Genomic DNA, 115,343 nt, shown 5'->3' on the forward strand with positions numbered 1-115,343 from the left:
CATGCCTTTCGAGATGGTAATCCGCTAGACAGCCGGATAGCATTACAAATAGTCGGGGTCCGCATTGAATGCGAGCCCTTTTTTAGTCTGTAATCTTGACACCCGTTTTCCGGTCGAGCTCCTGCCGGACGATCAGCACGGCGTGCTTACTGGGCGCGATAGCAACGCCGTCGAGGCGTGCATAAACCTTGGTAAACTCTGCTCCGAAATATAGGATGATAGATGAATAGTAAATCCAGGTCAGCAGGATCACGATGGAAGCCGAAGTGCCATATGCCGCGCCCAAATCCGATTTCCCGAGATAGAAACTGATGATAAATTTCCCAACCAGGAATAAAACGCCCGTGAATGCGGCCCCTACAAGGCACTCCTTCCAGCGCAGGTCGCCGTCGGGCAATACTTTAAATATCACGGTAAACAGCGCGGTGATGATTGATAGCACCAATGCAAGGTTGACAACGTAAAACACGACTACCGATGCCTCCGAAAATAACGCTTCCAGCCGGGAACTCAGCAGATCAACCAATGCACTCGCGCCCAGCGACACGACGAGCAGAAAACCCAATGTTAGGATCAGGGAAAACGAAATCAGCCTGTTTTTGAGGTATTGAAGCCAGCCCTTCTTAGGTTTCGCTTTGATAGCCCAGATAAAGTTGATGGAATCCTGCATTTCAGCAAATACACCGGTGGCACCAATGAGTAGGGTACCAATACCTATTGCTGCCGCCACGCCGGATTTATTGGACATCTCGGCATTTTTTAGGATCTCCTGCAATTGCGAGGCCGCGGAAGCACCGACCAGTCCGCTAATTTGCCCAAACAGTTCGCCCTGTATCGCGTCCCGCCCAAAAAATATGCTGAAAACCGAGATAATGACCAGCAGCATCGGCGCGAGCGAAAATATCGTGTAGTACGACAGTGCAGCCGCCAGTTTCATTCCATTATCATTGAGAAACTCGTTGAAGCTATCTTTGAGGAGCGACCAGAAGAGTTTAATATGTTGCATAGTATAATGTGTTGAATCGGTTTTCAGGATGTTGATATTGAGTTCATAAAAACTTTTGTGCCAATTGCCTGGTCACGTTTTCGGAATACAACTCACAAAAACACAAAAAGAGCAGCTAATGTGCTCTTTTTGTGTTCATCAATTCTGCATGATAGTTGTGTTTTACAAGAGCAACCCGGCAAGTGTGGCCGACATATAGGAAGCCAGCGTACCGGAAATCAATGCCTTGAACCCTAGCCGGGCCAGATCCGCCCGCCGCGAGGGTGCCAGCTCACCAATCCCTCCCACCTGAATGGCGATGGAACTGAAATTAGCGAAACCACATAATGCGAAGCTGGTAATGACGATTGTTTTGTGGTCGAGCGTGTCTTTCAGCTTCACCATGTCGAGGTAGGCCACAAATTCGTTGATCACCATTTTGGTGCCCATCAATGAACCCGCCGCCTCGATGTCCTTTGCAGGAACGCCCATTGCCCATGCGAAAACAGCGAATATCTTACCTAGCACGAAGTTGAAACTCAATTGCGGAAACGCGAAAAGGCCCCCAATATAGCCCAGCAAGTAATCCAGTAATGCAACCAGCGCAATAAATCCGATCAACATCGCAATCACGTTGAAACCTACTTTCAATCCCTCCCCTGCTCCCGCTGCGATGGCGTCGAGCAGGTTGGCGTGGGTTTTCTGGGTTTCGAGTTTCACCATTCCTTTCGTATTCGATTTCTCGGTTTCAGGAAAAACGATTTTGGAGATAACCAAAGCTCCCGGAGCGGCCATCAAACTTGCCGCGATAAGGTAAGGCGCCGGTACGCCTAACGAGATGTATACAGCCATTACCCCGCCGGCAATGCAGGCGAAACTGCCTGTCATAGATGCCATCAGTTCGGAGTTGGTCATGTTTTTCAGATAAGGTTTGATCATGATCTGCGCCTCTACCTGCCCAACAAACGTACTCGCGACATTCGAAAGCGCTTCGGCCCCGCTCACGCCCATCAGCCAATACACGCCGCGCGCGATCACCGACACAACCCGCTGCATAATGCCCAAATGGTAAAGCATATTCACCAGCACGGCCACGAAAATGATGGTTGGAATTACTTTAAAAAAGAAAACGAAGTCGTTACCCGGCCCGAATGCCCGTTGCATCAGTTCGGGCCTTACCAATGTACCGAAAACGAAATCGGCACCTTTATCCGAAAAAGAAAGTAGTTTTTGGACCTTGCCACCAAGCCATTGGAAGATTGACTGGCCCATGTCGGTTCGGAGGATGAAGACTGCGAGCCCGAATTGAAGGCCCAGGCCGACGGCAACTGTACGATAGTTAATGGCCTTTCTATTGTTTGACATCGCAAATGCAATGCCCAGGATCAATACGATACCCAACAATCCTGTAAATCTCTCCATGCGTAGTTTGTCGTCACTTTTTAACCAAAGGTGCAAAATAACAACAATTTAGTCGCATGAAGGCAACTAACTCAAAATATCAGGAAGAGAGGCAATTATTTAGAAGTTTTGTCTGATTTCGCATTGCTGGCGATGGGATCAGCCTGACGATGTGCGATTTTCCAGACGTTATTTTCTTTCCGGAAAAGCACGGTAACATGCAGATCGACTTTGCGCCCATCGGCGAAGCGGTAATGCTCTTTTTGAATAAGGTAGCCTTGTGTAGCACTTTCCTGGCTTGCAACTTTTTCAAAAGCATAGGTCACGTCTTTCGCAGGAATGCTTCCGGCATTATTCAGGCATGCTTCGACGGCATTCCACCCCTTGGAATCGGCATTTTCAACTCCTCCGAAAATAGTAACGTCATCCTGATGCGACCATAAAGTTTTAAAAAATGCCGGATTGCCCTTCGCCATTTCAAGATTGGCTTTGTGCAGGTCGGCGACGGCTGCATCCAAAGAAAATGTCGCTACGGCCTTCGGGGAATGTTTGCTTCCGTACCCAGCCGTAATGACCGGCTGGGTATTTTCTCTTGTCATGGTCCTGTATTTAAAGGACGATGCCAGCAGGATTAAGAGGATAAAAACTGAGATATTTCTTTTCATGGCTAATAAACTATTAAGTTCTCACTTAAGTGATGCAAATATCAGGCGTTCAAACATCAGAAACTAGCGTATAAATACCTGATTAAGACGCGTCATACCACCTAATTACGCCTTTTTGCAAAAAATAGTACATTTCGGGCACAAAAAAAAGGAGAATAGCACCGAACTATTCTCCTTTTGTACTTTTTAGATAAACCAGTTTAGTATCCGAGCACCGGCGAAAGCCACTTTTCGATTTCTTCTACCGGCATATTTTTTCGGCGGGCATAATCCTCGACCTGGTCTTTGTAAATCTTTCCAACCGGGAAATAACGGCTGTCGGGATGCGAGAAATACCATCCGCTGACGCTGCTTGCAGGGTACATGGCAAAGCTCTCCGTGAGGGTAATGCCGAGTTGTTCCGCCCCAAGCAAGTCGAACAGATGACGTTTTTCGGTGTGGTCCGGGCAAGCAGGGTAACCCGGTGCAGGGCGAATACCGCTATAATCCTCCTTAATCAGCTCCTCATTGGTTAAGCTTTCTGCTTTCGCATATCCCCACAGCTCTTTGCGCACTTTCTCGTGCATCAATTCCGCCAGGGCTTCTACCAAACGATCGGCCAGGGCCTTCACCATGATGCTGTTGTAGTCGTCGTGATCTCTTTCATACTTGTCCAGCAATGCTTCGATACCTACGCCAGCCGTTACCGCAAAACCGCCAATGTAATCGGCATGGCCCGATTCGAGAGGAGCCACGAAGTCGGACAGGCAGTAGTTCGGCAGGTTTGCCGCTTTCTGGCTTTGCTGACGCAAATGGTGCAATACAGCTGCCGTATCCGCCACCAATTCCCCTGCATTCAGGTTTTCGACGCCCTGTCTGCTGATCTTATATTCGATATGCTGATGCGATCCGTGACGTTCGCAAGGCACTTCGCGGGTTTCTTCTTCGAAATGGTGCAGTACAAGGTCATCCTGGATCGAGTTCGCTGGCCAGAAACCGACCACAGCGCGTGCTTTTAAGGTTTTATCACGAATGATTTCTCCTAACAGAACCGCCGCGTCTTCATATAGCTTCATAGCTTCCTTACCTACGACAGCATCATCGAATATTTTGGGATATTTTCCGTGCAGCTGCCAGGTTTGGAAGAATGGCGTCCAGTCGATGTATTTCGCAATGTCGGCCAGATCGTAATCATCGTACACGCGTGTCCCCAGGAACTGCGGTTTTACGGCCTGGAAGTTTGCCCAATCGATTTTGGCTTTATTATCCCTTGCTTTACCGATAGCCACATGCGCTTTTTCTCCACCGCGTTTTGCATGGTCATCACGCAGCTTGGCATATTCTGCCTTAATATCCTTCAACACGTCGGCCTGACTTTGGGCGCTTTGAATCAGTTTCCCTGCCACTGGTACCGAACGCGACGCATCGAGCACGTGGATCACCGCCCCCGAATAGTTCGGATCGATTTTCACGGCCGTGTGAATGCGGGAAGTGGTTGCTCCACCAATGAGCAAAGGAATCTTGAAATTCCGACGCTCCATTTCTTTTGCAACACCTACCATCTCATCCAACGACGGCGTGATCAGTCCCGATAAGCCGATGATATCCACCTGATGCTCCAATGCCGCCGCCAGGATCTTGTCCGTCGGCACCATTACACCCAGGTCTATGATCTCATAGTTGTTACAACCCAGCACCACACCAACAATATTCTTTCCAATATCGTGTACATCGCCTTTTACGGTCGCCATCAATATCTTACCAGCCGATGAATTGCCTTCCTGTTTCTCCGCTTCGATAAACGGTTGCAGGTACGCCACAGCCTTCTTCATCACCCTGGCCGATTTCACCACCTGCGGAAGGAACATTTTACCTTCCCCAAACAAGTCGCCGACGATACTCATTCCATCCATCAATGGCCCTTCGATCACCTCCAGAGGGCGGGTGAACAAATGGCGGCATTCTTCGATATCTTCGTCTACATAATCCGAAATACCTTTCACCAATGCATGCGAAATACGCTCCTTAATCGGAAGCTCTCTCCATGAAAGGTCGGGGCCACTCTGCGTTTTGCCTTTGTCTTTGACAGTTTCTGCATAGGTCACCAGACGTTCGGTGGAATCCGGACGGCGGTTAAGCAATACATCTTCAACCAGTTCCAGTACATCCTTCGGAATTTCATCATAAATACCGATCTGGCCGGCATTCACAATGCCCATATCCATTCCCGCCTTAATCGCGTGGTAAAGGAATGCGGTATGGATCGCCTCGCGCACCGGCTCATTACCCCGGAAACTGAATGATACGTTCGAAACACCACCGGAAACTTTCGCATGCGGAAGGTTTTCTTTGATCCACCGCACGGCGTTGATAAAATCGACCGCGTAATTATTATGCTCCTCCATTCCCGTCGCGACGGTCAGGATGTTGGGGTCAAAAATGATATCCTCGGCCGGGAAGCCTACTTCGTCCACCAGAATTCGGTAAGCCCGTTCACAGATTTCGATCCGGCGTTCGTAGTTATCGGCCTGGCCTTTTTCATCGAATGCCATTACCACCGTAGCCGCACCATAGCGAAGCACGGTCCGGGCCGATTCTTTGAACTTCTCCTCTCCTTCTTTCAACGAAATCGAGTTCACGATGGATTTTCCCTGCACACATTTCAAACCGGACTCGATCACTTCCCATTTCGAGGAGTCGATCATCAAAGGCACTTTGGAAATGTCCGGTTCGGATGCGATCAGGTTCACGAATGTCTTCATCGCCTCTACGCCGTCGATCATACCTTCGTCGAGGTTCACGTCGATCACCTGCGCGCCGCTTTCCACCTGCTCGCGCGCGATGGTCAGCGCTTCGTCATATTTGCTTTCGCGGATCAGGCGGGCGAATTTCTTTGAACCCGTTACGTTACAGCGCTCACCAATGTTCACAAAATTGGTTAATGCATTGATTTTCACAGGCTCCAGACCAGAAAGCTTCATCACCGTCTCAGTATCCGGGAGCAGCCTTGGTGCGTATTTCTGCGCGGTTTCGGCAATGACACGGATGTGGTCCGGTGTCGTTCCGCAGCAGCCTCCGATGATATTGACCAGGTTATCCCTCAAAAACCCGTCAATTACCTCGCCCATTTGCTCCGGTGTCTCGTCATATTCACCCATTTCGTTCGGCAAACCTGCATTGGGGTGCGCTGAGGTGTAGAAAGGTGATTCTTTGGCTAAAATCTGTACATAAGGCCGCATCAAATCTGCTCCTAATGCACAGTTCAAACCCACTGATAATAATGGTAAGTGCGAAACGGACGTCAGGAATGCCTCGGTAGTCTGGCCGGAAAGTGTTCTTCCGGAAGCATCGGTGATGGTTCCCGAGATCATGATCGGTAATGCTTGTCCCGGCGCTATTTTCCATGAAGGCAAATGTTCCACCTTGCCTGCCTTCGCGTCCACAAAGAACTGATCGATCGCAAAAAGCGCCGCTTTCGCATTAAGTGTATCGAAAATCGTTTCCACAAGCAACAAATCGCAGCCACCGTCGGTCAGGCCTTTTACCTGCTCGTAATAGGCTTCTACCAGTTGATCGAAGCTGATCGCGCGGAAACCCGGATTGTTCACATCCGGTGAAAGTGAGGCCGTACGGTTGGTCGGGCCGATCGAACCTGCCACAAAGCGCGGCTTGTTGGGTTCACGCTCCGTGAATTCATCGGCTACCTCACGCGCGAGCCGCGCCGATTCGTAGTTAAGCTCGTACACGATTTCCTCCATGCCGTAGTCGGCCATGGCGATGGTCGTACCCGAAAATGTATTCGTTTCGGCAATATCTGCCCCTGCCGCAAAATAGGCGGCGTGAATTTCTTTGATAATGTCCGGACGCGTCAGTGAAAGCAGGTCGTTATTCCCCTTTACGTCGTGCGGCCAGTCTGCAAACCGTTCTCCCCGGTAGTCGTGATCCTCCAATTTATACCGCTGGATCATCGTACCCATAGCGCCATCCAGTACCAGAATACGGTTTTTAAGAATTTCGCGGATATCTGCTTTTTGAGTTGCTACCATAAGTGTTTTAAATGTCTGATTATCATTTCGCCGGAAAAGCACATGCTTCTTGAATTGACAAATTTAACCCAATAGATGTTTTGTTCAATAAAATCAAAAAATTCAGATTAAAAGTCTGGCAGTTTCACCACATCTAAATTATTTATCTATATTCGAAGCCATCTCAGAGTGAATAAAGATATTCTATCTATGCATAATCTGGACGATATTGACGCCAAAATCCTGCATTTGCTGCAACAGGACGCTACTTTGAAAACACGTGAATTGTCGGAAAAGTTGAACCTCTCCTACACGCCCGTATATGAGCGCGTGCGCAGGCTGGAAAAAGAAGGTATAATAAAAAAATATGTGGCGCTCGTCGACCGCGAGAAGGTCGGCAAAAAGCTGATGGCCTTTTGCAACATTGCATTGAAAGAGCATTCGAAAGTGATGGGCGAAAAATTCGTAAAAGCTGTTTCAGCGATGTCGGAGGTGATGGAATGCTTCAATATCTCCGGAGATTATGATTTTTTGCTCAAAGTAGTGGTGGACGATATGTCGCAGTACCAGCAATTTTTAATGCAAAAGCTGGGCTCACTGGAGAATATCGGCAGCACGCACAGTCTTTTTGTGATGGGTGAGATCAAAAACTCGTCGGTACTGGAAATGCTAACCCCGAAAAAATAAATACGGCACCGGAAAATCCAGCACCGTATTCCAACTCACCCCTAACAAAATATTTTTACGATCGGTATGATCGGCTAATGTCTCTTACGAGGACGCCCGAAAGCAGGCTTTTCCAATTCCTTATTGAACGATCCGTCGGCATTGAAAAGCAGTATTTTTACTTTGCTATCCACCAGAATACCCACATAGTATTCCCCCGCATCATTGGTTGCAGCGAGTTTGATCTCTGCTCCCGTGTAGTTAGAAGTAATATATGATGTAATGTTCGCGGGCAATGCGCTTACCTCTATTTTGGTCAGTTTCGCTTTCTGCACATGCTGTTTCAGCTCCGCCTTAAATGCGCCGTTGGCGTCGAAAAGCAAGCCTTTCACTGATCCGTCGGCAAGGGTAATGGCTACCACTATTTTTCCCGCCTGGTCTTTTGCGGCATATTTGATTTCAGCCCCTGCATAGGCGCTGTCAATGTAAGCGGTCACCGCTGCGGGCAAATCCGTCGTTGCTACTTCCGTAAGTTTACCCTTACACCTGCCCAACGTCACCGAGTCCGTCACCACTGCAAGCCTCGCGGCCGATTCAACCACACTTTCGAAATCACTCGCCTCAGTTTCAGGGCTCAACGACTCGCTATTCTTCTGGCAGGCCGTAAACCAGACGCCTGTCAACAACACCAGTAAAAGTGAAACTTTTTTCATGATATACCCACGGGTTTTTGTGAAAGTATCAAACTGTTTTCTGCCTTTACGCCCCCTCTGACGCCCATGTTGCATGCCGATCCATTTTTTTGAGATTTTTTTCGCGGCATCCTGCATTTCCGAAGCATCAAAACTTTTCGTAATTTTTTGCAACAGATTAGCGGGCAGGGACGTATTCAAAAGTGAGAAATTCTATCCCTGACAACTTGATACCCTGACTTTGCTTTTTAAAAGAAAAATATCTTTTAACGAAAACGACTTTGAGTCGGTGGTAGCGGCATGTATCGCCGGGGATAACCAGGCACAGAGGCATTTATATAAACAGTTCTTCGGCTATTCAAAAAGCATTTGCCTGCGATACACCTCGACGACCGAAGAAGCGGAAGAAGTTTTGAATGAAGGTTTTTTAAAAGTATTTAACAATCTGGGGAAGTACGACGCCAATCACCCTTTCAAGGCATGGCTGCGGACGATCATGGTGAATACGGCGATCAGCTATTACCGGAAGCACAAGAAGCACACGGAGGATGTGATCGCACTGGAAGACGCCCCTTATCCCAAATTTGATGAAGATATAATAGGCCAGATCACTGCTGAGGAAATACTGGGCCTGATCCAACAGATCAAACCGGTTTATAAGAATGTATTTTTGTTATACGTGGTAGATGGCTACAATCATCGTGAGATAGCAGACCTGCTGCAAATTAACGAGGCAACGGTAAGATCGCATTATGTGCGTGCCCGGGCTCGTTTGCAGCATTTGATCAAACAATATTACCCACATCTCTTCCCAAGTGATTGGGCTCTTAAGTCATTCAGAGGAAATGAAAACTAATAGATTTGAAAATACTATACGCCGAAAATTAGAGAGTATTGAACCGGACTTTCAAGAGCAGGATTGGGCTCGTATGCAAAATTACATGCAAGCCCAAACCCCTCCTTCGTTCCTGCAACAATACGGTTCCTGGATCGGGTACGCCGCCGCCGCATCGGTAACATCGGTGATGGCGTATATGTACGTCAACCAGCTCTCACAGAACGACCATCTGGTGCGGGATATGAAGAGTCTGCAAAGCCAGATCGAAGTTATCCGCAACCAACCGGCACCTGTCGCAAAAACCGACACGGTTTATGTATTGCAAACGGCACCGGACGGGCAAGGTCTTCAGGCCACATTGCAACATCAGGATTATGATCGAAGCCGGTCTCAAACAAGCTTACAGCAAGATTTGAGGCAAGACGACCTCGCAAATGCGGAAGTACCCGCTCGTGAGACCACTATTCCTGAACCGGAAGTGACTGGAAGGGAGCGTAATGCAACAACTCAGGGCAATGCAACCGTGAAAGCTGCACATCCGGGTCGCGAAAAGTCGCGGGAGTCGCTGGCAGCGGTTCAGCCTTTCAATGAAGCGGTTTCGACAGCATCCGACGCGGTTAATGACGGAAATGCAGCAAACGCGGACGCTAATCAATCGTCTCAAACGCCTTCAATTTTCGCAGACAGGACGTTCGGCAGCGAATTCCACATTGCCGCTATCGACAGCCCGGTTGAAGTGCAAAACGGCATCTCGCTGAAACGAAAAATGCATTATGACCTTGCGAGCAAACTTTCGGCACGACAAGTACAAAAAGCATTGGTAGCCAACAATATACAGGTTGCCAAGATACCAGTGAGCAGTAAAAAGGCAGAACAGGTTGCTCAGACAGAAAGTGTTATTCCGAAATTACCTTTGAAAACACCTTATCGTTTCGGTGCAGGATATCAGATCGAGGGGAATGGTCAGGGTAAAACGGTGCTGGGAGAAGTGATTATCAAGAAAAAATTCTCCATCTCGGCGGGCATTACCTGGCTGAAAGCAAAACGGGCCGAATTCTTTACCGAGAACACTTTCAGGGTCGAAGCCCGCAAGGATTTCAAAGAAACACATCCGGGCCAGGTACCGCTCATTTTTCAATTGTATAATATCAAAATTGACCAGAGCATAGTTCAGATCCCGCTTACACTGGCGTTCCGTAACACCCTGAAAGACGATTGGGGTTACTACGCAAGCCTTGGCACGAACTTCAAGGTTTCGTCCAAAGAGACCGTTTCATACGACTGTCGCGGGCCTAAAAATGAGTTCTTCAATCAGAGTTTCTCTAAAAAGGGAGACGTCTCTCCGATCACTTCCATGAACTTCGCGGTGGGGATCGAGAAAACCTGGCATCCGATCGTGGTTCAGGCAGAAGGTTACTGGGTCAATTATTTTAAACCGATCTCTCCACTCAGAAATAGCGCCGGTCCGGGCCTGAGAGTAAAGCTATTGTATCAGATTGGCCACCAAATGTAACGTGTACCCGTGAAGTTTCGCGGACAGGGTATTGAAACTTGTCCGCGAAACTCTATTTTTGGCCTTTATTTACTCCCCTATTTGACGAGCTTTTGAAATTCGCAGCCATAGATATCGGTTCCAATGGTGCCCGTATGCAAATCTCTTCCGTTTTGCAGGACGAAGGCATTTCACGCTTCAAGAAGGTAGAATACGTCCGCTTCCCGCTTCGCCTCGGTCACGATGTGTTCACCCAGGGCCTCATTACCCCCCAAAGCGAAGACCGCATGATGAAGCTCATGCTGGCCTACCAGCTGCTAATGGAGCTTCACGAGGTCGACGATTTTATGGCTTGCTCGACATCAGCCATGCGCGAAGCAGCTAATGGGCAGGAAGTCCGCGACCATATCGAACGACGCACAGGTATTCATATCCAGATCATCGACGGTCAAAAGGAAGCAGAGCTTGTCAATAATGTGGTGGTTCAATCGTTGAGCGACGGGCAGTACCTTCACATCGACGTGGGTGGCGGCAGCACTGAGCTGAACCTATACCAGGACAGGCAAAAGATCAATGCCAAATCATTCAAGCTGGGTTCCGTGCGCCTTTTGGAAGGAAAGGAATCAAAAAATGCGTGGATGAAAATCAAGGAGTGGATCAACCAGAACGTCGATTACAGCAAGCCGATTCAAGCGGTAGGTACAGGTGGAAATATTAACAAGCTATTCGATCTTTCCTCCAAACTCACCGAAAGCTCAACAAGTCTAGATGAAATCCAGCGGATGCGCGATTATATTGATCAATTTTCACTCGCCGATCGCATCAATAAGCTACAACTCAATCCCGACCGCGCGGATGTGATCGTACCTGCGGGCGATATTTATACTTCGGCCATGCGCTGGGCAGGCGCAGACGTCATTCACGTGCCCGATGTTGGCTTGAAGGATGGTATGCTCCAATTGCTTTACGAGCGCGCATGCCGCAAAAAAAAGGCCTGAAACCAGGCCTTTTTGCGTTGATATTTCTAGCACCGGCATTACCAAACCTGTTCCAGGTCTTTGGCCGAATACTTGTGATTTCTTTCTGTAAAAACGGTATCAGATGCTTCTTTTTTAAGGTGAAGCGGGTTTTTCTTAGTCAACCGGGCGATGACTGCAACCGGAAACAGAACGATAAAGAATACTGCCGAGAGGAGGATCTTGCCATTTATCGCGCCCAGCACTTCCGCTATTTTATACCAAACTTTCACGATCAGGTCGCCAAAAGCCGGGATTGCAAGGCTGAAAACGCCGATTACCGCCGCGGCGATAAGGAAATAGGGGTATTGGGATTTGAAAATAAAATACATGACAACCAGCCCGGTCACGATCACCAGCTGCGCTTTGACTTTTTCGGATTCACTCATTTTGATAATGTGATATTACTGCCGGCAGCCATGCGTGATGCACTGCTGCCGGCGAAGTTTCAGATAGGAACTGGACTGATCTGCGTTGTACTGAAAATCAGAACAAAGTGTAGATGAAAGGCGCCACAGCCGACCCACCTCCGATTACGATCAGGACACCAATTAGTAGCAGAACGATGATCACAGGAGCAAGCCACCACTTCTTACGCTCCTTCATAAATGCAAACAAATCTGTCAAAAAATCCATCTCGATATAGTGTTTAAAAATCAAATTTAGAACTTAATTATTTTAATGTACACTTCTAACCCGTTAATTCTGAGTTATCGTTTGTTCATTGCCTGGTAGAGCCTGTCGGCGATCAGCTGGTTTAGCGCTGCGCTGCCGTGGCCGTCATTTTTACCTACAACACGCTCTTTCTCAGGAATTTTAACGACACCATCATTGATACCCACTACCTTCACATTATTCGATTTCAGGTAATCTTCTACCGGTTTGGTATACCCGGCACTTTTATCCACCTGGAACAGGAAGGGGATGAACACGGCGTACATCTGAGCTTTCGTGCTGTCGCGATAGGCTAGTATTCCCGAAAGGTCTCTCAAATGCGCATTCAGCACGGTGGTATCGGTGTAGGCTGTTTGTACAAATTTCTCAAAAGTGCTGAAACCGGTGTGCGGCAATTGCCAGTAGATGAAATTAGGCAGGTAAAAGCGTTTCACAATGGTCGCGGTCGGGCCTTTGAGGTCGGCATAGGGCTCTGCCCCCGTGAGCGTCAAGCCTTTCTCGCGACCCACTTTTTCAATGTCGTTTGGAAAGTATTCGAGAATGATGATGTCCGGCTTTACCGGAAATTCTTTCAGGCGTTTTACTTCGTCGCGCGTGTCGGCCCCTGACATGCCGAGATTATAAATCGTGTATTTATCCGTTCCGAGCTTGGCTTCCAGCATATTGGAGAAGCGCTCGTTCACGTCTTTCAAGCCGTGACCGGCTGCAAATGAATCGCCAATTACAAGTACCTTCTTTTTTCCCGGTTCGTTCTGTACTTCTTTGTCGTGGTAACCCAACGCATTAACCGGATGCCAGTATTTCTCCCACCAGATCTGCGACGCTTTCGACAGCACGCCCTCATGGCTTTGCGGCACGTACATGAATACAATTTCAAGGAAAATCAGTACCACGATCAGCGGCGTAATAATCGTTACAATATTGGCAACCAAGCCTTTGGCCTTGCTTTTAACCACACCATAATAGAAGATGCGCAGGATTTCGATAATCAGCAAAAACCAAAATGCGAACTTGGCCAGCCTGACATGCCAGCTATCGCTCTGAGGGTATCCCGGGTAGTCGAATTTGATGTGGAATTTGTCCGGATAAAACAGGAACACAAACAGCAATCCCAGGAAGAGAATGCGGATTATGCTTGTAACAATTTTAGATGCCATTACTTTGGGTGCTCGGTGATTAGAGGATTAGTCAAGAACAAATTCTTCCTTCCAATTATCTTTTTCCAGCCATTCCGACTGCTGTTTTTTGTCAAAAATGTAGTTTCCCACTACCAGGTAATCCATTTCGGTACGCATGAAACAACGGTAGGCGTCGTTCGGCGTGCAAACGATCGGTTCCCCGCGGACGTTGAAACTTGTGTTTACGATCACTGCATAGCCTGTCAATGCCTTGAAAGCGTCGATCAGATCGTAGTAACGAGGATTGGTATCTTTATGTACCGTCTGGATACGTGCCGAATAGTCGATGTGCGTGATCGAAGGCAGGTCGGAACGCTCGAAATAGAGTTTTTCGCGCAAATCCAGCGAGCCGTAATTCGCAGGCACCGGCTTTCGACGGTTTTCCGCAACCGGGTGAACCAGCAGCATATAGGGTGAAATACCATCGTAATCGAAATAATCCTGGCAATCCTCTGCCAGTACCGAAGGCGCAAACGGCCGGAACGATTCACGGTATTTAATCTTCAAATTCAATTTTTTCTGCATTTCGGCATTGCGAGGGTCGCCCAGAATGCTGCGACCACCCAACGCACGCGGGCCGAACTCCATCCGTCCCTGTACCCAGCCTACTACGTTCCCTTCCGACAACAACCTGGCTGCTTCCTGCGTCAAGTCTTTGAAGTTCTCGTAGTAGGTGTAATGCGCCTTGTATTTCTTGGCTGTCAACGCGACGTCGAGATCGGAGAAGGTAGGCCCGAGGTAAGATCCGCGCATGGCATCGGCCTTCCAGGTGATTTTTCTTTCTTGTCCGAAATAAATATGGAAAGCGGCTTGTGCGGCGCCTAGCGCGCCTCCCGCGTCACCGGCTGCCGGCTGGATGAAGATATCTTTAAAAATATTGGCCTTTTGAAGCTTACCATTTGATACGCAGTTCAATGCAACACCTCCCGCCATACAAAGGTAGTCGGCACCGGTAAGACGTTTGGCTTCTTTCGCCATCCTTACCACCGCTTCTTCGGTGATATTCTGGATCGCAAGGCCAAGGTTACAATGTATCGCTTCGAGCGCATCTTCGGGCCTGCGGGTTTTAAAGCCGAACAATGCCTCCCACTTATGCTCATTGACCATTTTCAGGCCAGTTGCATAGTCGAAATACTCCTGATCGAGCCAAACCGAGCCGTCTTCTTTCAGATCGATGAGTTCTTTCAGGATAATGTCTTCGTAACGCTTGATGTCCGGTGAAGTTGGGTCACCATACGGGGCGAGGCCCATCAGCTTATATTCTCCCGAGTTTACACGGAAACCCAGGAAGTAAGTGAATGCGGAATAAAGCAGCCCGAGCGAATGCGGAAAACGCAGCTCTTTGAGAATGCTGATGTCTTTTCCTTCGCCGAGACAGATCGACGCCGTTGCCCATTCGCCGACGCCATCGATCGTCAGGATAGCGGATTTTTCGTATGGAGAAGGGTAATATGCACTGGCAGCATGCGATAGGTGGTGCTCGGGGAAGAGCATCTTCACCTTCTTCTTTTTATCGTAGCCCAGCTTTTCCAGCTCCTCGTTAATGAGCCGTTTCAGGAACATTTTTTCCTTGATCCACACCGGCATTGCGGTCAAAAACGACCGAACGCCTTTAGGTGCAAATGCATAGTAGGTTTCGAGTAGTCTTTCAAATTTCAGAAGAGGCTTATCGTAAAAAACGATGGCATCCAGCTCGTTAATGGATAGCCCGCCGTATTCGAGGCAAAAGGCAACTGCATTGGAGGGGAACCCGGGGTCGTGCTTTTTGCGTGTAAAACGCTCTTCCTGTGCTGCGGCTACAATTTCGCCATTATCTATAAGAGCCGCGGCCGAATCATGATAGAAAGCCGAAATACCTAAAATTTTCATTAATGAGTGATTAGAATAATGTGTACAGTTTCGTCTTACACCGTTCAAAAGGCGTGCAAGATAAGCATTTTGCAAACGACACCCGGCTAGCTATTCCAGTATTTTCTGCCGCACGATAAATTCTACAATTTCATGGGCGAAGCGCTGTGCTCCGGGTTCGCTTACGTGGCACACATCGCAGAACAGGCTGGGGTCCTTCGGCATGGTGTTCTCCATATCCAGAAATAACGTGCCATACTGCTTCGATAGTCGCCGGATTACCTGATTATGGACATCTATTCCCTTCTTGACGTGCTCCGGTTTTCCCCAGATCACGACCGGCGATGCGAAGTAGCACCCCGCAAAATGCTTCATATCCTCCTGCTCGCCCGTAAGCGTCACGTTCGGGGGGAAATAGGTCGCGTAACTCATGAGCAGCAACTTTTCGCCCCGTGTCTGTGCAATTTTTATAAGCTCTTCGATATTCTGCCGGTAGGGCTCCCCGGTTTTAATGTCCCCCCCAAATTTTGCATACTGCGGATCTACCTTTTCTGCGCTGACATAAATTCTGTGCGTCATACGGTCCCGGACTGTTGATATTAGCTTATCAACCAAATAAGGAATGACGGTCACATTGATTTCCCGGTGCCGCCGCAAGAGCTCGATGTCGTGGTACCACTTAATATGCGTGTAATCTTTCCGGAAATATTGTGGAGGGATATTGTTGGCCCGGTTCTCGTTTATCGCTTCATAATAAAGCACCAGGTCAAACTGCTTATCTTCCAGCAGTTTGTATTTCAATACATTATCCAGGGAAGTATGGCCGGCGCCCGCAACATTATAGATAGCAAACCGGCTTTCTTTGCCGTAATGCTTTTGCAGGATCGTATCCAACCGGCTTTCCAGGTGCGACCACGGCGTACTGACGACCGAACCGCCCAAAATCAGTATGTTTTTCACCCCTGCCCCCCGGACAATCGGCTTGTCCCGGACATCGTTCATGTTTTCGTAAAATCCGTTATACAGGTAATCCGAAGGGCGGAGAAATGGATAACCGAAAAATATAAGGCTGATACGAAGCAGTATTTCTGCAATTAAGAATAAAAGCAGGGCAAAAATGAAAGAAAAGAATAGTAGACGTGATTTCATTGAACAGAGCAAGGGTATACAGATACCCAAATATAATGTCCAAAAAAATCTTTATATAATATAAATATTGAATATTAATAAAACTTAGCATTCGGGTTATTCCTGTAAAATCCGGGTGGGCTTATGATTTTCGTCCAGTGCCACAAACGTAAAAATCCCGGTCACTGCCTTTTCCCGGCTCACCTCGTACATTTTCTCTACGAAAATATCCACCCGGACTTTCATACTAGTGTTCCCAACGGTCTCGACGCGGCCCACCAGCTCGATAATGGTCCCCGCAGGGATCGGATGTGTAAAATCGATACGGTCCGACGAAACGGTAACGCATCTCAACCTCGAAAACCGCGTTGCTGCAATGAAAGCGACCTCATCCATCATCGACAGCGCGGTTCCGCCGAAAAGGGTATCGTAATGATTGGTGTTATTAGGGAAAACAGTTTTAAAAACGCGTGTTTCCGAGGCGATGATTTTTTCTTCAAGTGTCAACATAACGGCATTTTAATGATAAAAAAGCTAAGGCCAGGAGAGCCCTGGCCTTAGCTTGAAAGGGGTTGTCGCTACCCCGCGACTTCGACCGATTCGCGCAGCAAGTTAGCCGCAGAAATCATGTTACGCAAAGCCGCTTCGGTTTCCGGCCATTTGCGGGTCTTCAATCCGCAGTCCGGGTTCACCCAGAGGTTCCGCGCCGGAATGACCTTCAATGCCTTTTCGAGCAACAGGATCATCTCGTCGACCGTCGGCACGCGGGGCGAATGGATGTCGTACACGCCCGGGCCGATTTCATTCGGATAATTGAACTGCGCGAATGCGTCGAGCAGCTCCATTTGCGAACGCGAAGTTTCGATCGTGATCACGTCGGCGTCCATCGCCGCGATGGAATCGATAATGTCGTTGAACTCCGAATAGCACATGTGCGTATGGATCTGCGTCTGGTCGGCCACGCCCGCGGCGCTCAACCGGAATGCGTCCACTGCCCATTTCAAGTAGGTTTTCCAGGCATGCTTCCGCAGCGGCAAGCCTTCGCGGATCGCCGGTTCGTCGATCTGGATCACTTTAATGCCCGCCTTTTCCAAATCAATCACCTCGTCGCGAATGGCGAGCGCAATCTGAAACGTGGTATCCTTCCTGGGCTGATCGTCGCGTACGAAAGACCATTGCAGGATCGTAACCGGGCCGGTAAGCATGCCTTTTACCAGTTTTGCGGAGTTGGCCTGCGCAAAAGCCGACCATTTCACCGTCATTGGCTCCGCGCGTTCCACGTCGCCATAAATGATTGGGGGCTTCACGCACCGGCTGCCGTAGCTCTGCACCCAGCCATTTTGGGTAAAAACAAACCCGGAAAGCTGCTCGCCGAAATACTCCACCATATCGTTTCGCTCGAATTCCCCGTGAACAAGTACATCTATTCCGAGCTCCTCCTGCCAGCGCAGCGAGTCGACGATCTCTTCACGAATGCGGGTCTCGTATTCGTTCAACGTCAATGCGCCTTTTTTGAACTGCGCACGAAGCTGCCTTACCTCGTCGGTTTGCGGGAACGAGCCGATGGTAGTCGACGGAAATAATGGCAATTTCAGTTTTTCCAATTGAATGGCTTGCCGGATTGCAAATGCATTCTGCCGATCAAAATCCGATTCCCTCACTTCGCTAACCCTTGCTTTAACGGCCGGCTTGTGGATCAATGCGGAAGTGCGACGGCTTTCAATGGCTTTTTGATTGGCCAGAAATGCACTATCGTTCGAACAGTCAAGCGTTGCGAGCCTTGCCAATGTCGTTACCTCATGCAGTTTCTGCTTGGCAAATGCCAGCCAGTTTTTGATCTCCGGCGTCAGTACCGCTTCATTCTTTTCAAGTTCCAAGTCGTACGGGCTATGCAGCAGCGACGACGACGGAGCCACCAAAACCCGATCTTCTCCCAGCACATTTACCGCCGTCTTAATCCATTCCAGCGACTTGCGGTAGTCGTTTTTCCAGATATTCCGGCCGTCGACAACACCGAGTGAGAGCTTTTTAGTGGATGATACAAATGAATCATCAACCAGAATTTGCGGTAATGTTTCTGCTCCACGCGTCAAATCCAAATGCAATGCATCCACCGGTAATGCGATCGCAATTCCCAGGTTATCTTCGAGGGGCCCGAAATACGTCGTTACCAAAATACGCAGCTTCGGAAGCGCCTCCCTGATCTGGCTATAAGCGCTCAGAAAAGCCAGTTTTTCCTTTTCATTTAAATCAAATACCAATCCGGGCTCGTCGAGCTGCACCCATTCGGCACCCCTTGCCGAGAGTTCTTTTAATATTGATATATAAATCGGTAAAAGACTATCCAGCAGATCGATGCGATCGAACCCGGCTTCTTTTTCTTTACCCAAAAGCAAATAGGTGACCGGCCCAAGTAATACGGGTTTTGTAACAATACCCTTTTGCAACGCATCTTCAAATTCCAGCAGAACCTTGTCGGAGTACCGCTTGAATTTCTGGTCTTTCACAAACTCGGGAACGAGGTAATGGTAGTTGGTATCGAACCATTTGGTCATTTCCATGGCATTGATATCCAGCCCGTTCTTCTGGTAACCGCGCGCCATTGCGAAATAGAGATCGAGCTCCTTGTTGGATTTACCGTCGAGCAACTGGTGGTAACGCCCGGGAATGGCCCCTACCATCAGCGAAGTGTCGAGGACGTGGTCGTAAAGCGAAAAATCATTGGAAGGAATGAGGCTAATGCCTGCATTCTGCTGCGTTTCCCAGTTCTGGTGACGGATTTTGCGGGCAACTTTCTGCAGTGCATCGCGGTCGATTGTACCCGCCCAGAATTGCTCGTTGGCTTTTTTAAGCTCACGGAGGCTCCCCACGCGCGGGTAGCCAAGGTTGTGTGACAACATGTTTTTTTGTGTTTAAAGAGTTAATAAAAACCCTGTGAAAACACCCTCCCATCCCTGCAAACGCCTGTTGCGGACGTTGGCCGGTACTTCATCTATCGCGGCAACGGCGAGGCTACCCTGCGAAACGAACAGATACAGTTCCCCCGAACCAGCCGGGAAGCCTGTGGTACTGCAATAAAATGTGGTAAATCAATACTTGACTACCCCCCACCCGTGAGGGAGAAGCCATTGAGGATAATGGCAAGTCTCCTGGCTTGTATCATTTTTACCGCCCTTCTCGCCGCGCCTGGGCGCTGCAATGGGACGCGAGGGTAAAAACGAGTCCTGAAATCGTCAGGACAGATACTTACAGTAGCACGACTGCCCGTGAATTGCACACGGTTCCTTTTTGTTTTGCTCGATTTTGGCTGAGGGATCCAAAGGCAAAAACCATTACCCCGATTGACGGGCGTTCACAAAGAACTGCTTCAAATTTAGGCGGGAAGGGCATTCGGCTGGAAATGGCGTCGCAATTTCAGTGAAGCGGATAGAAATTAGTCCTTCGGCAGGATAAAATATCTGTTTTGAGGTTGAAATGCTGCTCTGAAAAGTGATTTCACAAACCTGGATTTCATGGAAAGTAGCGGTACACCTCTCGCCGATGTAGCATTCTCGCCAACACTAGCTTGTCATTTTCCCAAAAGACTCCGACGCGATATTCTCCTAACCGAATCCGAAAAGCATTAGAGAAGCCCTTCATTTTCTTGACATTCGGAAGATCACCCAATCTATCAACTGCATTGATCTCTTCAATCAAGTTCTTGATTTGTGATTGAATTTCAGGAGAAGTTTTTTTTACATCTTTAATAAATGCATTGGTATACTCATACTTCATAGGCTACTTACCGGAAAGAAATGATTCGAAATCCTTCTTCTCTTGTTCCGTTGCAATGCCACTTTTCAATCCCTCCTCCATTGCCGCCATTAGCGCTGTATCTTCATCTTCCTCCGAAAGGACACGCTCCGTTACATCAATGTCAAGTGCTTTAATAACACTTAACAATGCATCTTTTTGAACCCTGGTAACCAGAACGTCAAGTAAGAGTCTTTCTTTTCTATTTGGATTGACAGCCGCCATCTTTAAGCTGAGATTATTTAGTTAATAAATTTACAAACTATCTCGGCCATTACGAAATCAACTCCGCAGCGTCCGCATCCAGTATAAACTCTGCATTCATATGGTTTTGCAAAACCGTCGCCGGGAAGTCCTTCGAAACCGGGAACGCGAGTGCGCGCTCGATAACCGGCGCTTTTGATCCGCCCGAAGCAAGCAAAATCGCCGAACGCGCTTCCAGAATGTGCCTGATACCGACGGTAATGCCACGGGTAAGCGTGGTCGGCTGTTTGAAATACTTCTGCCCTACTTCAACCGTAACGGTATCGAGCTCCGAAATGTGGGCGTAGGTGTTCCAGGAAGTGCCGGGCTCGTTGAGGGCAAGGTGACCATTCATTCCAACACCTAATATAATGAGGTCGAGGCCACCGAGGCCTTCTACAATCTTATTGACGCGGTCGCATTCGGCCTGCGGGTCGAATGCTTTGCCGTCGAAAAAGACAATCTGATCTGCACGGAGACCGATAGGTTTCAGAAAATCACGGTCGAGGAGATCGCGGCAGCTGCCGTCGTCGCCGGAGCCGAGGCCTATCCATTCGTCGAGGCCAATGAAAATGCATTTAGAAAAATCAACACGACCGTTCTGGTTGGCGGTTACCAATGCGTCGAACATGCCTTTCGGGCTGCTGCCCGACGGGAAGCAGATGACCGATTCGGGTTTGTGGTTCATCAGATCGATCACCCGCTCAGCCGCAGCGGCACTCATCAGCGCATAGTCGGGATAGATATTGATTTTGGGTGTCATAAAAGCGGTGTTTAGGATACAGGCTGGTCAATCTAAACATTCTTTTTTCAGAGCTGAACATTTATCCATAAAAAACTCCAGAAACTGCAAACCCGATCCTAACTTTACCGCACATTGTTCATTTTACATTATCATTCTACTTCAAAAATGGAATACCGTATAGAAAAAGACACGATGGGCGAAGTGCAGGTGCCTGCGCATGTATACTGGGGCGCCCAGACGCAACGCTCGATCCAGAACTTTCCTATCGCACAGGATATCAATAAAATGCCGAAGGAAATCATCAAAGCCTTCGCGTACCTGAAAAAAGCAGCCGCTATCACCAACTTCGAAGCCGGCATTCTCCCCCAGGAAAAAAGCGACCTCATCGGCAAAGTTTGCGATGAAGTCCTGACCGGCCAGCTCGACGACCAGTTTCCATTGGTAGTGTGGCAAACCGGCTCGGGAACACAGTCGAACATGAACTGCAACGAGGTGATCGCCTACCGCGGGCACGTGCTGCAAGGCGGCGACCTGGCTGATAAAACCAAGTTTTTGCACCCGAACGACGATGTGAACAAGTCACAGTCGTCGAACGACACCTACCCTACTGCGATGCACATTGCGGCCTACAAAATTCTGGTGGACGTGACCATTCCGGGCATTACCAAGCTGCGTGATACGCTGAAAGCGAAATCAGAAGCATTTAAAAATGTAGTCAAAATCGGCCGTACGCACTTCATGGACGCTACGCCACTGACGCTAGGCCAGGAGTTTTCAGGCTATGCTTCGCAACTCGATCACGGTTTGAGAGCTATTCATAATACATTGGCGCACCTTTCGGAACTGGCATTGGGCGGTACCGCGGTAGGAACAGGCATTAACACGCCTCCGGGATATTCCGAAAATGTAGCGCGTCACATCGCCGCATTGACCGGTCTGCCATTTATCACTGCGGAAAACAAATTCGAAGCGCTCGCGGCACATGACGCAATTGTGGAAGCGCACGGGGCATTGAAAACCGTTGCGGTGAGTCTGATGAAGATCGGTAACGATATCCGCATGCTATCGTCGGGCCCGCGTTCGGGTATCGGCGAGATCCATATTCCTGATAATGAACCGGGAAGCTCTATCATGCCGGGTAAAGTGAACCCTACCCAATGCGAAGCCATGACCATGGTAGCTGCTCAGGTGATGGGTAACGATGTGGCGATCGGCATCGGTGGTTCCAACGGCCACTTCGAACTGAACGTTTTCAAACCGCTGATGGCTTACAACTTCCTGCATTCTGCCCGTTTGATAGGCGATGTGTGCGTTTCGTTCAACGATAATTGCGCGGTGGGTATCGAGCCTTTGCATGAGAATATCAAGAAGCACGTGAACAACTCACTGATGCTGGTTACTGCATTGAATACTAAAATCGGTTATTATAAAGCTGCCGAAATCGCGCAGACCGCTCACAAAAATGGCTCTACGCTGAAAGAAACCGCCGTTTCGCTGGGTTACCTGACACCCGAAGAATTCGATGCATGGGTAAAACCGGAAGACATGGTGGGTGAAATCAAATAATTGACCGAACCCGAAGTAATGTCTGCGAATGCCCTGCCGAAACGTGGGGCATTTGCATTTAGACCTTTCAAAATCATGAATATCAAAGAAGAATTGTTGACCGACCCCTACCAGTCGAAGCGGAAAGCAACCGAAGTGGCGATGTACGCCTGCACTTCGGAGGATGCATTCAGGCATCTGATGCATTGCTTCGAATCGGACGAGTACCGCCTCGCGCAACGCGCCGCGTACAGCGTGAGCATTGCAACACGGGAGCGTCCGGAGCTGATCCGCCCGTACATCGGCGTGCTGGTGAGTCAGTTGAAACGATCGGATATTCATGACGCGGTGATCCGGAACAGTGCGCGTATTTTACAAGACATCAGCATCCCCGATGAATTTCATGGCGAGCTGATGGACGCCGCATTCGGGATCATTTCGAACCGCCAGATAGCCATTGCTATACGTACGTTTTGTCTGACCATTCTTTTTAACCTATCCAAAATTTACCCGGAAATCCGAACAGAGTTGCGCGTATTCCTCGAAGAATCGGTAGAATATGAACAGGCCGCGTTCCAGTCGAGAGCCAGGAAAATCCTGAAAAAGATCTGAAAGTGCTTCCATTATGGAGGACAAAGGCCTATTTCACCGTCTGATTAGCAGATATTACAGGTAAATCATTTTACCTTGCTTCTTTAAACAAAAACAATAGATGATCATATACTGCCACGCCATACTCGACGGCTCGCTGAATGCTAAACTAAGCGAAGCACTTACCCCGCAGCATCAGATCCATTTCCGCACCGAAGCGGCCAGCAATGAGGAACTTAAATCCTGGTTTGCCAACGCCGACTACATCCTGGGCAACCCGCCGGTGGCGTGGTTTGAAAGCATTCCCGCCAATCTGAAATTCTGGCAACTCGATTCCGCCGGATTCGATCAATACTCGTCGGTGGCTATTCCCGATCATATCAAAACGGCCAATATGGGCGACTGGTTTGCACGCCCATGCGCTGAATCGATCGTGGGCGGCGTGCTCGCATTGTACCGCGGCATCGACCGGCTGACGCTTTTAAAACAGAAAAACGAGTGGATCGGAACGCCGCTGCGTGCCGAGTTGAAGATTTTGTACAAACAGAATGTGATCATACTCGGTGCCGGAACGATTGGCCAGTCGGTGAATGCGATTTTGAAAGGATTAGGCTGTACCACGCATTTAATGGCGCGCACCTCGCAGGAAGCCGATCTCCGCAGCAAGGAAGATCTTTTCAACGAGCTGCCACATGCCGATCTGGTGGTCAACACGTTACCCGGAACTGCCCAGCATTTCGTGAATGCGGAATTTATTTCTGCCATGAAAGACCAGAGCGTTTATGCTAGCGTGGGTCGCGGCAGTACTACTGACGAAAATGCGCTGATCGACGCATTGAAATCCGGGAAGCTCGACGGCGCCGTGCTCGACGTTACCGAGATGGAGCCACTGCCGGGAGACAGTCCGCTTTGGCAAATGGACCATGTGATTTTAACCCAACATACGGGAGGCGGGCATAAAAATGAGCATATGGGCAAAGTAGATTTATTTCTGAACAACATTTTTGCCATACAAAACGGCGCCGCAATCGCCAATGAAGTGAGCCTTGTAAAAGGATATTAAACCGACCGAAACTGACATGTTACTGACAGAAACCGATATCGCAGAAGGTATCCAGGATAAGTATTTTTTGAAATTTGGAACTGCCACGCGCGAAGTCGTGCGCGTGTTCCGCTCACCGGGCCGCATTAACCTCATCGGCGAGCATACGGACTATAACAATGGCTTCGTACTGCCCGCAAGCGTCGATAAAGCCGTGTATTTCGTCATTGCACCGCGCGAGGACGACCAGGTGATCCTCTATGCAGCCGACCTCGACCAGACCTATTCATTTTCATTGGACGATCTTTCCAAGCCTGAGAAATCGTGGCCGCACTACCAAATAGGCATTGTGGAACAAATACAAAAGAAGGGTTTGAAAATCGGTGGTTTTCAGGCGGCATTCGGCGGCAATGTGCCGGTAGGTGCCGGGCTTTCGTCTTCGGCGGCATTGGAATGCTGCCTGTTGTTTGCATTGAATGAAATTTACGGCCTGAACCTCGACCGTTTCAGCATTGTAAGAATGTCGCAAAAAGCGGAGAATGAATACGTGGGCGTGCAATGCGGCATTATGGACCAGTTTGCTTCGGCATTCGGCAAAGAAGAATCGGTGATCCGCCTCGACTGCCGCTCGCTCGAATACGAGTACTTCCCGTTCCCGATGAACGACTACCTGATGGTGCTTTGCGATACATTAGTTAAACATTCACTGGCCAGCTCGGAATACAACACCCGCCGGCAGGAATGCGAAAAGGCAACCGCCATTTTGCAGCAATATGACGCTAAGGTATTAAGCCTCCGTGATGCCTCCCCGGCATTGGTGGAGCAGCACAAAGACGAAATGGGTGATGTGGTGTACCGTCGCGCCAAGTTCATAACCGAGGAAATCCAGCGCGTGCAGGACGCCTGCGACCTGCTTGTACAAGGTAACCTCCCCGATTTTGGCAAGAAAATGTATGCAACCCATTTCGGGCTGCAAAATGAATATGAAGTAAGCTGTCCGGAACTCGATTTCCTCGTGGCGCAGACATTGGACGACGATTCCGTACTGGGCGCCCGGATGATGGGCGGCGGTTTTGGAGGTTGTACCATTAATCTGGTGAAAAAAGAAGGTGTTGACGCTTTTGAAGCCAAAATGAAGGAAGCCTATCTTGAAAAATACAAAATTGACCTGCCTTGCTACCGCGTGAAAATCACGGACGGCACCGAGGAAGTTGCACTTGCCTAACCTGACCATTTACCAAACTCTTAACCTTTGACCATGAGAAGAATCCCTTTTTTACTCACCGCACTGGTTGGCCTGGCCATTTTCAGTTGCTCAAAAACCAAGAACGAAGAAAAAATGATCAGTACTATTTCCAAAGAGGCTTTCGGCCAGCTCCCCGACGGCCAGCAGGCTGACCTTTACACACTGACCAACGCCAACGGCATGACCGTCAACATTACTAACTATGGCGGGATCGTCACTAAACTCACCGCGCCGGACAAGAACGGCCAATGGGCGGATGTGGTGCTCGGTTTCGATTCACTGGCACCCTATTTGAGCGGTCACCCGTTCTTCGGCGCGTTGGTAGGCCGTTACGGCAACCGTATTGCGAAGGGTAAATTCAAGCTGAATGGCCAGGAATACTCGCTGGCGATCAACAATGGCGTGAACGCACTGCACGGTGGCACGAAAGGTTTCGACAAAGTGATCTGGAAAGCAACCGAAATCAAGCAGGATTCGGTGGTAGGGTTGCAACTGGAATACACCAGCAAGGATATGGAAGAAGGTTACCCGGGAAACCTGACGGTAAAAGTCGTTTACACGCTCGATAACGAGAATGCATTGACGATCGATTACACCGCAACGACCGATAAACCGACCGTGGTGAACCTGACCAACCATTCGTATTTCAACCTCACAGGCCTGAAACGCGACATTCTCGACCACGAAGTGACGCTCGAATCGGATAGCATCGTGCCTGTGGACACGACACTCATCCCTACCGGCAAACTACGCGCCGTAGAAGGAACGCCATTCGATTTCCGCAAGGCTACCAAAATCAGCGCCGGAATCAACAAAACCGAGGACGAGCAGATCAAAGCCGGCGGGGGTTACGACCACTGCTGGGTACTGAAACGCAGCGGCGAAGGTCTGGTACAATTCGCTACCGTACGTGAGCCGGAAAGCGGCCGCGTTATGGAAGTTTTCACCACCGAGCCCGCCGTTCAGTTCTACACCGGCAACTTCCTCGATGGCAAACTGACCGGCAAAGGCGCAACCTATTCGAAGCGTTTCGGCTTCTGCCTCGAAACCGAGCACTACCCCGATTCACCAAACCAGCCTCAATTCCCGACTACGACATTGAATCCGGGCGAGACTTATAAAACTACTACGAAGTATAAGTTTTCGGCGAAGTAATTTTTCGACTTACCGTTTGATTTGACGGGCACTGCCGGCTGCTAATTGCCGGCAGTGCCCGTTCTGTTTTTGCGGGTATTTGGCTTAGTTTTGGTTACACTAATTACACAGACTATGCCAAAAGTTCTCGAATATTTCGGTATGATATTTTACTTTTATTCCGAAGAACACCTCCCCATCCATATTCACGTTTCATACAATGAATACGAAAGTGTTTTTGAAATTTTCTTTGAAGATGGAGCTTTAAAAGAAGTACGGTTGCGAAAATCGAGCGGACAAGAACCGCTTCCGGCGACGAAATTGAGAGAAGCACAAAAAGTTGTCGAGCATTACGCGCAGGACATTGTGAATAAATGGACCGACTTCTTTGTTCTCAAAAAGAAAGTCACAAGTTTGAAAATCACTCGAAGGTTATGACAAAGATTGTTGGCGCGAAATATTTGGCGGAATACAAAATCCTGATCAGCTTTTCTGATCTGACGCAGCAGATTGTCGACTTCGGTCCTTTCCTGACGGCCAATCCCCATCCCCAGTACGACAAGTACAAAATCCCAAGCCACTTCAAAAAATTCAAGATCGAACGGGGCAACATTGTGTGGGGCAAAGACTGGGACCTCATTTTCCCGATCGACCAACTGTATGCCGGAAAGATTGACTGACTTTTACGGGTTTTGCCTAATTTTGCGGTATCACTTTTGATCATCCGGACGAATATCCGCATTTGCACATCCCCAATGCTTACTAAAACCGTAAAAATCAGCAATGTTACCAACCTCTCCGACGCGCGCTATTGTGCGGGAATGGGCGTTGAAATGCTTGGTTTTTCTATTGACGAAGATTCTCCCAATTATATTTCCCCAAAAAAATTCGAGGATATCTGTTCCTGGCTGGCCGGTGTGACGCTCGTCGCGGAGACGGGTAAGACCGATCTGGAGGCCATTATGAGCACCCTGACCCAATATCCGGTACACGCCGTGCAGGTGAACGACCCCGGCTTGCTAAGCTACCTCCGCACCGAATTGGGTTTGCCGCTGCTGCTAAGGGTAAGTGTCGATCTCTACGAGGCCGGAGAAATTGTACCGATCCTGAGCCGGTATGAAGGCGAAGTGACGCATTTCCTCCTTGAAAGTGACGACGAAGCGGAGCTGTCCGAGTCGTGGATGCAGGCACTTGGTGCAATCGAAGCCGATTATCCCGTACTGGTAGGCTTCGGGCTCGACAATGAATTTACCGTCAGTGCGCTCACCGAGCTGCTTCCGAATATCGGTATTGCATTGCGCGGAAGTGAAGAAATCCGTCCCGGTTACAAGGACTTTGGCTCCATGATGGACATTCTGGAAGCGCTCGAAGAACAATAAGGCCGTTTTTCACCCATTTAAATCACATTCTCACTAAAAACATCCGCTTAACACGCCCTTTCGCCGATAATAATTTTCCGGTTTACAGTATCTTGCATTACCTACTACCTTTGATTACAAATAAACACTAAACTAATCATGGAAAAGAAATTGCATCGTATACCTGACCAGGCAGTTTTCGGGGGAGTTTGTGCGGGAATCGCTCAGTATCTGCAAATTGACGTCGTGATCGTCCGCGTGATCTTCGTCGTAATGGCACTGCCGATACTGCCTCCCGGCTTTGGGATGACCGGATTGCTTTACATCATCCTTTGGGCTGTGCTACCGATCGGCCCCGCCGGGGAAGTATACACCACCCACAATGTGTTCGGTTCAGAACCTTCCAAACCAACTGACCCGCTGTCCGACAAAAAGAGGTCCGATCAGACGATGATGATCCTTGGCGGTGTGCTGATCTTTTTCGGTGGATTGATGCTGGTGGACGACCTGCCATTCTGGTGGTCATTTAAAAAATACTTCTGGCCCATCGTGCTCATTGGCGTGGGTGCATTTCTGATACTTCGCCAACGCGATAAGGCACAGGAAAACAATTCGACGGTGTACCCAACTACTCCCCCGCCGGTTGAACCGGTGGATCCGGGACCCGATCCGCAGCCTTACACACCGTTTTCACCAAGTTCTTCGCCGGAATCTCATTTCCCCGAAGACCCTGAACTGAAAAAGCCGGACAATGGTGACGACGACGTCATTAAAGTCAACTAACCTTCCTGAATCGTACCATAAACCATAAAGCCATGAATTTCAAAAACATTTTCTGGGGCGTAATGCTCATTGTCATCGGGTCGCTGTTCCTGGTGGAAGAACTGACGGCCTTTGATTTCGGCCGCTTCTTCTGGCCCATTATCCTGATCGTAACCGGCGGATTGCTGCTGTTGCGCAACTTCCTGAACTCCGACAATACTAACCGATCAAACATATAAGATCATGAAAAACTCAAGAGGCATTGTTTGGGGTGGCTTGCTGGTCATTTTTGGGGTGATCTGGCTGCTCCGGAGTATGAACCTGCTCAATATCGACTGGGACCTCGTCCTTCCTTACTGGCCGGTGTTGCTCATCCTCGCCGGGGCAATCCTGATGGCCGCAGGCCGGGAGCGAGGTTCCGGCGGTATCGTTGCATTGCTGATTACACTGGCTGTTTTTGGCGGAGTTGTGAATAAAACACACCAGGCGTTCGACAACCACGGCAATAATTGGAATTTCGGCTGGGACGATGACGACGATAACGACGACCACGATTACGGCTTCCACCACGACGACGATAGCGATAATGCCGACGACGACGAGGATAAAGACAGCGATTACAGCAAAGACCGCAACAACCCGATTAATGGCTCCTACAATTACGAAATGGAGGATTTTATCCAAAAAGCCAACTTCAATCTGGAAGGCGGTGCAGGGTCATTTTCACTGAATGGCAATACGGCCAAGCTTTTCGAGGCAGCTACCACCAGTACAATGGTCGGTTTCCGGTCGAATACCTCGGTGAACAAGCTGGATAACTCCGCGTCGGTGACCTTGAAAATGGAAGAAGGCAATGTGAAGATCAAAAACGGGGAAATCTCGAACCAGGCCAAAATTCATTTGAATGAAAAACCCGTCTGGAGTATAGACCTGGGCATCGGCGCCGGAAAAGGGGATTTTGATTTTAGTAATTATAAAGTTGAAAAACTAAAAGTAAGTACGGGCGTAGCTGACATGGATATCCGTCTCGGCGACAAAGTGCCTACTGCTAATGTCGATATAGAAGCAGGTGTAGCATCCGTAACGCTCGAAATCCCCGAATCTGTGGGTTGCGAAATGCATATGGATGGCGCGTTGAATGCGAAAAACATGGAAGGTTTAAACAAAGTAGGTAACGGCTATTACCGCACCTCAAACTTCGACACCGCATCGAAAAAAGTCATCGTGCATTACGAAGGCGGGCTGACCAGCATTAATATCAAACGATACTAGCCATTCTTCCCGGTCCGACAAAAAGAATATCTTTGCAGCCTTTGCAAGGATATTTTTTTATGTTTAAAACTGCCTTTTACCTGCTGCTTACTTGTATCGCGGCAATTGAAACGACCGCCCAATCATTCAAGTCACTGCCGTCCATCGAGCAAAAAATGGTGGATCGGGGCCTGGTCGATATTCAAAAAATGGACCCGGATATTTCGGTTGAATTGAAATACTCTACCACCGACAACTTCATCGGGCGTGATGTGTATGGCGAGCTCACGCGCGCGTACCTGCAACCCGAAATGGCCAAACGGCTTGCCAAAGCCAGTGCATTACTGAAAAAAGCAAAACCAGGATACCGGTTGCTCGTTTACGACGCCGCAAGGCCCAACTCCGCGCAGTACGATCTTTGGAATGCTTTGGACCATTTGAAAATCCCTGCCCGCAGTAAAACCCAATATGTGGCAGATCCAAAAATCGGTTCGAACCATAATTTCGGTTGCGCCATCGACCTCACCGTTACCGACGAAAAAGGCATTCCCCTCGATATGGGGACAAAATTCGATTTTTTCGGCCCGCTGGCCTATCCCCGCTCGGAACAGGAAATGCTAAAAAAAGGGAAGCTGACGGCCAAGCAGATTGAAAACCGCCAGCTTTTGCGAAAAGTGATGACACAAGGAGGGTTCAAAGTCAATACGACAGAATGGTGGCATTTCGATGGTATGTCCAAAGCGCAGGCCCGTGCTAAGTATGGAATGATCCCCTGAGGAACCTAGTCCGCGCGGACACTACTGCCACCAGTAACTTCCTTTTCTACTTTCGGGTTGCCACGGTAACGGACATTGCTGGCACCACTCGCTTTCACATCCAACAAACGTGTAACCCAAACCTTGGCATGGCTGGCCCCTGAAACTTCCAGATCGGACTCTTCGGTTTCGAGATCGAATGCATTGAGCTGCGATGCACCGGAAGCTTCACCGTCCAGGAACTTCATTTTTCCGAAGGTGTTGAGTCGAGACGCGCCATTAATGTCGAATTTCAATGTGGTGCCAGTTCCCTCAAAATCACATTGGGAAGCGCCTGAAAGCTCGATCTCTACGCTGGGCAAGTTTACAAAATCCTCGATCTTTGCATTCACGGCACCCGAAAAATCCACGCCTGCCAAATCTGGCATGGTTATGTCAATATCCATTCGCTGGCGCTTTTTCCAGGAGTTATTGTAGCGGGCCGTCAGTTTGCCGTCCTGCACAAAGATGTTCAGATCATCCAGGTCGTTACGCTCGCCGGTGGCTGAAACTTCAAATGCGGTACCCGATACTACATTCACCCGAATCGCATCGCTTACTTCTAATTCATCGAAATTCCGGAAATCATAAGTGCGCGTGGTCTCGCCTCTCGGTGGAATATCTTCATCCTTATTGATATACACGCAGGATTGAAGAACGGAGGCGATACTAAGGGCAATCGAAAGTGTAAGGAATGTTTGTTTCATGGCTAAAAGATTGTTGTTTTTCCTAGGACAAGCGACCCCCTCTTTCCCCCTATTTAAAAAAGTAAAATTTCTCGTAGGGGTATCCAGCGGGTAAGTTGTCTCATTCCAAAGGACATCCAAAATGACCGCTCTTCTATATCAGGAACCGCTAATCGAAAGAGATTATCTATTTTTGACCGAAAATCAAAAACAGATAACGGTGCACTCTTCCGACCCAGAAATAGTCAGCGCGATACGGCGGGGCGATGAACAGGCCTTTGAGCAGACCTTCCGGACCTATTATCCGAGGTTGTGCAATTATGCATGTACGATGCTGAAAGACGAAGAAGAATCGGAAGAAGTCGTGCAAACGGTGTTTCTGACGATCTGGGAGAAGCGCGAGGACCTGGAAATCACACTTTCGCTGAAATCGTATTTGTACCGGGCGGTGCACAATCACTGCCTCAACCGCTTCAAACACGCCACGGTACGCGAGGCACACAAGGATTATACCATGTACTTTTCGAGCGGGTCGTACGACTCGGTAACCGAGGTTATCCACGCCAGCGAGCTGGAAGAACGCATTGAGCGGGCGGTGAGCACTTTGCCGGAGCAATGCCAGAAGGCATTCAGGCTGAGCCGCTTTGAAGAGTTGAAATATCAGGAAATTGCAGATCAGTTGGGAATATCCATTAAAACGGTGGAAAATCAGATAGGGAAAGCTTTGAAAATTCTGCGCACGGAACTGGCGGATTACCTGCCGGTTACACTTTGGTTATTTGGTAGTGTTGTTGAACAGTTAATCGGATCGTAACCATGAACTCATCTCATGCAAACATATCGGAGGAACTGCTGGCACGCTACCTGGCCGACAACGCTTCGGAGTCCGAGAGAAATAATGTGGAAGCGTGGCTGACCGAATCGGAAGCCAATGCGCGGGAGCTGGCGGCCTACCGGTTGATCTGGGACCATACAGCCTCCATGAAAAAGAGCAGTGCTCCGGTGGATACCGATGCGGCCTGGAATAAAATGAAGGGTAAAATGGCTGCGTTTAAATCGCCAATGGCGGCTTCCGAAGTAAAAACCATAGAATTCCGCCCGGAAATGAAGAAACGCCGGTTACCGGTAACCGTCTGGGCAGCCGCAATGATCGCCATTCTGGTAATGGCCTTCGGATGGTTTTTCCTGATTGCCGATAAAACGCCGGAGTTGCTGAATGTTGCTACCACCAACAATACGACCGAACAGCTCCTTCCCGACGGCACCAAAGTTTTCCTTAACTACAATTCTAAATTGACCTATCCTGAAAACTTCAAAGGCGATCTCAGAACGGTTTCGCTGCAAGGAGAGGCATTTTTTGATGTAAAACCAGATGCTGCTCATCCGTTTGTGATTCAGGCAAATGGTACTGAGATACGGGTTTTGGGAACGTCATTTAATGTGAAAGCATACAGCGAAGCTCCTGTACGCGTGGATGTTGCAACAGGAAAGGTACGCGTGAGCAAAGATGCGCACCGTGTCGAACTTGTGAAAGGCCAGAGCGCGGAAGTACTGAAAGACTCGATCCGCAGCCTCCAAGCCAATATGAATCTGATGGGCTACCGGACGCAGGTGTATGATTTCAATGCGGCCGATCTGCAAGATGTCGTCAGCTCGATCCGCGACGGCTACCACGTGGACGTGCGGCTTTCCAACGACAAGATCGCGCAATGCAGGCTCACAATCCGCTTCGAAAAAGAACCGGTAGATGCCACATTGTCCGTCATCGCCGAAACCCTCGACCTTAACCTTCGTAAAGAAGGAAAAGTTTACTGGCTCGAAGGGAACGGTTGCCAATAGAAACTACAAGTTATCCTGCTTTGAAACTACTTTACGGAATTGCTTTCTGGTGTATCTGCGTTTGTCTGCTCCCGGGCCATATTTCGGCGCAGGAATTGCTGGAAAAGCGCATTAACTTGAAAGTAACCAACCAGCCGCTCGACGAGACTTTGCAAAAAATCGGGAATATCGGCGGTTTCAGTTTCTCGTATAGCCCTGATATGATCGATGTCAGAAGCCGCGTGTCGATCCAGGCGGTCAACCTGAGCGTACGCGAAATATTGGTTATCATCTTCAAAGACAAAGTCACGTTCAAGGAACGCCGCCGCTATATTATCCTTCAAAAAAAACCGGAATCCGAAAAGCCGGAGGAGCCTGACAACTTCGACCTGAACGGCTATATTATCGACAACAAAACCGGCAAAAAACTGGCTAATGCGAGTATTTACGAGTCGGTAACACTGGCTTCGGCCGTGAGTAATCAATATGGTTATTACAAAATCCGCCTTCCGGCTACGCGATCATCGCTTCGTCTGGAAGTGAGGAAAGAGGATTACATCGGCAAATCCATCTCTATTCCTACCCGTAAGGATACCTATTTGCAGATTTCACTGAATCCGGACACCTTAAAACCCATTTCCGGGAAGGTCGCGACGCACACGCCCGTACAGGTGGATTCGCTGCGTACGAGAGTGGCAGTTCCGCAGTTTGAACTCGCAAAGGTGGAGTTACCGCGTGATACGATGTTTATCGACAGCTCGGCAAGCGGTAAAGCCATCACCTGGGCCGATTATGAGACGCTCCGGAAGAAATACCGTCGGGTTCAGAACAAGTTTGTAAGCGCATTTGCATCCGCCAAACAAGCCGTGCACACCCGCAATATCGAAGATACGCTGCACGCGCCCTTCCAGGCATCAATTTTACCGTTTTTAGGTACCAATCACGAGCTTAGCGGGAATATTGTGAACGACTATTCCATTAACCTGATCGCCGGGTACTCGTTGGGTGTTTCTAAATTCGAAGTGGGCAGTCTGATCAACGTGGTGCGGGGCAATGTTACCGGTTTTCAGCTTGGCGGTGTTGCCAATGTAGTAGGTAACAACGTGACGGGTTTCCAATACGCCAACTTCCTTAACATGACTCTTGGCAACTTCACGGGTTTTCAGGGCACCAATTTCATCAACTATACCGGAAAGAACTTTTCGGGTTTCCAGGTCGCGGGCGTTGGTAATGTGGTTGTGGGAGTTTTGGAGGGCTACCAGTTTTCAGCCGGTTATAATTATGCGCATACCGTGCGGAAAGGCCATCAGATCGGCTTCGTCAACTATGCGGACTCTACGGGAAGGGTACCTTTCGGACTGTTTAGCTGGGTACATAGCAATGGCTACCGCCGTTACGAGTTCTCGACCGATGAGTTCAATTATTTCAATACTGCATTTAAAACGGGCGTAGAGCGGTTTTACAACATTTTCAACCTCGGGTTCAATGGAGATACGAAAGACAAGCCGCTGTTTACCCTCGGTTATGGATTCGGTACCGCACAACGTCTGGGTAAAGGTTGGAGTGCCAACGCGGATCTTACAGGTAGCATAGTATGGCTAAACACTGACCGAAACGACGAGATCAACCAGGGAATCATAAAATTCGCATTAGGGATCGAAAAGAAAATTGGGTCCCGGTTCGCCTTGTTCGCTGGCCCCTCGCTCAACACTTTTTTTGCCAAAGATTCGGGATTAATCAATGCAGAAGCAAAAAAAGGGCTTTCTCCCGTTTGGATAGGGAAAAAGCCCGATGGTTCCAGTAAAGCATATGGTTGGATTGGCTTCCAGGCCGGGATCCGATTTTTAAATAAAATCTGAGGCTAAAACCCAATCCGTTTCCGCCCATTCTGCACCGCCGCGCCATTCACATAAGCGCGCAGCTCTGCCAGCTCCTTCTCAAACCCGCCCGACAAGATCGGGAAGCGGCACCAGGAACGGGGGTCGAGGTTGCGGTCGTCGAGGTGGAAGGATGGGGCATAACGCTCACGCTTCCACTGGTTTCGGCTCCACAATTTAAAGAAACGCTCTGTCCAGCCGAGCAATTGTTCGGCGCTGTAAATGCCTTTGTAGCGCACATATAGGCTTCTGTACGATTCCAGAGGCGATTTTTTGTCCCTGATCGCCAGCCCTTCCAGGTCATTTAAAAACTCATATGGCATCAAATCTGCCTCGTCGGTCTGCGTTTGCGCCAGCGGCCGGAGCTCGGCAGTCGGTTGCAGGCTATTCACTTTTTTCAAACCTTCGATCCGGATGTGCTTGCCCTTCACTTCGCAACCCACCGTTTCGAGCCAACGGAGCCATTGGCGCAGGTAATGCTTGTCGATACCCGCTAGCGGACTGATGCTGCCGGAAGTATCCCCATCCATGGTAGCATACCCGACAGCCGCTTCCGAGCGGTTCGAAGTAGCGAGCAACAGGTGGTTCGAGAGGTTGGTCAGCAGCCAGACTCCCGGGGCACGCACCCGCGCCTGGATGTTCTGCAATGCGATATCGTCCTGCTCCCAGGTCAGTTTACGCCCAATCTGGTCTTCTATCAGCCCCTTGTAAGTCTCTACCAAGCCGTTGATATTCACATTATAAAATGTAGAACCAATCGATTCAGCCAACGATCGCGCCGATTCCAGCGTATCGGAAGAGCTGTTTTCAGTTCCCTGGTAAATATTATGGATCAAAACTCTGGCAAGATCCTCCTCGGTTTTGGCCGACTGGATATCCTTCATGTAAGACAGTTTCTGCTTGAAGCGGTCCATACCGATACTTTCATCGGCCAGCCGGATCATTAACCCGCATAATGCAGTACAAGCGCAGGAATCGGCCCCGCCCGAAAGCGATATCGTAAAACCGTTTGAACGGCTTTTCCTCAGATAATCAAACAATGCAAGGCATTCCGCCCTTGCGAACTCTTCTTCTTTTAAAGAACCGCCTTTTTCAAACGGCTCAATATCAGGAACCTGAGGCAATACAGGTTCAATATCCGGAAAATCAAAACGGGCAGGTATCCTCCACGTCCGCTCTTTGGACGGAACGGCAATTTTGCTCTGAACCTGACTTAATCGGGCGGATTCCGTGTCGATAACGGCTGTTGTGATCACAAAATCCTCGTAGCTGAACCGCGGACTGGAAGCGAGCAGGTCGCCGTTCGAAGCGATCATCGCATCACCATCATAAATAGCCCTACCAGCCTCATTACCAAGCAAATTCGTATAAATATAACTGCATGAGAACGACCTGGAAGCATCGACGACCAGCTTTTCACGCACCATAAATTTATTGAATGCAAAATGGCTCGCGCTGGGGTTCAGGATAATATCGACCCCTCGCTCGTAGTGCCTGCGCGCGGGACGATTGGCCACCCAGCCATCCTCACATATTTCGAATGCAATCTTCACACCGTGCGAGCCACCCAGGACCGGACCAGAGGCGACGTCAAAAATCACATCGCCGATCGGGTAAAACATCTGGTTCACTTCGATACTTTCCACCGCGCCGGGCTGCCACGGCCTGAACCACCGCGCCTCGTAGTGAATGCCGTTGTTCGCCAGGTTTTGTTTGCAGTAAAAGCCGGCAATCTGTTTGTTGGAAATCAGACAGGCTGCATTATACAAGCTTCCATTATGCCGCAATGGCAAACCCACCGCAACGATCATCCCTGCTGTTTCCTCCACTACTTCGAGCAGGCACCGCTGGGCCTGTTCAACCATGTCGGGCGCGAAAAAATAGTCGTCGCAGCCATAACCCGAAATACACAGTTCGGGCAGGCACAACAGGCTTACATCCTGCTTCCGTGCCTCCTTGATCGCATCGACGATATTTCGGGTATTGGCCTCCCAGGCCATGGGTGTCTGGTTTACAACTCCGGAAGCAACTTTGATCAATGGCATGGATGGTGGTATGTTTTCGACTCTGTAATGTCTTTGTATAAATCAAGGCAGGCAACTTAATAAAAAAATGCCTTTTTCGAACCGCTAAGGTTTTTTCCTATTTTTGTCAACAACTAATTTAAAGAACAGATTCCTCTTGCAGTTCCCCTCATTCATCGCCAAACGGATACGCCATAACGAAGCAGGATCATTTTCTGCCACGGTTTCGCGGATCGGCGTGGCCAGTATCGCCATTGGTGTTTCGGTGGGAATCATCGCTTTTGCAGTTCTGCTGGGTTTCAAGCAAAACATCCAGCAAAAAATATTCCTATTCAGCGCACACATCAATGTAAATGCGTTTTCACAAGGCAATACTTACGAAGAGGCCCCGCTACCGGTCAAAAATGCAGTGTCGGAAATATTGCCGATGATCCCGGAAGTCAGGCGCTGGCAGGCGGTGGCGCATAAATCGGGCATTCTGAAAACGCCTGACGAAATTAAAGGGGTAATCCTGAAAGGCGTAGGCAAGGATTATGATTGGAATACTTTCAAACAACACCTCGTGGAAGGCAAGCTGATCGGGCGCACCGACTCATCTTCCATTAAATACGGCTATTCGTCCCAAATTCTCATCAGTCGGAAAATTGCAACCCAAATGCGCTTGAAAACCGGCGACGATGTGATCATGTATTCACTCCAAAACCCGCCGCGGCCGCGCAAGCTGAACATTGCCGGTATCTACGAAACCGAAATGGAGGAGTTTGACAATAACCTGATCATCGGAGATATTGGCCTCGTACAGCGGCTCAATGGCTGGGGGGCAGATTCCGTCGGCACTTATGAAATCTATCTCAAAGATTTCTACGACCTCGACCTGGTCACCCACAAGCTCCGCCGCGAACTTCCACCGGGGTTGTTCCTTCAAAAAGTCACGAGCCTTTTTCCGCAAATCTTCGACTGGCTCATCCTCCTCGACCGTAATACTGCCGTTTTTCTCGTGCTCATACTTTTCGTAGCCTGCTTCAATATGATCTCGATCCTGCTGGTGATGATCATGGAGCGGACGCCGCTGATCGGCTTGCTCAAAACGCTTGGGAGCCCCAACCGGCAAATCAGGATGATCTTTTTCCAGGTCGGCCTCGATATGGTCCGTAAAGGGATCATCATCGGCAATGTAGCCGGATTGCTGCTATGCTGGTTGCAATATCAGTTCAAACTCATCCCGCTCGATCCCGTCAATTACTACATGGATACCGTCCCCATCGTGTTCGACTGGGGAATTTTTGCGATGATCAACATCGCTACGGTTATAATCACAGCCGCTATCCTGCTCATCCCGACACTCATCATCACGCGTATCCAGCCTATTAAGGCATTGTTGTTTAAGAAGTAGTTTTTGCTTTAAAAATTGGGTAAGCAGGCGCTACCAACGTGCTGTGTTCAACAAGCCTGCGGCTTTCAACAATGTCTCATCATGCTTGGCAAAGCAAAATCTGAGTGTTTTGAAATCAGTTTCTCTTCCGTAGAATGCCGAAACAGGTATTGAAGCAACACCGATTTCCCTGGTCAAACGCTCAGCCAATGCAAGGTCGTTCTCATCGGAAAGATTGGCATAAGAAACATTCTGGAAAAAGCTACCTTCGGATGGTTTCTGTATAAAACCAATGTCCTTAATCGCATCATTGAACAAATCCCTCTTGCGCTCATAGAATGCAGATAGCGATAAATAATGCTCGGGCTCGCTGAGGTATTCCGCTACCGCAAATTGAAATGGCGTTACCACGCTGAATACGAGGAACTGATGGATTTTCCGAAACTCGGCGGTAAAATGCGCAGGCGCCAGGCAATAGCCCAGTTTCCAGCCTGTGGTATGAAATGTCTTCCCGAACGAACCACACACAAAGCTACGCTCAGCCAGCGAGGGAATAGAAGCTACCGAAATATGGGCCCGCCCGTCAAAAACAATGTACTCGTAAACCTCATCGCTGATCACAATCAGATCGTGCGCTTCCGCGAGCGCAGCGAGTGTCTGCAAATCGGAAGCCGTCCAGACTTTACCCGTCGGATTGTGCGGTGTATTGATGATGATCGCACGCGTTTTTTTGGTAATACATGCTTTTACAGCTCCCCAGTCGATGGAATCGTATTGAGGGTCGAGTGTTACAAAAACCGGTATGCCGCCGCTGAGCTCGATAGCCGGCACGTAGCTGTCATAGGCCGGCTCGAAGACGATCACTTCGTCGCCCGGATGCACCGCGGTGCTGATCGCCACGAACAATGCTTCGGTGGCGCCGCTCGTGACGGTAATGTCGGTTACAGGATGGTACTCGCTGCCGGAGGCTTCGAAAGTCTGCTTAGAGATCGCTTCCCGCAATGGTAATGCGCCCGGCATGGGAGCGTACTGGTTTTTACCCGACCGTACATGCTTGTCCACCAGCCGCTGCAATTCAGGCGAACAATCGAATTCGGGAAAGCCCTGCGCCAGGTTCAGCGCCTTGTGTTCTTCGGCCAGGGCCGACATTTTTGTAAAAATGGTGGTCCCCACATTGGGAAGCTTCGATTGCAACCTGTTTTTCAATAACATATCCAGAAATCGTATTAAACAAATACCGTGTCAGCGGCAAAACCAAAGATAATGCATGGTTGCCAGGCTGACACGGTATGAATGCCAAAGTATGTAAATCTCTTACCGGCCGTCGTAAACAGCCTTCAGAATAGCTTTAAAGTCGGGAGCATTGTCAAAATTTTCGTCGACAAAAGTGTACCCCACCCGGCGGTCACGGCCGAGGACAAAGAGCGAAGGCGTGAAAACTTCCTCCGAAATGCCCGCAATGCGGTCCCAGATCGGTGAGGTTTCCGAAAACACGCCATAGGAGCGAGCGACATTGTAATTTTTATCGTGGTAAATCAGCGCCCCGGCATCGAGTTTCCTGCCGATGCGCCCGATTTCCTTTTGAGATTCATTGGTCAATATCAGCAGCTGCCCACCCAAAGCCTCCACCTGCGGTGCAAGCGCCTTCAGGGCTTCGAGGTGCTTTGGCGCATAACTCCCCCAGCAATTGCAATAAAAACTCAGAACAAGCGGCTTAAAACGGACCAGGTCGAGAATCGACCGCGATTCACTATCCGATGAAGCGCTCGTGAGCGACGTCACCGGGAAACCTTCCTCATTCCGGAGGTAAAACAACGGAGCAAGCTCACCTTCCTTCGGCGGCTCGATCTGCTCTTCCGCTATTCTTTGTTTGAGCTGTAAGGTGGACACGTTGCCCAGTTCGTCTTCAATTTCGTAGTACATAATGCCAGGGGTCTTCTGATTTCGAAGCTCAAAATTATCAATAATCTATATATCCTACAAATTTAATAGACTTATTTTACCACCATATTTTTTTAGTATAAAAATTGAATACCCACTTATAATATCGACCCAAGAGCCACTGAACCCCATGCGCCATCTAAAACCAGCCCTTTCGACCCTGTTTTTAATACTCGTTCCTGCCCTGCTTTTCGGGCAAGTTATCACCTGGAAAGAAATCCATCCCGGCGTCTGGAAGGGCATCGCGGGCAAACCCGACAGTTACAACCTGCTCAAAGCCGCGGAATCGACCGCGTCGCCCGCGCTCGCGAAACTATCCAAACAGGACTTTCCACTCGATAAATCGGCTATTTCGTTTCAGCTGAACAATGGAAAATCCTACCTGCGTCTGCCGTTGCAAAGGAATGAGCAGCTCTACGGCTTCGGGCTTAACTTCCAGAGCATCCATCAGCGCGGCCGCATTATGCAGCTCCATACCGACCATTATGGCAAGTCCGATAATGGTCGCACCCACGCGCCGGTGCCGTTTTATGTATCATCGCTGGGTTATGGTGTTTTTGTAAATTCTGCCAAATACATCGATGTATACGCGGGCTCGGGTGTGCGCAAAGACAGTAAAAACCCGCCGAAGGTCATGGACCGCAACACCGACAAAAACTGGGAAGCGCACCCTTATTCCGATGCGGTTGAAATGCTGATACCGGCCGAGGGACTTGAAATTTACGTGTTCGCCGGCCCCAAGCCGGTCAATGCGATCGAGCGTTTCAATCTGTTGAGTGGCGGGGGCTGTCTGCCACCGCGTTGGGGCCTGGGCTTTACGCAGCGTGTCCACCGGCTCTACGACGCCGATCAGGTGAAACAAGAGGCAAAAGCATTTGAAGAAAAAGGCTATCCACTCGATTTCATTGGCCTCGAACCCGGCTGGCAAACCAAATCCTACCCCTGCACATTCGAATGGGACCGCTCCCGCTTCCCCGATCCGGCAGGTTTTGTAAAGGATATGGACAAAATGGGCGTTAAAATTAATCTTTGGACAAATCCCTATGTCTCACCCGACGCCTCCATTTATAAAACGATAGCGCCCTACACAGGCTCTCATACGGTTTGGAATGGCCTTGTTCCAGACCTTTCAATGCCGCAGGCCCGTAAGATCCTGTTCGATCAGTTTGAAAAAGAACATGTAAAGATCGGCGTCAGCGGCTACAAGATCGATGAAGTGGATGGATTCGACTCCTACCTCTGGCCCGACGTGGCGATATTTCCCTCCGGTCGCTCCTCGGAACAAATTCGTCAGACATACGGGCTGCTCGTACAGAAACATAGTTTTGAAATGTTCCGCCGAAACAACACACGTACATACGGGCTCGTACGCGCATCCAACGCAGGCGGTGCGTCGTTTCCCTATGTGATTTATAATGACAATTACAGTCACGAAGACTTCATTACCGCGCTTATCAACAGCGGATATGCAGGCGTGCTCTGGACACCCGAAGTACGGGCTTCCAAAACCGCCGAAGAATGGCTCCGGCGTTTCCAGACGGTCTGCTTCTCGCCGATGGCCATGATCAATGCATGGTCGAGCAGCACGCAGCCATGGACTTTTCCCGAAGTTGCGCCGCAAATCAAGGCATTGGCAGAGCTGAGAATGCGAATGATGCCCTATTGGTATTCAGAATTCGCCAAATATCATTACAACGGCACGCCGCCCTTTCGCGGAATGAATCTGGAAGAAGGTTTTGGCATAAATATGAAAAAGGAAAAAACGGCCACCAACCTCGAAGAAAACCCTTATGAGGAGGCTGTTACCCGTGAAGTGAAAGACCAATATATGGCGGGTGAATACCTGCTGGTAGCGCCGCTTTTCACGGGACAGACTTCACGTAAGGTGATCTTGCCAAAAGGCAAATGGTACGATTTCTATACCGGCAAACTCGCGGGCGACGGAGAAGTGATAACCATTAGCCCCGGAATGGACCAGATACCGGTCTTCGTCAAAGACGGAGGAATTATTCCCATGATGCCAGCCCTGCTCCACGCGCCGCGTTCGGGTGCAAAAACGGATATTGAAATCCGGCATTATGGTGAAAAGAATGCAAGTTACAATCTGTATGACGATGACGGCGAGACATTCGACTACGAAAAAGGGGCATTCTGCTGGCGGACAGTCAAAGTTGAACGACAGGGTGGGCAGCTAAAAGGCAGCATTTCGGGGCCCGAAAATGGCAAGCCGAACACAATAGGCAATGTTACCTGGCAGTTTATGACGAAATAGGATCTGCGGCGTCGAGGTTGCGGAAAGGTGAACTGAAATGTCCTTTTTCGAGCGGGTTTTTAGCCAATGCATCTGCCAGAAATTCGGGATAGATACGGATTGAATGCAAATCGGTCACATCATGCCAGTGAAACAATAGCTCATCCTGTCCCTCCGAACCAAGAAAATCCGCCTGCCCGGGAAGGTCGCTGATTTGCATGTCAAAATAGAAACCGATCTCGTGGTACTTGTCGCCGTTGTACAGGAAGAAATTCTCGGACACCCAAAGCATTTCGCCAGCTTTGGCATCCATACCGGTTTCCTCCTGCATTTCACGCTGCAAAGTGTCCTTTGAGAATTCAAACAGCTCGCAACGCCCGCCGGGGAGCGTCCAGAAATTATCGGAAGGGGTTTTATGCAGAAGCACCTTGCCATTCAGTACCGCCACGCCGGCGACCCTGTAATTGAACAATGCTCCATCGATGCGCAGGCTGATCATCCGTAATGTGGTTTTTCCGCTAAACTACGGTTTTTCCAACAGACGACGCCCGGATCGTCAATGCTGTTTTCAGTGAGCGTGTTTCGAATTTCTCGTCTTTCTGTGGATGTTCGATCAACCGGATCAGCAGTTCGACGGCCTGCTGGCCCATTTCCATTGCCGGCTGCATGACAGTCGTCAGCGGCGGGTTCAGCAAATCGGCTACACTGATGTTGGTAAAGCCCACAATGGCGATTTCGTCCGGCACGCGGATGCCTTTTCGTTGAAATACCGCCATACAGCCCGTGGTAAGCCGATCACTGGCTGTAAATATGGCGTCGGGCGGCTCCGGCAGGTTGAGCATTTCTTCAATAGCTGCTTCGTTTTCAGCCTTAATCTTGCCCCCGTAAAGGCAATACTTCACATACGACTCATCAAAAGGAATCCCGTAATCTTCCAGCGCCTTTTTGTAACCAGCCAGTCGTTCGGTGGTGATCGACAGGTAAATAGGGCTGGTAAGGTGCGCAATCCGCTTTCGGCCCGAAAGAATCAAATGCTCTGTTGCTTCATAGCTTCCTCTAAAATTGTCGGCTACAACCTTGTGCGTTTCAATATCATTGGGCACGCGGTCGAGGAACACAATGGGAAGCCCTTTTTCCATCAGTTCCTGAAAATGGATGAGGTTTGTGGTAAGGCTTGCCAGCGAAACCAGAAGTCCGTCCACTCTCCTGGAAACCAGATAATTCGTATTCGCCACCTCTCTTTCGTAGGAATCGTGGCTTTGAAAAATTACCACATGATAACCCAGGTTGTAAGCAATGGATTCGATGCCGTTGATGAGCTGCGAGAAAAAATGGTTCGCGATTTCGGGAATAATGACGCCAATCGACTTGCTTTTGCTGTCCTTCAAGCTTAATGCAATGGGATTGGGGCGATAGTTCATCCGCTCCGCATATTCCATCACCAGCTTTTTGGTTTCAGGGTTGATTTCGTAGCTATTTCTCAATGCACGTGACACCGTCGAAGTCGACAGATTCAGCGCCTTTGCAATATCCTTTATGGTGATGGTTTCCAATGGAAAAATTGGTTTATTCCAACTTATTATTCGTTTCAAAATATCCTCAACTCCTCTCCCCCGCACTGCTCCGCTGCCAAATTATCTCAAAATTTACATCTATCCCGGCCAACTGACAACGTTCCCGATAACGATTGCACAAAAAAAGACAATTTGTTATTTGATTTTTCTGATTATTCAATCTAACATCGTTCAGCTGGGATCTATTTACAATCGACGCTAAATTTATCGGATACCCCGAAAAAGACAAATCATATACTCATTAATGAACACCGTTAATTTATTTGATCTGACCGGAAAGACGGCACTGGTAACCGGATGCAATCGTGGTATCGGAAAGGCCATGGCCGAGGCGCTGGCCGAAGCCGGTGCCGACATTATCGGTGTGGCATCTTCGGAGTTTAAGGAAGGTAACGAAACCGAGCGGGCTATCCTCCAAACGGGCAGGAAATTTTACGCATACCAGACAGACCTGGGCGACCGGGAAAAACTTTACGAGTTTATAGAAAAGGTCAAAAAAGAGCATCCGGTAATCGATATCCTGATTAACAATGCAGGAATTATCCTCCGGCAACCGGCTGCGGAACACCCCGACGAATACTGGGATAAAGTACTCAATATCAATCTTGACGCACCTTACATACTCGCCCGCGAGCTAGGCAGGGAAATGATAGCACGCGGAGCGGGCAAGATCATTTTCACCGCTTCGCTGCTCACATTCCAGGGAGGTATCAATGTGCCGGGCTATACTGCTTCAAAAAGTGCCATTGGTGGGCTTGTGAAGGCATTGGCCAACGAATGGGCCGGCAAAGGTGTGAATGTGAACGCCATCGCGCCCGGCTACATCAACACCGATAATACCGAAGCGTTACGCAACGACCCGGTACGCAGCAAGTCTATCCTCGACCGCATTCCGGCCGGACGCTGGGGATTGCCCGGGGATTTTAAAGGCCCGACGCTTTTTCTCGCCTCGGAAGCCGCCAGTTACGTGCACGGAACGACATTGACCGTCGATGGCGGCTGGATGGGGCGCTAGTCATATTTATTTAAAAGAAATTCAAAAAGTTGCCGCTTAATATGCAAATTAGATTTGAAAGCAGTCGGAAAGAAGTAGCGCAAATGGACACTGATGCCTTGCGCGACAATTTCCTTGTCAAAGATATTTTCCGGGATGGCGAAATCCATTTCGTGTACAGCCATTACGACCGCGTCATCATCGGCGGCGCCATTCCGCTCGGAACTCCGCTTGCTATCCCGGTATTCGATGCATTGAAGGCCTCCTATTTCCTCGAAAGACGCGAAATCGGAATCATCAATATCGGCGGCGACGGCGAGGTCATCGCCGACGGCGAGCATTTCCCGATCAGTAAGCTGGGTTGCGTGTATGTAGGAAAAGGAACAAAAGAAATACTGCTCACCAGCAATAACCCCGCTGAACCAGCCGCTTACTACCTGCTTTCTTCACCTGCGCACCAAACTTACCCTACCCGGCTATTCACGAAGGAGGACGCGACGCCGGCAACCGTGGGCAGCGTGGAAACGTCGAACCATCGCACCATTTATAAATACATCCACATGGACGGTATTCAGAGCTGTCAGCTCGTAATGGGGCTTACGGTGCTGCAAACGGGCAGCGTTTGGAATACCATGCCCTCACACGTGCACGACCGCCGCATGGAGGCCTATTGCTACTTTGATGTACCTGAAAACCAGAGAGTGCTGCATTTGATGGGCGAACCCTCGGAAACCAGGCATTTGTGGGTAGCCAACCGGCAGGCAGTAATCTCGCCCCCGTGGTCTGTCCATTCCGGTTGCGGCACGTCGAATTACGCCTTCATTTGGGGAATGGCCGGTGAAAACAAGGATTATACAGATATGGACCCCGTACAAATCGGAGATCTCAGATAATGGAAGCATTGAAAGAAAAGGAATTTATCGCCGACAGCAAACTCGCCTGGGAAGACCTCGGAGGCGGCCTGAAACGCAAGATCATGGCCTATGACGACAATCTGATGATGGTCAAAGTTGCCTTTGAAAAAGGCGGCATAGGAACGCTGCACAGCCACTTTCACACGCAGATGAGCTATGTAGAAAGCGGGGAGTTCGAGATCACGATCGGCGAGCGGAAACAGGTGTTGCGGCAGGGGGATGTATATTACATTCCGCCGCATGTGGTTCATGGCGCATTGTGCCTTTCGGCTGGCATGCTGGTCGATATTTTCACTCCCATGCGCGAGGATTTTGTAACTATTTCAAAAGCATAACCTGTTCCGGATGGCCATTTCTCTACTTCGTATCCGCCGATTTACATGCTGGATCGCCTGTTTCATGACTACCTGGTCGTTTGGGCAGGATTTTCCAATATCCCGGCAAATGGCCGACTCTTTTATCGCCAATCATAAAGACTCTATTCTCGTAGGCAAAAACACGGCAACGAAATGGGACTACGAGCAGGGATTGATGCTCAAAGCCATCGAAAAAGTGTGGTGCCGGACGGGAGAAGGCAAATATTTCGAATACATCCGTAAAGATATCGACCAGTACGTGCGCCCCGACGGCACTATCCGCACCTACCATGCCGACGAATTTAATATAGACAATATTCCACCCGGCCGCGCATTGCTGGCATTGTACCAGCAATCCCAGCCCGACAAAGAGAAATATAAAAAAGCTGCCGATCTGCTCTGGAGGCAACTCGAACAACAGCCACGCACCAAAGAAGGCGGCTACTGGCATAAAAAGCGCTATCCCAACCAGATGTGGCTCGACGGTCTCTTCATGGGTGAGCCGTTTGCGGCCGAGTATAGCCTCATTTTCAATCATCCCGAGCATTTCGATGACATCGTCAAGCAATTTGCATTAATCGAAAAATATGCCGTCGATGAAAAGACCGGGCTCGTTTACCACGCCTATGACGAAAGCCGCGAACAGAAATGGGCGGATAAAAAGACTGGCCGTTCCCCAAGTTTCTGGGCGCGGGCTATTGGCTGGTATGCGATCGCGCTCGTAGATGTACTCGATTATCTACCGGCGCAGCATCCGGGAAGAGCGCAACTGATCAGCTATTTGCAAAGATTAGCACCCGTTTTGGCAAAATACCAGGACCCCGAATCCGGTACCTGGTACCAGGTGATCGACCAGGGCAAAAGGGCTGGCAACTATCTGGAAGCATCGGCCTCGTGCATGTTCGTATATGCGCTCGCGAAAGGCGCAAGGATGGGCTACATTCCTGCTAAATTCGCGGTAAATGCAAAGAAAGGCTACCAGGGAATCCTCCAAAATTTTGTAGAAAAAGAAGCGAACGGCACTTTAAGTCTCAACAAAACCGTGAGTGTGGGTGGCCTGGGAGGGACGCCCTACCGCGACGGCACTTATGAATATTACCTCAGTGAGCCCATCCGGAAGAACGATCTGAAAGGCATCGGGCCATTCATTTTTGCGAGTGTTGAAATGGAAATAGCTGCCGAAAATGCCGTAGGGAAAAGTAAAACGGTGGGTCTGGACTACTATTTCAACCACGAGACCCGTAAAGATCTCACCGGAGGCCCGGAGCAATTCCACTACACCTGGGAGGACCGGATGCATTCGGGTTTCTGGCTTTGGGGGAATACTTTCCGTGAACTGGGTGCCAAAACGGTTGCACTCCCGGCGCCGCCCACGGCTGCCAGCTTGAAGGGTATCGACGTTTACATTATCGTAGATCCCGACACCAAAAAGGAAGCGGCCGAGCCGCATTTCATCGATGATAAATCCATTTCCGAGATTGAAAAGTGGGTGAAAGCAGGCGGCGTACTCGTCCTTATGGCCAACGACACCGCTAATTGCGAAATCCCGCATTTCAACAAGCTGGCTGCAAAGTTTGGGATTCGGTTCACGAGCAAAAACCGCAATATGGTGCAGGGAACACAATTCGAGCAGGGTAAACTGATCATACCGGCTGATGCCAAAGCTGTTTTCAAAAACACTGAAAAAATTTACATTAAAGAACTGTCACCGCTTAGCCTCACGTCACCAGCAAAAGCACTGCTGACCGACCAGGGTGATATCATTTTCGGAGTTTCCAAATATGGCAAGGGAACAGTGTTCGCCGTAGGAGATCCGTGGCTCTACAATGAATATGTTGACGGCAGGAGGATCGATACCAGCTTCGAGAATTTTGAAGCAGGCAAGGACCTCGCCGGTTGGTTGTTGAAACAGGTTGTTAAAAAGTAAATCTCGACGCTATGAGCCATCTCTTCCGGGAAAACCTTCGTCAGCTCAGAAGCCAGCCCGCCGTGGTCGTGGCTGATGATTCCGTGTTCCAGCTGCCGGAAAAAGTACTGCAATTCGGTACGGGCGCGTTTCTGCGCGGCCTGGCCGATTATTTTATAGACAAAGCTAACCGGCAGGGTGTATTCAACGGCCGGATCGTGGTCGTAAAATCCACCGACCAGGGCGATACAAAAGCATTTGAGCGACAGGACAACCTTTACACCATATGCTCGCGCGGCATTCAGAATGGCGAGCTCAAAGAAGAAAATATCATTTCTTCGGCTATCAGCCGCGTGCTGTCGGCTAAAACGCAATGGTCGCTCGTGTTGGACCTGGCCAAAAACCCTGCGGTTACCATTGTGATTTCAAATACTACCGAAACCGGGATCCAACTCGTTCAGGACGATATTTACCAGTGGCCGCCGGTCTCGTTTCCCGGCAAGCTGCTGGCATTTCTCTACGCGCGTTACGTGGCTTTCAACGGTAACCCCGATTCTGGCGTAGTCATTATCCCCACTGAACTGATCGCCGATAATGGCAAGAAACTCGAATCCATCACCCTCGAACTCGCACATCGCAATGGCTTGGAAGGTGCTTTCATCGACTGGATCGAGCAATGCAATTTCTTCTGCAACTCGCTCGTCGACCGCATTGTACCCGGCAAGCCCGACGAAATACGTCTGAAAGAGCTGGAAGAAGAACTTGGCTACCGCGACGAGCTCTTGATCGCGACGGAACATTATCACCTCTGGGCGATCGAAGGCGACGAGCGCATCCGCGAGAAAATAGGTTTTTACGGGGTCGATGAAGGTCTGGTCGTCGAGCCGGATATCGAACAATACCGCGAGCTCAAACTGCGGCTCCTGAACGGCGCCCACACCCTGGGAGGCGGGCTTGCGCATTTATGTGGCTTCAAAACGGTTGTAGACGCGATGAACGATCCGTTTTTCTCAGCTTTCATTACGCATTTGATGGAGAACGAGATCGCGACGGCTATTCCCTACGATATTCGCACGGATGCCGCGCTGGCATTCAGCCGCCAGGTAGCCGATCGTTTTCGAAATCCGCACATTCTCCATAAGTGGCTCAATATCAATCAGAATTATTCAGCCAAGGTACTTTCCAGGGTTATCCCTACCTATCTGAATTACGAGACCCGAAACGGCTATCTTCCCGAATATATGACCTTCGGACTCGCAGTTTTCATTTACTACATGAAGGCTGTGAAGAAGGAGGGAGAAAATTACTACGGCAAGGTGGACGGCACTGCGTACCTGATCCAGGATCCGAAAGCATCGTTCTTTTACCAGAAATGGCAAATAGCCTCGCTCCCCGACATGGTACAGGCTATTCTTAAAGACGCGTCGATCTGGGGGCGCGACCTCAATAAAGTCGATACAGTCCACAGTTCCATCGTGAAATATCTCCAATCCATCACGCAAAACGGCGTCGCTGAAACACTTAAAACGCTTCTTGAAAGAACAGAATATGCTTAATCCCGAACCAGAACAACTCCGCATGGAGACCCAAAAGACGAGCTACCGCTGGCGCGTGGTGGCGCTGCTATTCTGCGCAACGACCATCAACTATCTCGATCGCCAGGTGCTCGGCCTTCTCAAACCGACACTGGAAGCCGATTTCGGATGGACGGAGTCCGATTTCAGTCATATTGTAATGGCATTTCAAGCGGCCTATGCATTCTCGCTGATCGGCTTCGGGGCTATTATCGATAAGATAGGCACCAAAATAGGCTATGTCATTTCGGTTGTCGTGTGGAGTATCGCGGCCATGCTGCACGCCGTCGCGACGGGAACATTCAGCTTTGGCTTCATGCGTGCTATACTTGGGCTCGGCGAGGCAGGAAATTTCCCCGTGGCGATCAAGGCTACCGCCGAATGGTTTCCAAAGAAAGAACGGGCATTGGCGACCGGTATTTTCAACTCAGGGGCTAACATCGGCGCGGTGGTAGCGCCTATCATGGTCCCATGGATTTTGGGGGCATACGGGTGGCAGGAAGCGTTTCTCATTACCGGGGCGCTCGGATTTGTGTGGCTGATATTCTGGTGGCGCTATTATGAGCTCCCTGCAAAGCAAAGCCGCATCAACCAGGCCGAATTCGACTACATCCACAGCGACAACGAACCCGACACGAGCAAGGAAGCACCTGTTAAATGGTTGGAATTGTTCAAAATCCGCCAAACCTGGGCATTTGTATTTGGCAAAATGCTTACCGATCCTATCTGGTGGTTTTTCCTTTACTGGCTACCTTCCTATTTCGCGGAAGCATTTAAACTGAATCTTTCAAAACCAAGCCCGGAACTGGTGATCGTGTACACGGCAACCACCATTGGCAGCATTGGCGGCGGGTATTTGTCAGGCTATTTTATCAAAAAAGGATGGCCCATTTTCCGGGCGAGGAAGACGTCCATGCTGATTTTCGCATTCCTTGTCACGCCGATTATGGCCGCTCAATATACGACCAACATCTGGCAGGCCGTTGTGCTGATCAGTCTGGCGGCAGCCGCGCACCAGGCGTGGAGTGCAAATATTTTTACAACGGCCTCCGACATGTTCCCTAAAAAGGCTGTAAGTTCGGTCGTCGGAATCGGCGGAATGGCCGGATCAGTAGGTGGTATCCTGTTTCCTCTTTTGGTAGGGATCATTCTGGACAACTACAAGGCAGCCGGAAACATCGGCGGAGGTTACAACATCATTTTCATCATCTGCGGGTTCGCATACCTGCTCGCATGGGGCGTAATGCACGTATTTTCGCCAAAAATGGAAAGGGTTGATATTTAGTACATCGGCTTTCGGCCGGTGGCTTTCACACCTGATCGATTTTGAAAACCAGACTGCCGAAGTCAGACAACCGAATACCGAAGTCAAATCCTAATTCCTTATTAATCAATGAAAAAAACACTTTTGCTCCTCGCATTCCTTTTGATAGGCAATGCATTTGTTTTCGCTCAAAGCGCCGATGAAAAAGCCGTTGCCGCGACTGTTGAAAAGCTAAAAACTGCGATCATCAGTGCCAATGAGGCCGATTTGAAAAAGTTAACCTCGCCTTCGCTCTCCTATGGCCATTCCAACGGCCTTTTGGAAGATCAGAAGGAGTTCATTCGTGCGCTGGTGAGCGAAGATTCCAAATTCACCAAAATCGATCTTAGCGAGCAAACCATCTCCATCTCAGGCGACGTCGCATTGGTTCGTCACAAGCTTTTTGGTGACACCCACAACAAGGGAAAAGACCCTGCGCAGGTAAAGCTCGGTGTGTTCATGGTATTTCAAAAAGTAAAGGGAAACTGGGTGCTGCTGGGTCGCCAGGCATTCAAGCTGGTTTAATCCATTTCAGAGGACATTCAAAACGGGTCTGCCAGTCACTTGGCAGGCCCGTTTTTTATATCCGCAAAATCGCGTTGCTCCATTTTATGCCGCGCGATCTCTACTGCCTTATGTAGCTTCTCCTGCAAGATCTGCTGTGAAGGCAGGGCCGTCAGGTAATCCGCGACCCGGATATTGCTTTTATCCAGCTGCATCAATTCAATATGTTCGCTGCTTTTTCCCGAGCAGAGAATCAGCCCAACCGGATCGTTCTCTCCTTCGATTTTCTCATACTTTTCCAAAAACCGCAGGTAAAGCTCCATTTGTCCTTTAAAACCCGCTTCAAATTCGCCCATTTTCAGGTCGACCACCACCAGGCATTTCAACCGCCGGTGATAGAACAGCAAATCGATAAAATAATCACGGTGATCGATAGTAATGCGCTTCTGCCGCGCCATGAATGCGAAATCGGTGCCCATTTCAATAATGAAGCGCTGCAATTCGACGATAATCGACGCTTCGAGATCTTTTTCCGAGTAGGCATCTTTCAATCCGAGGAAATCAAGAAAGTAAGGGTCTTTGAAAACCAGGTCGGGGTTTAGTTTTTGCTCGTTTTTCAACAATTGCAGCTCGCTAATAATCAATTCCTCCGGCTTTTTACTGATGGCGGTCCGTTCGTAGAGCATGGATTGGATGCGCTCCTGTAATTGACGTGACGACCATCTTTCAAGTTTACACATTTCGATGTAGAATTCACGTTTCAAAGCACCTTCTATGTATATCAACGTTTTCAAATGTGTCCAGCTTAATTGTCTCCGCAGTGCGGAGACAATTGATTCGTCCGGAAAAACGGAGGCAAACTTCGAACAGTGTAACAAATGTTTCATGCTCCAACCCTGACCATAATCTGCAATTAGCTTTAAACTCAGCTCGCGTAGTACTTTTTTCCCATACTCCGCCCTATTTTCCTTCAAAATTTCCTGATTTACCTGCTTACCAACCCGATAATGCAGCAAGGTTATTTCGGCATTCACCGCCAATGCAGCATTCCTCCTACTTTCTTCAATAAGTTGTTTCACTGCGCCTAGCAATTCCGATGTTTCAATATCTTTCATAATAATGCGTGTGATTTAAGTCCACCCATTTAGACGCTCGATCTCTATTTTGGTAACGCGCGACTACAAAATTTTTTTCACATCAATAATTACGTAACAAAAAAGTTACATATAAATTTGTGTAATAAAAAGGTTACGCTTTATGAAACGTGATATCAAACTCAAGTGGTTTTACCCTTACCCGCCGGAAATGATCTGGGAGTGCCTTACTAATCCTGAGATTCTTACCAAATGGAGCCCGATGAAGGATTTCAAACCGGAGATTGGGTTTGAATGCCAAACGCAGCAAAAGCCGCGGCCTGCGCAGAATTGGGATGGGATTATGTACCACAAAATTCTGGAAATCGACCCTCTGAAAAAGCTATCTTATAGTTTTAAGGGAGGGCCAAAACCCGGTGTTACTACGCTTGACACCGTCGTAACATGGATTTTGGAACCCAAAGACGGAGGTACCGAGCTCCGCCTCGAACATACCGGATTTACAGGCCCGAAAAATGTGCTGACGAGCTTCATTATGGAAATGGGTTGGAAGAAAATCGTTAATAAAGCATTCAAAAAAGCTTTTGAGGAGCGATTCGCATGAGCATAGAAACAGTAGACGCCTTTCAGGCCCTCGCGGATCCGGGGCGGAGGGAAATATTGATGATGGTCGCCAAAGAAAAACGCTCGATTAACGCGATCGCGGAAAATTTCGATATCAGCCGTCCGGCGGTTTCCAAACACATCAAAATCCTGCAAAATGCGGGATTTATAAATATCGAGGAAAAAGGCCGCGAACGATATTGCGTGTTGAACCAGAGCGGTTTCAGCGAAGTTCAGCAATGGATTAGTACATTCGAACAATATTGGACGGCTCAATTCCGAAGCCTGGAAAGCTACCTGGCGGCGAATGTTCCTGTCCCGAAAAAATAGCCGTCAATGCGCCGGTTTCTTCGGCGCGGGTGCGGAAGCATGGTACTTCTTCTGGACTATCGCAGCATATTTATCCATCAGTTCCAGCACCTTGTCGCGGGATTTGGACCTTACGACCAACCCGACATGGTGCGGTTCGTTCATTCGCCACACGATTTCAGGATCGTTGAAAACCGACAGGTCCGGCCATTCCTGGCGCGCAAGCGAGATGATAATACCGGAATACTCTTTCCTTACAGGCGGCAACTTGTAGTTTTCCCCCTTTGCCTCCGCGGTTTCCATCCGCGCCCATTCTTTCCAGAGGTTAATACCCGACGCCGCGTCCACCATTTCGGACAGATGTGCGCCGCCGACGCGGGATGATGTTTCGAGAAAATAGTATTTGCCGTCGTCATGGCAGCGGATCACTTCGGTATGTGATGCACTGTGTTTCAATCCGAAAGCTTTGAGCAAATCCACGGCGAGCGTCTGCAATGCATGTTCTTCGGACGAGTCGAGCGGCACGGTAACGGAGCGAAATATACCGCCGCCATGCGCTACGTCGAATGGCGGTGCGAGGTATTTGCTGTTCCAGGAAAATATAACGATCCCGTTGTAGGAGATCGAATCGACGTGATAGACATCGCCCGGCTTATATTGTTCGACGAGGTAGGCGTGGCGCTTATCTCCCAATTCATGGATCGTGTTCCAGAGTTCCTCGGCTGTGCTCAGCTTTTGAATCCCCAGCGCCGAAGCTTCCGATCGTGGTTTGATCATCCATGGCCCGGGATACTTTTCGATGAACCGGTTGACCTGATCATCATTGAAAAGTGCCGAGAAACCGGGGACGAGAATGCCCGATTCCAGCGCTTTCGTACGCATTGCCAGCTTATCGCGGAAATAGCGGCCGGTCGTTTGCCCCATTCCCGGAATGCGAAAATATTCACGGATATGCGCGGCTTTCTCCACATCGAAATCATCCAGCGCCACCACGCGGTCGATCGGGCGGGTGCGCATGACGTATGCGAGGCCGGTGATGATCTCGTTCATGTTATAAGCCCCGTCTTCCCCCTCTTCCACATAGAAAAACTCATCCACGGCCTCCCTGACCCAGGGTTTATTTTCCAGTTTTTTAGCAGTGATCAGAAAAACCCTGTTGCCGGCGTCTTTCAGAGCCTTCAAAAAGTCGTTGCCTTTGAAATAGGTGGAAATGCAGAGAAAAGTAAGAGTTGGGGTCATAAAACGTAATTTGGTGGACGTTAGCGGGATTCATGGATAAGTATTACCACGAAGCACATGTTCTCAAATTCAGCAAAAAGAACCATTTTGGCAAGAAAAGGCCGGGTTAAATTTCCGCAACAACCCGGGCATCGTTGTTAGCCGCCCAGCTTAGTCAGGTAAGCGATCAGCAGCCTGACACCATAGGCCGTTCCGGCTCGGCCGGGTGCAAACTCGGTATCTCCGAATGCAGTACCCGCGATGTCCAGGTGCGCCCATGCCTGGTGCCCGTCGGTAAATACTTCCAGAAATTTGGCTGCCACAATCGCGCCGGCGAGTGGTTTACCATGGTAGTTCTTTACATCCGCAATATCGGAGCTGACCTCTTCCTTGTATTCATCCCAAACCGGCAGGCGCCACAAACGCTCCCCGGTTTCATCGGCTGCCTCGGTGAGCGCCGCCGCAAGATTGTCATTGGGTGTAAAAAGCCCTGCTGCCTCGTAACCAAGCGTCTGGATGATGCTACCCGTGAGCGTCGCCAGGTCGATGAGTACATCCGGCTGATATTGTTTGACGGCATAATTCAGGCCGTCGGCAAGAATAAGCCTACCCTCCGCGTCGGTATCGATCACCTCGATGGTTTTACCTGCGTAAGAACCGATTACATCACCCGGCTTCATCGCCGAGCCATCGACGGAATTTTCCGTAGATGGTATCACACCGATAATTCGAACCGGCAGTTTCAGCTGCGCAGCCAACTCAACCGTGCCCAAAACCGCCGCTGCACCCCCCATATCGCTTTTCATCAAATGCATATTGGCCGAGGGTTTGATGGAAATACCGCCCGTATCGAATGTGACGCCTTTGCCCACAAGCGCCACTGTTTGAGTATAATGCTGCGGTTTGTATTCCGAAACGATCATTACAGGTGGCTCGTCGCTCCCCTTATTCACAGCCAGCAGTGCGTGCATACCTTGCTCTTCCAGCTGACTTTTCTCCAATATCTCAACCGAATACCCGTTCTCCGCTCCGGACTTCCGGGCCCATTCGGCCAGTGTTGCAGGTTTTTTATAATTGGAAGGTGCATTCATCAGGTCCATCATGCGCATTTGCACTAAAGCCGTTTTCAAAGCATTCTCCGCCGACAGTTTGACCTCCGAACCTTCATCAGCCAAAATCGAGAGTATACCCGATTTGAAAAACTCACTCACTACTTTCGGTTCGGTCTTGTACAGTTGCAGGTCATAACCGCCCAACACAATGCCATTCACCGCATTACCAACCCACGCTGCGTCACGCCCGCGTGCGTCGAGGGTAATGTGCGACGGCCAGCGGTCTTTTCTTTTGAAAAAAACTGACCGGAAAATTTTCGTGATCGCAGGAAGTTTAGGAGTTTTCCCCAATCCTACCCACAGCTCTTTCGAAGAATACCACCACAATTCCCCTTTCTCTCCTTTAAACATCTCTTGATTGGCGGGCCCGGCATCCTGGCCGAATGGGCGGATGATCAGAATGTCTTCGTCTGGCTCGTGTATGATCGCTATTTGCATGGTGTCGGGAATTCGGTTTAATAAAAAAAGCAAAGACAATATATGCCTTTGCTTTCAAAAATAGGTTACGGGGAAATTAATCCAGTCCGCCGCGGCGTGTGGGCTTGCGTGGCTCGGGCCATGTGCCGGGTACACCTTTCGCGTCGACGGGTAAAATGCTTTTTTCGCGAGATGTTTTAGCAGGATCCTCGCTGGCCTGGTAAGCCAGGATCGCTGCCAGGATCGCATTGCCCCGAACGTCGTCGAACACGATCTTATCATAAGTATCCCGGTTGGTATGCCAGGTATAGGTGCCGTACGACCAGTTCAACGAGCTGAGTGAAAACGCCGGAGCGCCAGCCGCTACAAACGACGCGAAATCGGAGCCGCCGGTGCCGGGAGCTCCGGGGAATTTGGTCTCGATAGGCGTGCGGATCGGTTCGGGGACTTTGGAAAGCCAGCGGGAAATGTATTCATAGGCATTTAAAAAGCCTTGCCCGGAGAGGTTAACCACCCTACCCGTGCCATTATCCTGATTAAATACTGCCTGGATATTCTGAACAATTTCGGGGTGGTCTTCCACGAATGCGCGGGAGCCATTCAGCCCCTGCTCCTCGCTTCCCCAGTGTCCTACGAGAATAGTTCTCTTGGGATTGGGATATACTTTTTTCAGAATACGCATGGCTTCCATCATCACCAGCGTGCCGGTACCATTGTCGGTAGCACCCGTTCCGCCATCCCATGAGTCGAAATGCGCGGAGAGAATTACGTATTCGTTTGGCTTTTCGGTGCCTTTGATCTCCCCTACCGTATTGAATGTCTGACTTACTCCCGTTTCTTTCGCATCCGCACGCACGCTGATCTTCGGTGTATGCCCCGATTCGGCCAGGCGGTAAAGCAATCCGTAATCTTCGAGCGAAATATCAACCGTCGGAATGGCTTTGGTATAAGCCCCAAAAATTTTATTAGCCCCAAAACCCTTTGACCAATACGACATTACCACACCTGCCGCACCAGCCTTCTCCAATGCAAGCGGTAATGCCCGGGAAGTGTAGCCAGTTTTTTTCAAACGATTAGCCCAGGCTTCGGTTTGCGCCTCGCGTTCCTTCTTCATTTTCTCGAACGACTCCTTGGTGCCAAATTCTTGCCAGTTATAATCCGGTCGGCCGGTGGGCTGATTCATGCTGATAAGCACAAATTTACCCTTTGCGGACGGCAGCCATTTCTGAAACGCTACCGAATCAGCCACGTCGGGCAGGATCACTACCTCGGCAGTTACCGTTTTGCCGTTCGTTCCCGGGCTCCACGCAAGTTGCATTCCTTCGAGTGATTTCACACGCGGTGCCACCATATCAATATGCGACACACCGCGCTCCCAACCGCGCCATTCACCCCATTTTTCATTTTTTGCCGTGATATTCCAGCCTTTGTATTTGGCCACGGCCCATTCGTGCGCCTGCTGCATTTGGGGCGATCCCACGAGTCTGGGCCCGATGACGTCCATCAGCTCATGGCCTAATTTTTCAAGTTGTGAATTTTCGGTCGCTTCCTTCACGATGTTTTCAACCACCGGGTCTTTCCTGACCGGCTCTTTACTTTGCGCAAAAACAAAATTGGCCTGGCTCGAAAGACAAAGGGTCAGGAGCAAATAGATTTTTTTCATGTAATTGGTGGTTTAAGAAATATCGTTGCCTAATGTAGGAAATCGATATGATGCTTTCCACACGCTCTTAAAAAATTCTAAATTGATATTTTAATTATATTATTCCAATGCCAGGCATTCACCGGACGCTGGTTCACAGGCAGATATGTTAAACAGGATTACTGCATTCGTATTTTTTGCCAATTACTTCGTTGGATTACTGGCGGTGGCATTATCCGTTGAAACTGCCTTTCAGCTTAACATCCCGCTCAACTCCCCTGCCTATTACATTCTACTGTTCTGCACGACGGTTTTTTATTACACCATTGCCTATTCAGGGCCGGTTGTTCCGAAAGTTTCTGCCAACCCGAGAACGGAATGGTACCGGTTGCATTACCGGTTCGTGCGAATCAGCCAGGTGATTCTGTTCAGCATTTGTGCGCTACTGGGAAGTTGGTACCTGGTACAAAATCTCAATGGGCTATTGCATTTCCCCCTCCATTTCTGGCTGGTTTTGTCGGTGGTGCCGCTGGCAGCAGTGCTGTATTATGGCTTACTTCCAAAATCGCTCATTTCCTTTAACCTGAGGCGGACAGGCTGGCTGAAAGCATTTGTGATCGGGTTCGTATGGGCCGGATGCGTGAACCTTTTCCCGGTGGCGGCATTGAAAATCGAGCAGGACATCACGGCCGCGGAGCCTTTGCTCATGCTCTGGCTTTTTACCAAAAACTGGATGTTTTGCACCGTAAACGCCATTATGTTCGATATGAAGGACTATGAGGATGACGCGAATATTCAGTTGAAAACATTTGCGGTAAGGATGGGCCTTCGGAATACGATCTATGTCGTGCTGATACCCCTTCTGCTCATCGGGCTGTTTGCTTTTCTTGCATTTGCGATTTACCAACATTTCGGCATTCCCACGATACTCTTCAATATGGTGCCGTTTGTTTGCCTGCTCGCTGTCGCATTTTCTCTTCAGCGGCGGCAAAGCATTTTGTTCTACCTCATTGTGATCGACGGTTTGTTGCTCGTAAAAGCATTATGCGGGATAGCCGGAAGCTTTTTCGCACACCAACACCTGCACTAAGCCATGGTAAACAACTACGACCGCATTGCCGGAAACTATGACAGGCTAAGCAGGCTGATATTCGGCAAAGCCATCATCCGTGCGCAGCAATCGCTATTGCCGCTCCTGACGCCTCCCGCACGCATGCTCATCGTAGGCGGAGGAACGGGCTGGATACTGGAAGAAATTGCAAGAGTTTGTCCGTCCGGATTGACGATTGATTATGTGGAAATCTCTTCAAATATGCTGGACCTTGCCCAAAAAAAGGATTTGAGAGACAACAAGGTCACATTCATCCACGCAGCCATTGAAGATTACCTCGCTTCCGCGGCCTACGAGGTCGTGATGACGCCCTTTCTTTTCGACAATTTTAGTCCTGAGCGTGCACGGACAGTCTTTCAAAAATTGAATAATATGCTTGAAAACGGTGCATTATGGCTTTTTACCGACTTTCATATAGACAAAGACCTGAACCGCCTGTGGCAGAAAGCCTTGTTGCGGTCTATGTATTTATTCTTCAAAAATATTAGTCATGTGGAAGCCGATCAATTGCCTGATATGCCAACACTTTTTGACCGTAACGACTATCATTTGACACTTGAAACCTTCCATTTCGGCGGTTTTATCCGCTCGGCTGCTTACCGCAAATCAGGCGACGGCGGCACGTCTCCGACCGAAGATAAACCGCTCATTGAAAATGATGATCGATAGCAGGATCAGCGAGTAGGCCGTGATCTGCGTAGTGTTGATGGGTTCGTGGAAGTAGAACAGTGCAATGGCGAAGTTCATCAATGGATTGATATACAACAAAATACCCATTGTCGATGAGGTTACCCCCTGCAATGCGTACAGATTCATAAACAGCGGAATGATCGTAAAAACGACGGCTATCAGTGTGATCAGTATGTAAAATGAAGCCTCTGTCGGCAGCGCGGCGCTATATTTTGGATAAAAAGGCAGCAGTAGCAATGCCGAGAAAATAATCTGGATCGTGAGCACGAGGAACTTGTCGATCCCCGTATTCTTGCGCTGGCTAACGAGGTAGAGTGCATAGGAAGCCGCTACAATCAGGCTATACAAAATATCGGCTATGTTATTAAATGACAACAATATACAACTCAATACGCTTAGCAATACGGCCGTCCATTGCCATTTACTCAGTTTTTCATCCAGCACGAAAAACGCGATCACGGTCGTCATGATCGGGCAGACGAGATATGCGAACGAGGCGGCTTTCACGCTGATGTGGTTCATCACATAAATGAAGAAAAACCAGTTGGCGGTCAGCAGCACGCCGCCGATCAACGTGAGGAATGCCACCTGCCGTTTCCGCGCCACAGGCATTGCTTTAAATGCCGCAATGCTGTCTCTCAGCACTTTCACCCGTACAAACAAGCTGATCACCGCCATCACAGCAGCACACATGAACACGCGGTAAAAAAGGATATCGAGCGACGGATAACCCTTCAATGGTTTGAGGGCCAGACTAAAAAAGCCCCAGATCAGAAACGAAATAAATGCGGTGAGGTAGTACTTTGAAAATTTCATCAGGCTGTCGATGTGGTGTGGACCGTGATTTTGAAACAGCAAAAAATGCAGTCGGGTTCGTGCCATTTTCCCTGAAAGTAATATTGATCTTCGAAAATTAACTTTTTCAGAATGCAACCGTTGGTTAACCTATCGTGTCAATCAGACAGTTTCCATTCCAAAAACCCAGGTCCATGAAAATTCTTTACGTCCTTCCATTCCTATTGTTTTGCAAGATCAGTCTTGCGCAGCGCACCACCTTTTCTGTCGGACTTAACAGCGGAATTTCGCGCTTTGCCGGTCCGAGCGCGGAAAAGACGACTTCGTCCAGTACTGGTGGTCCTTTCTGTAATTGCGCTATGCGCGAAGCCAGCTATCTGGGCAGCGTGCCCGCTGCTACTTACGGTGCAAGCCTGGCTGTGCAGCACGAGTACAAAAATCACTTCCTGTTGGGACTGGAAGCCGGCTACGAGAACCTCCGTACACGGATCAATATCGAACAATACCAGATCGACGATATGATCTTCAATACCGAAAACGCGTATAGCATTACCAGGAATCATTTCATCAACATTTTCCCAAGTGCAGGGTATAATTTTCCATTGGCCGAGGATCTGAACCTTTCGCTCCGCGGCGGTGCAGATTTAGGTATAGGTCTGAGCAGTTCCAGCCGTCTCGTTATACGCGACATATTCGAAGATGACCAACACGCCGACCGCGATGGCCTCGCACCTGGGCTTGACTTCCGTCCCAGGATCGAGGCGAAAATATCCGGCAAACGGCTCGGCCTGACCGTCAATTACTCGCACGGGGTTACGAACTGGCTTAACGGCTGGGCAGGCGGCCCTACCGAGCTCTACATGCGCGTCGTCCGGGTGGGCGTGCAATACAGGTTATTCTAAAAAAGCAGTAAAAGAGGAACCATAGTCGGCTTATTTGGCTTGATTGATAAGGCAATATTTAATCAAGTATGACATTTTCCGACATCCGGCTGGTGGCTACCGATATGGACGGTACGCTTTTGAACTCCAAACACGAAATCCACGAATCCTTTTTTCCCGTTTTCAGAAAACTCAAAGATCACGGGATCATTTTTGTAGCAGCCAGCGGTCGTCAGTATTTCAACCTCGCCAAAACGCTCGATGCGGTAAAGGACGAGGTCATTTTTGCCGCAGAAAATGGCAGTTATGTCGTTTTTAAAGGTGAAGAAATCCACATTCAGGCCGTCGATCCCGAGATTACCCGCGAGCTGATATTGATTTCAAGAAAGATCAAAAACACTTATCCGATCATTTGCGGGAAGAAAAAGGCCTACGTTGAAAATGACGATGAGGAGTTTATCAATCACCTCAAACTCTATTTTGAAAGATATGAGGTGGTGAACGACCTGCTCGAAATCACCGACGATCAGTTTCTGAAATTCACATTGTGCGATCTGGCCGGTTCCGAAGTGAACAGCTACCCGCATTATAAAAAATACGAAGAAGACCTGCAAGTGAAAGTCTCCGGGCCGATCTGGCTGGATATTTCGCACAAAAAGGCCAACAAAGGTCGTGCAATGGAAGTTTTGCAGGAAAAATTCAATGTCACTGCAGGGCAGACAATGGTTTTCGGCGATTACCTCAACGACCTCGAAATGCTCGAAAAGGCACATTACTCCTACGCCATGGCGAATGCGCACCCGGATATCAAAAAAATAGCCCGTTTCATCGCCAAAAGCAACGATGAAAACGGGGTAGTAGAAATCCTTTCGGAAATCACAGAGTAAGGCAATGCCCTACTCCGTATATTTTTTGAATATGGAAGTCGCCGTATGCCCACCGAAACCGAAGGTGTTGTTCAGCGCGTAATTCACGGTCTGGTTCAGCGATTTGCCGAGCACGATATTCATGCCTTCGGGAATCGCCTCGTCGAGGTTTTCGGTATTAATCGTACCCGGAATGATATCGTTCTTCACCGCCAGGGCACAAACGATGCTTTCCAGTGCTCCCGCCGCGCCCAACAAGTGGCCGGTCATCGATTTGGTAGCGCTGATCGCCACCGGATGATCCCCGAACACGGTTTTCATGCCTTGCAGCTCGCTCATATCGCCCAATCCGGTTGAAGTCGCGTGCGCATTCACGTAGTCGATCTTGTCGGCTGTAATACCCGCTTCTTTCAGGGCCTTTTTCATGCCTAATGCGGCTCCCATACCGTCTGGAGGCGTACCGGTGAGATGATAAGCATCGGCAGCCATGCCGCCGCCGACGATTTCGGCATATATTTTGGCGCCTCTCGCTTTGGCATATTCCAGGTCTTCGAGGATCAATGCCGCCGCGCCTTCGCCCATGACAAAACCGTCACGGTCTTTGTCAAATGGCCTGGAAGCGGTTGTCGGATCGTCGTTTCTTTTGGAAAGTGCCTGCGCTGCGCTGAAACCGCCCAATGCAGAATAAATGATGGCCGCCTCCGAACCACCGGCGACCATCAGTTTAGCTTTACCCATGCGGATCGTATCGAACGCGCTGATCAATGCCGTGTTGGAAGAGGCACAGGCCGAAACGGTACAATAGTTGGGCCCATGCAGCTTGTGGCGGATCGAGATAACGCCCGCCGCAATGTCCACAATCATTTTGGGAATAAAGTAGGGATTGAAACGCGGTATGCCGCCCGAAGCGTGAAATTCCAGCAGTTGGTCTTCAAAAGTGCCCATCCCGCCGTTTCCTGTCGCCCAAATCACGCCCATATCATAACGGTCTTCCACATCGATATTCGCGAAATCCAGTCCGGCATCTTTAATCGCCGTGTCCGACGCCGCAATCGCGTATTGGGTATGCAAGTCGTATTTTTTGATCTCTTTCTTCTCGATATAATCTTCGGGCTTGAAGTCTTTCACTTCGCAGCCGAACTGCGTTTTGAATTTGGAAACGTCTATTTTCGTAATGGTAGCAGCACCGCTTTTACCATCTACAATATTTTGCCAGAATTCGTCCACAGAATTCCCCAGCGGAGAAATAACCCCCAGGCCGGTAACTACTACTCTTTTCATACAGTTTGGTTGTTTGATCCAAGACATCAGGAGCGTTTAGTCAACCTCCTGAGTCAGTGTATCTTTGAAGATATCGTCGACCATTTTCTGCACCTTCGGGCCAATCAGCAGGATTGCCGGGATGACGATCAGATACGACATGCTCCAAGATTTGAGCCAAATCACCAAAAAATTGGCAACAAATCCAATATTTACAGAAATCAAAGCGAAGGAAATTATCCCCGTCGTAACAACTCCCATAATCATGGCGAAAGCGATTTTCTGTCTCATGTCGGATGTGATTTTTGTGAATTGAAGGTTACATTCTATGACTGGCTCCTCAGGCAGTTTGGAGGTCTACACCCGGGTTCATTGCCTGCAAAGCGGCTGCCGGATTGCTCAAAAAGAGGTTGAAAACGTCGGCAGTACGGCCCGTCAGGATTTCGTAAGTATTGTTTTCAAACGCTTCCACGAGTTCGTCGGCTACTTGTTTGGCTGGTATACCGTTGGTTGCGCCACCAATTTCAGCTGAGAACTCGGTGTCCACCAGTGGAGGCAGGATTTCGAATACCTGGATGTTGGTTGATTGACCAAGCGTAATGCGAAGCGATTGCGTGTAGGAGTGCAATGCGGCTTTGCTTGCTGCATAGGTAGGCAGAAAGTGGTTCGGAACAAGGCCAGCGATGCTCGAAACCGTTACAATGGCAGCTTCGTCTGCTTTTTTCAGCAATGGCAGCAACTTCTGGTTCAGACGGATAATGGCCAGGTAGTTGGTAACGATTTCTTCCTCGGCCAGCGTTGCCGCGTCCGCTTCACCGTCCAGACGGTAGTAGGATGCTTTGCCTGCATTGTTGATCACGACATTCAGTTCGGGAAATTCATTTTCCAGACGGGCCACAAACGCATCAGTAGATGCCTTATCGACCACATCGAAAACAATTGGTGTTACATTGGTAAGCTGCGTAGCCGCTTTTTGCAAACGTTCCTCATTGCGACCGGTGATGATCACGTGGTTACCTTTTGCAGAAAATGCTTTTGCGAATTCTAAACCGATACCGGCACTTCCGCCAGTGATCAATATGGTGTTTCCAGTAGTTTTCATTGCTTTTTAAAGTTTAAATATACCAATCGGTATTTTATTTTCGAAAATTAAAACCGGTGTTCTGCCGGCGTTTTTTGTGAATCGGAATTCACATGACAAAAATATACTGATTGGTATATTTTTCCAAGAAAAACCTTGAAAACTTTTTAAAACTCTTTCCAAATTTGACAAAAACGGCCCCGCTGCTCTCAATTCGAGGCCAGCAATGTAAAAAGCTGGTGAGGAGCTTCAAAACTCCCAACCAGCTTTTTACATTAATAACCCAGTATCCGTCGGCTATACAAGCCCTCTTTCCTTCAAAACAGCTTGCTCATCACCGGTAATGTATGCAAACACTTTTAGCGTCTCATTCAAATGTTGCAGGAAGTAGATCACGCTGAACTCGATGGAACCCGGCTCGCCGTCCTTTTCATAAAACGACTCCCAATACACTTCCACCATGTGATGCAGCTCATTCAGCTCGGTAATGTCCAGCTGCCTGATTTCCATTTTGGTAATACCGATGGACCGGTAAAAATCATAGCCTTTCGGTACACGGTCGAGGAAATCCTGATCGTTTTTGCCGCCTATAATTCCCATCGGGCTCGCTTCGACGAAGAAATCGGCGAATGCGGTGGCAGTGCCTTCCGCTACCGCATTGCCGGCCAACCCTTCGGCAAACCGCTTTTCGTATGCTTCAAAAAATTGTTCGATCTGATCATTGATATCTACCATATGATAAATCCATTAGTTGAGATATCGACGCGGAGAAAGAACCGTGCCACCTCAGAACGACACCGGCACTTCTACGATTGTTGTCTCCCAACCCAGGAACAGCTTCGCCGACTTATCGGAAACCTTTTCAAATACAATCGAAAAGTTTTCGATCGGAGCATCTGCCTTTTTTACCGGCGCCGTCACGCGCAGCACGTCGTTAGCTTCCTTGTATTTGAAAGCGCCCCAGTAGTCGACGTCGGAGCTGAGAATGATGGTCCATTCCTTTTCGTTCGGAATTGCAAACAGCGAGTAAGTGCCCGCTTTCACTTTTTTGCCACCGAAAGTCGCATCCTCATAAAATCTGATCTCCGTTGATTCGTCCGCGCCCAGGCGCCAGACCTTACCGTAAGGTTCTTTTTTACCAAAAATTTCACGTCCATTCAAAAACGGCCGACTGTACGAAATCTTCACCAATGCCTTTTCGCCCTCTTTGCGATCATGCGCAAAATGGTCCGGGAAATACGCGATATCACGCGGGCTCTTATCCAGTCCCCTGAATTTTTGCGCATTCGCCCCGAATGCAATCGCCGTCATCAAAAGGGCCAGGAAAATGTTCTTTTTCATATTGTGGTTTTTGTTAAAAATTTGAATGCTAATGATATGAAAAACTTTCGAGTATGAGATCACGCAATCGCCTTGCCACTCAAAACCGGCCGGGGGTCTTTCGTATTGCCGATAATCGCAAGGCTCCTTTTAAACTCAACCTGCAAATTATCTCCTTCAAATTTGCACCGTACAGTCTCGTAATGGGCGGTTTCGATGAAACGCCATGTCATCTCGAATGTCGTGTCGTCGATCCAGGCGCCGTTGGCGGCGATTTTGGTTTTCTTCTCGCCGGGAACGGGGGTTAGTACGAGTTTGAGTGGCAGAGTCGACAAATCGGTAAGACCGATTTTCCAGTTGCCCAAACCATTTACCACGAGGTGCTCGCCCTTGTCGTCGGTGACGCGGAACAAGCACCAGCCTTTATCAAATTCGAAGGATACCTTGTTAATTTTCAATTCATTCTCCGCCAGTTTAAAAGACCTGCCATTCATTTTTGCAGCAAGATCGGAAGCCGGTTTTCCGGGCGTAAGCGGCAATGCGAGTGAGCCCAGCTTCTTTTGCATTTCGGACTGAATGCCTTTGTCGGCTGGAACACCAGTCGCCTTCACAGTTGGTAGTATATGGTTCCACACGTGGTTCAAAATGGCCTGCATGTCGCCGGTCTCGCTGGTAATGGCCACTACCATATCCTCCTTCGGCATCACAATGCAATATTGCCCGAAAGCACCGTCGCCGCGATAGGCACCGTTCCGGCAACGCCAGAACTGGTAACCATAGCCTTGCTGCCAGTCGTCGTCCTCGGGCTTGCGGTTGCTGCCTTTCGACATAATATGCGAGCGCGTAGCTTCCTCTACCCACGCGGCGGGAAGAATGCGTTTGCCATTGTATTCGCCTTTTTGCAGATACAACTGCCCAAATTTAGCAATATCCTCCGTTTTCACCCTTAACCCCCAACCGCCCGTATTAATGCCCTTCGGATCCACTTCCCAATCCACATCCTCGATCACGAGCGGCTGAAAAAGGCGCGGTTTGAGGTATTCGAGCAGTGTCTGGCCGCTCAATTTTTGAATGATGGCCGACAGCATATAAGTAGCACCGCTATTGTACACAAAGAATGTCCCCGGCTCGTGCTCGACCGGCTGTGCGAGAAACGACTTCACCCAGTTGTCGCTGCCGGATTCACGCAGTTTGCCTGTCGTGTCCTTATCGTGGCCTGTCGACATACTAAGCAGATCGCGGACGCGCATCGCTGCCAGGTTGGCGCTCACGGTTGCAGGTTTGTCTTCCGGAAAGAACGAAATGACTTTGTCATCCACTTTTAGCTTGCCCTCGGCCACGGCAAAGCCAATAGCGCTGGAAGTGAAACTTTTACTGAGAGAGTATAATGTATGTTTCAAATCGGGGGCATAGGGTGCCCACCAGCCCTCGGCTACCACTTTTCCTTGTCGGAGGACCATCAGGCTGTGCAAGTTCAATCGATCTGCCTCCACGGCATTAGCAAAGTCCAGAATACCTTTGGCCGACATTCCCTGTGACTCCGGCGAGCTGCGCGGCAATTGGCCGTAGCTGAGCGAAGATGCCCAGGCCGAAGCCGGAATAGCGCTTATTACGCCCAATTGTAAGGCGCCTATTCCCAAATGTTGAAGGAATTCCCTGCGGTTGTATGACATGGTTGTTATAAAGGCTGGTGATAGAAAGTTTGTAGCGGGCGGCCCGACAGGTAGCTTTTGCTCAGGTAGTCCTATCTTTGCACCAATCACAAAACAAAATGACCGCATGCCGGAGAACGCAACTTCCTTCCAATCGCTTGGATTGTCCGAACCATTACTAAAAACCATCGCTGAACAGAATTATACTCAACCGTATCCGATTCAGCAGGCCGCAATTCCAGCCATTTTGAAGGGAAATGATGTGCTCGGCATCGCCAAAACAGGCTCCGGGAAAACGGCAAGTTTCGTTCTGCCTATTCTCGAATCATTTCAAAAGATGCCTCCTGCCAAAAACCGGCACATTACTGCATTGGTACTCGTCCCAACACGCGAGCTGGCGGTTCAGATCGGCGTGGTGTTCCAGACATTCGGTGAAAGGCTCCCACGTAAGGTAAAAACGCTGGCAGTGTTCGGAGGGGTGTCTATTAATCCGCAAATGATCGCGTTGCAGCATGTGGAAATCCTGGTGGCTACGCCGGGAAGACTTCTCGAACTGATTTCCTTTAAAGCGCTAAGTCTTTCAGAAACGCGCATTCTGGTGCTTGACGAGGCTGATAAGATGCTGAATATGGGCTTTGCCGACGAAATGCGCGACATCTTCTTCCTGCTTCCCAAAAACCGCCAAAGCATTCTTTTCTCAGCTACTTTGGGCGATGAAGTAGATAAGATCAATAAAAATCAACTGAAAAACCCGTTGCGGATCGAGATAGCGGAGGAAGAACAAAACCTGGACCTGATTAAGCAGACTGGCTACTTCGTCGACCCCGACCGCAAGGGCCCGCTGTTGAGATATTTGATTAAATCGCAGCAAATGAAGCAGGTGCTGGTGTTCGTTTCAGCCACGCGGACGGCAGACAACCTCATCGAAAAGCTGAAAAAGAACGGTGTAGACGCTATGGCCATGCATAGCAAAAAAAGCCAGGGTGCACGCACCGAGGCTTTGAACAAGTTTAAAACGGGGAAGCTGAATGTGCTCGTGGCAACCGATCTCGCTTCACGGGGGATCGACATTCAGTTTTTGCCTTACGTGATCAATTTCGAGCTGCCGAGATCGCCCTTGGATTACGTCCACCGCATTGGCCGGACGGGCCGGGCCGAAAATCCGGGTGAAGCAATTTCACTCATTTGCCCCGAAGACGTCCACCATTTCAAGATTATCCAGAAAAAGATGGGTAAGCGTGTTGAAATGATGGAGTCTTACGATATCGAGCTGCGGGGCTATTAACTATTTCTTCTTTGCCGCCAGTTCGACAATATCTTTCTTGCTACCTGTCCAGAATGCGATTTTACGGCGGTTATAAGTGTAAGTAACCGCCACCGAGTCGCCCCAGCTGATCACCGCCGGATAGGAGTACTCGTCCTCTTTCTTGCCGGTAGCAATGTCGATCTTGTCGGTCCAGTTCTGGCCATCGTCATAGGAAAGAATCAATGAAAGTGGTGAGCGGGAGCCCCAGTTGTGGTCATCGGGATTGTAGGCGAGTACAAGGCTGCCGTCTGCCAGCTTGGCCAGGTCGATACCGCTGTTCGGGTTGGGCAATGAGGTCTTTTTAATGGTCGACCAGGTTTTACCATTGTCCTTCGAATCGCTGCGCCCGATCACGCCCCCGGTCGTACGCACGAGCATATGCACATTCCCCGGCTCCGATTCCCATAAGGTAGGCTGGATAGCGCCTTTCCCTTTGATTTCCATCGTATCGATCTTGAAATAAGGGCTCGCTGTCCAGGTTTTACCTTTATCCGTGCTGCGGTCTACAAATACCTCCCAGCGGTTCACTTCATTGGAAGCGCCCGCCAGCCAGTCGCCGTTTGAAAGCTCAATCAACTTATCCTTCACCGGGCCTCTTCCGCCTTTGTCACCTTTGACAAGCTCATAAGCATCCGACCAGGTTTCACCATTATCGGAAGAAGTTTTCACCCACGTTTCCCACTGCGCGATCTCCTTCCCTACTTTAAAATACAAAATCACTTTACCGTCGGCAGTTTTCTGCAAAACCGGGTTCCAGTGCGCGTCCTCACGGATTTTAGCCACTTCGACCGGTGCGCTCCAATGGCCGGGACGTCCTTTTGAAAGCCAGATACCCACGTCAGGGTTCTTTTCTTCCGTGCCGCCAAACCATGCTATCAGAAATTGTCCGTCATCGAGCCGCACGAGCGTGGATGCGTGACATTGCGGGAACGGGCGCTGATCGCCAAAGACAAATTCTTTCTCATTCGCGAGCGAATCCAGTTTCTTGTCCTCAGCCGTTTCCGTCTGTTTCGAACCGCAGGATGTCATTACCAAAGAGCCCAGCAGCATGGTGGCAGCCAGCCATTTAGATTGCTTTTTGTATTGTAGCATGGATTAAAAGATAGGTTGAACGTTTCGCAGAATACCGTTTAGAACCGAAAAAAGGCTATTATTTGAGCAACTTCTTCAATTCGTTCATCACCGCAGCAGGTGCCTGCTCTTCGTAAAGAATGCTGTAAACCGCGTGGGTAATGGGCAAATTAACGTGATAAGTCTTGTTCAGTTCCTGAATACTCCTGGTGGCATAATAACCTTCGGCAATCATTTTCATTTCCAGCTGCGCCGCTTTGACGCTGTAACCACGACCAATCATATTTCCGAACAATCTGTTACGACTGAACTGCGAATACGCCGTAACAAGCAAATCGCCCAGGTAAGCCGATGAACTCAGGTTGCGCTCACGGGGGTCGAGGGCCGTTACCAGGCTACCGATTTCCTGCATGGCATTGGATACCAACACGGCCTGGAAATTATCGCCATAGCCAAGCCCGTGCGTGATTCCGCACGCGAGCGCGACAATGTTTTTCATCACGGCAGCATATTCGACACCATAAAGATCGTCCACCGCATTGGCGGTGACATAGCGGCAGGTCATCAATTCCGCAAAATTTTCCGCCGTCGGGCATTCTGTGGAAGCGATTGTGAGGTACGATTGTTTTTCCAAAGCAACTTCCTCGGCATGACATGGGCCGGCGATCACGCAGGTATCTTTCATTTCAATCCCAAAAGCCTCGGCAGCCCAATCGGTAACGAGGGCATTCTGGCCTGGCACCATGCCTTTAATGGCCGAAACAATGCGCTTACCCTGCAAATGCTTTGCCGACAAATGCTGCAAGGATTCCTGAATAAATGCGGCTGGAACGGCCAGAATAATGTAGTCTGCCCCTTTTACCGCGTCGGTGGTTTTCTCAAAAACCTTTACTTTTTTCGGAGAAAGCACCACATCGCTGAGGTAACTCGGGTTGTGGTTGAATTTCCGGATATGGTCGATATCCTTCTGGTTCCGGAGCCACCAGCGAATCTGAACATGATTTTGTTCGCAAAGGATTTTGATAAGCGCGGTCGCCCAGCTCCCTCCGCCTATCACGGCAATTTTAGTATGATTTAAAAAACTCATTGGGCGGGAATGTCAGAATTTGGCTGAAATATGGGGCCAAAATAGCTGAAAATAAAAAATCCTTGCAGCAAAGCCGCAAGGATTTTCCTTTTTAACCTAAACTAAATCGAACTTATTACTTTTTTACAACGCATCAGTTCGGGTTTTCATTTGATTTTTTCCCATCTTTTTTCGGATCTTCCTTCTTTTTTTCGACGAGGTCACCGTTGTTGAGGTTTTTGGACACCGCTATATATGGCCCAGAGATAATCTTGTCGCCGGGTTTCAGCCCCGAAAGGATTTCGATGTTCTCAAAGTCGCTGATACCCGTCTTCACTTCCTTCATTTCAGCCTTACCCTTCACATCGATAAACACCACTTCCTTAATCACTTCCTGCTTCTTAGGCTTCTTGTCGTCCTCATCGCTTGCGGGGGCGTTGTTGTTGGAACCATCGCCTGAGCCCGGGATCACTTGCGGAGTACCTCCACGCGTGGTAACCGCAGCAATGGGCACCGAAACCACGCCATTTTTGCGCTCTGTGATGATCTCTACCGATGCCGTCATACCCGGTTTGAATGGGTAGGATTTTTTCGAACGTGCGGTCATCAGGTCCTTGAAGGATTCATTGAGGATTTTTACTTTCACCTGAAACTCCGTCACGGCATCGGCCGACGTGCTTGCCGCGGATGACGACGATGATGAAAGCGATGCCAGGCCCGCTGCCGTGTTCGCGATTTCTTTTACAACGCCCTTGAACTTGCGACCCGACGAGCTGTAAGCATCCACGTCGATCTCCGCAGTGTCGCCGATCGATACCCGCACAATGTCGTTCTCGTTTACATTCACTCGGACCTCCATATCGGCCAGGTTCGCGATTCGCATCATCTCCGTCCCAGCCATTTGCGACGTACCTACCACACGCTCGCCGGCTTCCACATTCAATAAAGAGACAATGCCGCTAACGGGCGCAAAAATGCTGGTTTTACGAAGATTTTCGGCTGCATCGCGCAAACTCGCCTCTGCGCTTTTGATATTGAAAAGCGCCGCCGCTACATTCGCTTTCGACGATTCAACGTCCTGCTGTGCTACGCCAAAAGTGGACGCGAACTGCTCAAAATCGGCAGAGGAGATCACCTTGTCGGAAAAAAGCTTCTTATTCCGGTCAAAATTGGCTTTCGCCTGAACGAGCCGCGCCTCCGCCTGGGCTACCATTGCTTTGGTTTGCTCATAATTGGCTTTGCTCGAATTGACGGCAGCCTGCGCCCGGGCCATTAGTGATTCGTAATTATCGGGGCGGATTTTCAAAAGCAGCTGCCCTTTTACTACCGAATCGCCCTCGGCCACGTTTAATGCGATGATCTCACCTGAAACGTCCGGACTGAGCTTTACCTCAACTTCCGGCTGCACTTTTCCTGACGCACTTACCCGTTCGATGATATCCGACTTTTTGACGACCGCGTACTCAACTTCCGTCGTTTTGGGTTTGCCGATATAGCCTGCCTGCTTGGCCCCAAACAACCCGCCGATAAGCAGCACCACGACGCCCCCCGTTATCCACCAGATCTGTTTCGAAGATTTACGTGCCATATTTTTTTGATTACGATTTTTTAAAAATAGGTTGCTGATAGTACGGGAATTCTAGAAATCGGAAAGCGGGCGGTTCATATAGAAATCCAGGATTTTTGTCCTGAAAACATAATCATATTTGGTTTGAACCAGGTTACCATTCGCCCTGTCGAGATTGGCTTTGGCGATATTGTATTCGACCGAATTAATGGCTCCCACATCGAAACGCACCTGCGATACGCGGAAAGTTTCCTGCAAAGCCCTAACCTGATTGACAGTCGCCGAGTAACGCTTGGCAGCATTTGTCATATCTATATAAGCCTGTTCTACATTTTTGCGGATCGTCAGCTGCACCTGCTGGGCCTGGTATTCGTAGGTCTTTTGCTGCAATTTCGCATTGGCCACGTTGTACTTCGTCCTGAAATTGTTGAAGATAGGGATCGACAAATTCAGGTTGATAGCTGAGTTGCGGTTGAAGTCGAGCTGGTTGAAATAGCGGAAATTCTGGACGGAACCGTTTGGTGCGCTCACCCGCTGCATGATCGGAACCTGCTTGTTGTCTATCACAACGAAGTCGGTCTCGGAAGGGAGTATGACGGTTGTGTTTCCTGTCCCGTCCCCCACAAACCGTTTCTTCGGCGCTGCGCTGGAATAGGCCGTGTAAATACCGCCATTTAAAGTCAGTGTCGGCATTCCCGCGCCTCTCGCCAGGTCGACATTGATTTTTGAAGCCTCGATCCGCATATTGGCGGCCTTCATTTGTGGCAGATTGTTCAATGCGGTTTCAAAAATCTCCTGAATGGAAGCGTCATACGCCTGCATGGTCGGATCCTTCACCGGAATTTTCACGACATTGATCACCTCGCTGCCTGGCATATTCATGTATTGTTTCAAATTCAGCTTGGCGGTTTCGAGATTGTTCTGGGCATTTACCAGTGTAAGCTCGTCGTTGGCCAGCTGCGATTTCAGGTCGAAAAGGTTACTTTCCGCCAGCGTACCTGCTTCCACGAGTTTGGCAGTGCGTTCAACCTGCAAAAGAGACGCGTCCACCTGCCGCTGCGCTACCATGATCAGTTCCTCATTGGTAACGACCTGCAAGTAACTCAATGCCACATTCAGCATAATGTCGTTGCGGGTCGCCTCGAGGTCTTTGGCGCTGGCCTGGTAGTTAGCATTATTGAATTTGATGTTATTGCTGATCTGAAAACCGCTGAAAAGCGTCACCTGCCCGCCGAGCTGGTAATTGTTGGAGCTCACATTCTGCTGAACGAATTGGTTGGTGAACGGATCGATGTTACGACCGGACCGGAAACCCTGGCTCGCGCTGAAACTGATACTCGGCCACCGCTGCCACTTCGACTGCTCGTAGGTGTTGCCGTTGGTCTGCACGGTAATTTCCGATTGTTTAACCTGCGGATTGGTTTCCAGGGCGATCCGGATGCAATCTTCCAGCGAATAGGTATTGGCCGGCTGACTCACATTTTGCTGCGCCTGGACGGTTTCCGGGACTGTCATTCCACAAAACAATGCCAAAACCAGTGCGGAATAGCGTAAAGAATGAAACATAAGCGGTTTAGAGTTAGATGATCAATATTAGTGCTTACCGCAAAATGCGACCATCCATTTGGTACGGACGGTTGCATTTCCGTGGTAAAGGGCGATTTATCCGAATACTTTCAGGCTCAGTGGAAAAACAGGTAACCAAGCCAAATTCCGGCTACGACACCTATTAAATCGGCGATCAGGCCCGCTACGATGGCATATCTCGTGTTCTTAATTCCGACGGACCCAAAGTAAAGTGCAACGATATATAATGTGGTATCAGCCGATCCATTGAAAATACATACAAGTCTTCCGACGAAAGAATCGGGGCCGAATTGCTTCATGGCATCGATCATCAACGCACGCGCGCCACTACCGCTGAGAGGCTTCATGAGCGCGACCGGCAATGCATCGGTGAAGTCGGTATTGACGCCCGTGGCCGCGAAACCCCATTTTAAACCATCGATAAGATAATCCATCGCGCCGCAGCTACGGAAGGCACTGATCGCCACCAGCAGGCCTACCAGGTAAGGAATGATCGTGACTGAGGTCGTAAACCCGCCCTTGGCCCCTTCTATAAATGCTTCGAAAACATTGACTTTTTTAAACATTCCCCATCCGAGGAAACCCGCTACTACAAAAAGCAATACTGAATTACCCGCCAGGACCGAAATTGTCTCGATCTGCTCCTTCGGCAGGCCTGACAAGTACCACAAGACAATTGCGATCATCGCGGTCACACTGCCGAGGCCGAGCATCACCGTTCTGTTGAAGAGGTTGATCTTCTGCCAGGTGGCCGTGATAATCATACTCACTACGGTAGTCACGTACGTGCCTACTACACACGGGATGAACACATCTGAAGGGCTTTCGGCGCCCAGGATCGCACGTTGGGCGATGATCGACAGGGGGATGATCTGCAAGCCTGAAGTATGCAGCACGAGGAACATGATCTGTGCATTCGACGCCGTATCCTTGCTTGGGTTCAGTTCCTGAAGGCTCTGCATGGCCTTTAAACCAAATGGCGTAGCCGCATTATCCAGCCCGAGAAAATTCGCGGAAAAGTTCATGATCATCTGGCCATTTGCCGGGTGATCCTTTGGAACCTCGGGGAAAAGTTTGTTGAAAAAAGGGCCTATTAAACGTGCGATGACCTGGATGATACCGGCTTTTTCGCCTACATTGAGAATACCCAGAAAGAATGTCATCACACCCGTGAGCGGCAATGCGATATCCATCACAGCCGTTTCGGCCATTTTGAGCATACCTTCCGTAATGGCTTTAAAGGTTTGCACATCACCTGTAAAGATGAATTGCAGGAATGCTATCAGAAAGGCGATTACGAAAAAGGCAACGAAAATATAATTTAAAGCCATATCAGATTGGGGAGTGCAAGGGCAGGATTAGTAATGATTTGTTTATAATGCATTGAGTAAAATATTTCTTTTAATGCAAATAACAAAGGTATATTGCAAACAGCTAGGCCTATCAACAAACCTCGACGATTTTACATGAAGCATTACAGCTTTTTACTCTTTCTGGCACTATTGTGCTGCAACAAACCCAAAAACAACGACGAAAACTCCGCCTCCAACAATGGCGACCCGAGCAAAGCGATCAACGACACCATTCCGCTTACCCGCGAAAAAGTCGAAAACAGCCCCGTAGCGAGTTATAGCGAAAAAGTCAAAGATCCCCTGAACGACTGGCGCCTGGCCGTGGATGTTTACGAAACGAAGCAGACTTTCAAATTTCTGATGAAGATCGAATACATGGCGCAGGAAGCCGAGGACACGCTAACGATCCCGAATTTCGGTATTATGCCCAAGGTAGAAGTGCGGAAGGGCCCCGAGAAAGAATCCTGCATTGTGGGCTTTCTGGATAAGCAGGGAGAATTTAAGGAGTACAAGCTGATCGCTCTAAAGAACAAGCAATTGAAGATCTCGACTTTGAAGTATTATGGACGGGCGCGGTATAGGGTGAGTAAGTAAATTTTCGGATGTTATGAATTCATAATACATATGATATAGTGTGCTGGTATGATCGCAAGTTGAAAATTTCCAATCACATTTCTATACTACACAAAAGGCACAAAAAAAGCCCGGATTACCGGGCTTCCTTTCTATTTGTAATAGCTGCAATTACGCATTAAATACCAGATCCATTTTCTCACGGATGGTCAATAAACGTTTGCGGTCGCCGCCGGGAACTTCGGCCGAAGCCCAGCCCGAGTAGCCGACTTTCTGCAATGCCTTATTTACTTCGGCCCAGTTGCAATCGCCTTCCATCAACTCTACTTCAAAACCCTTCCAAAGACCGAGGTCATTTTGCTTTTTCAAGCTATATTCCTTCAAATGGAGCTTCAAAATACGTTTGTTCAATGCTTCAATCCAGGAAACCGGCCAGCCGTAACGAAGTACGTTTCCGATATCCATGTACCAGCCAACCATAGGATGCTTAAAGTCATCAACAAACTTTGCTGCTTCCAACGGACTCAGCAAAAACTGGTTCCAAACGTTTTCGATAGCTATTTTGACACCTGTTTTTTCAGCAATGGGGAGTAACTTACGGATCTCTGCCTGAGAACGTTCATAGGCTTCACCATAGGTAACAGAGGCGTTCACCACTCCTGGTACAACGAGCACCGTGCTGCCACCATATTCCTTCGTATCCCACAATGCTTTTTCAATAGACTTGACGCACTCTTCCCGCTTCTTTGGGTCAGGATCAGACAATGGCAGCTTCCAGTGCATTGAATTTACTGTTCCGGGAATCAGCAAACCGGTTTTATCTCTGGCCGCAAGGACCTCTTTCATATCCAGTTTGTCCGGAGAATCGAGCTCAACACCGTCATAACCCAGATCTTTCAGTAACTTAAACTTGTCCATTACTGATAAATCTTCCTTGATCATCCCCCACATCAAGCTCTTTTTCACCATTGGGCGTGCGGCTGCCGGTGCCGCTTCTGCCGCAGAAAGGACAGAGGAACCTACCGCCACGGCAGATGCTGCCATGGCGGTGTTTTTAAGAAAATCTCTTCTTTGCATAAAGTATCAGGAGAATGCAGTGATACCTGGTTTGGCCACCTCTACAACCGGTGGTTTCATGTCGAAGCTGTAAGTATCAGGTCCCAGCTTCTCGGTAGAGTTCAAAGCCTCATTCCAGGTAACGCGTTTGCCGGTATAGGCTGCCATTCTACCCATAATGGCGGTCAAGGTACTGTGTGCCATGAATTCGCCGTCGTTGATGAGCTTACCGCTACGAATAGACGCAAACAGTTCATTATGCTCCGTCTGGTACATATCGTTTTGGACACCTTCATATTTCCATGGATTGGCACCAGTAATCTCGTGCACGTTGCGTGCGCAGTTCACCATCGCACTTCCCTTGGTACCAAGCGTTTGTACGAGATAGCTATTTTCGCAGTTGGCCTGCTGACGTGAATGGTGGAAGCCTTTCACACCATTGTCGTAATCGTAAACAACCGAGAAGTGGTCGAAAATATTACCGAACAGCGAGTCGGTACGAACCTGACGGCCGCCTGTTCCTACCACCGAAACCGGCAGCTTACCACCCATTGCCCACGCCATCATGTCGATACTGTGAACAGCCTGTTCTACGATATGATCACCGGCGAGCCAGGTATAATACGTCCAGTTGCGAAGCACGTATTCTGCGTCTGTCCAGCCGGATACGCGTGGGAACGACCACAGGGTACCGGTATCGTAAGTGTTATAAATCGCCGTGATGTCGCCCACCGCGCCGTCGAGGATACGCGCGAAGCTTGCACGTTTCGGCTCGTGGTAGCGCCAGCAGAAGCCCGACATCAGGGATACATTCTTTTGTTTTGCCAATTTCGCTGCATCCAACACTTTGCGAACACCGGGAGCGTCAACCGCCACAGGTTTTTCGCAGAATACGTGCTTGCCTGCATTGATAGCAGCAGTCAGGTGCTCAGGACGGAAATGAGGAGGCGTAGCAAGCAGCACCACATCCACACCCGAGTCCAATACTTTTTTGAAAGCATCGAACCCAATGAACTTGCGTCCTTCATCCACTTTCACTTTCGGCCCGTGCACTTTGGTAAGGTTTTCAAGCGACGCGTCCATTTTGTCCTTGAAAATGTCGCCCATTGCCCACAGAACCACGTTTGGATCGGCTTTCAAAGCCTGGTTTGCAGCGCCCGATCCACGGCCGCCGCAACCGATCAAACCTACTTTGAGGGTATCGGCGTTTACGCCTGCAAAAGCGCGATTGGGGTTCAGAATTGCGAAGGTTGGTAATGTACTACCTGCCAATGCAACTCCCGCCATTTTCAAAACATCTCTCCGAGAAGTACTCATTGTCAATTAAGGATTAGGTGATGGAATGACTGTTTTTGTTGATTTTCTGTTGATAATGCCAGTGATCCGGGATCTTGAAGGCATTAAAGTTAATGCAAAACCGCAATATTTCCTGCTAATATAAACCAAAATTTCCATTTGCGTGCTCGACCACACACAAAAGTTATTACATGTTGATTTTACAATTTATATAGTTTTATATCTTCGAACTTCTGTTTTCTGAATATGGTCCTTGAAAATTTACTGCTGATAATATCGCTCCTTTTTGTAGTATCGATGCTCACGATGCTCAGCGAAAAGATTGGTATTTCCTACCCTATTTTCCTCGTCATCGCAGGCTTGCTGATCGGCGTCATTCCCGGAATGCCGCATATTCAGCTCGAACCCGACTGGGTTTTCCTGATCTTCCTGCCGCCATTGCTTTACGAAGCCGCCTGGAATACTTCCTGGAAAGACTTCTGGGCATCCAGGCGGGCGATCGGCCTGCTGTCCATCGGGCTGGTCGTATTTACAGCTACTGCCGTGGCGTATATCACGCACGCGCTCATCCCAGGTTTCACATTAGCAATGGGTTTTGTGCTCGGGGGTATCATCTCACCGCCCGATGCCGTAGCGGCTACTTCTGTTTTGCACGGGTTGAAAGTCCCCAAACGCGTCGTCACGATTCTCGAAGGTGAAAGTCTTGTAAACGACGCATCCTCACTGATCGTATTCCGTGTGGCCTTGGCGACGATCGAAACCGGCAATTTCGTCCTCTGGAAGGCGGGCGCCGATTTTCTCATGGTAGCAGCAATGGGCGTCATCATCGGGCTCGCCATTGCACATGTGCTGTACGTCGTGCACCGTTTTTTTCCCACCACGCCAAGCATCGACACTGCGCTCACATTTATCTCGCCTTATTTAATGTACGTCACAGCCGAACATTTCCATTATTCGGGCGTACTGGCGGTGGTGAGTGGCGGGCTATTCCTGAGTTTCCGGGCGCATGAGTTGTTTACTTACCAGTCGCGCATGCAAACCAATTACGTATGGCAAACAGTGGTTTTCCTCCTGAACGGCATTGTATTCATCCTGATCGGGCTGCAATTGCCCGAGGTAATAGAAGGGCTAAACGAATATACGGTTACCGAAGTGGTAAGTTATGCGGTCATTATCAGCATCGTCACGATCCTGATCCGCATTATCTGGGTTTTTCCAAGTACCTATATTCCAAGGATGCTTTTTAAGTCTGTTCGTGAGAAAGAGGTAAGGCCAGCCTGGCAGCCGGTATTCATCGTGGCATGGAGCGGAATGCGCGGTGTTGTTTCACTAGCGTCTGCATTAGCCATACCCTTATTGGTAAATGGAAAGGCATTTCCCCACCGGGATTTGTTCCTTTTTATCACATTTGTTGTAATCCTGTTCACCTTGGTATTTCAGGGACTTAGCCTGCCCTATTTAATCAAATGGCTCAAAATCGAAGACAATGGCGACAACCTGGAAAGAGAGAATGCCCTGATGAACTCTCGTTTGGCGACGGTAAGCCTCGATTATATGAAATCCAATTACGACGGGGAAATACAGGATTTCGAACCGTTCAGGCTTTTGAAAGAACGCTACGAAAAGATCATCGAAATGGCCGACTACAAACTGTTGCATTCTGACGACGACACGTCGGTCAGCTACGTGCGCAAATACCGCACGATGTTACTTGAAATTATCGATGTAAAAAGGGACGAAATACTAAAATTACGAGAGGAAAGAACCTGCTCCAACGAAATGATCAAGACCAAAGAACACGAGCTGGATCTCGAAGAAGCAAGGCTCCGCAGGTCACCCTAATCCGGGATACTAATCCCATTGTACTTCCACTACATAATCGCGAAGATCGATGGTCGTGAATTTCTCGTTGCTCTGGCGTTTGAGCGATACTTTGCCGTTTTGCACCTTCGCTACCTGCTGTGCGATCACGTCCTTTTCATTCCTCTTGCGGTAAACGGCTACCATCGAATCCTGGCTGATCACATCCACCTCGCAGGTGCGGCCTTTGGCGGTAACCAGTTTGGAGTTGTTGGGCAAATACGGCGCCTTCGCGAGCGCGAGTGCACGGGAAGCCTGGGGCACACCGTAGCCGACATAGTTGTTGCCGTAAGGATACAGATGTGACGACTTCTCGATGAGCGATATCAGTTCTTTATTCGAAAGCTGCGGGTTGGCTTGCAAAAGGCAAGCCGCAAAACCTGTTATCACCGGAGCTGAAAGCGAGGTTCCGTATAACGAGAAGCAGGAAACATTCGGTTTTACATACGACAAAAACTCCGGCCCTATGCTGCTGTAACCAATGCGGTTCCAGAGTTTGCCATTGGTAGCCCCTACCGAAAGCACGCCTTTAGCGTCGGCGGGAGCGGAAACGATGCCCCAGCTTTTATCGTCTCCCTCATTTCCGGCGGAAACGATGATCATAATGCCTTTTTTATCAGAAGCAATCTGCGCTGCTTTGCTGATAGCGCTCGTTTTACCGTCCATTTGTGCCGGCTGATAGTTCTCTCTCGGGTCCGAAAAACCTTTGGCATAACCCAAAGAAGTATTGATCAGGCGAACCCCCAGGCTGTCCATCCATTCCATCGCTGCGATCCAATTATCTTCTTCCCCACGGTATTCGCGCATGGAGTAGTCGGTGCGGGCGAGGTAGAATTTGGCATTGGTGGCCATACCATATTGCACCTGGTCCTGGTAATCGATACCTGCAATTGCGGCGAGGACTTCGGTACCATGCATGTCGGAAAACGACTCTGCGGTACTGAAGAGCAGATCGCCGGGGCGGCCCGGCTTCACGTAGTCTCTAACCCCCAATATCCTTTTATTGGAAAAAACCTGTGAAAGGGAAAGGGAAGAATCCGCACCGTAGAAACCGGCATCGATAACACCGATGGTAACATCCTTTGCTGTAATGTTCTCTTTTAAAAATGCATTAGCCTGCACCTGCGACATCACTGGCGCCATTTGCGCTTTTTCCGTCGGCTGCGTCCTGGCAATGTAAAAACCCGGATCGATCATCACCACATCCGCCACAAAATCCAGCTCCTTTACTTTCATCGCCTGCTCGCTGGTCATATTTGCAGATACCGCATTCAGCCATTTGGAGCGGTTGATGATATTGACCGATTGCCCCTTCAATGCCGCTTCATACTCTTTTTTAACCGGTAAATCGGTTTCATCCGAAAGTGCCAGCCCCAGCTTTTGCCTGTTTTCCAGCGTCAGCGACGAAACCGCAGGGGTTCCTGCCAGATCTTTGTTTTTCAGATAAATCCAATATTTCGGTCTTGCTGACAATACCAACGGCACAAATACAAACGCAAGCAAAAACAATCTTCTCATCAACGGCATTAGTTAGGTATTCTTAATCAATTTGGCAAAACAACACTTTCAAAACTGCATTTGCGAGGCCTGAGACCGTTCCGCACATGGGCAGAAGTTTAGAATTTTTGAACAAGATAAACGTAATTTTACAAATTAAATTACCTGATCCGAAAAAATACAGACATGCGATATTCCCCCATCGACCAAAAACTATTTATCGAAAACAGACGCCGTTTAACGACTTTGCTCAAACCTAAATCACTGGCAATTCTTAACGCCAACGATATTATGCCCACCAATGCGGACGGCACTATGGGTTTCAAACAAAACAGCGACTTGTTTTACCTAACGGGCGTCGATCAGGAGGAAACGATCCTGCTTATTTTCCCCGATCACCCCGACCCAAAGTTCCGCGAAGTCCTTTTCCTCCGCGAAACGAACGAAGTTATCGCCGTATGGGAAGGCGAAAAACTCACCAAGGAACAAGCCCGCGCCGCCACCGGCATTCAAAACATTTACTGGATGCACCAGTATGAAACCGTGTTTGGCAATATCGTTTTCGAAGCTGAAAACGTGTACCTCAACACCAACGAGCACACCCGCAGCGACTCCTACGTGCAATCGCGCGACGCGAGGTTTATTGTGGATTTCAAAAACCGTTACCCATTGCACAACCTCGTGCGCCTCGCGCCACTGATGCACCAGCTGCGCGCGGTGAAGCAGCCGGAGGAAGTCTCATTACTGCAAAAGGCCTGCGATATTACAAAGCAGGGTTTTGAAAGAGTATTGAAATTCGTGAAACCCGGCGTTCATGAGTTTGAGATCGAAGCGGAGCTACTGCACGAATTTGTCCGCAATCGCTCGAAAGGCTTTTCCTACCAGCCCATTATTGCTTCCGGCGCAAATGCGTGCGTGCTGCATTACATTCAAAACGATCAGGTTTGCAAAGACGGCGACATTCTCCTTCTGGACGTCGCCGCCGAATACGCCAACTACGGCGCCGACCTCACCCGCAGCATTCCTGTAAACGGCCGCTTCACCAAACGCCAGCGCGATGTGTACGATGCCGTTCTGCGTGTTTTCAAAGCCGCCAAGGGGTTGCTCGTGCCAGGCAATATCTGGGACGAATACCACCAGGAAATCGGCCGCATTATGGAGAGCGAACTCATCGGCCTCGGGCTTATCACCAAAGAAGACATTGAAAAACAGGATCCCGACCTGCCCGCCTACAAAAAATACTTCCCGCATGGCACCTCCCACTTTCTCGGCCTCGACATCCACGATGTAGGCAACAAATACCGCCGCTTCGAAGCGGGTATGGTTTTCACCTGCGAGCCAGGGATTTACATTCGGGAAGAAGGATTAGGGATTCGATTGGAGAACGATATTCTGATTACCGATAACGGGAATGTGGATCTGATGGCGCATATTCCGCTGGAACCGGAGGAGATTGAGGAGTGGATGAATGGTGAGTGATTCTTTGTAAATTTGTTGAATAGCATTATTATTCATCCAATTACATACACTGAAATTATGGCTAGAAAACAAGAACTCTCTGCACAGGAAGCCGTGACCGAGGCGAAGCGCTACCTGAACAACGCAAATGAAATTCTCCGTGAAAAGGGCGCCAAGGAAGATGGCTTTTATCAAGATTCCAAGTACGTAAAAATGGCCGGGCATACTGCCTATTCCGGAGTTCTTTTTGCGTTGGACCATTATTTCGGCAAGAAAGCGAAAGGCCGGAAGGATGTTGACTGGTATAGAATAAACCTTTCAAAAGAGGATCGAAAAATACTCGACTCTTTCACAACCGTTTACGAACAGCTACACCTTGTTATGGCTTACGATGGCGTAGGCCACGACGACGTAGTAAAAATCGGATTCAGAGAAGCCGAACGCATCATCGAGTGGATCGAAACGCGGACGGCAGCCGCAGCTTAATATAAAAATAAATGCGAAGCCGGGGAGGTCGACGATCTGCCCGGCTTTATTATGAATACAAATCACATTGAATGGAACTGCTTCCCGAAGACATTTATAAACTCCTCATTTCCTTCGTCCTCGGCGGTATCATCGGCGCGGAGCGCGAGTACCGCAGTAAATCGGCTGGATTACGGACGCTCATTCTGATTGCAATGGGGTCGACGCTGTTTACGATCCTTTCCATTAAGATCAGTTCGGATGCCGGGCGGATCGCCGCCAACATCGTGACGGGGATAGGTTTTATCGGTGCGGGGATCATTTTCCGGGAAAACAACCGGGTCGTCGGGATTACGACGGCGGCCATCGTGTGGGTTACTGCGGCGGTGGGGATGGGTATCGGGGCCGGGTTTTATGAAGTGTCGATCATTTGTTTCGTGATTTCGGGCATGACGTTGGTGATTTTGTCACCCGTACAGAAGTTTATCCGCCGGAAAAGCCAGATCCGGAATTACCGCCTGATGTGTGTGTACCAGAGGAAGACTTTGAAAACCTACGAGAACCTTTTCAAAGAATATGACCTGAAAATCCTTCGCGGCGAACAGAGCCGGATCGGCACCCACATTACCGGGAGCTGGACGTTGCAAGGCTCGGAAAGAAAGCACGAAAAACTTACCCACCACCTCCTCAACGACCCGGATATTCTTGAATTTGATTTTTAACCATCAGTTACAAATGATATTAGTTTTTCATTAAAACTGATATCAATCATGCCGTAAATTGAGCCAAAAGTGCCTCTACTACGTTATAAATAGCCGACGGGAAACTTTATGAAGGCAAACAGGCATTATACCAATAACCCAGCATCCGTCATACATTTACACGGCCTGAACCGGTAAATATGATCACAGACAACAGTTATGTCCGATATTATTAAACAAAAAATTTGGGAGATCATCGCTTCCCGTACCTCAGCAAGCGAGGCGGAATGGTTGCAGCAAAAAGGCGTTACCACGCCGAGCGTCGCCACGCCGGGCGTATCCACGCCGGAACCTTCCGCACCCATTGAACTGATGACGGCCTTCGTGGCAGCCCCCAGGTTCCTGTCTAAAAAAATTATCAACACCTCAGATGCCGAAAAAGCCGCTCTTAACCTCGAAATTCCGGGCTTTTCGGTCGAGGGATGGTCATTGGTAAGGCTTAGCCGCGTGTGGCTGCTTACACAACTGGACCCTTCTGTAAAAGAGGAATACATCAAAAACATTGAAACGCTGTTCGATACGGCTGAAATGAATGAGCTTGTGGCGCTTTATTCCGCGCTGCCGCTGCTCTCATACCCTGATCAATGGCTTTTTCGCGCTACCGATGCCGTTCGGTCCAATATGGGTTTTGTATTTGATGCGATTGCATTGCATAACCCTTATCCGGAGAAGTATTTCAGCGAACTGGCCTGGAACCAGCTCGTACTCAAAACGATATTCAACGACAAGCCTGTTCATTTGATAGAGGGGCTGGCAAACCGCTCGAATGAGAAGCTGGCAGTGACGCTGTCGGATTTCGCGCACGAGCGCTGGGCAGCCGGGCGTAGCGTACCTGCTCAGGTGTGGAGACTCACCGGTAAATATCTAACCCCGACGCTTCTTGCCGATATGCAGCATTTGTTTGATTCGGAAAAAGAAGAAGACCGCCAGGCGGCAGCATTGGCCTGTGGAGAAGCGTCGCTTCCGGCCGCCAACTACCTGCTGGCCAAGTACACCGATCTCGAAAAATCAGTAAAATCCGGCGCACTCACCTGGGCCGACCTCGAACATTGACATTATGTGCCTGAACCATAACGATACCACCCCGAATCCTTCGCATTTCGAAGACAGCGAAGAAGCCAGCCACGCCCCCGCGCACCGCGACATTGCCTGGAACGATTACAAGGACCTCATCAAGGGAATGCGCTTTTTCGACCCGCATATCCACATGGTTTCCCGTACAACCGACGACTACCAGGCCATGAACCAGGCCGGCATCGTGGCGCTCATCGAACCCGCATTCTGGGTCGGCCAGCCACGGACTGGATTATCGACCTTTAAGGATTATTACAGCAGTCTGGTGGGATGGGAAAGGTTCCGTTCCTCACAGTTTGGGATAAAACACTATTGTACCATGGGCCTCAATTCCCGTGAGGCCAACAACGAGCCGCTGGCAGAGCAGGTCATGGAGATCCTGCCTTTGTACATATACAAAGAAGGCGTCGTTGGCGTAGGCGAGATCGGTTTCGACGACCAGACGCCCGCAGAAGAAAAATATTACCGCCTCCAACTTGAACTGGCAAAAAAAGCAAACCTGCCCGTACAAATCCACACGCCGCACCGCGACAAGAAAAAAGGCACAGAGCGCAGCATGGCCATTGCATTGGAACACGGCCTCGACCCTTCGTGGGTGATTGTGGACCATAACAATGAAGAAACCGTGAAAAGCGTACTTGACCAGGGTTTTTACGCTGCATTTACCATTTATCCTTTTACCAAAATGGGCAATGAGCGGATGGTAAAAGTGGTGGAACAATATGGGCCCGAACGTATTATGATCAATTCCGCCGCCGACTGGGGTATTTCTGATCCGCTGGCAATCCCGAAAACGGCCGCATTGATGAAGATGCGCGGCATTTCCGACGAAACGATCCGCCTCGTAACCTACCAAAATGCAATCGATGCGTTCGGCAAGAGCGGGCAGATCGACGTGACCGATTTCGAATCGGGCTATGCGGTGGATCAATCTGCAAAGTTCCATGGTAACAGTATTCTGAGAGGTGGCCAGCAGCCTGCTCCGGTGAAGGACTCTTTAGTGATCAATTAAAGTGAGCAGCCTCAAACCTTATTTGCAACTGACGCGTCCGGCCAATCTGGTGACTGCCATCGCGGACATCCTGGCCGGTATGGCCATTGCACAGTTTACTTTCTCGGATTTTTCACCCGCATGGCTCGTACTTTCAACGCTTGGCCTCTACGGCGGCGGCGTGGTGATGAACGACGTTTTCGACGCCAAACTGGACGCTGTCGAGCGCCCCGAGCGGCCTATACCGAGCGGCAAAGTTCCGCTGGCACAGGCTGCGACCATGGGGATTTCGCTATTGCTGCTAGGCATTATCGCGGCAGGTGCATTCAGCCTGCAAAGCGGCATGATCGCCGTCGTAGTTGCCATGCTCACCATTTTGTACAACCGTTTTGCCAAACATCACGTGTTCTTCGGTCCGCTCGTAATGGGCATGTGCCGGGGCGGCAACCTGATCCTCGGCATGAGCGTGCTGCCCGAATCGTTCCGGCAATGGGCATTCATTGCTATTTTCCCGATTATGTACATTGGTGCGATCACGCTGATCAGCCAGGACGAGGTGCATGGCGGCAAGAAGCGTACATTATATATCGCAGCGTTCCTTTACCTGGCCGTACTTGCGGCGCAGTTGACCATCGCGCAAGGAAAGGGTAATATTTTATTCACGATTCCATTTGTGTTGCTGCATGCGTGGTTCATTTTCCGGCCGCTCTGGAATGCCATGCAAAACCCGATCGGCCCGCTGATTGGTAAGGCTGTAAAAGCGGGGGTTATCTCGCTGATTGTCATGAATGCGTCCTGGTGCGCGGCGTTTGGCTTGCTACCGATTGCCATTGCAGTGCTCGCATTACTGCCGCTTTCCATGTATTTGGCGAAGGCATTTGCGGTTACTTAATAGCGGAAGAAAAGGAGGAAAGGAGCATGGAGAAAGGAATCGAGGAGCGCGGCTCCGGCCTCATAAATAAATTGGACGATGACAGGACGGGGAAAAGCTATTAATTTTAGTCTTTATATCAATGATTTTGAGCCGCGTTTGAACGGATCGTGTTTTCAAACGTTTTATTTACAAATACCCACTTTGCTAGTGTAATGCAGAATTCAATGCAAACCATAAAACAACGTTTCCAGGTGGAGTACAACTATGCTGTATTCTTCACCCAACACCTTTTTGACGCCCAGAACCCGTTACTGAAAGATTTTTTTCAAGACTATACCGAGCAGGGCTTTCAGCGCAAGGCCCTGGTGATCGTGGACGAGGGGTTTGAACAGACACAGCCGGAGCTGAAAAACCAGATCCGCTCCTATTTTGCACAAAATGTGACGCATATCCAGCTGGCGCCCGAAATTATCGTGGTACCAGGAGGGGAAGCTTGCAAAAATGATCCGTCACAATTCGATAAGCTTGTGGAAGCCGTCGATGTGTTTGGGATTGACCGCCATTCTTTCGTGATAGGCATCGGTGGCGGCGCAGTGCTCGACCTCGTAGGTTATGCCGCTGCAGTTTCGCACCGGGGTATCAAGCTGATCCGCATTCCGACGACCGTTCTCGCACAAAACGATTCCGGCGTAGGAGTTAAAAACAGCATCAATTTCCACGGTAAAAAGAACTTCCTCGGCACATTTGCACCGCCGGTGGCCGTTTTCAACGACCTTACCTTCCTGCGCACGCTCGACGATCGCGACTGGCGCGGCGGGCTCGCCGAAGCTGTGAAAGTGGCATTAATCAAGGACGCAGCATTCTTTGAATGGATCGAAGAACACGCGGCAGCACTCGCAGCCCGCGATGAAGAAGCCATGGCCTACCTCATCCACCGTTGCGCCGAAATGCATACCGACCACATTGCCGGCGGAGACCCGTTCGAATTCGGTTCTTCCCGCCCACTCGACTTTGGTCATTGGGCTGCGCATAAGCTCGAATACCTGACCGGTTTCCAGGTCCGCCACGGCGAAGCGGTGGCCATCGGTATTGCATTGGATTGTGTGTATGCTAATAAAATAGGTATGCTCGCTGAGGGCGACCTGCACCGCATTATAGATGTGCTTACCAAAGTCGGTTTTGACTTATACCATTCCAAACTGGCTGAAAACGATAAAATCAATCTCCGCAACGGTTTGCAGGAATTCCGCGAGCATTTGGGCGGCAGGCTCACCATTATGTTGCTGGAAAGAATCGGTAAAGGCGTTGAAGTGCATGAACTGGATGCCGACATTATCGCACAGTCGGTGGATTACCTCGAAAGTTCAAAAATTATCCCTGCATGATCACGCCTTACGGACACCTTACCTATTGCAGCAACATACATCCCGGTGAAAAATGGGAAGATCATTTCCGGTCGCTGCGCGAGAGCATTCCTTACATACGGGAGCAACTTGCTCCCGGTAAGCCTTTTGGCCTCGGGCTGCGTGTTGCCAACGAAGCTTCGATCGAGCTGAGCAAGCCGGAGATCCTGGCCGAGTTCAAAAACTGGTTGGACGAGCAAAATGTATATGTGTTTGTAATCAATGGCTTTCCCTACGGCGGTTTCCACAATACCCGCGTGAAGGACGACGTACATACGCCCGACTGGACGACCGTCGACCGCCTCGCCTACACGAAACGCCTTTTCAACATCCTGGCCGCATTGCTGCCTGCCGAAATGCATGGAGGTGTTTCCACCCCGCCGCTCTCCTACCGCCTTTGGTGGAAAACCGAAGCGGACAAGCAGCAAGCCACCGAGAAGGCTACCGATCATATTCTCGAACTGCTCGACGAACTGATCCGCATTGAAAAGGAAAACGGGAAGTTCCTGCATTTGGACATTGAACCCGAACCGGATGGCATTCTCGACAACACCGAAGATTTTGTAACCTGGTATACCAACCTATTGCTTCCGAAGGGCACTATTTATTTAGTAGAAAAATACGGAATCGATGCCGACGAAGCTCACGCGCTCATTTTGAAGCATATTCAATTATGCTACGACATTTGCCACGCCGCGGTAGGTTTTGAAAAACCGGAAGATATTCTCGATTCATTAAATGAATTTGGTATTAAAGTCGGCCGCATTCAGGTGAGCTCGGCTTTGAAAGTGAATTACACCGCTGAGCGGGAGATTAAACGCAAAGCTATCGAAACCTTCGACGAGCCTGTGTACCTGCACCAGGTAGTAGCCCGCCACGATGACGGCCACTTCACCCACTACCCCGATTTGAAAGAGGCATTGACCGACTGGAATGAAACCCACGAGGAGTGGCGCGTGCATTTCCACGTTCCGCTGTTTGTGAATACCTACGGCGTGCTGGATTCGACGCAGGGAGATATTGTTCAAACACTCGCATTGCAAAAAGAAGCCCCCTTCTCGACATACCTCGAAGTGGAAACCTACACCTGGGGCGTACTACCTGAGGATATGCAGAAACCCATCGGCGAATCCATCGTGCGCGAGCTCGAATGGGTGAAGAAAGTCCTGAATTATGAATAAAACTGTTGTAATTGATATTGTAGGGCTGAGCGCCAACCTGATCGGCGAACATACGCCGTTTTTGGATGCTTATATCAAAAAACGCCACCTTACGCCCATTAAACCGGTGCTCCCGGCGGTTACGACCACTTCCCAGAGCACTTATGTGACGGGCAAATGGCCCGCAGAGAATGGCATCGTCGGCAATGGCTGGTACGACCGGGAAGATTCGGAAGTGAAGTTCTGGAAGCAGTCGAACAAGCTCGTGCAGGGCGATAAGATCTGGGATAATGCGAGAAAGCAGGACCCTAATTTTACGGTTTCGAAAATGTTCTGGTGGTATAACATGTACTCCACCGCCGACTGGTCGGTAACTCCGCGGCCGCAATACCACGCCGACGGTGTGAAAGCCCCCGACTGCTATACCTACCCGCCCGAGTTGCGCGACGAATTGCAGTCCGAACTAGGTCAGTTCCCGCTGTTCAATTTCTGGGGACCCAATGCGAATATCAAATCCACCCGCTGGATCGCCGACGCTTCGATGTCTGTCGAAAAAAGACATAACCCGACGCTGACACTCATTTACCTGCCGCACCTCGATTATTGTTTGCAGAAATTCGGCCCGGATTTTTCTAAAATCAGCAAGGAATTGCATGAGATCGACGAGGTGGTTAAGGATCTCATTCAGTTTTACGAAGCACGCGATGCGAAGATTATCCTGCTTTCGGAATATGGTATTAATCCGGTCGACAACCCGATTCATATCAACCGCATTCTGCGCAATGAAGGACTGATTTCAGTTCGTAACGAGCGCTGGTATGAGCTGCTGGATGCCGGTGTTTCCAAAGCATTCGCCGTTTCCGACCACCAGATCGCACATATTTACTTAAACGATCCTGCTGTAAAAGAGCGGGTCATGCAGGTTTTGAAGAAAACACCAGGCATTGACCTCGTTCTCGATAAAGAGGCTCAGAAAGAATACCACATCGATCATCAGCGCTCCGGGGATATTGTGGTCGTTGCGAAGCCAGACAGCTGGTTTACCTACTACTACTGGCTCGACGACGCGAAAGCACCGGATTACGCGCATTTGGTGGACATTCATCGCAAACCGGGCTATGATCCGGTAGAGATGTTTATGGATCCTAAAAATCCGTTGATTAAGCTCCGCGCAGGTTATAAGCTTGCCCGCAAATTACTGGGCTTCCGATATTTAATGGATGTAATTCCACTGGATGCGACGCTGGTCAAAGGTTCGCACGGAGGGATTAATATTTCCAAAGAATACTACCCGGTCATCGTCACCGACCAGGCGGCCGAAAAGCAGGAGCTGGAAGCAGTAGATGTGTACGACGTTATCTGGAAACACCTGATTTAAAATCTATTCCAAAATTAAACAGGCTTTCATGACGTTGTTGTAGAAACTTACTACTACGACCTCATGAAAGCCATACTTCGCCTGACCATCGTTCCGCTGGCATTCGCTCTTGCCACTTTTGCCTGCAAATCCGACGATCCGAAAACACCCGAAGATTCCGAACTTCCGGAGAACACGATCGATTCCAAAGACATATTTCCGGCATTGACGTTCAGCCTGCCGGTCGACCTGGTTCAGGCACCTGGTGACAGCAGTAAATTCTTCGTCGTGGAACAAGGCGGAGTTGTTAAAGTATTTTCCAACAGTGAAAATACATCTTCCAGCACTACATTTCTCGACATTAAAAGCAAGGTAAGATCAGGCGGCGAGCGCGGGTTGCTTGGCCTCGCATTTCATCCGGATTTTAAAACCAACGGCTACTTCTTCGTCAATTACACTTCCGGTACGCCGCTGAAAACGGTAATCGCTCGTTACAAAGCCACCAGCGCCACCCAGGCCGATCCCGGGAGTGAGGCGGTGTTATTCACCTTCAATCAGCCCTACGACAACCACAACGGCGGCTCAATGCAATTCGGAAAAGACGGCTACCTCTATATTGCCACTGGTGATGGCGGAAGCGGCGGTGACCCGCAGAACAATGCGCAGAACCTGAAAAGTCATTTGGGCAAAATCCTGCGTGTGGATGTCAACGGGACCTCGAAAGGTAATTACAGCATTCCCGGCGACAATCCTTACGCGACCGGCACCACCGGCAATCTACCCGAAATATATGCTTACGGCCTTCGTAACCCGTGGCGCATCAGCTTCGACATGGGTAGCGACCGGCTTTTCGCGGGCGACGTCGGCCAGAACGAGCGCGAGGAGATCGATATTATCACGAAAGGCGACAACTACGGATGGCGCATCAAGGAGGGTGTCGATTGCTATAATCCTTCGTCCAATTGCAATGCACAAGGACTTATAGAACCCGTCCACGATTACAGCCAGGATAATGGCGACCGCTCGATCACAGGCGGATATGTATACCGCGGCTCCGCTATTCCCGCGCTGGCTGGCAAGTACATTTACGGCGATTACGTGAGTGGGCGAATCTGGGCGCTCGAACTCGACGGCAACACGCGGAAAAGCAACACGCTGATCCTGGAAGGCAAAGGCAATATTTCGTCTTTCGGCCAGGATATCAAGGGTGAAGTGTATTATCTCAACTATGGTGCAGGCAAGGTGATGAAGGTGGTTAACGGAAATTTAAATTGAAAAATTAACCGGCCGTCCTATCTTTGCCGGAAATTTAAAACTATTAAAATGTCCAAGGTTCTTATCATTGGCGCAGGAGGTGTCGGTAGTGTTGTGGCACACAAATGCGCATTGAACAGCAATGTTTTCACCGAAATAATGCTCGCCAGCCGCACCAAGGCAAAATGTGATAAAATAGCAGCCGAAATCAAGGAAATGCACGGGGTAGAGATCCAGACCGCTCAGGTGGATGCCGACATCGTGGCCGAAACCGTGCTGCTTATCAAGCGTTTCCAACCCAAAGTGCTCATCAACGTGGCGTTGCCCTACCAGGATCTTACGATCATGGATGCTTGCCTCGAAACCGGCGTGCATTACCTCGATACCGCCAATTACGAACCAAAAGACGTTGCAAAATTTGAATACAGCTGGCAATGGGCTTACCAGGAGCGCTTCAAAGAGGCGGGACTGATGGCCGTTTTGGGCTGCGGTTTCGACCCGGGCGCGACACAGGTTTTCACTGCGCATGCCGCCAAGCACCATTTCGACGAAATGCATTACCTGGATATTATCGACTGTAACGCAGGCGATCACGGCAAGGCATTTGCGACCAACTTCAATCCTGAAATCAACATCCGCGAGATTACCCAGCCGGGCCGCTATTGGGAAAACGGTGCATGGGTCGAAATCCCTGCAATGTCAATTCATAAACCAATCGATTACCCTGGAATCGGACCGAAAGAGAGCTACGTGCTTTACCACGAAGAACTTGAATCGCTCGTAAAGAACTTCCCTACCCTTAAACGTGCGCGTTTCTGGATGACGTTCGGCCAGGCTTACATTACGCACCTGAATGTGCTCGAAAATGTAGGTATGACAAGCATCAAACCGATCAAATTCAACGGTATGGATATCGTTCCCCTCGAATTCCTGAAAGCGGTACTTCCCGCTCCCGATACTTTGGGCGAGAACTACTCAGGCCAGACGTCCATCGGCTGCCAGATTAAGGGTATCAAAGATGGGGTGGAAAGAACTTACTATGTTTGGAACAACTGCGACCACGCTGAATGCTACCGCGAAGTACGCGCACAGGCTGTGAGCTACACAACGGGTGTTCCTGCGATGATCGGTGCCATGCTGATGCTGACGAATGAAGAATGGATGAAGCCTGGCGTTTACAATGTAGAAGAATTGAACCCCGATCCTTTCATGCAGCTGCTGAACGTTCACGGTTTGCCATGGCACGAAGCGGTGGACATTGCGCTTCCCCACGAATATTGATAAAAATGTCACGCTGACATTAGTCAGCCTGAGCGCAGTCGAAGGCAGTCCGTACGATACAACCGGCATCGTGCATGCGCTTCGACTTCGCTCAGCGTGACAACGTTATCCTTCCATCGTAATTACCGCCCGCGTACAGACCCCTCCTATCGGCGGATTGAATTTAGAGACTTTCACAGTGACTTTCTCGACCGTCGGGTAATGCTCACGTATTTTCTCAATTACATTAAAACCAATGTGTTCCAAAAGCTTGGCCGGTTCTTTCATGACCTTGGCCGTGAGCTGGTAAATGGTTTCGTAGTTGACGGTCTCACTTAGCTTGTCGTGCTGCGCGGCGCTAAAAAAGTCGGTGGTAATGGTAATGTCCAGGGCGTATTTGTTGCCGATACGTTGTTCTTCGGGGTAATAGCCGTGGTATGCAAAAAATTCGAGTCCTTCGAGACTGATCGTTCCCAATATTGAAACTTAGATTTGGTCAAAAAATGAACCGCCGCCTGATTTCTTCGGCTGGCTGCTTTCTCTCGGCCGGTTGATCCCCGGCGAAGAATCCCTTGCTTTCTCTGCCACCTTATGCATTTCGGCAAGCACTTCTTCGGCTTCCTCGGCAGCAGTTTTCTGCGTCTGTCTTGGTCTGTTGAAGGCAACCGGTTCTTCGCGGACAGGCTCGGGCGCTGCAACAGGTTCCGGCTCCGGAGTTACCTCAACTACTGCGGCGGATGGCGCCGTCGCAACCGGTATTTCCTCTTCTTGCTCAACTACCTCGGGCAGTTCGGGATCAACTTCAAAAACCGCTTCCGCTTCAGGTTCTTCCTCGCCTGCTACTTCGAATACGACTTCCGGTTTATCATCCTGCAACACCACCTGCACCTCCGGTTCATCGGCAGTTTCTTCTACTTCGATTTTTACAGGCTGCTGGAATACAATCTTCTTCGGAATCTCGATTTCCGAAATATGCTTTTTAATGTCCTCCATTTTATTGAGGACCGATTCCTTATCGTATTTCTGTTCGAAGCGCTCCACTGTTTCCAGCGCGCTGTTAGCGAGCGAGCTGAGCTGTACAATGAGGTTATCGCGGAAGTTCTCGATGGCCCGGAAGTCACGCTCCTGAACCTTCACTTCCTGCGCAAAATCCTCCTTGAATTTTGAAAGCCGGTCTTCGGTTTGTTTGATAATCTGACTCGTACGCTGTTCCGCTTCCGCTACCAGATCATTCGCCGCGACGCGTGATTCTTCTATTCTTTTTTCCGCATTTTCGTTGGCTTCCTTCTCGATTAACTTGCTGGTATCTTCGGCTGCTTTTAAGGTTCTGAATAAGGTTGATTCGATATCTTTCAACTTCGCCAATTCCTTCTCCGCGTATTCCAGCTGCATCTTCAGCAAGTTGTTTTCGCTTGAATACCGCTCCCATTCCTGAGACAGAGAGTTCAGGAAAGCATCTACTTCGTCCGGGTCATAACCTCTGAAAATCTTTTCAAAAGTGTGCTTGCGTATCTCTATAGCGGATATTTTCATGATGCATTCTATACTTTGATGCCTAGTTAAAAACGGTCGTGTAAGTTAAAGATATATGATTCATTTTTCAAAGTATTTACCAACATTACCATATTATAAGTATTGGCTTACGAAACCTCCCAAACCGATATCATACGGTCGTCGCTGCACGAAATCAGCTGATTTTCATAACCCGTCCAGAGCAGTTTATTCACGGACGTTCCATGCCCGGCATGACGTGCCCGGTCGATTATCTTTTTAAGCTTGAAAGTGGTCGCATCCCACAATTTGATGGATTTGTCCATGCTGCAAGTAGCGAAGAGGGAGCGATCCGGACTGAATATAATGTCGTTGATCGCGTACATATGCGCGGGGATGTCGGACACGATGCCGTATGCATCATTGACGTCCCAGATTTTCAGGTGCGCGTCCCGGCCGGTGGTGAACAGGTATTTACCGTCCGGTGAATACTTAACGGAAAACACCGAGTTTGAATGTGCCTGGATCGTCTTTTTTAATTTAAAGCCATCCAGATCGAAGATATGGACGTTGCAATCGCTGTCGCCGGTAGCGAATTCGTTGGTTCCGATATTCACCGCAATGCTCCGGATGCTCTTGCCTGCAATTTTGATATGCTTCTGAACGGCGAAAGACGGGACGTCCATCACCGCCACCACGCCGTCGCCTAATGCTACAAGCGCCTTGTCGCCCGCGAAGCGAATGTCAAAAATGGCCGAAGTGGTTATTTTTGAGGTCTTTTCAATTATATTCTTTTGGGTATTCAAAAGCTGAATGCCTTCAAAGTTCTGCCCGATCCAAAGGAAATCATTGCCTTCCTGCAATGCAAGCGCATATACGGAGGTGCCCGCGCGTGCGACGAGCTTTCCGAGATCCGGCTTCTGCAGGTCCCACTGGATTACAAAGCCATCGGCCCCCGCGGAATAAAAGCCGCGACCTGTTTCGTCAGAAATAATTGTATAAACACTGTCCCTATGACCGGAAAAAGTATCTACTTTGCGAATATTCATTCTATATATTTTTGTAGCAAACAGTATTACCATGCCCCTCGTTCATTCCGAAAAGATCGAAGATAGCAGCACATTACTGCTCTGGAAACTGACGGAAACCGAAGCGGAACTTCAAGATGCTCTGGGTAACGGTTTTAACCAGGAGGAGCTCGATAAAATATCCCATCCGCAAAAAAAGCGCGAATGGCTCGCCAGCCGGATGCTGATCAAGACCCTGGCCGAACAATTTGGCATTAACTACGTGGGCATTCACAAGGACGAGCACGGCAAGGCATTCCTGATCGACAACGATTCGCACATTTCCATTACCCATACCGCCGAGTTTGTGGCCGTGGCCATCAACCCGACTGCCGCCGTCGGGATAGATATGGAAAAAACGGACGCAAAATTGCAGCGTACCTCCAAAAAATACCTTTCCCCACCCGAATTCGACCACGCACAGGACGAAATGGACCGCCTTTGCATGTACTGGTGCGCGAAAGAGGCTCTGTATAAATTGTACGGAAAGAAAAAGATCAGTTTTCGGGACGCTATTTTTATCAGCCCGTTCGAAAACGCCGACGTGATCCTCAGGGGAAACCTTACAGACGAAGACCTTGTCGTCCCTTCAAACATTCACGTTCGCTGGTTCGACGGCCATTGCCTGGCCGTTGCGCTTTAAGATCAGCCTTCCGGCAACTCGTCGAGCGTCGACTTCAGTATTTTCTCGATTTCCCTGATCTTGTCCTGCTCGCTCGTTTTTTCGTAGGAAAGAATCAGGTTACGCAATACCCGCTGCACGATTTCAAGATTGGTGCAAGGCTGGTAGAAGATGTCTTTGGATTTAATATTCAGCTGCGCGATGTAGTGGTCGATGTCCGTTTTGGAAAAAATAATCCCGCGGTTGAAGACATTAATATAGAACTGCGTCTTATCGCTTTTGTAAGTAAGTACAAACAAATTAGGCAAATTGACGCCATACACGGGCATTCCCAGCTTTCTCGCAATCAATAAATAGATCACGCACAAGGTAATCGGGTTACCACGCCGGCTTTCGAGCACCGAGTTGATCATCGAGTTCGTAGGCGAATGGAAGTTCTTGGTATTGGCCGCGAAATTCATCACCCCAAAAAATATGCTATTGATCCGCTTCACCTGGTCTACCGCATTCATTTCCTCCTGGAACTGGATCCAGATGTCATAATAAAGCTGTTCGATGGTGGTTTTCAACTTTTCGATCGACAGGTCCGGATAATGATAGGTTGCGATGATCCACATACCTTCCAGCAGGTCGAGCCCGCCGCCGTTTTTCCACGCTTGTAACCGTTCTATCATAATGCTCAGCTGCAATTCGTGGATCAGTTCCTCGATTTTGCGCTGCACGATTGGATTGAAACTCTCCTCCCATTCGGTCTCCAGAAAAGGTATCACTGTCCCTCCCAACGATAATATCTTCCCTTCAACATGCTGACTTACTTCATGATCTTCATCATCAAGCAAGGATATCAGTGCCTTGATTTCTTTCTGGTCCATTTTCCTCAAATCTGCGTTTTACAACCAACGGATAAATAAAAACATTTTTTTTTAATGGACGTCAAATTTTCTACTTTTGCCCGGAAAAAAAGGCGGGTAAAAGCCGTTTTGAACACCATCTATACCACCATATTTTTATAAAAAACGCACATAACGCATGAAAATTCTCGTTACCGGAGGGGCCGGTTTTATCGGATCCCATACCGTGGTAGAGTTGCACAATGCAGGGTTCGAACCGGTCATTATCGACAACCTGTACAACTCCAATCTCAACGTTTTAGAAGGAATCAAAAAAATCACCGGCAAAACGTTTCCATTCTACGAAATCGATTGCAATGATGCCGACAAGGTAAGGGCCTTGTTTGAAAAGGAAAAGTTCGACGGCGTGATCCATTTTGCGGCATACAAAGCTGTGGGTGAGTCGGTTGAAAAACCTTTGAACTACTACGAAAACAACCTGATTTCCCTTCTGGTGCTGCTTCGCGCCGCGAAGGAATTCAATGTCGATAAATTCGTATTCTCCTCGTCGTGTACGGTATACGGCCAGCCCGAAAAGCTGCCGGTAACCGAAAGCACGCCGCGCCTGCCGGCCAACTCGCCGTATGGCAATACCAAGGCGATTGCCGAGGATATTATCCGCGATCACGTGCATTCAGCTCCGGGAATCAAGGCGATCTCGCTCCGGTATTTCAACCCCATCGGCGCACACGAAACATCGCTGATCGGCGAACTGCCGAACGGCGTTCCGAGTAACCTGGTACCATTTATTACGCAGACGGCCGCCGGTCTTCGCAAGTCGCTCACCGTGTTCGGCAACGACTACAACACGCCCGACGGCACCTGTATCCGTGACTTCATCCATGTGGTAGACCTCGCCAAGGCACACGTAAAGGCGCTCGACCTGCTCGAATCGCAGACGGATACTAACTATTATGATGTATTTAATGTAGGAACGGGCGAAGGTTATACCGTTTTGCAATTGATTAATACTTTTGAGGAAGTAAACGGCGTGAAACTCAACTATACCATCGGGCCACGCCGCGAGGGGGATGTCGAGCAAATCTACGCGCAGTCCGACAAAGTAAATAATATAATGAAATGGCGTGCCGAAAAAACCATGGCCGAAGCACTGCGCGATGCATGGAACTGGCAACTAAAATTAACAGCTGAAAAATGAAAAAAATCCTGATTACAGGCGGAGCGGGTTTCATCGGCTCACATGTCGTGCGCCGGTTTGTCAACTTCCACCCCGAATATCATATCTATAACCTCGACGCGCTTACGTACGCAGGTAACCTCGAAAACCTGCGAGACATCGAGAATGCGCCGAATTATACATTCGTAAAAGGTGATATCGTCGACGCGGCGTTTGTCGACAAGCTGTTTACCGACAACGATTTCCACGGCGTGGTACACCTCGCGGCGGAAAGCCATGTGGACCGTTCGATCTCCGATCCGATGTCGTTTGTTATGACCAACGTCGTTGGAACCGTAAACCTGTTGAATGCTGCTAAAAAAGCATGGAAGGACGATTTCATCGACCGCCGTTTCTACCACGTTTCAACCGACGAGGTTTACGGTGAACTGCACGATCCGGGTACATTCTTCGTGGAAACAACCAGTTACGACCCGCGTTCGCCTTACTCGGCTTCAAAGGCGTCGTCAGATCATTTTGTAAGAGCCTATCATAATACCTACAAGCTGCCGGTTGTTATCTCAAACTGTTCCAACAACTACGGCCCCAACCATTTCCCCGAGAAGCTGATCCCGCTGATGATCCACAACATCATCCAGAAAAAACCGCTTCCTGTGTACGGAAAAGGCGAAAATATCCGCGACTGGTTGTTCGTGGAAGACCACGCGATCGCGATCGACGTCATTTTCCATAACGGGGTGAATGGCGATACCTATAATATCGGCGGCCACAACGAGTGGAAGAATATCGACCTCGTACATTTGCTTTGCAGCATCATGGATCATAAGCTCGGCCGTAGCGAAGGCGAAAGCGTGCAGCTGATCACGTACGTGACCGACCGCGCCGGGCATGACCTGCGCTACGCGATCGACGCCACAAAATTATCGGAAGAACTTGGCTGGAAACCTTCATTGCAGTTCGCCGAAGGTCTGGAAAGAACGGTTGACTGGTATCTCTCGAATCAGGAATGGCTGAACAACGTAACCTCCGGCAACTACCAGAAATATTATGATGAAATGTATCAGGATAGATAGTCCTGTCATTTCTTTACTCAATTGAAACTCTATTTATGAAAGGCATTATTCTGGCCGGCGGTTCCGGTACGAGGTTACACCCGCTTACATTGGCAGTCAGCAAACAGCTCATGCCTGTTTACGACAAACCGATGATATATTACCCGCTGTCCATCCTGATGCTGGCGGGTATCCGTGAGATCCTGATTATTTCGACCCCGCACGACCTGCCGCATTTCGAAAAGCTGCTTGGCGACGGAAGCCGCCTTGGCTGCCAGTTCAGCTATGCCGTGCAACCAAGTCCGGACGGTCTTGCACAGGCATTCATTATCGGTGAAGAATTCATCGGCGATGATAAAGTAGCGTTGATCCTCGGCGATAATATTTTCTACGGATCGGGGCTTTCGACATTGCTTCAATCCAACAACGATCCCGACGGCGGCGTGATCTTTGCCTACCAGGTACACGATCCTGAGCGTTACGGCGTTGTAGAGTTTGATAAATCCAATCATGTGATTTCCATTGAAGAAAAACCGGTGGAACCGAAATCCAATTATGCGGTGCCTGGTTTGTACTTCTACGACAACGACGTAGTTGAAATAGCTAAAACTATCCCTCCATCACCGCGCGGCGAGCTTGAAATTACAGACGTGAACCGGGTTTACCTCGAACGCGGCAAACTGAAAGTAGGTGTCCTCAACCGCGGTACGGCGTGGCTCGATACGGGCACATTCCAATCGCTGATGCAGGCCGGGCAGTTCGTTCAGGTTATCGAAGAAAGGCAAGGTTTAAAAGTGGGCTGTATTGAGGAGATCGCATACCGCATGGGCTTTATTAATGCAGAACAATTGCGTGAAATCGCCCGGCCTCTTTTGAAGAGCGGCTATGGCACTTATCTCGAACGCATTGTAGCCCATGCCTGACGGGCATCGGCACCGGGAGTAGCACATTATCATATTCGAATGAAGTTTTTGGTAGAGGAAATCGAAGAATATTCCGCGGCCCACACGGAGGAAGAGAATGCATTGCTGAAATCCCTCAACAGGGACACCCATGCCAACGTTCTCAGCCCCCGTATGCTCTCCGGGCATGTGCAGGGCAGGTTCCTTTCTATGATTTCCAGGATGATCCGGCCCGACCGCATTCTGGAAATCGGCACTTACACCGGCTACTCGGGCATTTGCTTTTGTGAAGGCCTTAACCCTGGTGGAAAACTAGTTACCATCGATGTGAACGAAGAACTCGAAACCTTCACCAGACGGTATTTCGACCAAACGCCTTTTAAGGACCAGATCGACTACCGCATCGGCAATGCGCTGGATATTATCCCTACGCTCACCGATACGTTCGACCTGGTGTTCATCGATGCGGATAAAATCAACTATTCTTCTTATTTTAACCTCTGCCTCGAAAAAGTACGCAAAGGCGGTTTCCTGATCGCCGACAATGTGCTTTGGAGCGGCAAAGTAGTTGAACCGTTAAAAAAGGCAGACAAAGACACGCAGGCATTGCTGGATTTCAACCGGATGGTCCATGAAGATCCCCGGGTTTCCAATATCCTCCTACCAATCCGCGACGGGTTGATGATTCTTCAGAAATTATAGTACTCAATAGTCAGGCATTTTTACTTTTTATGGCCAGAACTTCCACTAACATCATCTCTTTTGTTATCGTCCTGCTGCTGACCGGCAAGGCAGCTTTTGCACAGGCACCCGAAATCCCTTCCAGCGTCTCTTTCGGCGGTATTACCGTGAAATTCGACAGAAGCGCCCAGGATATCATCGAGGAAGACGTCAAAAGCCTGATGTCGAACCGGAAGTTTTGGGAAGAAAAAATGGATCGGGCCATTATGCACTTTCCGATCGTGGAAGGCATCTTAATGGACGAAGAAGTGCCTATCGACTTCAAATACCTGGCCGTTCAGGAAAGCTCTTTCCGCCCCGACGTTGTTTCAAGCTCAAATGCAGTCGGTTACTGGCAGTTCAAACCCGAAACCGCACGTGAACTCAACCTGCGTGTGGATCATGATGTGGATGAACGAAAGAATATCAGCTCCTCAACACACGCCGCCGCCTGGTATTTGAAAAAGAACAACCAGCAATTCAATAACTGGGTTACCACATTGTATTCTTATTACCAAGGTGCGGGAGGTGTGAAGAAGGTCGTTCCAGCGAGTTGGGCGTACGCACGTGAAGTGACGCTCAATGGGAAAACCGACCGCTATATGCTCCGCTTTTTTGCCCACAAAATCGCATTGGAATCAGGCATTGAACGGTACAAATCGCCGAATGCCTATGTTCTGATGGAATCGGATTATGGCAAAGGCCAGTCGCTCGACGAGATCGCCAGATCACTGGGAGTTCCCGCAGGAGAGCTTAAAAGCCATAATAAATGGCTTAATGACGATAAAGTACCCAACGACCGCGAGTACCTCATCACCCTGCCCGTGCCGGTAGATCAGGTTGCGAGCGTTCGTGAAAAGCTTTCACTGCCACCCCGTCAGACAGCCGTTGCTTCGGTTTACGAGGACACCGGGTTCCCAGTCCTGAAAAAATCGGCCATTCAACTGCAAGAGCCTAATTCCCCCACACTTTACGAAATTAACGGCTTGCCGGGTATTGAAGCCCGTGCCGGCGACAAACCTAAAACATTGGCCAAAGCGGCAGGTATACGTACACCGCGTTTTATGCGCTACAACGACCTGCTCGCAGATATGCAGCTCGTTCCCGGGCAGGTATATTACCTCTCGCGCAAGCACAAGAAGGCGGACGCCCCATCCCACATTGCCCGCCCGGGCGACACATGGCTGAGCGTTTCGCAGCAATATGGTATCCGATTGGTGAGCCTTTTGAAATTCAACCGTACAACAAGCCGCAACTACCCTATTCAAACCGGCCAGGTACTGTTTCTGAACAAAAAGCGGCCTCGCAAGCAGCCTATCGAGATCGTTGCGCCGCCACAGCCGACTACGCCCGCCAAAAGGGATTCGATCATCGCCACGGCCGGCGCAACGGTCGTTCCCGAAAAAGCACCTGTTTCTGCTACCACATCGCCGACCGCCGCGAACAGTAATGTTCCGAGCAATCCATCCGGTCGCAAGAAATACACACCGGTTTTAGTGGAAAAAAATGAAAGCGGCGCAGCAAAGGAAACTGAACCCGCCACGACGCCTGCCGGAACTGTCGCTTCTACCGGAAAAGCTACAACCAATGCAGCCGGCCTGTACAAACCGTCCGCTCCGGCTACCAAAACGCCTGTCGCAGGGACGCCTGCCGCAGGGACGCCTGCGAATACCAACGACCGCGTGGTTATTATTACGCAGGATGATACCAACAGCACATTCAAATCAAACGATGAGGATAAATCGGCCGGTAAATCCAGCACAGCTAGCAAAGTTGTGACACCAAGTGCTACCCGTACGACCGCGTCCTCCGGCTCCGTGTACACCCGGATGCGTTCGGAACGCGCCGAAGTCGAAAAAGAAACTCCTACGAAAAAAGAGACCGAGCCCGCCAAATGGAGCAGCGCCGGAGAAAAAGATGAGGTCACCGCTTCGGCGGCTACGAGTTACCATACGGTACAACCCGGCGACACCTATTTCGGCATTGCGAGCAAGTACAATCTGTCATTGCGTGAATTGCTGACCATCAACAACCGTTCCGCGCAAAGCCGCCTGGTATCGGGCCAACGACTGCTTGTATCAAAAACAGGTGAAGAAACGGCGCGTGCCGAGGCTCCTGAGCCAAGCAAAGTAGCAGTAGAACGCCCAGCTCCTGCCTCAACTTTTAGAACACCGGAAGAGATTAAGGAGGAAACACGCCTTTCGGCAACACCTGGGAGTGAATTCCATACCGTTCAAAGCGGACAGACTTATTACAGCATTTCAAAAGCTTACAATATTTCCATCAAGGAACTGCTCGAATTAAATAACCTGAGTGATTCGGATCGCTTGAAATCTGGTCAGAAACTGCGTGTGCGAAGAGGAGAAGGAGGTGAAACAGAGGCTGGAAACCAGCCGTCAGCTGCACAAACACACACCGTCGCGCCAGGCGAAACGCTCTTCCGCATTGCTCAAAACTACCATACAAACGTGGAAGACATCAAGAAATTAAACAATATGTCCGGAAACAGTGTTATGGTGGGACAAAAACTTAAAATACCTCAGCAATAGGCTGTTCAATTATGATTCTCATTGAAAATACGTGCATTAGCGACGACATCGAAGACCAGGAGTTTGTCTGTAATCTCGACAAATGCAAAGGCGCATGCTGTGTGGAGGGGGATTCCGGCGCCCCGCTGGATGAGGGTGAACTCGCGATTCTCGATGAGATCTATCCCCAAGTCGCGCCATACCTGACAGAGGCAGGCAAAGAGGTGATCGCCGCGGAAGGCACCTGGACCAAAGACTGGGACGGCGACTACGTGACCCCCGTTATTAATGGCCGTGAATGCGCCTACGCCATTTACGACCAGAAGGGCATTCTCAAATGCGGCATCGAGGAAGCTTACAACGATGGCAAGATCAGCTATAAAAAACCGATTTCCTGCCATTTGTATCCGATCCGGGTTACTAAATATGAGCAGTACCACGCGCTCAACTACGACCGCTGGGAAATATGCAGCCCCGCGTGCAGCTTGGGTCAGCAACTGAAAGTCCCGGTTTACAAATTCCTGAAAGACCCGCTTATCCGCGCTTATGGTGAGGATTGGTACCGCCAGCTTTCACACGAAATCGACGAAAGACAACAGGCCCGCGTCAACGAGCATGAAAAAGGGAAATGACTTTTTCAATGACGTTTACGACGTGGTAAGGCAAATACCGCCGGGGCGTGCGACGTCGTATGGAGCCATAGCGGCATACCTCGGACAGAAACGCGGCGCCCGGCAGGTGGGCTGGGCAATGGGCGGCAGTTACCATGAAGAAGGGCTTCCGGCCCACCGTGTGGTAAACAAAGCCGGCGAGCTCAGTGCCAGCCAGCTTTTCGAGACGCCAACCACCATGCAGGAGAGGCTCGAAAGCGAGGGCGTGAAAGTAGAAAACAACCGCATTGTAAACTGGGAGCAATGCTTCTGGGATCCCGAAAAAGAATTGCATTGACATAAAAAATCCCGGTCTCTACAAAAGACCGGGATTTTTTATGGGCTCCGCGCTCATTGCAGCGAGATTACTTTGGAACTGGTGCTCTCGATGTTCACTTCCTTTACCTTTTTATCTTTCTTGTGCGATAGTTCAAAATAGTAAGTTCCGTCGTTCATTTCGTCGAGATTGAACACGCGACGGTACTTCGTATCATGATCGTTGAATACCTCCGAATAATAGATCTTACCGGCTTTGTCTTTCAACACCACGCGCAGTCTTTCATTTTCGCTTTTATCTACCGACAACCGCACTTTATTGCTGTCGCCGACTTTGTACAATGCAGCGTCAAAAGTCACCGCGCTGGCGGCTTCTTTTTCTTCTTTACTTTTCTTTTTGTCTGCCGCAAAAGAGGTGAAAGACAATGTGAGCGCGAAGGCGCTGGTCAGGATGGAAACAATGGAGATTTTCATGGCTATAAGTATTTAAAGTTTGGATCTGTACAATCGCACAGTTGACTTTAAATAAAAAAAGGATGTGCCAAACTTGGTTTCAATAACCAAACTTCGGCACATCCAACTATTAATACACTGATAATGAGCAGCTTACTATTATTTTCAAAAATTTTCCTTCTACTACTTGTCGGATAGGAGGCTGTTCAGAACCGAACATTTGTGCCTGAAACCGAACGCTTTAAAGCGGCACGCAGGCGTGCGGCACGCCCACGTGGTTACGCGGGTTAAATTTTTCCTCTGCTTTCGTTCGCAATTTTCTGGATCATCGGCAGCCTGCTAGCAGGTATCGGATGGCGATAGTCCCAAAAAGCCGAAACGCATACGATCTTCCATTGCCCGCCGATTTTTTCCAGCAGCCTTACTTCCTTGCTATGGTGAAAATTCTTTTCTGACTTATCGCTGTTAAACTGGTCCCAGGTAAGATAGGCTACATCGTCGTCGTAGAACTTGAAAATCATATTCTTACGCTCCACGATCGGGTGGCTGGATACAGGTTCGGGATTATCCTGAATATATTTTCCAACCTGCTTGTTGATATCCGCCCAGCCTACATTGGAATCAAAGGTGCCATCATCATTGCTCCAAGCCTGAAAGGCATAGTCTGTCTGTGCATAATTCGCCTTCCAGGCAGCAAAGTCCCGGGCGAAGAATGACTTTGTTTCATTCTCTATGACTGCTTTAATCGCTTGTTTTTCCTTTTCAAGATTGGCTTGACGGCTAGCTTCCTCTTCTGCGGCTTTGTCCTTGCAGGATATACAGAATATCATGCACAACAACATAACTGACAGTGTTTTCATATTGCAAAAGTTTAGTTTGTTAAATAAATAACCGAACTCAATCTTTCAACAAAACATCCATCAGGTGGCATGAGATACACGCCTGATTTTATCAGAAAGTTAATATTTTTTTGAATATATGCAAGAAAAAGCCCTGAAAATGTGTAACCGTTTCCAGGGCCGATGCATATTAACGCCTTTGATGTTGTAACCAGCTCTTCCCTACGCCTGCGGGACATAGCGCCGGGCGGTGCGGTCGTGCAATAACCAGAGACCTATAAAAGTGATTAACCCATTGATAATAAGCCGCTCAAATCCAAATTTATATCCATTAAACCATTCAGCTGAATGGTCGTTGATAATGTAGGTCAATATGGGGGCGAGGATACACACGACAGGAACGAAGCGGTCTTTCACCGGGCGTTTCAGGAAAGCTCCGAAAGAGAACAGCCCAAGTAATGGCCCATAGGTATAACCGGCGAGGTCGAACACTGCCGTAATCACCTCTTTATTATTCATCCGGTTAAAAATCAGGATGACCAGATAGAAAACCACCGAAAAGCCTACGTGCACCCAGAACTTGATCGAGGAGCGTTTTGCTTCCGGCTGCTTCTCGATATTCATGAAATCGATACAGAATGCGGTAGTCAATGCGGTAAGGGCCGAATCGGAGCTGGCATAAGTAGCCGCCGTAATGCCCAGAAGGAAAGTAATACCGACAACCAATCCCAGGTGGTTCAACGCGAGCATCGGATAGAAATCGTCCGTTTTCGCAGGCGTGGGTATGCCTTGCGCCTCTGCATATACGTAAAGCAGCGCACCGAGCGACAGAAAAAGGAAGTTTACGATCACCAGCACCACCACAAACCAGAACATATTCTTCTGCGCTTCACCGATGTTTTTGCAGGTTAAATTTTTCTGCATTAAATCCTGGTCGAGGCCGGTCATGACAATCGCGATAAAAACCCCCGCGAAGAACTGCTTGAAGAAATTTTTAGGATCGTTGGTATCCCAATAAAATATTTTGGAATACCCGCTTTTCTGAACGCTGGTCCAGATGTCGCCGATTCCATTCAGATTGAGCTCGCTGGATACGAGAATGATCGTCAGAATGACGGCGGTAATGAGGAAAAAGGTTTGCAGCGTGTCGGTAACGATGATCGTTTTGACCCCGCCTTTGAATGTATAAATCCAGATCAGGAAAATCGTAATGGCGACCGCCACCTCGAATGGAATGCCCAGCGGCTTGAACAATGCAAGCTGCAATACCTGCGCAGCCACGTACAAACGCACCGCAGACCCGATCGTACGTGAGAGCAGAAAGAAGCCGGAACCTGTCTTGTAAGACCAGAACCCAAAGCGCTGTTCGAGGTAAGAATAGATGGAAATCAGATTCAGCCGGTAGTACAGCGGCATAAGCACCGTGCCAATCACCAGGTATCCCAGAATATACCCTATTACCACCTGAAAGTAGGAAAACTGGATATTTACCACCGCTCCCGGGACAGACACAAACGTGACGCCCGACAGCGAAGTGCCGATCATACCAAACGCCACCAGGTACCACGGCGACTGCCGGTTGGCCGTGAAAAAAGTATTGGTATCCGCACCCCTGGAAGTAAAAATGGACACTGTGATCAGCATTCCAAAGTAAACGACCAATATCACCAGGGAAATGTAAGGGTTCATCAAAGTGGGTATTTGGGGATTCAGGAGTGGATTAAAAGGCGCTTAAAAGCTTCGGATAGTCTCCGTTTTTAATTAGATTTGCTAATCAAACAGAAATTTGGTTGTTATGCAAGCGCTCACAGAAACAGAGCTGGAAATTCTGGAAGAAACGGTAGATACAGACATTAAAAAGCTGGTAATCTACAATGACGACGTGAATACCTTCGATTGGGTGATCGATACACTGGTCGAAGTTTGTGGTCATAGCAATGAGCAGGCTGAACAATGCACGATAATTATCCATTATAAAGGCAAATGCTCCGTGAAGGAAGGATCTTTTGAGGAGTTGGCCGGGATGCGCAACGAAATATGCAGGAGAGGCATTTCAGCCGAGGTGCATTAGGCCCCCCTACCGCATTGCCAGCATCAACAAAACGGGTTTTGATGTCCTTTCAAACCCCATCACTCAGCATCTTCTCATGAACTACCCCTCACGTCTTATTGAGGAAGCCGTTGCCGAAATTTCCCGTCTGCCGGGGATTGGCAAAAAAACAGCATTGCGCCTGGCATTACATTTGCTGAAAAGGGACGAGGAGCAAACGCGCTCGCTGTCCGATGCGCTGCTGAACATGCGTACTAAAACTACTTACTGCACCCGCTGCCACAACATCGCCGACGACGTACTTTGCAATATTTGCAACAATAACAAGCGCGACCAGACGACCATATGCGTCGTGGTGGACACACGCGACGTGCTGGCTATCGAATCCACAAACCAGTACCGGGGCGTGTACCACGTGCTCGGCGGCATTATCTCCCCATTGGAGGGCATCGGCCCGTCGGACCTCGAAATTGATTCATTAATGTCGCGGGTGGGCGAGCGGGAAGGTGAAGACGCTGTTCAGGAAGTAATATTGGCATTGAGTCCGACGATGGAAGGCGACACCACCGCTTTTTACCTGCAAAAAAAGTTAAAGGCCACGGGAGTCAAAATAAGCACTATCGCAAGAGGTATCCCCATCGGCGGAGACCTGGAATATGCGGACGAGATCACACTCGGCCGCAGCATTGTAAGCCGGGTGGCTTACGATTAACACTAAACACTTATTGTACTGTTATGAATAGAACAGACTTTTTGAAAACACTCGCCGGCAGCGCACTCACTGTGAGCGCATTGGCTGAGCAGTCACTTGCCGGAGTGTCGCACGCAGGAACATCCAATACCATATTAGCGGAAACAGCTCCATTCAAACAAGCTCCGCTTCCTTACGATTTCGGCGCGTTGGAGCCCAGCATCGACAAGCTGACGATGGAAATTCACTACGGTAAACACCACGCGGCATACGTCAAAAATCTCAATGACGCTGTAAAAGGAACCGAATGGGAGAAAAAATCCCTGGAAGATATTATCAAATCGATCAGCAAAGCACCGGCTGCGGTGCGCAACAACGGCGGCGGCCACTGGAACCACACTTTCTTCTGGGAAGTAATGGGCCCTAAAAAGAGCGCTGCGCCAACCGGTGCTGTCGCCGATGCAATTAATGGCCAGTTCGGGTCATTCGATAAGTTCAAAGAAGAGTTCGGGAAAGCCGGAGCTACGCGTTTCGGTTCGGGCTGGGCATGGCTCGTTGCCAAAGGCGGAAAACTTGCCGTAGGTTCAACGCCCAACCAGGATAACCCATTAATGGATGTTTCCGATTTCAAAGGAACGCCAATCCTCGCCCTCGACGTTTGGGAGCACGCCTATTACCTGCATTACCAAAACAAACGCCCGGATTACATCAAGGCATTCTGGGATGTAGTGAACTGGGATAAGGTGGCTGAGAATCTTAAAAAGGCTTAAATAGGGAGGAAGGGGAGAATGGAGGAAAGGGAGGATGGAATGCTGATCAAGTCATTCCGTCCTCCCTTTCGTTTTTATTTCAAAATCCCCCCTTCTTCCCTTTCCTCCTTCCTCCCTTTCCTCCCTACAAAAACTAGTTACAATACGCCCCAATGACCTTATAAGCCTGCTGATAACCCAGCTCGCCTGCTTTACTCAGATCAAGACAGCCGTCGTTGATTTCCCCCAGGCTGTTTTTAACAATTCCTCTTAAATAATAAGCTTCCGGATAGTCGGAACGGAGTTTGATCGAGCTGGTAAAATCCAGCACAGCGCCCATTTGGTCGCCCGATGCCGAGCGGATCATTGCACGAGAGAAATAGGCATTGGAATAGGTAGGGTTGAGTTCAACGGCCGTGGTAAGATCGGCCAGAGCCCCTTTGAGCTCCCCTACTTTCGATTTCGCGAGCGCGCGCACGTAATATGCCTCTGCACGCTCGTTCGTGAGACTTTCGATCTTCAAGTGCGTCTGTACCTGGTCGCGCAGCTCGTCGAGTTTCTCTTTGTTGATCTTACCTGTGAATGCGTTCTTCTTGGGATCACCGGTATAGGCGTTTTTCACCTCAATGGCTTTGGAAAGATCGGCAATCGCACCACGAGGGTCGTTCAGCTTTCCTTTTGCGAATCCGCGGCCATAATAGGCATTGTAATTTTCGGGGTCAAGCTGGATGGTCTTGTCAAAGTCGATGATAGCACCCTGAAAATCATCGATTTTATTTTTAGCAAAACCGCGGTTGCTGTAATACTCGCTGTCATTCGGGCTCAGCTCGATGGCACGGGTAAAATCGGCGGCAGCACCCTGATAATCCCCAAGTTCGAGTTTGGCCAGACCTCTGCCCGCATAGGCACCGGTGCGTTTTGGGCTAAGCTCAATCACGCGTGTGAAATCCGCAAGGCTGCCGGCGTATTCCTGCAAATCCTGTTTGCAATTGCCTCTCGCATACAATGCCGCAAGCTCATCGGGGTTCAGCGCCAGCGCGTGGTCGAGATCGATAAGGGCATTTCTGTGGTTTTTCAATTTGGCGTAACTCACTCCCCGATTGTAGTAAGCCTTAGGCTCCTCGGGATTGAGTTCGATCGATTTGGAATAATCTTCGATGGCCGAACGGAAGTCTTCCTGCAAACTTTTGCTTACGCCCCGGCTTTGATAATAAAGCGCTTCCTTAGGATTCAGCTCGATGGCCTTGTCGTAATCCTGCATCGCACCCCGGTAGTCTTTGAGATTGGCCTTGGCGAGCCCTCGGTTGAAATAGCTGGGCGCGTGGTCAGGACTCATGGAAATTACCGATGTATAGGCCTGCATTGCCCCATTGAAATCACCCGTCCCGGCTTTGGTATTACCGTCTTCGAAGTACTCGGCTGCTGAACGTTGGGCGAAAACGGGGCAATGGAAGATAAATGCAAAGAGAAATGAAATGCCCGTAAATTGAAGTCTCATGAATGTAAACCTTTTCCTCAAATCAATGTTTTTTAAATAGTGTATAAAAGTATTCAAAATCCGAGTCAGCATCAAAAAAAGAAAAGCCCTATTTTTGGAATGGCTCCAATCCCCATCTATTCACCAGAACCACACCAGTTATGTCGTCGACCACGAAGAAAATATCACTTGTTTTATTGCTCCTGATAGCCGGCGCGGCGGTTTATTTTGCGTTTTTCAAATCGCCCGTGCAGCAACGCAGCGATCTTGCCGAGTCCCCTGCTGCGCAGGAATCTGTTTACCTGCCGCTCACGGACCTTACGGGCAAAGAAGTAGCCATGGACGAGAACAAAATCGCCTTCGTGAACGTGTGGGCAACCTGGTGCGGGCCTTGTAACATGGAAATGCCAGGCATTCAGACGCTTTACAACAAATACAAAGATCACAGCAAAATCGCATTCTACATTATTTCCGACGAAGATGCGGAAACCGTGAACCCGTTCATCGCTCGAAAGGGATACCAATTGCCATTCTATCAATATGCAGGCCCCTACCCTTCGGCCCTCGACGGCAATGCAATTCCGAGGACGTACATTATATATAAAGGCAAAATTCTAGCGCAGGAAATAGGCGCTTCGCAGTGGGACAGACCAGAGGTGATCGAACTGATCGAGAAGCAGTTGGCCGAGATATAAAACAGAAAAGGCGTCACACAAATGCGTGACGCCTTTATATAAAATTTCAGGTTTGCTTATTCAACGATGAAGCTACCTTTCATCAGCGCGTAATGGCCTGGGAAGCTGCAAATGTAGGTGTAAGTTCCTTTTGCAGGAGCTGTGAATTCGATGGTATCGCTTTCGCCACCGCCTACCAGCTTGGTATTCGCCAGAATGCTGGCTTTTTCTGATGCAGGGATATAATCGGTTTCACGTGCAGCAGCAGCTTTCGAGCCGAACGCAGCTACGTCGGTACCTGGTTTCAGCAGAACCCAGTTGTGGCCCATAGCAGCTTTCGCAAGTTTACCTGAGTGAGTCAGCGTAAGTTTCACTTTTTGTCCAGCCTTCACTTTGATCTCTTTCAGGTCGAACTGCATTGCATCACTTCCTTTGATCACGATCGCCTTAGCTTGCTTCACATCGCTTGCTACTTCTTTTGCAGGAGATGTTTTAGCCGAAACAGGGTTCAATGTAACTGCTCCGAAAGCCAAAACTGAGGCAAGAAGCATTACGCCATACTTGGTCCTTTTCATATTCTGAGTATTAGTAAACTTGTGTTGGTTAAGATTAACTGGTGCAATTTACGACACGGGTTCTGAAAAATGCAATCCATTAACAATTGTTTGAACTTAAAAAAGGATCTTATATTGGTCGCGGACAGCCCTTCCGACGCAAATAACCGATAACACCATCATATAGTGGTTGATATCCACCGGGTCCATCGGCAGTGGCAGCTTCCCCGACTTGGTCGAAAGTGCCAGCAACATCATGGAAAACAACGTCCATAATGCGCTCTTCTGGCGGTTAGCGAGGCCGACGCAGGAGATCAGCAATGCTACCAGAATGCAAAATGCCTTGATGATCAATCCAACATATTCCACCCGGAACCAGGTAATGCAATAAAACAGCAGTGCCCCCAGACCGACGGTTGAATAGAACAGGTATTTACCGCTATCGTAGCGCATGATCAGGCACCATGACGCAGTGACCAGGCACATTGCACCGAGCGTCATTTCCCCAGCCCCGAATATTTCGCGCGCCATCTCCAATCCTTCTACACCGGCATAAAACAATAGGTCAGTCAGGGCGACCAGCGAAATACTCCCGAAGAAAATGCCCCAGAGCCACCTGATCAGAACGGGTTGCTGCCTGAAATACCGGAAGAAGACAAATAAACTGGTGATCGTTAGAACGAGGTTGGAAAATATATGCGGATTCAGAAATATGTTCATAAACAGCCATCCATGTAGTCAAAAAAGCAATTTACAAATTATGCCTACATTTTGCTACTTCGTGCTTTTCGTCCTACTTTTACCGAAAAAACTGATTTACCAACATGAGCGTTTTAGTTAATAAAAACTCCAAGATTATAGTTCAGGGATTTACCGGTTCGGAGGGCTCGTTCCACGCCCAGCAAATGATTGAATACGGTACGAATGTCGTAGGTGGTGTTACGCCTGGCAAAGGTGGGCTTTCTCATTTGGAAAGACCTGTTTTTAACACAGTTGACCTTGCCGTACGCGCTACCGGTGCAGACGTTTCGATCATTTTTGTTCCACCGGCTTTTGCCGCTGACGCGATCATGGAAGCTGCTGATGCTGGTATCGGCGTGATCGTTTGTATCACCGAGGGTATCCCAACCAAGGACATGATGCAGGCGAAAGAATATATCAAAGGGAAAAACACGCGCCTAATCGGCCCTAACTGCCCTGGAATTATCACTGCCGAAGAATGTAAAGTGGGTATCATGCCAGGCTTTATCTTCAAAAAAGGAACGATCGGTCTGGTATCGAAATCGGGTACGCTTACGTACGAAGCGGTAGATCAGTTGTCACGCGCAGGATTGGGCCAGACTACGGCGATCGGTATCGGCGGTGACCCTATCATCGGTACAACCACCAAAGAAGCGGTTGAGCTTTTGATGAACGACGACGAGACGGAAGCGATCGTTATGATCGGTGAAATCGGCGGAAGCATGGAAGCGGACGCTGCCGCATATATCAGATCAACCGGCAATAAAAAGCCCGTTGTAGGTTTCATCGCCGGCCAGACTGCCCCCAAAGGACGCCGTATGGGCCACGCGGGTGCGATCATCGGCGGCGCGGACGATACTGCGGAAGCGAAAATCAGAATTATGAAAGAGTCGGGCATCTTCGTAGCGGAATCACCTGCATTGATCGGCGAAACGATGCTTCTGGCACTTGGAAAGAAATAATCATTGCTAACTGACTTTGATCAAAGGGCTGGGGAAACCCAGCCTTTTTTGTACCGATGAAGTCCATATTTCCGGCTGTTTTTTGGGCTTTTTTCACGGCAGTAACCTTGGCAGGGTCATTGGCGGAGGGCGCGGCAAAGGTTAACCCGCCGAGCCAGTTCTTTCCGGTATACAATTACCAGGACGACTGGCTTGTATACAGTGAGCAGTACAAAAACTACGTCCCGTTCTCACAGGGCGTAAACGAAGGAACCCGCTTCGCAAGCATTTATATCGATCTGGTCAAAAACAGG

The 115,343-nt window shown here is 49.3% G+C and carries 113 protein-coding genes and 1 riboswitch (2 of these 114 only partly in view); of the genes, 63 read left to right on the forward strand and 50 right to left on the reverse strand.

Annotated elements, in window-relative coordinates; all coding sequences use genetic code 11:
• Positions 1 to 28, forward strand: the final stretch of a protein-coding gene (sppA, locus tag IEY24_RS22315) for a signal peptide peptidase SppA (RefSeq protein ID WP_188936182.1). The gene continues 1,739 nt to the left of window position 1, outside the view; the window shows 28 of its 1,767 coding nt (coding positions 1,740-1,767); the start codon falls outside the window, past its left edge; it ends in the stop codon at positions 26 to 28.
• Positions 29 to 82: 54 nt separating this feature from the next.
• Here sppA and IEY24_RS22320 read toward each other — a convergent pair whose 3' ends face one another.
• The 4 genes from IEY24_RS22320 to metH all read right to left on the reverse strand — a co-directional run bounded on the left by IEY24_RS22320 (position 83) and on the right by metH (position 7,076).
• Positions 83 to 1,006 carry a YihY/virulence factor BrkB family protein gene (locus tag IEY24_RS22320; RefSeq protein WP_188936183.1) on the reverse strand — a complete coding sequence of 308 codons (924 nt, stop codon included), beginning with the start codon at positions 1,004 to 1,006 and terminating at the stop codon, positions 83 to 85.
• 162 nt (positions 1,007 to 1,168) lie between these two features.
• Positions 1,169 to 2,407, reverse strand: a complete 1,239-nt coding sequence (locus IEY24_RS22325) for a NupC/NupG family nucleoside CNT transporter (RefSeq protein WP_188936185.1) — start codon at positions 2,405 to 2,407, stop codon at positions 1,169 to 1,171.
• 95 nt (positions 2,408 to 2,502) lie between these two features.
• The gene (locus IEY24_RS22330) at positions 2,503 to 3,051 is read right to left on the reverse strand and encodes a nuclear transport factor 2 family protein (RefSeq protein WP_188936187.1); all 549 of its coding nucleotides are present in this window, start codon (positions 3,049 to 3,051) and stop codon (positions 2,503 to 2,505) included.
• Positions 3,052 to 3,251: 200 nt separating this feature from the next.
• On the reverse strand, positions 3,252 to 7,076 hold the full coding sequence (metH, locus tag IEY24_RS22335; protein ID WP_188936189.1) for a methionine synthase: 3,825 nt from the start codon (positions 7,074 to 7,076) through the stop codon (positions 3,252 to 3,254).
• A gap of 189 nt (positions 7,077 to 7,265) precedes the next feature.
• Here metH and IEY24_RS22340 point away from each other — a divergent pair, with 189 nt between their 5' ends.
• The gene (locus IEY24_RS22340) at positions 7,266 to 7,742 is read left to right on the forward strand and encodes an Lrp/AsnC family transcriptional regulator (protein ID WP_188936191.1); all 477 of its coding nucleotides are present in this window, start codon (positions 7,266 to 7,268) and stop codon (positions 7,740 to 7,742) included.
• 74 nt (positions 7,743 to 7,816) lie between these two features.
• Here the strand turns inward: IEY24_RS22340 and IEY24_RS22345 are convergent, their stop codons facing one another.
• A complete protein-coding gene (locus tag IEY24_RS22345) occupies positions 7,817 to 8,434 on the reverse strand; it encodes a PepSY-like domain-containing protein (RefSeq protein WP_188936193.1) in 618 nt (205 codons plus the stop codon).
• Positions 8,435 to 8,654: 220 nt separating this feature from the next.
• On the opposite strand from IEY24_RS22345, the gene IEY24_RS22350 reads away from it, so the two are divergent.
• The 3 genes from IEY24_RS22350 (at position 8,655) to IEY24_RS22360 (ending at position 11,741) form a co-directional block, all read left to right on the forward strand.
• Positions 8,655 to 9,269: an RNA polymerase sigma factor gene (locus tag IEY24_RS22350; RefSeq protein ID WP_188936195.1), complete on the forward strand. Its 615-nt coding sequence runs from the start codon at positions 8,655 to 8,657 to the stop codon at positions 9,267 to 9,269.
• An 85-nt stretch (positions 9,270 to 9,354) separates the two neighbouring features.
• Complete coding sequence (locus tag IEY24_RS22355) at positions 9,355 to 10,764, forward strand: hypothetical protein (protein ID WP_229222899.1); 1,410 nt, start codon at positions 9,355 to 9,357, stop codon at positions 10,762 to 10,764.
• A 92-nt stretch (positions 10,765 to 10,856) separates the two neighbouring features.
• Positions 10,857 to 11,741: a Ppx/GppA phosphatase family protein gene (locus tag IEY24_RS22360; RefSeq protein ID WP_188936199.1), complete on the forward strand. Its 885-nt coding sequence runs from the start codon at positions 10,857 to 10,859 to the stop codon at positions 11,739 to 11,741.
• 38 nt (positions 11,742 to 11,779) lie between these two features.
• On the opposite strand, the gene IEY24_RS22365 is transcribed toward IEY24_RS22360, so the two are convergent.
• The 10 genes from IEY24_RS22365 to IEY24_RS22405 form a co-directional block, all read right to left on the reverse strand.
• On the reverse strand, positions 11,780 to 12,148 hold the full coding sequence (locus IEY24_RS22365) for an SxtJ family membrane protein (RefSeq protein WP_188936201.1): 369 nt from the start codon (positions 12,146 to 12,148) through the stop codon (positions 11,780 to 11,782).
• A 97-nt stretch (positions 12,149 to 12,245) separates the two neighbouring features.
• The gene (locus tag IEY24_RS22370) at positions 12,246 to 12,395 is read right to left on the reverse strand and encodes a DUF5989 family protein (RefSeq protein ID WP_015812275.1); all 150 of its coding nucleotides are present in this window, start codon (positions 12,393 to 12,395) and stop codon (positions 12,246 to 12,248) included.
• A gap of 74 nt (positions 12,396 to 12,469) precedes the next feature.
• Positions 12,470 to 13,591: an SGNH/GDSL hydrolase family protein gene (locus IEY24_RS22375; protein WP_188936203.1), complete on the reverse strand. Its 1,122-nt coding sequence runs from the start codon at positions 13,589 to 13,591 to the stop codon at positions 12,470 to 12,472.
• 27 nt (positions 13,592 to 13,618) lie between these two features.
• Complete coding sequence (locus IEY24_RS22380; RefSeq protein WP_188936205.1) at positions 13,619 to 15,481, reverse strand: carbamoyltransferase family protein; 1,863 nt, start codon at positions 15,479 to 15,481, stop codon at positions 13,619 to 13,621.
• Between the two features lie 90 nt (positions 15,482 to 15,571).
• Positions 15,572 to 16,609, reverse strand: a complete 1,038-nt coding sequence (locus IEY24_RS22385) for an SGNH/GDSL hydrolase family protein (RefSeq protein WP_188936207.1) — start codon at positions 16,607 to 16,609, stop codon at positions 15,572 to 15,574.
• A 96-nt stretch (positions 16,610 to 16,705) separates the two neighbouring features.
• Entirely contained in the window at positions 16,706 to 17,095 is a 390-nt protein-coding gene (locus IEY24_RS22390) for an acyl-CoA thioesterase (protein WP_188937337.1), read from the reverse strand.
• Positions 17,096 to 17,166: 71 nt separating this feature from the next.
• Complete coding sequence (gene metE, locus IEY24_RS22395) at positions 17,167 to 19,488, reverse strand: 5-methyltetrahydropteroyltriglutamate--homocysteine S-methyltransferase (protein WP_188936209.1); 2,322 nt, start codon at positions 19,486 to 19,488, stop codon at positions 17,167 to 17,169.
• Between the two features lie 222 nt (positions 19,489 to 19,710).
• Positions 19,711 to 19,937, reverse strand: a riboswitch (cobalamin riboswitch).
• A gap of 161 nt (positions 19,938 to 20,098) precedes the next feature.
• Positions 20,099 to 20,362 (reverse strand): type II toxin-antitoxin system RelE family toxin, encoded by a 264-nt coding sequence (locus IEY24_RS33130; RefSeq protein ID WP_369009295.1) that lies wholly within the window; start codon positions 20,360 to 20,362, stop codon positions 20,099 to 20,101.
• Positions 20,363 to 20,365: 3 nt separating this feature from the next.
• Entirely contained in the window at positions 20,366 to 20,605 is a 240-nt protein-coding gene (locus tag IEY24_RS22400; protein ID WP_188936212.1) for a hypothetical protein, read from the reverse strand.
• 49 nt (positions 20,606 to 20,654) lie between these two features.
• Positions 20,655 to 21,386: a 6-phosphogluconolactonase gene (locus tag IEY24_RS22405; protein ID WP_188936213.1), complete on the reverse strand. Its 732-nt coding sequence runs from the start codon at positions 21,384 to 21,386 to the stop codon at positions 20,655 to 20,657.
• Positions 21,387 to 21,533: 147 nt separating this feature from the next.
• On the opposite strand from IEY24_RS22405, the gene fumC reads away from it, so the two are divergent.
• The 12 genes from fumC to IEY24_RS22465 all read left to right on the forward strand — a co-directional run bounded on the left by fumC (position 21,534) and on the right by IEY24_RS22465 (position 31,073).
• Positions 21,534 to 22,934 (forward strand): class II fumarate hydratase, encoded by a 1,401-nt coding sequence (gene fumC / locus IEY24_RS22410; RefSeq protein WP_188936215.1) that lies wholly within the window; start codon positions 21,534 to 21,536, stop codon positions 22,932 to 22,934.
• Positions 22,935 to 23,009: 75 nt separating this feature from the next.
• Entirely contained in the window at positions 23,010 to 23,525 is a 516-nt protein-coding gene (locus tag IEY24_RS22415; protein WP_188936217.1) for a HEAT-like fold family protein, read from the forward strand.
• Between the two features lie 100 nt (positions 23,526 to 23,625).
• The gene (locus tag IEY24_RS22420; protein ID WP_188936220.1) at positions 23,626 to 24,567 is read left to right on the forward strand and encodes a D-2-hydroxyacid dehydrogenase; all 942 of its coding nucleotides are present in this window, start codon (positions 23,626 to 23,628) and stop codon (positions 24,565 to 24,567) included.
• Positions 24,568 to 24,583: 16 nt separating this feature from the next.
• Positions 24,584 to 25,771 (forward strand): galactokinase, encoded by a 1,188-nt coding sequence (gene galK, locus IEY24_RS22425; RefSeq protein WP_188936222.1) that lies wholly within the window; start codon positions 24,584 to 24,586, stop codon positions 25,769 to 25,771.
• A 33-nt stretch (positions 25,772 to 25,804) separates the two neighbouring features.
• Positions 25,805 to 26,947 (forward strand): aldose epimerase family protein, encoded by a 1,143-nt coding sequence (locus IEY24_RS22430; RefSeq protein ID WP_188936224.1) that lies wholly within the window; start codon positions 25,805 to 25,807, stop codon positions 26,945 to 26,947.
• 114 nt (positions 26,948 to 27,061) lie between these two features.
• On the forward strand, positions 27,062 to 27,364 hold the full coding sequence (locus IEY24_RS22435; protein ID WP_188936226.1) for a DUF4160 domain-containing protein: 303 nt from the start codon (positions 27,062 to 27,064) through the stop codon (positions 27,362 to 27,364).
• The gene (locus IEY24_RS22440; protein ID WP_188936228.1) at positions 27,361 to 27,606 is read left to right on the forward strand and encodes a DUF2442 domain-containing protein; all 246 of its coding nucleotides are present in this window, start codon (positions 27,361 to 27,363) and stop codon (positions 27,604 to 27,606) included. Before IEY24_RS22435 ends, IEY24_RS22440 begins: the two co-directional genes overlap by 4 nt.
• Before the next feature lie 75 nt (positions 27,607 to 27,681).
• Positions 27,682 to 28,305 (forward strand): hypothetical protein, encoded by a 624-nt coding sequence (locus IEY24_RS22445; protein ID WP_188936230.1) that lies wholly within the window; start codon positions 27,682 to 27,684, stop codon positions 28,303 to 28,305.
• Between the two features lie 138 nt (positions 28,306 to 28,443).
• Positions 28,444 to 29,067 carry a PspC domain-containing protein gene (locus IEY24_RS22450; protein WP_188936233.1) on the forward strand — a complete coding sequence of 208 codons (624 nt, stop codon included), beginning with the start codon at positions 28,444 to 28,446 and terminating at the stop codon, positions 29,065 to 29,067.
• A 32-nt stretch (positions 29,068 to 29,099) separates the two neighbouring features.
• The gene (locus IEY24_RS22455) at positions 29,100 to 29,285 is read left to right on the forward strand and encodes a LiaI-LiaF-like domain-containing protein (protein WP_188936235.1); all 186 of its coding nucleotides are present in this window, start codon (positions 29,100 to 29,102) and stop codon (positions 29,283 to 29,285) included.
• Between the two features lie 4 nt (positions 29,286 to 29,289).
• A complete protein-coding gene (locus tag IEY24_RS22460; RefSeq protein WP_188936237.1) occupies positions 29,290 to 30,318 on the forward strand; it encodes a toast rack family protein in 1,029 nt (342 codons plus the stop codon).
• 59 nt (positions 30,319 to 30,377) lie between these two features.
• Positions 30,378 to 31,073: a M15 family metallopeptidase gene (locus IEY24_RS22465; protein ID WP_188936239.1), complete on the forward strand. Its 696-nt coding sequence runs from the start codon at positions 30,378 to 30,380 to the stop codon at positions 31,071 to 31,073.
• Between the two features lie 5 nt (positions 31,074 to 31,078).
• Here IEY24_RS22465 and IEY24_RS22470 read toward each other — a convergent pair whose 3' ends face one another.
• Positions 31,079 to 31,798 (reverse strand): head GIN domain-containing protein, encoded by a 720-nt coding sequence (locus IEY24_RS22470; RefSeq protein ID WP_188936241.1) that lies wholly within the window; start codon positions 31,796 to 31,798, stop codon positions 31,079 to 31,081.
• 172 nt (positions 31,799 to 31,970) lie between these two features.
• On the opposite strand from IEY24_RS22470, the gene IEY24_RS22475 reads away from it, so the two are divergent.
• From IEY24_RS22475 to IEY24_RS22485, 3 genes are read left to right on the forward strand one after another with little or no spacing between them, the layout of a single operon-like run.
• Positions 31,971 to 32,591 carry an RNA polymerase sigma-70 factor gene (locus tag IEY24_RS22475; protein WP_188937338.1) on the forward strand — a complete coding sequence of 207 codons (621 nt, stop codon included), beginning with the start codon at positions 31,971 to 31,973 and terminating at the stop codon, positions 32,589 to 32,591.
• 2 nt (positions 32,592 to 32,593) lie between these two features.
• Positions 32,594 to 33,616 (forward strand): FecR domain-containing protein, encoded by a 1,023-nt coding sequence (locus IEY24_RS22480; protein WP_188936242.1) that lies wholly within the window; start codon positions 32,594 to 32,596, stop codon positions 33,614 to 33,616.
• Positions 33,617 to 33,636: 20 nt separating this feature from the next.
• Positions 33,637 to 35,454 carry an STN and carboxypeptidase regulatory-like domain-containing protein gene (locus tag IEY24_RS22485; RefSeq protein ID WP_188936243.1) on the forward strand — a complete coding sequence of 606 codons (1,818 nt, stop codon included), beginning with the start codon at positions 33,637 to 33,639 and terminating at the stop codon, positions 35,452 to 35,454.
• Positions 35,455 to 35,456: 2 nt separating this feature from the next.
• On the opposite strand, the gene nadE is transcribed toward IEY24_RS22485, so the two are convergent.
• Entirely contained in the window at positions 35,457 to 37,517 is a 2,061-nt protein-coding gene (nadE, locus tag IEY24_RS22490) for an NAD(+) synthase (RefSeq protein WP_188936244.1), read from the reverse strand.
• 136 nt (positions 37,518 to 37,653) lie between these two features.
• On the opposite strand from nadE, the gene IEY24_RS22495 reads away from it, so the two are divergent.
• Positions 37,654 to 38,889: an ABC transporter permease gene (locus IEY24_RS22495; RefSeq protein WP_188936245.1), complete on the forward strand. Its 1,236-nt coding sequence runs from the start codon at positions 37,654 to 37,656 to the stop codon at positions 38,887 to 38,889.
• Positions 38,890 to 38,919: 30 nt separating this feature from the next.
• Here IEY24_RS22495 and IEY24_RS22500 read toward each other — a convergent pair whose 3' ends face one another.
• Positions 38,920 to 40,080: a methionine aminotransferase gene (locus IEY24_RS22500; protein WP_188936246.1), complete on the reverse strand. Its 1,161-nt coding sequence runs from the start codon at positions 40,078 to 40,080 to the stop codon at positions 38,920 to 38,922.
• 102 nt (positions 40,081 to 40,182) lie between these two features.
• Positions 40,183 to 40,791 (reverse strand): redoxin domain-containing protein, encoded by a 609-nt coding sequence (locus IEY24_RS22505; RefSeq protein WP_188936248.1) that lies wholly within the window; start codon positions 40,789 to 40,791, stop codon positions 40,183 to 40,185.
• A 148-nt stretch (positions 40,792 to 40,939) separates the two neighbouring features.
• Between IEY24_RS22505 and IEY24_RS22510 the strand changes: the two genes are divergently transcribed.
• Positions 40,940 to 43,081, forward strand: coding sequence for a glycoside hydrolase family 31 protein (locus tag IEY24_RS22510; protein ID WP_188936250.1), 2,142 nt, complete (start codon positions 40,940 to 40,942; stop codon positions 43,079 to 43,081).
• Here the strand turns inward: IEY24_RS22510 and IEY24_RS22515 are convergent.
• Both IEY24_RS22515 and IEY24_RS22520 read right to left on the reverse strand, forming a co-directional pair.
• A complete protein-coding gene (locus tag IEY24_RS22515; protein ID WP_188936252.1) occupies positions 43,068 to 43,559 on the reverse strand; it encodes an NUDIX hydrolase in 492 nt (163 codons plus the stop codon). The two genes, IEY24_RS22510 and IEY24_RS22515, sit on opposite strands and share 14 nt — an antisense overlap.
• 19 nt (positions 43,560 to 43,578) lie before the next feature.
• Positions 43,579 to 44,613: a LacI family DNA-binding transcriptional regulator gene (locus IEY24_RS22520; RefSeq protein ID WP_188936254.1), complete on the reverse strand. Its 1,035-nt coding sequence runs from the start codon at positions 44,611 to 44,613 to the stop codon at positions 43,579 to 43,581.
• 265 nt (positions 44,614 to 44,878) lie between these two features.
• On the opposite strand from IEY24_RS22520, the gene IEY24_RS22525 reads away from it, so the two are divergent.
• The 7 genes from IEY24_RS22525 (at position 44,879) to IEY24_RS22555 (ending at position 52,206) form a co-directional block, all read left to right on the forward strand.
• Positions 44,879 to 45,649: an SDR family NAD(P)-dependent oxidoreductase gene (locus tag IEY24_RS22525; protein WP_188936256.1), complete on the forward strand. Its 771-nt coding sequence runs from the start codon at positions 44,879 to 44,881 to the stop codon at positions 45,647 to 45,649.
• Between the two features lie 41 nt (positions 45,650 to 45,690).
• On the forward strand, positions 45,691 to 46,521 hold the full coding sequence (gene kduI, locus IEY24_RS22530; RefSeq protein WP_188936258.1) for a 5-dehydro-4-deoxy-D-glucuronate isomerase: 831 nt from the start codon (positions 45,691 to 45,693) through the stop codon (positions 46,519 to 46,521).
• Positions 46,521 to 46,877 (forward strand): cupin domain-containing protein, encoded by a 357-nt coding sequence (locus IEY24_RS22535; RefSeq protein WP_188936260.1) that lies wholly within the window; start codon positions 46,521 to 46,523, stop codon positions 46,875 to 46,877. The genes kduI and IEY24_RS22535 overlap by 1 nt, the downstream gene beginning before the upstream one ends.
• Before the next feature lie 109 nt (positions 46,878 to 46,986).
• Entirely contained in the window at positions 46,987 to 48,825 is a 1,839-nt protein-coding gene (locus IEY24_RS22540; protein WP_229223003.1) for a glycoside hydrolase family 88 protein, read from the forward strand.
• Between the two features lie 11 nt (positions 48,826 to 48,836).
• Positions 48,837 to 50,360, forward strand: a complete 1,524-nt coding sequence (locus IEY24_RS22545; protein WP_188936263.1) for a tagaturonate reductase — start codon at positions 48,837 to 48,839, stop codon at positions 50,358 to 50,360.
• Positions 50,361 to 50,382: 22 nt separating this feature from the next.
• Entirely contained in the window at positions 50,383 to 51,663 is a 1,281-nt protein-coding gene (locus IEY24_RS22550; RefSeq protein WP_188936265.1) for an MFS transporter, read from the forward strand.
• Between the two features lie 108 nt (positions 51,664 to 51,771).
• A complete protein-coding gene (locus IEY24_RS22555; RefSeq protein ID WP_188936266.1) occupies positions 51,772 to 52,206 on the forward strand; it encodes a nuclear transport factor 2 family protein in 435 nt (144 codons plus the stop codon).
• Between the two features lie 35 nt (positions 52,207 to 52,241).
• Here the strand turns inward: IEY24_RS22555 and IEY24_RS22560 are convergent, their stop codons facing one another.
• Positions 52,242 to 53,300: a PDDEXK nuclease domain-containing protein gene (locus IEY24_RS22560; RefSeq protein WP_188936272.1), complete on the reverse strand. Its 1,059-nt coding sequence runs from the start codon at positions 53,298 to 53,300 to the stop codon at positions 52,242 to 52,244.
• A 142-nt stretch (positions 53,301 to 53,442) separates the two neighbouring features.
• On the opposite strand from IEY24_RS22560, the gene IEY24_RS22565 reads away from it, so the two are divergent.
• Both IEY24_RS22565 and IEY24_RS22570 read left to right on the forward strand, forming a co-directional pair.
• On the forward strand, positions 53,443 to 53,883 hold the full coding sequence (locus IEY24_RS22565; protein ID WP_188936273.1) for an SRPBCC family protein: 441 nt from the start codon (positions 53,443 to 53,445) through the stop codon (positions 53,881 to 53,883).
• Complete coding sequence (locus tag IEY24_RS22570; RefSeq protein WP_188936274.1) at positions 53,880 to 54,212, forward strand: ArsR/SmtB family transcription factor; 333 nt, start codon at positions 53,880 to 53,882, stop codon at positions 54,210 to 54,212. Before IEY24_RS22565 ends, IEY24_RS22570 begins: the two co-directional genes overlap by 4 nt.
• 3 nt (positions 54,213 to 54,215) lie before the next feature.
• Here the strand turns inward: IEY24_RS22570 and IEY24_RS22575 are convergent, their stop codons facing one another.
• The 3 genes from IEY24_RS22575 to IEY24_RS22585 all read right to left on the reverse strand — a co-directional run bounded on the left by IEY24_RS22575 (position 54,216) and on the right by IEY24_RS22585 (position 58,601).
• Positions 54,216 to 55,430, reverse strand: a complete 1,215-nt coding sequence (locus tag IEY24_RS22575; RefSeq protein ID WP_188936275.1) for an ATP-grasp domain-containing protein — start codon at positions 55,428 to 55,430, stop codon at positions 54,216 to 54,218.
• A 137-nt stretch (positions 55,431 to 55,567) separates the two neighbouring features.
• Positions 55,568 to 56,959: a leucyl aminopeptidase family protein gene (locus tag IEY24_RS22580; protein ID WP_188936276.1), complete on the reverse strand. Its 1,392-nt coding sequence runs from the start codon at positions 56,957 to 56,959 to the stop codon at positions 55,568 to 55,570.
• A 76-nt stretch (positions 56,960 to 57,035) separates the two neighbouring features.
• Positions 57,036 to 58,601 (reverse strand): M20/M25/M40 family metallo-hydrolase, encoded by a 1,566-nt coding sequence (locus IEY24_RS22585; protein WP_188936278.1) that lies wholly within the window; start codon positions 58,599 to 58,601, stop codon positions 57,036 to 57,038.
• Between the two features lie 145 nt (positions 58,602 to 58,746).
• On the opposite strand from IEY24_RS22585, the gene IEY24_RS22590 reads away from it, so the two are divergent.
• Positions 58,747 to 59,670, forward strand: coding sequence for a UbiA family prenyltransferase (locus IEY24_RS22590; RefSeq protein WP_188936280.1), 924 nt, complete (start codon positions 58,747 to 58,749; stop codon positions 59,668 to 59,670).
• 3 nt (positions 59,671 to 59,673) lie between these two features.
• A complete protein-coding gene (locus IEY24_RS22595) occupies positions 59,674 to 60,360 on the forward strand; it encodes a class I SAM-dependent methyltransferase (RefSeq protein WP_188936282.1) in 687 nt (228 codons plus the stop codon).
• Here IEY24_RS22595 and IEY24_RS22600 read toward each other — a convergent pair.
• A complete protein-coding gene (locus tag IEY24_RS22600; protein WP_229222902.1) occupies positions 60,298 to 61,263 on the reverse strand; it encodes an EamA family transporter in 966 nt (321 codons plus the stop codon). The two genes, IEY24_RS22595 and IEY24_RS22600, sit on opposite strands and share 63 nt — an antisense overlap.
• Positions 61,264 to 61,370: 107 nt before the next feature.
• On the opposite strand from IEY24_RS22600, the gene IEY24_RS22605 reads away from it, so the two are divergent.
• Both IEY24_RS22605 and IEY24_RS22610 read left to right on the forward strand, forming a co-directional pair.
• Positions 61,371 to 62,078, forward strand: a complete 708-nt coding sequence (locus tag IEY24_RS22605) for an outer membrane beta-barrel protein (RefSeq protein WP_188936284.1) — start codon at positions 61,371 to 61,373, stop codon at positions 62,076 to 62,078.
• A gap of 68 nt (positions 62,079 to 62,146) precedes the next feature.
• Complete coding sequence (locus IEY24_RS22610; protein ID WP_188936286.1) at positions 62,147 to 62,944, forward strand: HAD family hydrolase; 798 nt, start codon at positions 62,147 to 62,149, stop codon at positions 62,942 to 62,944.
• 9 nt (positions 62,945 to 62,953) lie between these two features.
• On the opposite strand, the gene fabF is transcribed toward IEY24_RS22610, so the two are convergent.
• From fabF to IEY24_RS22640, 6 genes are all read right to left on the reverse strand, one after another.
• Positions 62,954 to 64,204, reverse strand: a complete 1,251-nt coding sequence (gene fabF / locus IEY24_RS22615) for a beta-ketoacyl-ACP synthase II (protein ID WP_188936288.1) — start codon at positions 64,202 to 64,204, stop codon at positions 62,954 to 62,956.
• 36 nt (positions 64,205 to 64,240) lie between these two features.
• Positions 64,241 to 64,474 (reverse strand): DUF2798 domain-containing protein, encoded by a 234-nt coding sequence (locus IEY24_RS22620; protein ID WP_188936290.1) that lies wholly within the window; start codon positions 64,472 to 64,474, stop codon positions 64,241 to 64,243.
• Between the two features lie 49 nt (positions 64,475 to 64,523).
• Positions 64,524 to 65,285, reverse strand: a complete 762-nt coding sequence (locus IEY24_RS22625; RefSeq protein ID WP_188936292.1) for an SDR family oxidoreductase — start codon at positions 65,283 to 65,285, stop codon at positions 64,524 to 64,526.
• Between the two features lie 276 nt (positions 65,286 to 65,561).
• Complete coding sequence (locus tag IEY24_RS22630; protein ID WP_188936294.1) at positions 65,562 to 65,999, reverse strand: DUF6841 family protein; 438 nt, start codon at positions 65,997 to 65,999, stop codon at positions 65,562 to 65,564.
• A 51-nt stretch (positions 66,000 to 66,050) separates the two neighbouring features.
• Positions 66,051 to 66,605 (reverse strand): DUF2911 domain-containing protein, encoded by a 555-nt coding sequence (locus IEY24_RS22635; protein WP_188936296.1) that lies wholly within the window; start codon positions 66,603 to 66,605, stop codon positions 66,051 to 66,053.
• A gap of 59 nt (positions 66,606 to 66,664) precedes the next feature.
• Complete coding sequence (locus tag IEY24_RS22640) at positions 66,665 to 68,257, reverse strand: serine hydrolase domain-containing protein (RefSeq protein ID WP_188936298.1); 1,593 nt, start codon at positions 68,255 to 68,257, stop codon at positions 66,665 to 66,667.
• Positions 68,258 to 68,363: 106 nt separating this feature from the next.
• On the opposite strand from IEY24_RS22640, the gene IEY24_RS22645 reads away from it, so the two are divergent.
• Positions 68,364 to 69,521: a DEAD/DEAH box helicase gene (locus IEY24_RS22645; protein ID WP_188936300.1), complete on the forward strand. Its 1,158-nt coding sequence runs from the start codon at positions 68,364 to 68,366 to the stop codon at positions 69,519 to 69,521.
• On the opposite strand, the gene IEY24_RS22650 is transcribed toward IEY24_RS22645, so the two are convergent.
• The 5 genes from IEY24_RS22650 to IEY24_RS22670 form a co-directional block, all read right to left on the reverse strand.
• Positions 69,522 to 70,634, reverse strand: a complete 1,113-nt coding sequence (locus tag IEY24_RS22650; protein ID WP_188936302.1) for a sialidase family protein — start codon at positions 70,632 to 70,634, stop codon at positions 69,522 to 69,524.
• A 58-nt stretch (positions 70,635 to 70,692) separates the two neighbouring features.
• Positions 70,693 to 71,700, reverse strand: coding sequence for an NAD(P)H-dependent glycerol-3-phosphate dehydrogenase (locus IEY24_RS22655; protein ID WP_188936304.1), 1,008 nt, complete (start codon positions 71,698 to 71,700; stop codon positions 70,693 to 70,695).
• A gap of 133 nt (positions 71,701 to 71,833) precedes the next feature.
• Positions 71,834 to 73,267 (reverse strand): efflux RND transporter periplasmic adaptor subunit, encoded by a 1,434-nt coding sequence (locus IEY24_RS22660; RefSeq protein WP_188936306.1) that lies wholly within the window; start codon positions 73,265 to 73,267, stop codon positions 71,834 to 71,836.
• 51 nt (positions 73,268 to 73,318) lie between these two features.
• Entirely contained in the window at positions 73,319 to 74,812 is a 1,494-nt protein-coding gene (locus IEY24_RS22665) for a TolC family protein (protein WP_188936308.1), read from the reverse strand.
• Between the two features lie 116 nt (positions 74,813 to 74,928).
• Entirely contained in the window at positions 74,929 to 76,164 is a 1,236-nt protein-coding gene (locus IEY24_RS22670) for a nucleoside recognition domain-containing protein (RefSeq protein WP_188936309.1), read from the reverse strand.
• Between the two features lie 135 nt (positions 76,165 to 76,299).
• Between IEY24_RS22670 and IEY24_RS22675 the strand changes: the two genes are divergently transcribed.
• Positions 76,300 to 76,779, forward strand: coding sequence for a hypothetical protein (locus IEY24_RS22675; protein WP_188936311.1), 480 nt, complete (start codon positions 76,300 to 76,302; stop codon positions 76,777 to 76,779).
• A 150-nt stretch (positions 76,780 to 76,929) separates the two neighbouring features.
• On the opposite strand, the gene IEY24_RS22680 is transcribed toward IEY24_RS22675, so the two are convergent.
• Complete coding sequence (locus IEY24_RS22680) at positions 76,930 to 77,802, reverse strand: sugar phosphate isomerase/epimerase family protein (RefSeq protein WP_229222904.1); 873 nt, start codon at positions 77,800 to 77,802, stop codon at positions 76,930 to 76,932.
• A gap of 39 nt (positions 77,803 to 77,841) precedes the next feature.
• Positions 77,842 to 79,101: a Gfo/Idh/MocA family protein gene (locus tag IEY24_RS22685; protein ID WP_188937342.1), complete on the reverse strand. Its 1,260-nt coding sequence runs from the start codon at positions 79,099 to 79,101 to the stop codon at positions 77,842 to 77,844.
• A 255-nt stretch (positions 79,102 to 79,356) separates the two neighbouring features.
• Between IEY24_RS22685 and IEY24_RS22690 the strand changes: the two genes are divergently transcribed.
• Positions 79,357 to 80,952: a Na+/H+ antiporter gene (locus IEY24_RS22690; RefSeq protein WP_188936316.1), complete on the forward strand. Its 1,596-nt coding sequence runs from the start codon at positions 79,357 to 79,359 to the stop codon at positions 80,950 to 80,952.
• Positions 80,953 to 80,961: 9 nt separating this feature from the next.
• Here the strand turns inward: IEY24_RS22690 and IEY24_RS22695 are convergent, their stop codons facing one another.
• Positions 80,962 to 82,488 (reverse strand): S8 family serine peptidase, encoded by a 1,527-nt coding sequence (locus IEY24_RS22695; RefSeq protein WP_308420624.1) that lies wholly within the window; start codon positions 82,486 to 82,488, stop codon positions 80,962 to 80,964.
• Positions 82,489 to 82,653: 165 nt separating this feature from the next.
• Between IEY24_RS22695 and IEY24_RS22700 the strand changes: the two genes are divergently transcribed.
• From IEY24_RS22700 to IEY24_RS22750, 11 genes are all read left to right on the forward strand, one after another.
• Positions 82,654 to 83,946 (forward strand): aminopeptidase P family protein, encoded by a 1,293-nt coding sequence (locus IEY24_RS22700; protein WP_188936320.1) that lies wholly within the window; start codon positions 82,654 to 82,656, stop codon positions 83,944 to 83,946.
• Positions 83,947 to 84,003: 57 nt separating this feature from the next.
• The gene (locus IEY24_RS22705) at positions 84,004 to 84,411 is read left to right on the forward strand and encodes a DUF5618 family protein (RefSeq protein WP_188936322.1); all 408 of its coding nucleotides are present in this window, start codon (positions 84,004 to 84,006) and stop codon (positions 84,409 to 84,411) included.
• A gap of 71 nt (positions 84,412 to 84,482) precedes the next feature.
• Positions 84,483 to 85,112, forward strand: coding sequence for an MgtC/SapB family protein (locus tag IEY24_RS22710; protein ID WP_188936324.1), 630 nt, complete (start codon positions 84,483 to 84,485; stop codon positions 85,110 to 85,112).
• 198 nt (positions 85,113 to 85,310) lie between these two features.
• Complete coding sequence (locus IEY24_RS22715; RefSeq protein ID WP_188936326.1) at positions 85,311 to 86,204, forward strand: EboA domain-containing protein; 894 nt, start codon at positions 85,311 to 85,313, stop codon at positions 86,202 to 86,204.
• Positions 86,205 to 86,208: 4 nt separating this feature from the next.
• The gene (locus IEY24_RS22720) at positions 86,209 to 87,237 is read left to right on the forward strand and encodes a TatD family hydrolase (RefSeq protein ID WP_188936328.1); all 1,029 of its coding nucleotides are present in this window, start codon (positions 86,209 to 86,211) and stop codon (positions 87,235 to 87,237) included.
• Position 87,238: 1 nt separating this feature from the next.
• Positions 87,239 to 88,108 (forward strand): UbiA-like protein EboC, encoded by an 870-nt coding sequence (eboC, locus tag IEY24_RS22725; protein ID WP_188936330.1) that lies wholly within the window; start codon positions 87,239 to 87,241, stop codon positions 88,106 to 88,108.
• A gap of 206 nt (positions 88,109 to 88,314) precedes the next feature.
• Positions 88,315 to 89,475 (forward strand): 3-dehydroquinate synthase, encoded by a 1,161-nt coding sequence (locus IEY24_RS22730; RefSeq protein ID WP_188936332.1) that lies wholly within the window; start codon positions 88,315 to 88,317, stop codon positions 89,473 to 89,475.
• A complete protein-coding gene (gene eboE / locus IEY24_RS22735) occupies positions 89,472 to 90,674 on the forward strand; it encodes a metabolite traffic protein EboE (protein WP_188936334.1) in 1,203 nt (400 codons plus the stop codon). The genes IEY24_RS22730 and eboE overlap by 4 nt, the downstream gene beginning before the upstream one ends.
• Positions 90,667 to 92,031: an alkaline phosphatase family protein gene (locus tag IEY24_RS22740; protein WP_188936336.1), complete on the forward strand. Its 1,365-nt coding sequence runs from the start codon at positions 90,667 to 90,669 to the stop codon at positions 92,029 to 92,031. The genes eboE and IEY24_RS22740 overlap by 8 nt, the downstream gene beginning before the upstream one ends.
• Before the next feature lie 63 nt (positions 92,032 to 92,094).
• Positions 92,095 to 93,285: a PQQ-dependent sugar dehydrogenase gene (locus IEY24_RS22745; RefSeq protein ID WP_188936338.1), complete on the forward strand. Its 1,191-nt coding sequence runs from the start codon at positions 92,095 to 92,097 to the stop codon at positions 93,283 to 93,285.
• A gap of 3 nt (positions 93,286 to 93,288) precedes the next feature.
• Positions 93,289 to 94,545, forward strand: coding sequence for a saccharopine dehydrogenase family protein (locus tag IEY24_RS22750; RefSeq protein WP_262892430.1), 1,257 nt, complete (start codon positions 93,289 to 93,291; stop codon positions 94,543 to 94,545).
• Positions 94,546 to 94,650: 105 nt separating this feature from the next.
• Here IEY24_RS22750 and folB read toward each other — a convergent pair whose 3' ends face one another.
• The 3 genes from folB to IEY24_RS22765 all read right to left on the reverse strand — a co-directional run bounded on the left by folB (position 94,651) and on the right by IEY24_RS22765 (position 97,064).
• Complete coding sequence (gene folB / locus IEY24_RS22755) at positions 94,651 to 95,001, reverse strand: dihydroneopterin aldolase (RefSeq protein ID WP_188936342.1); 351 nt, start codon at positions 94,999 to 95,001, stop codon at positions 94,651 to 94,653.
• A 9-nt stretch (positions 95,002 to 95,010) separates the two neighbouring features.
• Positions 95,011 to 96,057 (reverse strand): DivIVA domain-containing protein, encoded by a 1,047-nt coding sequence (locus tag IEY24_RS22760; protein WP_188936343.1) that lies wholly within the window; start codon positions 96,055 to 96,057, stop codon positions 95,011 to 95,013.
• Positions 96,058 to 96,164: 107 nt separating this feature from the next.
• Positions 96,165 to 97,064, reverse strand: a complete 900-nt coding sequence (locus IEY24_RS22765; protein ID WP_188936345.1) for a WD40 repeat domain-containing protein — start codon at positions 97,062 to 97,064, stop codon at positions 96,165 to 96,167.
• Between the two features lie 31 nt (positions 97,065 to 97,095).
• Between IEY24_RS22765 and IEY24_RS22770 the strand changes: the two genes are divergently transcribed.
• Positions 97,096 to 97,725 carry a 4'-phosphopantetheinyl transferase family protein gene (locus IEY24_RS22770; RefSeq protein WP_188936347.1) on the forward strand — a complete coding sequence of 210 codons (630 nt, stop codon included), beginning with the start codon at positions 97,096 to 97,098 and terminating at the stop codon, positions 97,723 to 97,725.
• A 2-nt stretch (positions 97,726 to 97,727) separates the two neighbouring features.
• On the opposite strand, the gene IEY24_RS22775 is transcribed toward IEY24_RS22770, so the two are convergent.
• Positions 97,728 to 98,576 (reverse strand): transglutaminase-like domain-containing protein, encoded by an 849-nt coding sequence (locus IEY24_RS22775; protein ID WP_188936349.1) that lies wholly within the window; start codon positions 98,574 to 98,576, stop codon positions 97,728 to 97,730.
• Between the two features lie 157 nt (positions 98,577 to 98,733).
• Between IEY24_RS22775 and galE the strand changes: the two genes are divergently transcribed.
• The 7 genes from galE to IEY24_RS22810 are packed head-to-tail and all read left to right on the forward strand — an operon-like array spanning position 98,734 to position 105,882.
• Positions 98,734 to 99,753, forward strand: a complete 1,020-nt coding sequence (gene galE, locus IEY24_RS22780) for a UDP-glucose 4-epimerase GalE (protein WP_188936351.1) — start codon at positions 98,734 to 98,736, stop codon at positions 99,751 to 99,753.
• The gene (rfbB, locus tag IEY24_RS22785) at positions 99,750 to 100,805 is read left to right on the forward strand and encodes a dTDP-glucose 4,6-dehydratase (protein ID WP_188936353.1); all 1,056 of its coding nucleotides are present in this window, start codon (positions 99,750 to 99,752) and stop codon (positions 100,803 to 100,805) included. The genes galE and rfbB overlap by 4 nt, the downstream gene beginning before the upstream one ends.
• 35 nt (positions 100,806 to 100,840) lie before the next feature.
• Positions 100,841 to 101,707 (forward strand): glucose-1-phosphate thymidylyltransferase RfbA, encoded by an 867-nt coding sequence (gene rfbA / locus IEY24_RS22790; protein ID WP_188936355.1) that lies wholly within the window; start codon positions 100,841 to 100,843, stop codon positions 101,705 to 101,707.
• 39 nt (positions 101,708 to 101,746) lie between these two features.
• On the forward strand, positions 101,747 to 102,388 hold the full coding sequence (locus IEY24_RS22795; protein WP_188936357.1) for an O-methyltransferase: 642 nt from the start codon (positions 101,747 to 101,749) through the stop codon (positions 102,386 to 102,388).
• Positions 102,389 to 102,417: 29 nt separating this feature from the next.
• Positions 102,418 to 104,955 carry a LysM peptidoglycan-binding domain-containing protein gene (locus IEY24_RS22800; RefSeq protein WP_188936359.1) on the forward strand — a complete coding sequence of 846 codons (2,538 nt, stop codon included), beginning with the start codon at positions 102,418 to 102,420 and terminating at the stop codon, positions 104,953 to 104,955.
• Positions 104,956 to 104,966: 11 nt separating this feature from the next.
• Positions 104,967 to 105,566 (forward strand): DUF3109 family protein, encoded by a 600-nt coding sequence (locus tag IEY24_RS22805; RefSeq protein ID WP_188936361.1) that lies wholly within the window; start codon positions 104,967 to 104,969, stop codon positions 105,564 to 105,566.
• The gene (locus IEY24_RS22810; RefSeq protein WP_188936363.1) at positions 105,550 to 105,882 is read left to right on the forward strand and encodes an MGMT family protein; all 333 of its coding nucleotides are present in this window, start codon (positions 105,550 to 105,552) and stop codon (positions 105,880 to 105,882) included. The genes IEY24_RS22805 and IEY24_RS22810 overlap by 17 nt, the downstream gene beginning before the upstream one ends.
• A 53-nt stretch (positions 105,883 to 105,935) precedes the next feature.
• On the opposite strand, the gene IEY24_RS22815 is transcribed toward IEY24_RS22810, so the two are convergent.
• The 3 genes from IEY24_RS22815 to IEY24_RS22825 all read right to left on the reverse strand — a co-directional run bounded on the left by IEY24_RS22815 (position 105,936) and on the right by IEY24_RS22825 (position 108,841).
• A complete protein-coding gene (locus tag IEY24_RS22815) occupies positions 105,936 to 106,334 on the reverse strand; it encodes a hypothetical protein (protein WP_188936365.1) in 399 nt (132 codons plus the stop codon).
• A gap of 266 nt (positions 106,335 to 106,600) precedes the next feature.
• On the reverse strand, positions 106,601 to 107,173 hold the full coding sequence (locus tag IEY24_RS22820; protein WP_188936367.1) for a hypothetical protein: 573 nt from the start codon (positions 107,171 to 107,173) through the stop codon (positions 106,601 to 106,603).
• A gap of 201 nt (positions 107,174 to 107,374) precedes the next feature.
• On the reverse strand, positions 107,375 to 108,841 hold the full coding sequence (locus IEY24_RS22825) for a sodium:solute symporter (protein WP_188936375.1): 1,467 nt from the start codon (positions 108,839 to 108,841) through the stop codon (positions 107,375 to 107,377).
• 106 nt (positions 108,842 to 108,947) lie between these two features.
• On the opposite strand from IEY24_RS22825, the gene IEY24_RS22830 reads away from it, so the two are divergent.
• The 3 genes from IEY24_RS22830 (at position 108,948) to IEY24_RS22840 (ending at position 110,663) form a co-directional block, all read left to right on the forward strand.
• Positions 108,948 to 109,223, forward strand: a complete 276-nt coding sequence (locus tag IEY24_RS22830) for an ATP-dependent Clp protease adaptor ClpS (protein ID WP_188936377.1) — start codon at positions 108,948 to 108,950, stop codon at positions 109,221 to 109,223.
• A gap of 76 nt (positions 109,224 to 109,299) precedes the next feature.
• The gene (gene recR, locus IEY24_RS22835) at positions 109,300 to 109,914 is read left to right on the forward strand and encodes a recombination mediator RecR (protein WP_188936379.1); all 615 of its coding nucleotides are present in this window, start codon (positions 109,300 to 109,302) and stop codon (positions 109,912 to 109,914) included.
• Positions 109,915 to 109,937: 23 nt separating this feature from the next.
• Positions 109,938 to 110,663 (forward strand): superoxide dismutase, encoded by a 726-nt coding sequence (locus tag IEY24_RS22840; protein WP_229222908.1) that lies wholly within the window; start codon positions 109,938 to 109,940, stop codon positions 110,661 to 110,663.
• Positions 110,664 to 110,796: 133 nt separating this feature from the next.
• Here the strand turns inward: IEY24_RS22840 and IEY24_RS22845 are convergent, their stop codons facing one another.
• Complete coding sequence (locus tag IEY24_RS22845; protein ID WP_308420626.1) at positions 110,797 to 112,140, reverse strand: tetratricopeptide repeat protein; 1,344 nt, start codon at positions 112,138 to 112,140, stop codon at positions 110,797 to 110,799.
• Positions 112,141 to 112,280: 140 nt separating this feature from the next.
• Here IEY24_RS22845 and IEY24_RS22850 point away from each other — a divergent pair, with 140 nt between their 5' ends.
• Positions 112,281 to 112,814 carry a TlpA family protein disulfide reductase gene (locus tag IEY24_RS22850; RefSeq protein WP_188936381.1) on the forward strand — a complete coding sequence of 178 codons (534 nt, stop codon included), beginning with the start codon at positions 112,281 to 112,283 and terminating at the stop codon, positions 112,812 to 112,814.
• Between the two features lie 56 nt (positions 112,815 to 112,870).
• Here the strand turns inward: IEY24_RS22850 and azu are convergent, their stop codons facing one another.
• Positions 112,871 to 113,368, reverse strand: coding sequence for an azurin (gene azu, locus IEY24_RS22855; protein ID WP_188936382.1), 498 nt, complete (start codon positions 113,366 to 113,368; stop codon positions 112,871 to 112,873).
• Positions 113,369 to 113,464: 96 nt separating this feature from the next.
• Positions 113,465 to 114,067, reverse strand: coding sequence for a hypothetical protein (locus IEY24_RS22860; RefSeq protein WP_188936384.1), 603 nt, complete (start codon positions 114,065 to 114,067; stop codon positions 113,465 to 113,467).
• A 104-nt stretch (positions 114,068 to 114,171) separates the two neighbouring features.
• Between IEY24_RS22860 and sucD the strand changes: the two genes are divergently transcribed.
• Complete coding sequence (gene sucD / locus IEY24_RS22865) at positions 114,172 to 115,050, forward strand: succinate--CoA ligase subunit alpha (protein ID WP_090374873.1); 879 nt, start codon at positions 114,172 to 114,174, stop codon at positions 115,048 to 115,050.
• Positions 115,051 to 115,106: 56 nt separating this feature from the next.
• On the forward strand, positions 115,107 to 115,343 hold the beginning of the coding sequence (locus tag IEY24_RS22870) for a DUF4271 domain-containing protein (protein ID WP_188936386.1). The gene runs 945 nt beyond the window's last position; the window shows 237 of its 1,182 coding nt (coding positions 1-237); the start codon lies at positions 115,107 to 115,109; its stop codon lies beyond the right edge, outside the window.

It is taken from the genome of Dyadobacter endophyticus (genome assembly GCF_014641595.1).
In the GTDB taxonomy this organism is placed as follows: domain Bacteria; phylum Bacteroidota; class Bacteroidia; order Cytophagales; family Spirosomataceae; genus Dyadobacter; species Dyadobacter endophyticus.

Bases quoted from the DNA above. Each gene is read 5' to 3' on its own strand.
- IEY24_RS22320 (WP_188936183.1), bottom strand. From the start codon at position 1,006: ATGCAACATATTAAACTCTTCTGGTCGCTCCTCAAAGATAGCTTCAAC.
- IEY24_RS22325 (WP_188936185.1), bottom strand. From the start codon at position 2,407: ATGGAGAGATTTACAGGATTGTTGGGTATCGTATTGATCCTGGGCATT.
- IEY24_RS22330 (WP_188936187.1), bottom strand. From the start codon at position 3,051: ATGAAAAGAAATATCTCAGTTTTTATCCTCTTAATCCTGCTGGCATCG.
- metH (WP_188936189.1), bottom strand. From the start codon at position 7,076: ATGGTAGCAACTCAAAAAGCAGATATCCGCGAAATTCTTAAAAACCGT.
- IEY24_RS22340 (WP_188936191.1), top strand. From the start codon at position 7,266: ATGCATAATCTGGACGATATTGACGCCAAAATCCTGCATTTGCTGCAA.
- IEY24_RS22345 (WP_188936193.1), bottom strand. From the start codon at position 8,434: ATGAAAAAAGTTTCACTTTTACTGGTGTTGTTGACAGGCGTCTGGTTT.
- IEY24_RS22355 (WP_229222899.1), top strand. From the start codon at position 9,355: ATGCAAGCCCAAACCCCTCCTTCGTTCCTGCAACAATACGGTTCCTGG.
- IEY24_RS22365 (WP_188936201.1), bottom strand. From the start codon at position 12,148: ATGAGTGAATCCGAAAAAGTCAAAGCGCAGCTGGTGATCGTGACCGGG.
- IEY24_RS22370 (WP_015812275.1), bottom strand. From the start codon at position 12,395: ATGGATTTTTTGACAGATTTGTTTGCATTTATGAAGGAGCGTAAGAAG.
- IEY24_RS22375 (WP_188936203.1), bottom strand. From the start codon at position 13,591: ATGGCATCTAAAATTGTTACAAGCATAATCCGCATTCTCTTCCTGGGA.
- IEY24_RS22380 (WP_188936205.1), bottom strand. From the start codon at position 15,481: ATGAAAATTTTAGGTATTTCGGCTTTCTATCATGATTCGGCCGCGGCT.
- IEY24_RS22385 (WP_188936207.1), bottom strand. From the start codon at position 16,609: ATGAAATCACGTCTACTATTCTTTTCTTTCATTTTTGCCCTGCTTTTA.
- metE (WP_188936209.1), bottom strand. From the start codon at position 19,488: ATGTTGTCACACAACCTTGGCTACCCGCGCGTGGGGAGCCTCCGTGAG.
- IEY24_RS33130 (WP_369009295.1), bottom strand. From the start codon at position 20,362: ATGAAGTATGAGTATACCAATGCATTTATTAAAGATGTAAAAAAAACT.
- IEY24_RS22400 (WP_188936212.1), bottom strand. From the start codon at position 20,605: ATGGCGGCTGTCAATCCAAATAGAAAAGAAAGACTCTTACTTGACGTT.
- IEY24_RS22405 (WP_188936213.1), bottom strand. From the start codon at position 21,386: ATGACACCCAAAATCAATATCTATCCCGACTATGCGCTGATGAGTGCC.
- fumC (WP_188936215.1), top strand. From the start codon at position 21,534: ATGGAATACCGTATAGAAAAAGACACGATGGGCGAAGTGCAGGTGCCT.
- IEY24_RS22415 (WP_188936217.1), top strand. From the start codon at position 23,010: ATGAATATCAAAGAAGAATTGTTGACCGACCCCTACCAGTCGAAGCGG.
- IEY24_RS22420 (WP_188936220.1), top strand. From the start codon at position 23,626: ATGATCATATACTGCCACGCCATACTCGACGGCTCGCTGAATGCTAAA.
- galK (WP_188936222.1), top strand. From the start codon at position 24,584: ATGTTACTGACAGAAACCGATATCGCAGAAGGTATCCAGGATAAGTAT.
- IEY24_RS22430 (WP_188936224.1), top strand. From the start codon at position 25,805: ATGAGAAGAATCCCTTTTTTACTCACCGCACTGGTTGGCCTGGCCATT.
- IEY24_RS22435 (WP_188936226.1), top strand. From the start codon at position 27,062: ATGCCAAAAGTTCTCGAATATTTCGGTATGATATTTTACTTTTATTCC.
- IEY24_RS22440 (WP_188936228.1), top strand. From the start codon at position 27,361: ATGACAAAGATTGTTGGCGCGAAATATTTGGCGGAATACAAAATCCTG.
- IEY24_RS22445 (WP_188936230.1), top strand. From the start codon at position 27,682: ATGCTTACTAAAACCGTAAAAATCAGCAATGTTACCAACCTCTCCGAC.
- IEY24_RS22450 (WP_188936233.1), top strand. From the start codon at position 28,444: ATGGAAAAGAAATTGCATCGTATACCTGACCAGGCAGTTTTCGGGGGA.
- IEY24_RS22455 (WP_188936235.1), top strand. From the start codon at position 29,100: ATGAATTTCAAAAACATTTTCTGGGGCGTAATGCTCATTGTCATCGGG.
- IEY24_RS22460 (WP_188936237.1), top strand. From the start codon at position 29,290: ATGAAAAACTCAAGAGGCATTGTTTGGGGTGGCTTGCTGGTCATTTTT.
- IEY24_RS22465 (WP_188936239.1), top strand. From the start codon at position 30,378: ATGTTTAAAACTGCCTTTTACCTGCTGCTTACTTGTATCGCGGCAATT.
- IEY24_RS22470 (WP_188936241.1), bottom strand. From the start codon at position 31,798: ATGAAACAAACATTCCTTACACTTTCGATTGCCCTTAGTATCGCCTCC.
- IEY24_RS22480 (WP_188936242.1), top strand. From the start codon at position 32,594: ATGAACTCATCTCATGCAAACATATCGGAGGAACTGCTGGCACGCTAC.
- nadE (WP_188936244.1), bottom strand. From the start codon at position 37,517: ATGCCATTGATCAAAGTTGCTTCCGGAGTTGTAAACCAGACACCCATG.
- IEY24_RS22500 (WP_188936246.1), bottom strand. From the start codon at position 40,080: ATGTTATTGAAAAACAGGTTGCAATCGAAGCTTCCCAATGTGGGGACC.
- IEY24_RS22505 (WP_188936248.1), bottom strand. From the start codon at position 40,791: ATGTACTACGAAATTGAAGACGAACTGGGCAACGTGTCCACCTTACAG.
- IEY24_RS22510 (WP_188936250.1), top strand. From the start codon at position 40,940: ATGCGCCATCTAAAACCAGCCCTTTCGACCCTGTTTTTAATACTCGTT.
- IEY24_RS22515 (WP_188936252.1), bottom strand. From the start codon at position 43,559: ATGATCAGCCTGCGCATCGATGGAGCATTGTTCAATTACAGGGTCGCC.
- IEY24_RS22525 (WP_188936256.1), top strand. From the start codon at position 44,879: ATGAACACCGTTAATTTATTTGATCTGACCGGAAAGACGGCACTGGTA.
- kduI (WP_188936258.1), top strand. From the start codon at position 45,691: ATGCAAATTAGATTTGAAAGCAGTCGGAAAGAAGTAGCGCAAATGGAC.
- IEY24_RS22535 (WP_188936260.1), top strand. From the start codon at position 46,521: ATGGAAGCATTGAAAGAAAAGGAATTTATCGCCGACAGCAAACTCGCC.
- IEY24_RS22540 (WP_229223003.1), top strand. From the start codon at position 46,987: ATGGCCGACTCTTTTATCGCCAATCATAAAGACTCTATTCTCGTAGGC.
- IEY24_RS22545 (WP_188936263.1), top strand. From the start codon at position 48,837: ATGAGCCATCTCTTCCGGGAAAACCTTCGTCAGCTCAGAAGCCAGCCC.
- IEY24_RS22550 (WP_188936265.1), top strand. From the start codon at position 50,383: ATGGAGACCCAAAAGACGAGCTACCGCTGGCGCGTGGTGGCGCTGCTA.
- IEY24_RS22555 (WP_188936266.1), top strand. From the start codon at position 51,772: ATGAAAAAAACACTTTTGCTCCTCGCATTCCTTTTGATAGGCAATGCA.
- IEY24_RS22560 (WP_188936272.1), bottom strand. From the start codon at position 53,300: ATGAAAGATATTGAAACATCGGAATTGCTAGGCGCAGTGAAACAACTT.
- IEY24_RS22565 (WP_188936273.1), top strand. From the start codon at position 53,443: ATGAAACGTGATATCAAACTCAAGTGGTTTTACCCTTACCCGCCGGAA.
- IEY24_RS22570 (WP_188936274.1), top strand. From the start codon at position 53,880: ATGAGCATAGAAACAGTAGACGCCTTTCAGGCCCTCGCGGATCCGGGG.
- IEY24_RS22575 (WP_188936275.1), bottom strand. From the start codon at position 55,430: ATGACCCCAACTCTTACTTTTCTCTGCATTTCCACCTATTTCAAAGGC.
- IEY24_RS22580 (WP_188936276.1), bottom strand. From the start codon at position 56,959: ATGCAAATAGCGATCATACACGAGCCAGACGAAGACATTCTGATCATC.
- IEY24_RS22585 (WP_188936278.1), bottom strand. From the start codon at position 58,601: ATGAAAAAAATCTATTTGCTCCTGACCCTTTGTCTTTCGAGCCAGGCC.
- IEY24_RS22590 (WP_188936280.1), top strand. From the start codon at position 58,747: ATGTTAAACAGGATTACTGCATTCGTATTTTTTGCCAATTACTTCGTT.
- IEY24_RS22595 (WP_188936282.1), top strand. From the start codon at position 59,674: ATGGTAAACAACTACGACCGCATTGCCGGAAACTATGACAGGCTAAGC.
- IEY24_RS22600 (WP_229222902.1), bottom strand. From the start codon at position 61,263: ATGGCACGAACCCGACTGCATTTTTTGCTGTTTCAAAATCACGGTCCA.
- IEY24_RS22605 (WP_188936284.1), top strand. From the start codon at position 61,371: ATGAAAATTCTTTACGTCCTTCCATTCCTATTGTTTTGCAAGATCAGT.
- IEY24_RS22610 (WP_188936286.1), top strand. From the start codon at position 62,147: ATGACATTTTCCGACATCCGGCTGGTGGCTACCGATATGGACGGTACG.
- fabF (WP_188936288.1), bottom strand. From the start codon at position 64,204: ATGAAAAGAGTAGTAGTTACCGGCCTGGGGGTTATTTCTCCGCTGGGG.
- IEY24_RS22620 (WP_188936290.1), bottom strand. From the start codon at position 64,474: ATGAGACAGAAAATCGCTTTCGCCATGATTATGGGAGTTGTTACGACG.
- IEY24_RS22625 (WP_188936292.1), bottom strand. From the start codon at position 65,285: ATGAAAACTACTGGAAACACCATATTGATCACTGGCGGAAGTGCCGGT.
- IEY24_RS22630 (WP_188936294.1), bottom strand. From the start codon at position 65,999: ATGGTAGATATCAATGATCAGATCGAACAATTTTTTGAAGCATACGAA.
- IEY24_RS22635 (WP_188936296.1), bottom strand. From the start codon at position 66,605: ATGAAAAAGAACATTTTCCTGGCCCTTTTGATGACGGCGATTGCATTC.
- IEY24_RS22640 (WP_188936298.1), bottom strand. From the start codon at position 68,257: ATGTCATACAACCGCAGGGAATTCCTTCAACATTTGGGAATAGGCGCC.
- IEY24_RS22645 (WP_188936300.1), top strand. From the start codon at position 68,364: ATGCCGGAGAACGCAACTTCCTTCCAATCGCTTGGATTGTCCGAACCA.
- IEY24_RS22650 (WP_188936302.1), bottom strand. From the start codon at position 70,634: ATGCTACAATACAAAAAGCAATCTAAATGGCTGGCTGCCACCATGCTG.
- IEY24_RS22655 (WP_188936304.1), bottom strand. From the start codon at position 71,700: ATGAGTTTTTTAAATCATACTAAAATTGCCGTGATAGGCGGAGGGAGC.
- IEY24_RS22660 (WP_188936306.1), bottom strand. From the start codon at position 73,267: ATGGCACGTAAATCTTCGAAACAGATCTGGTGGATAACGGGGGGCGTC.
- IEY24_RS22665 (WP_188936308.1), bottom strand. From the start codon at position 74,812: ATGTTTCATTCTTTACGCTATTCCGCACTGGTTTTGGCATTGTTTTGT.
- IEY24_RS22670 (WP_188936309.1), bottom strand. From the start codon at position 76,164: ATGGCTTTAAATTATATTTTCGTTGCCTTTTTCGTAATCGCCTTTCTG.
- IEY24_RS22675 (WP_188936311.1), top strand. From the start codon at position 76,300: ATGAAGCATTACAGCTTTTTACTCTTTCTGGCACTATTGTGCTGCAAC.
- IEY24_RS22680 (WP_229222904.1), bottom strand. From the start codon at position 77,802: ATGGCAGCATCTGCCGTGGCGGTAGGTTCCTCTGTCCTTTCTGCGGCA.
- IEY24_RS22685 (WP_188937342.1), bottom strand. From the start codon at position 79,101: ATGGCGGGAGTTGCATTGGCAGGTAGTACATTACCAACCTTCGCAATT.
- IEY24_RS22690 (WP_188936316.1), top strand. From the start codon at position 79,357: ATGGTCCTTGAAAATTTACTGCTGATAATATCGCTCCTTTTTGTAGTA.
- IEY24_RS22695 (WP_308420624.1), bottom strand. From the start codon at position 82,488: ATGAGAAGATTGTTTTTGCTTGCGTTTGTATTTGTGCCGTTGGTATTG.
- IEY24_RS22700 (WP_188936320.1), top strand. From the start codon at position 82,654: ATGCGATATTCCCCCATCGACCAAAAACTATTTATCGAAAACAGACGC.
- IEY24_RS22705 (WP_188936322.1), top strand. From the start codon at position 84,004: ATGGCTAGAAAACAAGAACTCTCTGCACAGGAAGCCGTGACCGAGGCG.
- IEY24_RS22710 (WP_188936324.1), top strand. From the start codon at position 84,483: ATGGAACTGCTTCCCGAAGACATTTATAAACTCCTCATTTCCTTCGTC.
- IEY24_RS22715 (WP_188936326.1), top strand. From the start codon at position 85,311: ATGTCCGATATTATTAAACAAAAAATTTGGGAGATCATCGCTTCCCGT.
- IEY24_RS22720 (WP_188936328.1), top strand. From the start codon at position 86,209: ATGTGCCTGAACCATAACGATACCACCCCGAATCCTTCGCATTTCGAA.
- IEY24_RS22730 (WP_188936332.1), top strand. From the start codon at position 88,315: ATGCAAACCATAAAACAACGTTTCCAGGTGGAGTACAACTATGCTGTA.
- eboE (WP_188936334.1), top strand. From the start codon at position 89,472: ATGATCACGCCTTACGGACACCTTACCTATTGCAGCAACATACATCCC.
- IEY24_RS22740 (WP_188936336.1), top strand. From the start codon at position 90,667: ATGAATAAAACTGTTGTAATTGATATTGTAGGGCTGAGCGCCAACCTG.
- IEY24_RS22745 (WP_188936338.1), top strand. From the start codon at position 92,095: ATGAAAGCCATACTTCGCCTGACCATCGTTCCGCTGGCATTCGCTCTT.
- IEY24_RS22760 (WP_188936343.1), bottom strand. From the start codon at position 96,057: ATGAAAATATCCGCTATAGAGATACGCAAGCACACTTTTGAAAAGATT.
- IEY24_RS22765 (WP_188936345.1), bottom strand. From the start codon at position 97,064: ATGAATATTCGCAAAGTAGATACTTTTTCCGGTCATAGGGACAGTGTT.
- IEY24_RS22770 (WP_188936347.1), top strand. From the start codon at position 97,096: ATGCCCCTCGTTCATTCCGAAAAGATCGAAGATAGCAGCACATTACTG.
- IEY24_RS22775 (WP_188936349.1), bottom strand. From the start codon at position 98,576: ATGGACCAGAAAGAAATCAAGGCACTGATATCCTTGCTTGATGATGAA.
- galE (WP_188936351.1), top strand. From the start codon at position 98,734: ATGAAAATTCTCGTTACCGGAGGGGCCGGTTTTATCGGATCCCATACC.
- rfbB (WP_188936353.1), top strand. From the start codon at position 99,750: ATGAAAAAAATCCTGATTACAGGCGGAGCGGGTTTCATCGGCTCACAT.
- rfbA (WP_188936355.1), top strand. From the start codon at position 100,841: ATGAAAGGCATTATTCTGGCCGGCGGTTCCGGTACGAGGTTACACCCG.
- IEY24_RS22795 (WP_188936357.1), top strand. From the start codon at position 101,747: ATGAAGTTTTTGGTAGAGGAAATCGAAGAATATTCCGCGGCCCACACG.
- IEY24_RS22800 (WP_188936359.1), top strand. From the start codon at position 102,418: ATGGCCAGAACTTCCACTAACATCATCTCTTTTGTTATCGTCCTGCTG.
- IEY24_RS22805 (WP_188936361.1), top strand. From the start codon at position 104,967: ATGATTCTCATTGAAAATACGTGCATTAGCGACGACATCGAAGACCAG.
- IEY24_RS22810 (WP_188936363.1), top strand. From the start codon at position 105,550: ATGAAAAAGGGAAATGACTTTTTCAATGACGTTTACGACGTGGTAAGG.
- IEY24_RS22815 (WP_188936365.1), bottom strand. From the start codon at position 106,334: ATGAAAATCTCCATTGTTTCCATCCTGACCAGCGCCTTCGCGCTCACA.
- IEY24_RS22820 (WP_188936367.1), bottom strand. From the start codon at position 107,173: ATGAAAACACTGTCAGTTATGTTGTTGTGCATGATATTCTGTATATCC.
- IEY24_RS22825 (WP_188936375.1), bottom strand. From the start codon at position 108,841: ATGAACCCTTACATTTCCCTGGTGATATTGGTCGTTTACTTTGGAATG.
- IEY24_RS22830 (WP_188936377.1), top strand. From the start codon at position 108,948: ATGCAAGCGCTCACAGAAACAGAGCTGGAAATTCTGGAAGAAACGGTA.
- recR (WP_188936379.1), top strand. From the start codon at position 109,300: ATGAACTACCCCTCACGTCTTATTGAGGAAGCCGTTGCCGAAATTTCC.
- IEY24_RS22840 (WP_229222908.1), top strand. From the start codon at position 109,938: ATGAATAGAACAGACTTTTTGAAAACACTCGCCGGCAGCGCACTCACT.
- IEY24_RS22845 (WP_308420626.1), bottom strand. From the start codon at position 112,140: ATGAGACTTCAATTTACGGGCATTTCATTTCTCTTTGCATTTATCTTC.
- IEY24_RS22850 (WP_188936381.1), top strand. From the start codon at position 112,281: ATGTCGTCGACCACGAAGAAAATATCACTTGTTTTATTGCTCCTGATA.
- azu (WP_188936382.1), bottom strand. From the start codon at position 113,368: ATGAAAAGGACCAAGTATGGCGTAATGCTTCTTGCCTCAGTTTTGGCT.
- IEY24_RS22860 (WP_188936384.1), bottom strand. From the start codon at position 114,067: ATGAACATATTTCTGAATCCGCATATATTTTCCAACCTCGTTCTAACG.
- sucD (WP_090374873.1), top strand. From the start codon at position 114,172: ATGAGCGTTTTAGTTAATAAAAACTCCAAGATTATAGTTCAGGGATTT.